We start from the raw sequence: 115,343 nt of genomic DNA, 5'->3' as shown, positions 1-115,343 counted from the left end.
TTCCGCCCCGGTCTCCCCTGCGCCCGGCTCACGGGTAATCATGATCAGGTGACCATCGACCTGCTGCCCGGCCACGGCCTCCGCCTGCCCGCCCCGCTGCCCGAACTCCGCTTCGGGCTCACCGAAGCGGCGGTGCGCGCGCTGCTGGCCCCGCACGGCGAGCTGCTGCCCGAGGGGGTGCGGAACACCTTCGTCTGCGGCTGCCGCTGGGCGCTGGGCTTCCAGCTGCCCGGGGTGAGCGTCACCCTGTGCTCGGACGACCGCGACCGCCTCCGCAGCGTGACGGTCAGCCGCCACCCGGGCGACGAGCGGCCCGCCTGCCCGGTCGGCTACCTCGGGATCGACTTGCTCGGCTGGCCCGCTCACCAACTGGTCGAGGCGCTGCGCGCCGAGGGCCTGCCGGTGCCCGACCCCACCCGCGGCACCCTCCACCACGACCCGCTCCACCTCTACCGCCACCCTGCCCAGCGCCGCCGCCCGTCGGCCCCGGGCCGAAAGCCCCGCCGGGAGGAGCCGTTCAGCTTCGACGTCGTCTCGTTCCACGAAGCCGAGGAACCCGCCGAACCCGCCGAACCCACTGACACCGGCGACGCCCTGCTGCTCGTCCAGCCGGGCGGCCGGGTCCCGCCCTTCGCCGTGATCGGCCCGCCCGGCACCCGAGGCCGTACGCTCTGGCGCCGCGACCCCGACGGCACCGAGACGCCGGTCGAGTTCCACCTCGACCTGCGGCCGCTCCCGGACGACCTCGACCGGTCGATGGACGAGCGGGCCGCCTTCCAGCGGTACTGGCGCGGCGAGGGCCCCGAGGTCCGGTTCCCGAACGGCGGCCATGCGCACGACCACGTCGGCGGTCTCCCGTCCTTCCCGAGCGGCCGGGCCGAAGTCCCCGCGCCGTGGCGGTACTTCTTCGCCCTCACGGACGCTCCGGACGAGGGTGATCCCTACTTCCTCGACTTCGGTCACGGCGACGGCTTCCGCTTCCTCGGTCCGGACGGCCTGGAGGGCCGCTTCTACTGGGACATCCCGTGACCGCCCTGCCAACCCCTCTCTCACCCACAGGAGTCAGCATGACCACCACCCCCCTGACCGTCGCGATCCTCGGACCGGGCGGCGTCGGCGGACTGATCGGCGGGCTGCTCGCCCGCGACGGCCACCGCGTCGTGTGCCTGGCGAGCGAGGAGACCGCCGCCGTCATCGGACGGGACGGACTGCACGTCCGCAGCGGGGAGTTCGGCGAGTTCACCGCCCGCGTCGAGGCCGCCACCGAGTTGCGCGAGCCAGTCGATGCCGTCTTCGTGACCGTCAAGGAGACGGCTCTGGCGGCAGCGCTGGACCGGTTGCCCGCGCAGCTGCTCGGCACGGGGATCGTGGTGCCGCTGCTCAACGGCTTGGACCACATGACGGTCCTGCGCGAACGCTACCCGGCCGCCCGGGTCGTGGCCGGCACGATCCGGGTCGAGACCACCCGGACGGCGCCCGGGCGGATCGAGCACACCAGCCCCTTCGCCACCGTCGAGCTCGCCGCTCCCACCGAACCCTCCTCTCCCGTCCAGGAGTTCGCCGAGCAGCTGCGGCACACCGGCCTGTCCGTGACGCTGCGCGAGGACGAGACGGCGATGCTGTGGAGCAAGCTCTCCTTCCTCGCCCCGTTCGCCCTGCTCACCACCCGCCACGCGAGCGGGATCGGCACGGTCCGCACCGAGCACCGGCCCGAACTCCTCGCCGTGCTGGACGAGATCACCGCCGTCACCCGGGCGGTCGGCGCCCCGGCCGACGCGCAGACGCTGCTCGCCGCCTTCGACCGCATCCCCGGGACGATGAAGTCCTCGATGCAGCGCGACGTGGAGGCCGGCCGCACCACCGAGCTCGACGCGATCGGCGGCGCCGTCCTGCGGGCCGCCGACGCGCACGGCGTGGCCGTGCCGACCCTCACCCGGCTGGTGTCCGAGCTGTCGGAGGCCGCCGAGCGGTGACGGGCACCGGGGCATCGACCCCGTCGCTCCCACCGCCTCCATCGCCCCCGCCGCCTCCATCACCCTCACCGACCCCGTCTGCGGAAGCGGAAGCGGAAGCGGGCGGAAACGGGTAGGACCCGTGGCATGACGCTACCCACCGCCGAAACGGTCCCGGGCGGGACCGCATCGAGGACTTCCTCCGCACCCACGGGGCCGACCGGATCCCCCACCCGGGCGGCACACTGCTGTCCCACCTCGTCCGGGTGGCGGGCCTGTTGGCGGACTGGGGCTGCGACCCCGCCGTCCGGAATGCCGGGCTCTGCCACGCCGCGTACGGGACCGACGGGTTCGACCACGCTCTGCTGGCGCTCGACCAGCGCGCGACCCTGGTCGAACTCGTCGGCACCCGCGCGGAAGCGCTCGTCCACCTCTACGCGAGCTGCAACCGGGCCGCCGTCTACCCGCGCCTGGGCGTGGCCGAACCACCGCTGTTCCGCGACCGGTTCTCCGGACGGGACCACACCCCGCCGGAGGAGGACCTGCGCGCTTTCCTCGCCATCACCGTCGCCAACGAGCTCGACGTCCTCACGCACAACGCGGACCTGGCCGCCCGCTACGGACCCGGCCTGTACGAACTCTTCGCCCGCGCCCGAGACCTCCTGCCGCCCGCCGCCTGGCAGGCCTGCACCGAGCTCATCGGACCCGGGTCCGCCGCTCCCGGCCGAGCGAGCTGACTGAACGTCACATCCACGCGTAGCCAAAGGCTTTGCCTACCGTTCACCCGTCCCGCCGGAACCTCCGTACGGCAAAGCGGCGTTCTGCATGTCGGGAGGGATACTGACATGACAAGGAAGCCGTACCGCCTGGCCGCCACCGCACTCGCGGTGCTCGTCGCGGCCCAGTTGCTCGCCGCGTGCAAGGAGGCCGACCAGGCCGTCGACTGCGGAAAGCGCGCGATCAGCCTCGCCGGCGATGTCCAGGACCTCGCGGACTCGGCGGTCAACGTCGGCCAGATCACCGACGAGGAACGGCGCAAACACACCGTCAACGCGTTGAAGAAGATCGTCGACGACGCCAAGAAGATCCGCGAGAACGGCGGGGACAAGCTCGACGCCGCCGCGGACAAGCTCTCCAAGGCCGTCGACGCCGCCATCGACAAGGTCTCCGCCAACAAGCAGCCCGACCTCGGAGCGATCACCAGCGCCGCCGCCGACGTGACCAAGGCCTGCGCCGGGGCCTGACCGACCGGTCCGCGCCAGGGGCTCGAAGGGGCCCGCCGTACCGCGGCCGGGGGCGGGCGGCGCGGTACGGGGGCGCCCGACACCCCGGCGCGCGGGTGGACGGCGACCCTCCTATCGTGGAATTCGAGCGTCCACAGAGGAATCACCCCTGCCATGGGGTCCGCGCTGGTCACCCAGCGCCTCGTTCGCAGCACCACGGAACGTCACCGCACCTACGGAACGTCACCGCACCTACGGGGAGTCATCATGACTACGCCCCGCGACTCGCACCGCCCCTCCCCGGTCCGGACCGGCAGCGGATACCGCACCTCCCTCCCCTGGAGGATCGTCACCAGCGCCTCCGAGTACGTCGACCACCGCCTCGGCTGGGACAGGCTGCCGGTCGTCCCGGGCCTGCTGACCCTCCTCGGGCTGCGGGTCAGACTGCGGCAGCAGAACCTCCACGACACCGGCGGGCTGCCCACCGTCGATCCGCCCACCCCCGCACCCCCGTCCGCGAAGCACAAGGTCAACCGGACCGCCGACGGCAGCCACAACGACCTCGGCGACCCGCGCATGGGCATGGCGGGCACCCGCTTCGGCCGCAACATCCCGCTGGACCGGATCGTTCCCGCCACAGCCGAGTCCGTCCTGTCCAGGCCGAACCCGCGCGAGGTCAGCCGCGCCCTGCTCACCCGGCACGAGCTGATCGCGGCCGAGTCGGTCAACTCCCTGGTCGCCGCCTGGCTGCAGTTCATGATCCGAGACTGGTTCAGCCACGGCACGAGCCCCACGGACCGCCCCTGGGAAGTGCCGCTCGTGGACGACGACCCGTGGCCCGAGCGCCCGATGCGGATCATGCGGACACCGGACGACCCGACCCGGGACCCGCGGGCACCCGCCGGGACTCCCGACACCCGCGTCAACGTCTCCTCCCACTGGTGGGACGCCTCCCAGATCTACGGGACCGACGCGACCGAGCAGCGCCTGCTGCGCACCGGGGAGCTGGGCCGGCTGCACGTGTGGGACAACGGGCAGACCCCGTTCGCCTCGGATCCTTCCCGTGACCCCTCCCGTCTCCCCGGCTTCTGGCTGGGCCTGGCCATGATGCAGGACCTGTTCGTCCGGGAGCACAACGCGATCTGCGACCACCTGCACGGCGCCTACCCGTCCTGGGACGACGAGGAGCTGTTCCAGCGGGCCAGGCTCGTCAACGCCGCACTCCTCGCCAAGATCCACACCGTGGAGTGGACGCCGGCCGTGATCAGCCACCCCACCACCGTCGCCGCCCTGCGGGCCAACTGGTGGGGCGTCGCGGGCGAACGCGTGCACAGGCTGTTCGGCCGGGTCAGCGGCAGCGAGGTCGTCAGCGGCATTCCCGGGGGCGACACGGACCACTACGGCGTCCCGTACTCCCTCACCGAGGAGTTCGTGGCCGTCTACCGCATGCACCCCCTGGTCCGCGACGACTGGCACCTGCGCTCCGCCGACGACGACGCCGACCTGCGGCAGTGCACGTTCCGTGACATCTCGGGGCCCGATGCGCTGAAGATCCTCGGGACGATGCGGACGGCCGACCTGCTGTACAGCTTCGGCACGCTTCCCCCGGGCCTGGTCACGCTGCACAACTTCCCGAGGTTCCTGCAGGAGTACCGGCGCCCCGACGGGAACCTTCAGGACCTCGCCGCCACCGACATCCTGCGCAGCAGGGAGCTCGGAGTCCCCCGCTACAACGAGTTCCGGCGGCTGCTGCGGCTGCGGCCCGCGCAGAACTTCCAGGAGCTGACGGACAACCCGGAGTGGGCCGAGGAGATCGAGCGGCTCTACGAGGGCGACATCGAGCGGGTCGACCTGACGGTCGGGATGTACGCGGAGAGGCTGCCCGCCGGATTCGCCTTCAGCGACACGGCGTTCCGCATCTTCGTCCTCATGGCGTCACGACGGCTGAACAGCGACCGTTTCTTCACCGAGTACTACACCCCCGGGGTCTACTCCAGGGCAGGCATGGCCTGGATCGACGACAACACCATGGTCACGGTGCTGCTGCGCCACCACCCGGAGCTGCGCACGGCGCTCGCGGGCCTGACGAACGCCTTCGTGCCGTGGCACACCGCCGGAAGGACGTCCGGTTGACCCGGACCACGGTTTACCTCCGGAGCCGGGTGTGCCAGGCTGAAAGCGTGCGTGGGTTCCCCGCACCCGACAGCGGGAACCCCGGCTCCGGTGCTCCGGAATTGTCACCGTCCGTCACACGGACCGGTGCGGAACAGCGGTGACGCCGGGTGTCCGGACTCCGGTCGGCCGAGGCCCGGAACCGTGCCGGACGCGGCGGGCAATCCCGGTCCCGCGCCCACGCACGGCAGCCGTCGAGCGGGACCGCCGACGAGGTGGTGAGTGCCGTGAGCCTGGTTCAGATCGAAGGCTCCGAGGAGGTCCTGCGCGCCGTGCAGGGCATTCCGGAGCTCCACCTGGTGCGTTCGAGCCTGGAGGGCCGCGCCGACCACCGGTACAAAGTGGCGGCGTACGCGTCCGACCAGGCGGTCGAGGCGGCCGTTGCGCAGGGTGCCGAAGTGACGGTGCTGCTCTCCTCCGAGGACGCCGCCGAGCACCACGCCCGGATGTCGGCCGTGATCGGCCGGGGATACGCCGAGCGCGGGGAGGTGTGAGCGATGCCCCCGCCCTACGCCACGCCGACCGTGCCGCAGACCCCGGCCCAGATCGAGGCGGCGCTCGCCGACCTCGCGGCCACGTTCCCCGCCCTGTGCACGCTCGGTGAGTTCCCGAACCTCAGCGTCGAGGCCCGGAGGATCCACTTCGTCCGCATCGCGGACGCACCGCGCGACGGCCGTCCGGCCGTGGTGCTGACCGGTGGCGTCCACGCACGCGAGTCCGCGCCGCCGGACGCGCTGGTCCACTTCGCGCAGAACCTCCTGGTGAGCCGCACCACCGGCACCGACATCGTCTTCCCCGCGGTGTCCTGCCGGCCGCTCCCGGCCGGGCCGGCGGTCACCTACCCACCGTTCACCATCCCGGCCGCCGAGGTGCAGCGGATCCTGGACGGCGTCGAGCTCTACGTCGCGCCGCTGATCAACCCCGACGGCCGGCTGTTCGACCAGCTGAACCCGCCCTCCGACCCGGTCGGTGCCGGCTGGCGCAAGAACCGGCGGCTCCATCCCGACCCGGCCAAGGTCGGGGTGGACATCAACCGCAACCACGACATCGCGTGAAAGTTCGAGGACTACTACGACATGGCGGTCTACCTGTCCTTCTACCAGGACGGACCGGCCTCCACGGACCGCAGGGAGGAGACCTACCGGGGACCGTCCGCGGCATCCGAACCGGAGACCGCCAACGTGCAGTGGCTCATCGACCACACCCGGGCCACGTACTTCGTGGACGTCCACCAGTTCGGCCGCAAGGTCCTGCTCTGCTGGGGCATCGAGGACAACGGCAGCGACCCGTCCATGACCTTCTCCTCGCCCGCCTGGAAGGGCAAGCGCGACGGCCTGCGTCCGGGCAGCCCCGCCCTGCCGCCGGGCCGCCCCGACTACCAGGAGTTCGTCACGGACTCCCCGCCGCACTTCGTGCGCAAGACCCTCGGCACCATCGCCGGTGAGATGCGCGACGCCATCCTGCGCAGCGCCGGGGTGGATCCGACCGTCACCACGGCGAGTGTCCAGCGCGCGCACTCCACCTACGACGTCGGGCAGAGCGCGTCGCTGTACCACCCGCTGGGCGGCCCGGTCACCGGTACCACCGACGACTACGCCTTCCGCCGGCAGTTCGACGACCCGACCAGGGCGCCGGTCTTCGCCTTCACCATCGAGACCGGGCACGAGGAGGAGTCCGGTTTCCACCCCGACTACGGCAGCCCGCCCGGGCACTACGCCAAGATCGAACGGGAGGTCCACGCGGCACTCACGGCCCTCTGCGGCTTCGCTGCCTGAGCACCGGGTTGCCGGATCGGGAGCAGTCGTCAGGACGCATGCAACCTTTCGGCCCGCTCGCGGCATCCATGTGGTGTCAGGACCATACGAGGGGAGTGGTGCCGCACGCGGGCCGGGGGAAGATCGGGTACGGACCGCGGAATTCCGTCGCACCCATTCAGTTCGCATGCGATTCGACTTTTCCCGAGCCGGCTTTCAGTACCTGTGGCACAGCTGTGACAGTCACCCGCGAAAAACTGTTCGACCGGCGGGGTCCAAGGGCTAGCATTCCGGAATGGAATCGAATCTCCCCCCGATATGGAGTTCCTCCGACGGCGCGGATCCCCGCCCGCCCCGCAATGCGTCCCTTCGGCTGGCCCGCTCCGGTGCGACCTTCCTGGGTGTGAGTGTCGTGTCCGGTGTGCTGCTGGCGGGTCTCGTCCTACCCGCCGTCGGCGCCATCGGGTTAACCGCCAAGGACACGGCGGAGGGCTTCGACGACATCCCCGACGACTTCAAGGCCCCGCCGCTCACCCAGGCCACCCAGATCTTCGACGCCAAGGGCGGCCTGATCGCCAAGGTCTACGAGCGCGACCGCACCGTCCTCACCGCCGACCAGATGTCGCCGTTCATGCGACACGCCCAGGTGGACATCGAGGACGCCCGCTTCTACGAGCACGGCGCCGTCGACCTCAAGGGCGTCCTCCGCGCGGTCAGCAAGAACGCCGAGAGCGGCACCGCCTCGCAGGGCGCCTCGACGCTGACCCAGCAGTACGTGAAGAACGTCAACGTGGAGAAGGCCGGCGAGAACAAGGACGCCGTCCTGGAGGCCCAGCGCAAGACCCTGGGCCGCAAGATCCAGGAGCTCAAGGTCGCGATCAAGCTGGAGGAGGACCTGAGCAAGGATCAGATCCTCACCAACTACCTCAACATCACGTACTACGGGAACGGCGCCTACGGCGTGGAGGCCGCCTCCCAGCGCTACTTCAGCAAGAGCAACAAGGACCTGACCGTCGCCGAGGCCGCTACCCTCGCCGGGCTGGTGCAGAACCCGTCGTCCTACGACCCGAAGCTGCATCCGCAGGCCACGCAGAACCGCCGTGACGTGGTGATCGGCAAGATGCTGGAGAACAAGCACATCACCGCGGAGCAGGCCGCGGAGGCGAAGGCCGCCCCGCTGGGCCTGAACTTCAAGGAGCCGCAGAACGGCTGCATCACCGCCCAGGCCGGGATGGGCTTCTTCTGCGACTACGTCCGCCACGTCGTCAAGCAGGACCCGGCGTTCGGCAAGAGCGCCGAGGAGCGCAAGAAGTTCTGGGACACCGGCGGTCTGAACATCCACACCACGCTGGACCCGGACAAGCAGGCCGCCGCCCAGAACGCGGTGAGCACCAACGTACGGGTCACCGACAGCGTCTCCGCGGCCGCCACCATGATCGAGCCCGGCACCGGCAAGATCCTCGCCATGGCCCAGACCCGCCCCTACGGTCTGGTGAAGGAGAAGAACCAGACCGTCGTCAACCTCAACGTCGACGTGGCGATGGGCGGCGGCAACGGCTTCCAGCCCGGCTCCACGTTCAAGCCGGTCGTCGCCGCCGCGGCACTGGAGGCGGGCCTGTCCCCGACCCAGGAGTACCCGTCCCCGAACAAGCTCGAGTACCCGACGATGAAGACCTGCGAGGGGACCTGGAAGAACGAGGCCCGGCCCAAGACGGTGGTGCCCAACGAGAATCCGAACGAGAAGGGCCCCTACCAGCTGAAGACGGCGATGGCTCTCTCGGTCAACACCTACTTCGTGCAGATGGAGCAGGAGATCGGCCTCTGCGCGGTCAAGCAGATGGCCAACAAGCTCGGCATCACCACCAAGGCCAGCGGCAAGCCCCTGGAAGAAGTCCCCGCGATGGCCCTGGGCGTCGAGGAGATGAGCCCGCTGACGATGGCCAACGTGTACGCGACCTTCGCCGCCCAAGGCACGCACTGCGCCCCGATCGCCATCAACCGGATCACCACCGTGGACGGCAAGGACGTCCCCGCCCCGGCCGGGCACTGCGAGAAGGCGTTCTCCGAGTCGACGGCACGAGCCCTGAACACCGTTCTGAACGGCGTGACCGAGAACAACGGCACCGGCGCGGCGCTCAGCTTGGAGGACAACCGGCAGATCGCCGGCAAGACCGGCACCTCGGACCACAAGAAGGCCGCCTGGTTCAACGGCTACACCCCGCAACTCGCCACCGCCGTCTGGCTCGGCGGCCCCGCGGGCGGCGTCGAGATGCGCGACATCACCATCAACGGGAAGCACCGCACGGAGGTGTTCGGCGCCGACGGCCCCGGACCGATCTGGCGGGACGCCATGAACCAGGCCCTGCGCGGCACGCCCAAGCAGTCCCTCCCGATGGCCGACATCCCCGACCCGGCACCCAAGCCCGACCCGAGCGGCACCGCGACCAACACGGGCTCGCCGGCCACCACCCCGCCCGGCCCGCAGCGCTGACCAGCACCAGACCAGGCCCGGCACCACCACCCGGCCTGTCGCCGCCGACCGGACGCCGCCAGGCGGTAGGAATGGGCACCGGACCGAACCGCACCCCGGAGGCACCGGTGAACCACCCGATCCTCGACCAGATCCAACAGCTGCGCGCCGAGTTGGCACCCGGCGACGCCGCCCCCGCACTGGTCACGATGCTGGCCGCCGGCACCGCCCCGCGCTCGGCCCTGGCCGAACTCGCCGCCCAGCAGCACCGGATCATCCGCTCCGACCGGCGCAGCCTGCTGCTGCTCGCGACCCGCTGCGCGGACCGCCCGGTCGGCGCCTGGTTCGCCACCCTCGCCGAAGGCGAGAGCGCCGCGCTGCGCACCCTGCCCGCACTCGCCGCCGCCGGTGGCCTCGACCCCGCCGCACCGGAGGCCCGCCCGCCGCTGCCCGGCTGCCAGGCCTACCCCGCCTACCTGGCCTGGCTCGCCCTGAACAGCGAACCCACCGCCGCAGCCGCCGCCCTGGTCGCCAACTTCGCGGCCTGGGGCGGCTACTGCGCGGTCGTCGCGCAGGCGCTGCGCCGCCACTACGGCTACTCCGACGAGGCCTGCGCCTTCTTCGACTTCTTCGCCCAGCCCGCGACAGAGCTGGAGCAGCAGGCCGCCGACGCGCTCGGACCGGGCCGACTGGACGAGCCGACCCTGGCCGCCGCGCGCGAGTACGGGCTGCTGCTCCAGTCCTACGAGCGCCTGTTCTGGGACACCCTGGGCGTGCTCGACCCCTGACGTCCGAGCCGCCCTCCCGGGCGACCCGTCCCGCCTCAGGCCTGCCAGTGCGGCTTGCCGCTGACCATCCGGCAGTAGATCACCCGGCCGCTCGCGTCGTGCGTGCTCTTCCCCAGGTCGGCGTTGCGGCAGAACTGCCCGGCCTCGTAGCAGTTTCCGGCAGCCGACCGGATCTCGCAGCCGCCGCCGGCCGCCGCCGCGGTGTGCTCCGGCTGCGGGTCGGCCGGCGGCTGCGCGGTGGTCACCTTCGGCTGCGGGGCGGCCGTGGGCGCCGGCGGCTGCGACGGGGCGACGGGCGGCGCCGAGGGCGCGGCGGCGGCCGGAGGCGTGACCGGCGGGGCGGACGCGGTCGGGGCCGTCGCCGTGGGGGTGGCCGGCGGTGCGGGCGCCGCGGTGGTGGCGGGGGCGGTCGGCGTGGCCGACGGGTCACAACCGGTCAGTGCCAGACCGACGGTGAGGACGAGTCCGGCGAATCCGGCCAGACCGGCCCGGCGACGCCCGGATATCCGTGAAGCCATGGAGGAGAACGCTCCGTTCCGTTTGGATGAGTCGTGCGATTCAAGCAGCCGCCCCACACGGCCTGCGCACCGTTTCCCCACTCGTCGCCGGATCGAGATCTGGCGACTACCCAGCGTCGCCGTCCTCCCGGCCACCGTCACACTGCGGCGCGCCCACCGCCCACCAGCGCAGACCCCGCGCTCCGGGGCAGCCCCACCGTCAGCGCAACCCCGCCGTCCGGCGCTCGAACACCTCGGGACGGGCGCTCTCCAACGCCGTGGCGACCGCGCCCAAGAGCACCGCCTCCTCCCCCAGGAGGCTCGGCGCGAGCGTCGGACGCATCGGGGCGAGCCGGTGCAGGGCCTGCTCGACCGGTTCCAGGAGCAGGTCCGCGCTGCTGCCGATCCCACCCCCGAGCACCACCAGGTCCGGGTCCAGCAGGGCGGACAACACGGCGACGGCGTACGCGAGTTGCTCGGCCTCCCGCTCCACCGCCCGGAGCGCCGCGGGCTCCCCGGCCCGGGCCCGCTCGAAGACCTGCTTCGCCGTCAGCTGCCGGGCCGCGCCCTTCCCGCCCAGCCCGAAGTCCCGGGCGGTGCGCACCACGGCGTCCGCGGCGGCCTCCTGCTCGATGGTCGCCACCGGCTCCTCGGGGCGGGCGGCCAGCGGCACCAGGCCGATCTCGCCCAGCGCGCCGTGCGCGCCGAGCAGCAGCTCGCCGTCCTTCACCACGCCCAGCCCGAGACCGGTGCCGACCAGCAGGTAGGCGAACATCCGGCTGCCCCGCCCGGCGCCCAGGGTGTACTCGCCGAGCGCGGCCAGGTTGGCGTCGTTGGCCACCGACACGGTCGTGCCGAGCCCCTCCCCGATCCGGTCGAACAGCCCCGGCCGGCCCCAGCCGGGCAGGCTGGAGGCGTAGCGCACCCCGCGCCGCTCCTCGTCCCACACGCCCGGGGTGCCGATGACCGCGTGCACGATGTCGCTGCCCGCCAGCCCCGCCTCGGCGATCGCCTCGTGCGCGGCGGCGACCACGGCGTCCGCGACGGCGTTCGCCGAACGGCCCCGGTTGGCCACGTCCCGGCGGGCGACGACCGTCCCGGCGAGGTCCGCGACGGCCACCCGCAGCCGGGCCCGGCCGATGTCCACGCCGAGCACGTGCCCGGCCGTCGGGTCCACCTCGTACAGCACGGCGGTGCGGCCGCGCTCGGGGGCGACCCGCCCGGCCTCGCGGACCAGCCCGGCCTGCTCGAGGTCGGCCAGTGCGGCCGAGACGGTCGGCTTGGACAGGCCGGTGTCCCGGGCCAGCTGGGCGCGCGAGGAGCCACCGCCGGTGCGCAGCAGCTCCAGCAGCAGCCACTCGTTGTTGCTGCGCAGCCGCTGCCGGTTCCAGGGCACCGCGGGGGCCGCGGCCGCCGGGCGACTGGTCGGCTGGTGGGTGCTCATCGGTTCCTCCGGGTCTGGTGCTCACGGCATCTCGGGCGTGGGTCCGGCACTGCTCTCGTACGGGTCCGGCGCCGGGCCCGTACGGTTCCGGCACGGTCTGCGGTGTCCGGTGTCCGGTGTCCGGTGTCGGGCGCCGCCGCCCAAGTATGACCGGTGATCATCTGCCGTTCGGCCGCACCCTGCTCGCGATGGGCGACGTCATGGGGCACGGCGTCGAGGCCGCCGTCGACATGAGCCACTACCGCTCCGACCTGCGCGACATCGCCGGGATGGACCTGCCCCCGCACCGGATCCCGCGCCAGCTCGACACCACCATCTCCGCCGACGACTCCGCCCGCCCCGCGACCTGCCTGCTCGCCCTCGCCGACCCGGGCCGCCACCGCTGAACCCTCTCGAGCGCGGGCCACCTGCCGCCGACGACCTCCTCGACGCCGTCCTCCACGCCCTCGTGCCCCCCGGCGCCCGCCGCCGAGGACGACATCGCCCTCCTCGCCGCCCGGGCCAGACCACGGTGACCGACCGGCCGCCCCCCGCACCGGCAGCGCCGCCGCGGGGCTCACGCCTTCGCCAGCGCCTGCTCCACGTCCGCCCAGATGTCCTCCGGGTGCTCGATGCCCACCGACATCCGCACCAGCCCGGCGCCGATCCCCGCCGCCGCCAACTCCTCGTCCGACAGCTGCCGGTGGGTGGTGCTCGCCGGGTGCAGGACCAGGCTGTGCACCACGCCCAGCGACGGCGCCAGCGAGGCGAGGCGCACGGACTCGGTGAAGGCACGGGCCGCTTCGCGGCCGCCGGCGAGATCGAAGGCTAGGACACCGCCGTGGCCCTCGGGGAGGAGGCGGCGGGCGAGCTCGTGGTCAGGGTGGGTGGGCAGGCCCGGGTAGTGGACGGCGGCGACCGCGGGGTGGTCGGCGAGGCGGCCGGCCAGGTCGAGGGCGCTGTCGCAGTGGCGGCGGACCCGCAGGGCGAGGGTCTGCAGCCCTCGAAGGGTCAGCCAGGCGGCGAACGGGTCGACCGTGGCGCCGAGTTCGAGCGAGTACTGCCAGACCTTGCGGTGCAGTTCGGCGTCGGCGAAGACGGCGATCCCGGCCATGACGTCCGAGTGCCCGCCCAGGTACTTGGTCGCGGAGTGGATCACGATGTCCGCGCCGTGCTCGACCGGCCGGCACAGGAGCGGGGCGAAGGTGTTGTCGACCACGCTCACCACCCCCGCCCGCTTGGCGACGGCGATCAGCCCGGGCAGGTCGGTGACCCGGGTGGTCGGGTTGGAGACGGTCTCCAGGTACAGCACCCGGGTCTGGGGCCGCAGGGCCGCCTCGACCTCCGCCGGGTCGTCGCCGCCGACGTGGGTGACCATGATGCCCCGGCGCTCGGCGAGGTCAGCCAGCAGGCTGAACGTGCCGCCGTACAGACTGCGTTGGGCGATCACGTGGTCGCCGGCGCGCAGCAGGCCCAGCAGCGCGGTGTTGATCGCGCCCATGCCGGAGCCGGCGGCGAGGGCGCCGACGCCACCTTCGAGGTCGGCGACGGCGTCCTCCAGCGAGCGGACGGTCGGGTTGCCGTAGCGGTTGTAGAAGAACGCGCCGTCCGGTCCGCCGCGGGCCTGGACGAGCGTGTCGCTGGTCTCGACGGCGAACACATGGCCCTGGTGCAGGGGGATGCCCATCGGACTGCTGCCGACGACCTCGGCGAGCCGCGGGTGGACGATCCGGCTTTCCGGGCGCAGCGCCTCGGAGTTCACGTGGTAGTCGCTCATGCCGGCCATCCTCGGGCGGTCCCCCGCACCCCGGACAGGGCCAATCTCACCCAAGTGGCCTGCCCCGGGGGTCGTTCCGATGCCGCCGCCCGGACCGGCAGGCCCGTCCGCCTACTTGCGGCGGCCGAAGATCCGCTTCGCGGCGTAGATGATCCCGACGATCAGCAGCACGAAGAACAGGATGACCAGGATGATGACGACCAGCAGGAACTTGCCCAGCTTGGCGAAGAAGCCCTTCTTCTTCTTCTCATCCTTGGCCGCGAGGTGCGCGGAGTCGCTGCTCGACGAGGCGACGGAGGAGGCGACGGACGCGGCGACGGGCACGGCGACCGACTGGGCCACCGGTGCGCCCGGGCCGGCACTCGCGGCCGCGGCGGTCCGGGGTGCGGCAACCGCCGCCGCGCTCGATGCCGCGGTGGTGAGGCCGACGGCGGCCAGCAGTGCCACCAGGGCGCCGGCTATCGAACGTGCGATCCGGTGAGTCATCGTGCTCCTCGTACGTGTTTCGGGCAGTGCGGACGAGCCTGGCCACAGCAATTTCTCATGGTCTGACCAGCTGTTCTTCTCATCCGCGCCTAGTATGCTCCACTGAATTTCTACAGCGATGTAAAAGTTTACCTACGGACCGCCCGGAGGCCGCGGCCCCGGACGCCCAGGGCCGAACCCCGGTGAACGTCCTGCTGATCGGCTCGGACAGCCGCGGCAACGGCAACAACGACCTGGGCGGCGGCGGGGACGGCGGCGCCCGGTCCGACACCGCGATCGGCAAGCAGAAGGTGGAGGGCCAGGCCGCGCTCGACTACGTCCGGGTCCGGCACGGCTCGGCGACGGCTCCGACATCGGCCGCACCAAGCGCCAGCAGGCCTTCCTCTCCTCCCTCATCAAGCAGGTCAAGTCCCGCCGACGACGACCCCTGCGCCAACGTCTCGTACGGCTGAGCGGCGGCCCACTCCTGCGGTCGACGGCGGGGCGCCCCCGGACCACCAGCCCCGGGGCGCCCCGCCGTCTCCTTCCCCAGGACCGCAGGGTGTCAGCGCCTCGTCCCGCAGGACGGGCAGAAGGCGGCACCGTCCGGGACGTCCTTGTGGCAGCTCGTGCACTGGACGGACTGCGCCAGCCGGTGGCCGCAGCCCGGGCAGAACGCCGTGCCGTGCGTCTCGGCGTGGCACTGCGGACAGACCAGCTGGCGCGGCGTGTTGACGTCGAAGGCGGCGCCCGACTGCTGCCCCGCCTTGTACGCGCGCTCGGCGACCGAGTCGTTGAGGCCGCGCTGCTGTGCCGCCAGCGCCTCGGCCGCGGTGTCCGGGGCGCAGGTGAAGCAGAGGCCCTGGGCCGGGTTGAAGCAGCGGCCGCAGACGTAGTGGGTGCACCGGGCGCAACGGTTGAAGTGCGTCTGGGCGTCGGCGATCGCGCGCTGGAAGGCGGCGTCCCGCGAGGTGCCCCAGGTCTGGCCGGCCAGGCCCTCGGCGGCGTTGCTGATGGTGTTGGCGTTGCCGCCGATGAGGTTCCAGGCCGCGCTGACGCCCTTGCCTATCCAACCCGCCACCTGACCGGTCCGGAACGCCTCGAACGGCGAGCGCCAGGTGTCCGAGCAGCGGTAGCAGTAGAACTCGAACTGGAAGCCCGCACCGGTGCCGTGCTGCTCGCACAGGTCGCGGTGGTTGCTGCTGAAGTAGATCTCCGAAGTCACGTCGTCCCCGGTCGCTGAAGTGGCATGTCGACAGTTGCTCGCAGGGACGACAGGACCCGTCCGACGGTTCCGCCGAGCGTGGGCGAAGGAGCTGCTCAGAGCCCGGAGACCGGCAGCAGCAGCACCCGTGCGGGATCGAACCGCTCCCAGTACGCGGGCTGCCCGCTGCGGCCGACCCGCAGTCGGCACCAGCGCCGGCCGGCCGCGTCCTGCCACCAGCCGCTGATCCGGCCGAGCGCCCACGCGCCGTCGCCGAGATCCACCTCGACCGGCTGGTAGACCCACTGGACGTCGCGGTCCGCCGGGTCCGCCGGCTCTGCGGCGCCCCGAGGACCGCACTGACTCTCCATCACGGCTCCGCCTCCCGACCCGGCCTCGGCCGCGGCGGCCACCCGGTGCGGCCGCCGCGGCCGGAGCTGCAGCTCACCTCCTGAACTCTACAGGCGTGTAGAGAACGATGGGAGGAAGTTCCGCCGAAGCCGATCAGCCCGACCGATCAGCCCCGACCGGGCCGACCGACCCGGCCCGGCCCCACCGGTCAGGTCGTGCCGGTCAGGTCGTGCCGGTCAGGCCCGGCCGCCCCTGCGCAGCGGGCTCCGAAGCCGCCGCCGACGCCGCCACAGCGCCACCGGCACGACCCCGGCCAGCGCGAGCGCCTCCGGCGCGGCCGGCGACTCGACCGGGGCCCCGGTCGACCCCGCCGCCCCCGACGGCACCTTGTCGAAGGTGTCCGGCACCGGCAGCGTGGACCAGTTCGACAGCGGCCACGCCACCACGAACGCCCGGCCGACGACGTTGTCCACCGGCACGAAGCCGTCCCCGGTCTCGTTGTGGTGCCAGCGGGAGTCCCGCGAGTTGTTGCGGTGGTCGCCCATCACCCAGAGCTTGTCCTCGGGCACGGTGACGGTGCCGATCGGGTCGTTGTCGCAGGGCGTCGCGCCGGGGAACAGGTACGGCTCGTCCAGCGCGACGCCGTTCACCTTCACCGGGCCGCCCGCCTCGCACTGGACGGTGTCCCCGCCGACCGCGATCACCCGCTTGATCAGGTCCTTCTCGTCCGCCGAGGGCATCAGGCCGACGGTGCTCAGCGCCTTCTGGACCGTGCCCATGACACCGTCACCGGAAGCCGTCGGCGCACCCTCCAGCCAGCCGCCCGGGTCACGGAAGACCACCACCTCACCGCGCTCGGGCTTCGCGCCGAACCACGGGGTGAGCTTGTCGACCAGCACCCGGTCGCCGATCGCCAGGGTCTGCTCCATCGAACCCGAGGGGATGGAGAACGCCTGCACGAAGAAGGTCTTGATGCCGAGCGACAGCAGCAGGGCGATCACCAGCAGGATCGGCAGCTCCTGCCAGAACGGGCGCTTCTTGCGCGGACGCCCCGCCTCCCGGCCCGGCGCCTCCTCCGTGCCGGTACCCCCGCCCGCGACCGCATCGGTACTGCCGTCCTCGGCCCCGTCGCGCTCCCCGGCTCCGCCGCTCTCGCCGGACTCCGCGCTCTGCTGCACACTCATTTCCTCGGCCCCTCCCGACGGCCTGACGGGAGCCACAACGAAGACCCCCTGTCAGGAACGAACCTACCGAACAGAGGTTCCCGGGCGCGCCCTGACGTGCATGCGCTCGCCCTGCGGGCCGAACAGGCTGAGGAACTCCACCGGCTGCGGGCCGGCGTTGCCGAAGGCGTGCGGGGTGCGGGTGTCGAACTCGGCGGCCTCACCTGCCGTCAGCACCAGGTCGCGCGACCCGAGCACCAGCCGCAGCCGACCGGACAGCACGTACAGCCACTCGTAGCCCTCGTGGACCTTCAACTCCGGCTCGGGCTCGGTGTTCCGGCCCGGCGGCACGATGTGCTTGAAGGCGTGCATCCCGCCCAGGTGGCGGGTGAGCGGGATGATCGTCTGGCCGTTCCTCGTCACCGGGCGCGGGTGGATCCGCGGGTCGCCGGTGGCCGGGGCCCCGACCAGCTCGTCCAATGGCACCCGGTACTCCCGGGCCAGCGGTAGCAGCAGCTCCAGGGTCGGCTTGCGCTGGCCGGACTCCAGCCGGGACAGGGTGCTGAGCGAGATGCCGGTCGCGGCGGCCAGCTTGGCGAGCGTGGTGCCGCGCTCCCGGCGCAGGGCCCGCAACCGGGGGCCCACCGTGGTGAGGACGTTCTCGAACTCTTCGTCGGCCATGCCTGCCATTTGCCGGTACGGCAAGGGCGATTGTCAATCCGGCAGCTGGGTGAGGCCTGGGCGGTCGCTCCGCCTGGAGTGCCTAGTGCTCACCGCGTCGCCAGATCAGCGACCAGTGCTCCTGCACCGACCGCACGAACGGGTCGAAGCCGTCGGCGAACGCCCACACCAGCACGCTCCCCGCCCCGCCCAGCAGCAGACCGATCGCCACCGCCGCCACCACGATCCTCACGATCGCCCGCACCCCGGCCCCCCTCCCGCCCCCGTCATCGGAAGGATCCCCCGGCGCGCCGCGCTTCCACCCAACGTCCCTGTACCGAAGCCGAGTTGTCACTCTTGGCACTTCCTCGGCCCCACCGCGCGCAGCCACCGCGCCCATCACCCCCCACCCGGCTGCACGGACGGCCCCCGACTTCCTCCCGGCCGGGCATCTCGTCAACGGCAGCCGGGTGCAACGGCGTTCGTCCAGGTGAAGCGGTTACGGAGGTCCGCCCGCACCACTACCCTACGTGTCATGACTTCTTCGGAGACGGCCCCGGGGCGGGGCACGGCGGTGGTGATCGGCGGCGGGCTGGCCGGGTTGGTGGCGGCCTGGGCGCTGCGGGGCCACGCCGAGCGGATCGTCGTGGTGGAGCGGGACCACTACCCGGCGGAGGCGGCGTTCCGGGCCGGGGTCCCGCAGGGCCGGCACGCGCACCTGGTGCTGGAGGCCGGGCACCGGGCGCTGGAGGAGATGATGCCCGGGATCAAGCAGGAGCTGGCGGCCGCCGGTGCACACCGGGTGACCACCTCGGAGGTCAAGTGGCTCAGCTCCGCCGGCTGGATGGCCGACTACCCGGCGCGGATGGCCTTCCTCTCCTGCACCCGGCCGGTGCTGGACAAGCTCGTCCTGGACCGGGTGCGCACCGACTCCTCGATCGAGTTCCTGGAGGGCACCGACGTGGTCGGCCTGCTCGGGTCGGCCGGGGCGGTGACCGGCGTGAAGGTCCGTGAGCGCGGCCCCGAACGCGGCGAAGTCCGCGACGTCCCCGCCGAGTTGGTGGTGGACGCGGCGGGCCGCTCGACCTCGGTGCCGAAGTGGCTGACGGAGCTGGGCTGCCGCCCGGTGCCCGAGGAGCGGGTGGACGCGGGCGTCGCGTACTCGTCCCGCCTGTTCCACCGCCCGGCCGGGGTCGACCTCGGCGCCCATGCGGTCTACCTGCAGACCAAGGCCCCGGACGCACCGCGGATGGGCGTCCTGCTGCCGGTCGAGGGCGACCGCTGGATCGTCAGCCTCGCCGGGATGCGCGGCGCCGAACCGGAGCCCGGAGCGGAGGGGTTCACCAAGCACCTGGCCGGACTGCGCGACCCGCTGCTCCGCGAGGCTCTGCGGGACGCCGAACCGGCGGGCGAGGTACGCGGCTTCCTCCCCGGCCCGGGCATCCGGCGGCACTACGAGCGGAGTTGCCCGGACGGCCTGGTGGCGGTCGGCGACGCCGCGAGCACCTTCAACCCGGTGTACGGCCAGGGGGTCACCGTCGCCCTGTTCTGCGCGCAGGCGCTGCGCCGCACGGCGCTGCGGCACGGCGGCATCGGGCACGCCGCGGCCCGCGACGCCCGGCGCGCCGTCGCGGCGGCGTCCAAGAACCCCTGGGTGATGTCCTGTGCCGAGGACGCCCGCTTCGCCTCCACCACCGGCGCACCGACCGGCGCCCTGCTCAGGCTCCAGCACCGTTTCCTGGACAAGGTGCTGGCCGGCGCCACCCGCGACCCGGTGGTCACCGCGGCCTTCCACGAGGTGCTGTCCCTGGTGGAACCGCCCTCGCTGCTGTTCCGCCCCTCGGTCCTCGGCGCGGTCCTGCGCGGCTGACCCGCCCGGCAGCCCGCAGCGGCTCCGCTGCTCCGCCGAGGAGGCCCGCGGTGGTCGAACTGCTGCTGTAGTCCCGGAGGCGCGGTCGCGACGGGCCGCGCCGGCCCCCGGCCCGCCCGCCTCAGGACGGGCGGGGCGGCGGGCCGGGTCTGTTCACCCGTCAGCCGCCGCCCGTCAGCCGGCCGCCGCCGTGGCAGCCGTGGCGACGGTCACGGCAGCGATGGCCGCGATGGCGACGCGCATGTTCCGGATCGCCTGACCGACGGACTCGCCCGCCCAGTCACCCGCGGCGATCTCCGCGAAGCGCAGCTCGACCCGCGCCCGGGGCAGGTCGGGGAAGGCGAGACCGTGCAGCCGGGCGGCGTGCAGAAGGGCTATCAGGGTCGCGGTGCGGACGTCGGGCGCCTTGTGGTGCCGGATCACGGCAGCCAGCCGCCCGCGCAGTTCACGCTCGACGGAGCCGTCCGCCTCCGGGTAGCGCCGGACCGGGAAGAGGCCGAGGACCCGGTGGCGCTCCTCGACCACCAGGCCTCGCTCGCACAGCCGCTGCACGGCGGCACGGACCGCGGTGGGGTGGTCCTTGGTCAGCCAGTCCGCCGCCTTCGCCTTGCCGGGAGCCTTGCGCCCGATCCACTCGGCGAGCCGCTCCAGGCGTTCGTCGAGCAACGGGTCGCCGGTCGGGGTGCGGTCGGTGACGCTGAGCCGGCCTTCGTCGACCGCGATCCGGCCGGCCAGCGCGAGGTCGGCGAGGAGACCTCCCGTCACCGCCCATCCGGCGCTAGAACTGTCCTTCGCCACACCGGACTCGTCGTCCAGCGAGAGCAGCATCAGCTCCTCGGCGAGGGTGACGTGCATGTGCCCTTCCTTTCCCTGTTCGGACCGGCCACCCCGCAGCGCGCCTACCGGCCGCCACGCCCGGGTGTCCTCAGCCAGCAACGCCCGCCCGCGCGGCCCGGTTCCCGACGCACCCCGAATCGGCTCGGCGTGGAACCCGTCCCACGCCGACCGCGGGAATTGAGCCGTTCCACGATTCCGGTCGCCATTCTCCCAAAACCCAGATCAGCGCCGTGAGACAGCCGTGGGACGGATCCGTCCCCGTCTCACACGGCATGTGACGGGCGTTCGCCCTCCTACCGTTGGCGATGGCGCCGGGATGCGACCCGGCGCCTGCCACACCGCACGACATGCACGAGAAGTTGGGAACGCACCATGAAGCTGAACACCAAGGCGGCCCTGCGCAGGGGAGCGGCCACCGTCTCCGCCGCCCTCCTGCTGGTCGGCATCGGCGCCTCGGCGGCGAGCGCCCAGCCCGGCGCACGCTACGTCCGCTACGGCGACCGCGGCGCCGCCGTGACGTGCGTCCAGCTCGCACTCAACCACTGGAACTCCCACCGCGGCCCCGGCCTGCCCCACCCCGAGCTGGGCCTGGACGTGGACGGGCAGTTCGGTGACGAGACCCTTCGGGTACTGAAGGCCTACCAGAGCGCCCAGCACCTCGACGCCGACGGGATCGTCGGCCCCCAGACCGGCGACCTGCTCTACTGGGCCCACCTCCACCCGAGCGACCCGTACTGCTACTCGGTCCTCCCGACCAAGCCCTGACGCCGGCCCCGATCCCGGGTTCGGGCCCGGACCCGATCCCGGGATCACACCCACCCACCCGCCGCCCGTCGGCCCTCTCCTTCCCGGGGAGGGCCGACGGGCGGCCGTCGTCGGCGCGGCTCGCACCGGCGCCCGCCACAGCGCGCCGCATGCCGCAGCGCGCCGCACGCCGTCACGCGCCACGACCCGCCGTCACACGAACGACACCCGATCCACGCAGAAATCCCGCACCGGCCGGGTGTCGCGAACACGTTCGATCTGCGTACGCTCGCATCCGATCCGGTCCGGCCTGCAGGGGGTGTGGCAAGTCACCGCCGGGATCCCGGTCATGCCGCACGCACCTACGGAAAAGATCCCATGAGTTACTGCACGCCCTGCCGGCGCCACCTCAACGGCGCGCTCTCCTGCCCCGGCTGCGGCCGGGCCGCCGAGCCCGCGACCGGGGAAGCAGCGCACGACCGATCCACCCGCCCGAGCGAGGCCTCAGCCACCGCGTCCGCATCGCCGCGCCGGTCGGCAGGGCGGTCGGCGCGGCGGCGGGGCGGCCGGACGCGGGGCACGGTCGTGGCCATGTCGGCGGCCGGGGTGGTGGTCTGCGGGCTGGCGACCGTCCTGCTGGCCGGCGGAAACTCGGACGGAGCGGTGACCCCGGCCTCCGCGGGCACCGAGTCACCCTCGCAGAAGACCGCGGCCACCCCCAGCGGCCCCGCCTCACCGGCGCCGACCACAGCGGCACCCACCACGGCCCGGCCGCAGCCGTCGGCCACCACCACCCGTCCCAAGCCGTCCGGCAGCACGACCTCGGCCGCGGCGTCCGCCTCGGGCCAACCCGCACCCTCCGCCTCCCCGCTTCCGGTGGACCCGCCCGCGAACCCCTCCCCCGGCACGACCAAGCCGAACACCGGTCCCGCCCCCTCCGCCACCCCGCACCCGACCACGCCGACACCCTCACCGAGCTGCACCCGTGTCCTGCTCTGGTGCACCTGAACCGCGCCACCCCCGGCCGCCGAGGCCCGCACGCTCCGGCCGACCGGCCGGCCGCTTCAGGCGCGTCAGCCCCGCGCCGCCAGGCCGGCGTGGACGGCGAGGAGGGTCAGGTAGCGGCGGTGGATGTCGGCCCGGTCGGCCGGCTCGGTCACCGACTCGCGGCTGAGGCGTTCGATCATCTCGCCCTGGTCGAGGAGCACCTGGCGCTGCCGCTCGGTCGTCGTCTCCGACATGATCTCCGCGAGGGCGTCGAGCTGGCGGATCAGTACGGCCGGCATGCCGGGGGCGGCCTGACGGATCTTCTCGAAGGCGCGCTGGACCAGCCGCTCGTAGCTCACGGGGGCGGTCATCACCCGGATGTGTCCGGTCTCGTCGCGGTGGACCGGATTCGGGTGCCAGCGGGCGGCGATCCGGCACAGGCCCTCGCCGAGCCAGTCGACGCAGGTCAGGGCGGTGAAGGTGTCGTTCACGGCCGTGGACAGCGCCCGGATGGCGATCTCCACCAGCTGGTCGACGGCGAAGGCGATGTCCTGGGCGAGCGTCCGGGTCGAGCCGGTGATGTGGGCACGGGCGAAGCTCCGGGCCACCTCGGGCGCCGCATGGGCGGGCCAGACCGTGGCGAGCTGGTGCCCCTGCACCAGGAAGTGCCCGGGCCGGTGGTCCAGCCGGATGACGGCGTCGAGCTCCGCCGCCATCCCGACCAGCGTGCGGTGCCGGACGAACTGCAGGTAGCCGCTGGCCGGTGCCGGGACGGCCGCGCCCTCGGAGTCGAGCCGGGCGTGCAGCTCGGCCGCGGACGGCCCGGTGGCCACCTCGCCCGGTCGCGCCGGTTCGCCCGCACCCGCCTCGATCGCCTCGGAGAGCTCCGCCGCGATGCTGGCGATGACCCTGGGCAGCTGGATGGACGTGGCGATGTGGTGGATGAAGTAGATCAGCACGGCCAGGTCGGCCATCACCAGCGCCATGCAGACGGTGATGGACAGGTGCGGCACGAGGTCGCCGTGCGATGCCGGTCCGATGACGACCAGCGAGAGGATCGCGTACACGAACGTGCCGACGAAGGTGCCCAGGGTCAGCTGGGTGGTGCGGTCCCGGATGAAGGTCCGCAGCATGCGCGGACCGAACTGGGTGGAGGCCAGGGTCAGCGTCACGATCATGATCGAGAAGACCACGCCCACGACGGTGATCAGGGCTGCCGCGATGGCGGCGAGCGTCTGCCGGGCGGCATCGGCGGTGCCGCTGATGACCCAGGACGGCAGGGTGAGGTCCCCCCGGTAGGCGGCCCGGTCCAGGGACCAGGTCACGACGAACAGCACCGCGGCGAGCACGACCTCCAGGATCGGCACCACCCACAGGTTCGTCCGCAGCGCCTCCCGGCGCCACTGCGCCTCCAGGTGGACCCCACGGATCACCACGCCACCTCCCGTCCCTCCGGCACGTCCGCCGGCCCCCATCCCGGCCGGACATTTCCACCCTAAGCGGACGCCACCCGCTCCGACCAGCGGAAACAACGGGCCATCAGCCGACCGGAGCGGTGACGCGCCGAACCGAGCAGGGCGGGCGGGCGCCGCCCGGCTACTCGACCTCCCCCGGCCGGAGAGACCGAGGCGATCACGATGAGCAGCGGCACCAGGGTCAGGAAGAACAGCGCTGCGAAGGCGAGTGACCGGTGGAACAGCTCGACCTCGATGCGGGGGTCGGGGACCTCCTGGACGCGGACATCGCGTCGGCCCTGCCAGGTGACTGCTCGCATCGCTGTTCCTCCGTTCGACGGGATGGCCGGGTGTCGAGTGGGCAACCGGTGGAGGTCGCCATGTCGGCGGCTACCCGTCCCGCCGGGTGAAACCATCGACGCGGCCTCGGTGAAGGCGGTCCGCGCCGTGGTCGAACGCGTGTGAGCCCGACCGGGCCCCTCCCCCGGCCGGGCTCACACGTTCACGGGTCAGGCCAGGGCGGTCAGGCTTTGCCGGTCAGGCGCCAGATCTGGTTCTTCTTGGTGCTCAGCACGCTCGCGGGGTCGCAGGTCCACTGGTGGACGAGGGCTCCCGGCGTGGCCGAGACCCCACTGACGTCGACGCACTTGCCGCTGTGCACCGCGACGAGCTGGTAGTCCTGGCCGCTGCCCAGCGCGGTGACCGGCTGCAGCGTGAACATCTGGTTCGTCCCGCCGCCGCAGGTCCACTGGATGACGGCGGCCCCGTCGGACGGGGAAGCGCCCGAGACGTCCAGGCACTTGCCGCTGTGCTCGTTGACCACGGTGTAGGTGTTCGCCCGGCCGGCGACCGGCTTGAGATCGAGCATCTGCTGGTAGCCGCCCTCGCAGGAGTACTGCTGGTACTGCGTGGCGTCGGCGGTGCTGAGGTTGGTGTCGTCCAGGCACTGACCGCTGTGCTGCGCCACGGCGACCGTGGAGACGGTGGTGTCGGACGGGGGCAGCAGCGTGACGGTGTAGCCGTCCGCGGCGTCCGTCCACGGCACGCTCACCGAAGCCGAGCTGCCGTTGACGGTCAGGTTCTGGTCGGAGACGGTCACCGGCCCCGTCACCGCGCCGCCGCCGTTGTTCGGTATGCGCTGGACGACCGCGCGCACCCGGCCGTTCTCCACCACGGAGGTGGTGTCGAGGCGGTTGAGGTTGACCGTGACGTTGCCGGTGTTGCCGTTGCTGCCCAGCAGGATCTTCGCGTTGCGCGCGGCGTTGTCCTTCGTCGCCACCCCGTCGGTGTTGGTTCCGGGCGTGAGGTTCACGATGTTTCCGGTCTGGGAGCCGTAGAACCGGTAGAGGAACCACTCGCCCTTCGGCAGGTACTGACCGGAGCTGTTCTTGGTGAGCAGGTTGGCCGCGTAGTCGTGCAGGCCGGGGCCCCCTCCCCAGTTGGAGCGCATGCCGTCGGCGCCGGCCCGCTCCAGGCGGCTGATGAACCAGCCGCCGCCACCGGGGTTCTGCTGCTCGAGCCCGGCGTACTCGTTGATCTGGTACGGACGGGTGTTGGTCAGGCCCGCGGCGGCGAGGGTCGCGTTGGCGTTGCTGACGGCCGGGACGGGGTCGTGCGGGATGGCATGCCAGCTGTAGATGTCGGGGGCGACGTTGTTGGCCTTGACGTGGTTCAGATAGGTGGTCCACCAGGTGTTGGAGGAGTTGGGCGGGTTGGCCACGCTGGGGCCGACGATGAGCTGTCCGGGAAGGTTGGCCCGCACGGCGGCGTAGAACCGCGACCACATCTGCAGGTACTGGCTCTGGGACCGGCCCCAGAAGCCGCTGAGGTCCGGCTCGTTCCACAGGTCCCACTCCACCGTCATGTTGTTGGCCTTGACGTCGGAGATGAGCTGGTTGACGAAGCTGTCGAACTTGGTCCAGTCGCCGTTGTCACCGGGGAAGGGCTGGGTGGTGGTGCCGTCGGCGCCCCACAGGTCGTGCGGCAGGATGACGAACGTGCCGCCGAGGGCGGCGGTGCGCTTGTACTGGGCGAGGGTGGCGTTCCAGCGGGTCTGGTAGTCGGCGAGGCTGGTGGCGTATCCGCCGCCGTTGAGCTGCGCGCCGCCGGCCCGCATGAGGTGCCACTTGATGTCCTTGAAGAAGTGGTCCGGCGGCTGCGACCCGTCGGGGGTCAGCCCGTAGATCATGCCCGAGGCGCGGTAGTTGGGGGTGCCCCCGGCGGTGGAGAAGTCGACGGCGACGGAGGTGCCGGCGGCCTGTGACGGGGTGGCGGGCCCCAGGGTCGTGGCCAGTGCGGCGAGCAGGACGGCGACGGTGGAGGCCGCTCGTCGTCGGGTGCGGGTCGTCGGCCTGGGAGGTGTGGTGGGTGACCTCATGGGGCGGCTCCTCTGGGTGGGAGTGCGGTGAAGGTGCCGGGGCCTGTCGGTCCCGGGGCTCGGGGAGCGGGCCGGTCAGCGGCCGGCGCGGTGGGTGTGTGCCTCGGCGAGGAGGAGGTAGCTGCTGGCGGTCCAGGTGTAGGCGCGGTCGCGGAGTCCCTCGCCGGTGAGGGCGTCGAAGTTCTCGGCGAATCCGGAGGTTTCGCACAGGGCGCGGAAGCGGGCACTGATCTCGTCGGCCAGGTCCACGTGCCCGGCGCGGCGCAGGCCGTCCTCGATGAGGACGGTGGCGGGTGCCCAGATCGGTCCGCGCCAGTAGCCGTCGGACCGGTAGTGGGGGGAGTCGGGCCGCTCGGTGGCCAGTCCGTGGGTGGTCAGGTGGGTCTCGATGAGGGCGGCCAGGCGGGTGCTGATGTCGGTGGGCAGGTGTTCCCCGAGGACGACGGGCATCAGGTCGAGCAGGCTCTGGCTGGTGGCGGCCGTGCCCGTGCGCGGGGAGCGGGCCTGGAAGCGTTCGCCCGTCCACAGCTCCTGCACCACGGCGGTCCGGAGCGTGTCCGCCGCGTGCCTCCAGGCGCCGGCTTCGTCGGGGCGGTCGAGTTCCGCTGCCACGTCGGCGAGTTCACGCAGCTGCAGGATCAGGAAGGCCGAGAGGTCGGCGGTGATCCGCAGGCGCCCGGGGTCGAAGGTGGTGGCGTTGTCCCAGCCGCTGTCGTTGCCGTGCTGGTAGTGCGGCAGCGTCCGGCCGGGTGCGCGCCGGGAATCGAGCCAGAACCTGGTCCACCGTTCGAGGCGGTGGTAGACGTCGGTGAGTTCCGCACGGTTCAGCGGGTGCGGCAGGCGTCGTCGCAAGTGACTCAGGGCCCAGCCGTGGATGGGGGGTTTGACGAAGTTGTAGAGGATCTCGGAGTGGGTCACGGAGTCGGGCAGTGCGCCGCTCTCGTCCTGGTGGTCGAACATGATCCGGAACTGGTCCCAGGCCAGCTCCGGGGCTCCGGGGGCCAGGGCGAGGGCGTTGAAGCAGTGGTCCCAGCTCCAGACCTTGTCCATCCAGTGTTTGGACATCAGGACGGCGGGGCGCTGCAGGAACCCGGCCGGTGCCACCGTCGCGGACCACACCACGTAGGCGGCCAGTTCGGCGGCCGGAGTGTCCGGGGTGCGCCAGGGGGTGACGGCATCGGCGAACGCGGTGAACACCCGGGCGGCCCGCTCGACCGTCCGCTCGTGCGTGTCCGACGGGACGTAGGACGGTCGCGCGGTGTCGAGTTCCTCGATGGCCGCCTCCCAAGAGCAGTCGCCGGTCACCGTCAGCCCGCGGTCGGCCTCGCCGAGGGATTCGACCCCGCGGACGTCCGCTTCCTTCCCGGCGAGCACGGTGATCCGGTAGCGACGGCCGGTCTCGTAGGACGTGAAGACGTAGGAGCCGTCGAGCGGGTCCTGGAAGAAGTACGTCCCGCTGAACGGTGTGAGCCGGTCGGCCGAGGCGCAGATCCGCAGGCGCAGGCCGGTGCCGCGCAGCCGCAGGGTGTCGGCCGACTGGTAGGTCATCTCGATGTGTCCGTCCTGCCCGGTCCAGGTCAGCTGCCCTGCTGTGGCGGTCCAGCGCGTCTCGACCCGCTCGCCCCGCGTGCCTGCGACGGGAACGAAGCGCAGGACGGGGTGCATGCCGCTCTGATGGGAGACCAGGTGCAGGTCCTGGGAACGGACGTGCTCGGAGGTCACGGGTGAGACGCCGAACCAGGAGCCGTGGCTGCTGAAGGGGATGTGGTGGATGTTGAAGGCCGGGCCGGTCGGGGCGTCGGTCATCGCAAGGTGCTCGTTTCTGGTGAAGGGCGCGTTCTGCCGGCCGTGCGGCGGCCGGGTTCGCGGGTCCGCCGACGGGCAGGGTTCCCCGGAGGCGGGAGGTACCGGCCGGCATCAGTCCTTGACGGCACCGGCGGTGACGCCGGCGGCGATGTGGCGCTGGGCCAGGATGAGGATCACCGCGGTGGGGATCGACGCGACCACGGCGGTGGCCATGATGGCGTTCCACTGCTGGTTGTTGTTGCCGATGTAGTGGTAGATCCCCAGCGTGATCGGCTCGTGGGCGCCGCCGCTGTCCAGGGTGCTGGCGAAGACGAAGTCGGACCAGGACCAGAGGAACGCGAACAACGAGACGGTGACGATCGCGTTGCGGCTCATCGGCAGGACGATCGACCAGAAGGTCCGCACGGCTCCCGCGCCGTCGGTCCGGGCGGCCTGCAGCAGTTCACCCGGGATGCCGTCCATGAACGCCCTGAAGATGAGCACGGCGAACGGGACGGCGATCGTGGAGTCGGCGACGATCAGGCCCGGCACGGATTGCAATAGTCCGATCTTGAGGTAGATGGTGTAGAAGCCCATCGCCATGATGATGCCGGGGACCATCTGCGCGACCAGCAGGACGAAGCCGAGGACGCCGCCGCCGCGCGGGCGCAGTTTGGCCAGCGCGTACCCTGCCGGTGCCGCGAGGGCCACGGTGAGCCCGACGGTACCGAGGGCGATGACCAGACTGGTGCCCAGATAGGGCAGTTGCTGGTCCAGGACCGCCCGGTAGCCCTCCAGCGTGCCGTGGAGCGGGAACCAGTCCGGCGGGGACTTGCGCATGTCCTGGTCGCGGGTGAAGGAGACGTTCAGCATCCAGTAGACCGGGAACAGCATCAGTGCGGTGAGCAGGACGCCGACAGCGGTCTTCCACCAGGAGGTGCGTCGTGTGGTCATGATGCCTGCTGCTTTCGCTGGACGCGGATGTGGACCATGCCGAAGAACAGGGCGATCAGGACCAGCAGGTTTCCGACGGCGGCGCCGTGGCCGAAGGCCGGCAGCGCGTTTCCGAAGCCGAGGCGGTAGGACCAGGTCGCCAGCGTGGTGGAGGAGTCGACCGGACCGCCCCTGGTCATGATCCAGATGATGTCGAAGACCTTGAGGGTGTAGATCAGGCCCAGGAGCAGGGTGATCGCCGATACCGGGCGCAGCAGCGGGAACGTGACGTGGCGGAAGCGCTGCCAGGCGTTCGCCCCGTCCAGCGCGGCCGCCTCGTGGAGGGCGGCCGGAATGCTCTGCAGACCGCTGTACAGGACCACCAGGTTGAACGGGATCCCGATCCAGATGTTCGCGATCACCACCGACGCCAGGGACCACGTCGGCGAGGTGAGCCAGTTGACCGGACCGATCCCCACCGCGTGCAGGACGGCGTTGACGACGCCGGAGCCGCTGTTGAGCATCCACGACCAGGTGGAGGCGGACACGATCAGCGGCAGCAGCCAGGGCACCAGGAACAGGGCGCGCAGCGTGGCCGCCAGGCGGAAGTGCTGGGTGAAGAAGACCGCGAGGGCCAGACCGATCCCGTACTGCAGCAGCAGGCTGGCGGCGGTGAACACCACCGTGTGCGTCAGCGCGGGCAGGAACGTGGGGTCGTCCAGGACCGCGCGGTAGTTCGCCAGTCCGGCGAAGGGGGCATCGCCGTTCACGAACGAGCGAACCGTGTAGTGGCGCAGGCTCAGGTCGATGTTGCGGTAGAGGGGGTAGGCGTAGAACACGCCGAGGTAGATCACCACCGGGGTCAGGAATCCCCACGCGGCCCACTGCGGGGAACGGGTGCGGGACCTGGTGCGTTCGGTGCCGGTGCGCCCGCGTGGCGGGACCGCGGTGGCCGGCCCGGCCCCGTCCCGCACGGAGCGGGCCTGCGGTGTCTGCGCTGTGTCGTTCATCGGCGGGTCCTGTCGTCCTCGCGGCTGGCGGTCCTACTTGGCAGCGGCCGACTGCGCCGCGGACAGTGCGGCCTGCGGCGACTTGGACCCGGTCAGGGCGGCCTGGACCGATGTCCACAACTGCTCGGAGATCTTCGGGTACTTGGTGCCCAGGTCGTCGCCGGTACGGCCCTTGGCGGCCTTGACCGCGTCGATCCACGGCTTCAGGTCGGGGTCCCCGGCGGCCTGCTTGTCCTGCACCGCGGGGGTGGGGGCGATGTAGGACAGCGTGGTGTCGGTGGCGTAGGAGTTGTCCGCGCTGGTCAGACAGGACACCACCTTGTTCGAGACGCCGTAGCGGTCCGTCTTCCGCTGGACCGGGACGGTGACGAACTCGCCACCGGTCGGGGCGGGGGCGGTGCCACCGGTCATACCGGGGACGGGGATGACCCCGTACTCGAAGCCGGCCTTCTTCGCGTTGGCCAGCTGCCAGGTGCCGTTCTCCGCGAAGGCGAACTCACCGGTGGCGAACTCCTGCCAGCTGGTGGTCTGTGTGTTGTTGATGACCGAGTTGGGGGCCAGGCCTTGCTTGACCCAGTCGGTCCACAGCGACAGCGCGGAAGCGGCCTGGGCGGAGTCCAGGTGCGTGAGCTGCGCACCGGACCCCCAGAACCACGGGAGGAACTGGAAGCTCCCCTCCTCGGTGCCGATCCCGGAGAAGGTGATGCCCTTCTTGCCCGCGGCCTTGACCTTCGTCAGGGCCGCGGTCAGCGACGCCCAGTCCCTGATCGAGGCGGGGTCCACGCCGGCGGCCGTCAGGACCGCCTTGTTGTAGTACAGCGCCAGGGTGTTCGCGCCGATCGGGGTGCCGAAGGTCTCGCCGCCGCTCCGACCGGCCGCGAGCAGGTTGGGTGACACCGCCGAGGTGTCGATCCCGTTCTCCTTGGTCGAGGTCAGCACGCCGGCCTCGGCGAGTGTGGAGACCGCCGGGTTGTCGACGATCAGCACGTCCGGGGAGTTGCCCTGCTGTGCCGCGAGGAGTTCCTTGTTGGTCAGGTCGCTGGTGTCGAAGGCGGTCCTCTTGATCTGCACGCCGGCCTGGGCGCCGCAGGTGTCCAGCAGCTTGGCCCAGGCGGAACCGGCGTCGAACTGGGGGTACGGGTCCCAGAGGGTGTAGGTCCCGCCGGCGGAGTCGCCTCCCCCGCCGGACGCACCCGTCCCGGACGAGGATGAGCACGCGGTGACGGCGGTGGCGAGGACGACGGCGGCGAGCGCGGCGACGGTGAGCCGCCGACCTGTGGATCTGTTCATGACACCGAACCCTTCGGTCTTGGAGAGGCACTGAGGGTGGACGCGGGGGCGACGAGGAGGCCGTCTCCGTGTTACGGCCTGGTGTCGAATCGATTGCGCGAATCGGTTCGACAGGAACATAGGACCGGCCCCTGGGACCGTCAATAGCCCGGGTGAACTTCGTCACCTCAGCCCTGACAACCGGAACTCGGGCCGGCTGCCCGTGGCCCTGCCATGTGGGTTGCGGACAGAGGGGGAAGCGCACTACCTTCTAACGAATCGGTTCGACTACGGCGACACGCGTGTACGCCGCCACCGACACCAGGCCACCCATCTCGATGAGGACAGCGATGAACATCGGGGAGATCGCCAGCCGGGCGGGCGTCTCGCGGAGCACCGTCTCCTACGCGCTCAGCGGCAAGCGCCCGGTCTCGGACGCCACCCGCAAGCGCATCCAGGACGTCATCGACGAGCTCGGCTACCGGCCCAACGCCGCCGCCCGCGCGCTGAAGGAGGGCCGGACCCGGACCATCGGCCTGGTGATCCCGCCGGCCAGCCGACGCCTGACCCACATGCAGCTGGGTTTCGTGGCCAGCGTGGTCGAGGCGGCGGCCCGCGCCGACCTGGACGTCCTGCTCTCCCCCTCCGGGGGCGACCACGACCGGTCGTTCGAGCGCCTCCTGTCCGGAGGGCGCGTCGACGGGGTGATCCTCATGGAGATCCGCCTGGAGGACTCCCGGGTCCGCAGACTTCAGCAGGCCGGGCTGCCGTTCGTCGGGATCGGACACACGGCCCGCGCCCACGAGATGTGCTGGATCGACGTCGACTACACCACCGTGATCAACCAGTGCGTCCACCACCTCGCGGATCTGGGCCACACCCGGATCGCGCTGATCAACCGTTCCGTCGAACTCATGGCAGCCGGCTACGGACCGGGCCACCGGGCTCGCGACGGCTTCACCGCGGCCGTCACGCTGCGCGGCATCCAGGGCATCGACCTGGAGTGCGGGGACGACGCGGCCGCCGGACTGGAATGCGCCACCCGGCTCCTGCGCGACCACCCCGACATCACCGCGGTCGCGACGATCAACGAAGCCGCGCTGCCCGGCTTCCAGCGGGGCCTGGAGGAGGCCGGCCGCACGGTACCGAGGGACTTCTCCATCACCGGCGTCGTCGGCCGGACCTGGGCCGAGGAGTTCCGCCCCCCGCTCACCGCCGCGGACGTACCGGCGCAGGACATCGGCACCAGGGCCATGGACCTACTGCTCGAACGCATGGCCGACCCCACCGCCCCCCTCCGCAACATCCTGCTGACCCCGCCGGTCTCCCTGCGCGGCAGTACCGGCCCCGCGCCGTCCGCGCAGCCCGCGGCGGCTGCTGACCCCGGTCATCGCCGCTCGGCGACAGGGCAGGGTCCGGCACCGGATGCCCAGGAACCGGACGCGTAACAGGACGAGGGACCCCGGCCGCCGCGCGGCCGGGGTCCCTCAAGGCGTGGGGTGTCGGCTCCCGGGTGGACCGGGAGGGTCAGCGCTGCAGGGTGAGCACGCCCGGCCGGTACGGCAGTTGGATGTAGGGAGTGCCGTCCGAGGAGGGGTTCCTGCCCTGGTAGAGGAGCTGCAGGTTGCAGGGGTCGACGGTCATGGTCTGGTCGGGGTTGTTGCGGACCAGGTCACCGTGGCTGATGTCGTTGGTCCAGGTGGCACCGCTGTTGGCCTTGCCGGCGAAGGGGTTGCTCGCGGTGGCGGCCTGCGCGGTCCAGGAGCCGCTCAGGCTGGTGGCGGTGAACGAGCGGAAGTAGCGGTGCTCGTTCGCGTCCCGGGCCTCGACGATCATGAGGTACTGGTTCTGGCCCTGGACCTTGTAGACCTGGGGCGCCTCGAACAGGTTCTGCACCGTGTCGCTCATGACCGTGGTATACGAGGAGCCGAAGTTGCCGGGGAAGTTCCCGATCGGCATGCTCGCGCGGTAGATGCTGCCGTTGTCACCGGCGAAGAACAGGTACATGTTCTGGTCGTCGGCGATCAGGGTCGGGTCGATCGGGCCGCCGGTGGGGAGGCTGCCGGTGAACAGCGCCTGCGGCGCCGACCAGCCGTTGGGGTTGGTGGGGTCGCTGGACGTGCGGTAGGTGAAGGGCCAGGCGGTACCCCACCCCAGTGAAGCCAGCACCCAGGTGTTCTTGGGCGCGAAGTAGAACAGCTGGGGCGCCACCGCGGACGAGGACATGACGGTCTGGGTGGCCGAGGCCATGTCCGACCAGTTCGCGAAGGGAGCGAATCCCATCGACTTCCACGACGTTCCGTCGGAGTAGGTCGCGTAGACCAGGTGCTTGCCGTTGTAGACCACGTCGGTGAAGTCCTTCAGCGCGGCCCCTCCATTCACCGGCTCCGCCAGCGAACCGGTCGAGGTCCACCGGTACGTCGACGGAAGAGCACACGTGGCGCCCGTCCCCGACAGGCCGGTCCACTTCTGGTTACTGGTACCGCTGCAGTTCCAGAGCTGCACCGCCGTCCCGTTGGCCGTACCGCCGCCACTGACGTCCAGGCACAGTCCGGACTCCACCCCGACCACAGTGCCGTCGGCGTTCACCCGCCACTGCTGGTTCGTCCCGCCGCTGCAGGTCCAGATCTCCACCCGGGTGCCGGCCGTGGTGGCGTGGCCCGGAACATCCAGGCACTTGTTGCCGTACACCGTCAGCTGGTTGCCGGACGTCAACGTCCACTGCTGATTGGTCCCGCCTGAGCAGTCCCAGATCTGCAGGAACGTTCCGTCGCTCTGGCTGGCATTCGGTACATCGAGACACCGGCCGGAACCCACACCACGCAAGGCGCCGCTCGTGGCCGCCTGAGCCGGGGCTGCGACGAGCATCGACGCCAACGCCACCACGGCCGCGACGACGGCGGTGAGCACGACGGACAGAGGCCTGCGGTCGGAACATGGTCTACGCATCGAGATGTCCTATCTGTAGGGCTGGAGCTGTCACACCGTCTGGTCGCCGTTGACACGTGCGCCACCTGACGGCGCGCCAGGAGAGGGGATTGGCCGGCGCCGAGGCCTCGCCTTCGCCCGTCGGACTTCGGAAGCCCCGTACGGGTGCTTCTCCGGGCAGGTGCGAGGGCGCCGGCGGAGGGGTACACCCTCGACCGGCCGTGCGCGAAGGTCGTCGCCGTCCATCGGGTCGGCGAGGGCGACATGCGGCTCCGCAAAAATGTTAGCGCTAACAATCCAGGGCCGAAGTAAGTCCTCCTTGTGGGGAGGCAGATGAGATCTTGAATGTGAGCGGAGTCAATACCCGCCCACCCGGGCACGTCAAGATGGCTGCAGCGACTTTCCTGACGGAGGCGGCGCACTCCCCCGTCACGCTCGCTGGGCGCCTGCCGAGGTCGACGCGCCGGACACGTCGAGCAGCTTGCCGCTGCTGCGGCCCCGGTTCCGGCGGTGGCGGGTGTCTACAGCGCCGTGAAGGTCCACAGCAGGTTGGAACTGCTGTTGTAGCTCCACTGCTTGGTGACGGAGCCGGATGCGACGCTGCCGCCGCCGTCGAGGACCAGGCCGCTGGTGCGGTTGGCGATCGAGTACCCGTTCCCGCCGCGAGGGATGATCTTCCACTGTTGGTTGGTGCCGCCGTTCCAGGGGGCCTGGCGGGCGGCGGAGCCGTCGGCGGTGGCGCCCCAGCCGTCGACGACCATGCCGTTGGTGCGGTTGACCAGCTTGTAGTAGCCGCCGCCCACGTCGACGGCCTGCCACTGGAGGTTGCTGCTGCCGTCCCAGGTCCACTGCTTGAGGTTGGACCCGGAGTCGACCTTGCCGCCGCCGTCCAGGGCGAGGCCGTCGGTGACGTTGGTGAGCCGGAAGTACGTCGACGGGTCGAACTGGACCTTCAGCGAGGTGATCCGGTCGTTGTTGCCGGTGGCCCTGAGGTCGGGGGTGTCGGCGGTGAAGGTCCAGGCGGTACCGGTGAAGTTGTCCGCCGAGTAGCCGATCACCTGGAAGCCGGGGGACGTACGGAGGGAGGAGATGGTCGCCGCCCCCACACCGGCCGCGGTCAGGTCGGCCGCGGTGTACTCGCCCACGTTCAACGCCGCGGAGGCGCCGGTGTAGTTGACGTCCTTGAAGGCGACGGCGCCGGCCGGCGGCAGCACGACCGGGATGGTGCCCGAGAAGGAGAGCTTCAGGACGTACGCGTTGGCGCCGTACGGCGCGGAGGAGGGCAGGGTGACCGTGAGGCCGGCGGAGCTCTGCACCGGTGCGGGCAGGTCGACGGTGGTTCCGGCGGTGGAGCCGAGCAGCTTCACCGAGGTCAGCGACGAGAGGTTGATCCGGTCCAAGCCGAGGGTCTTGATCGTGAGTGAACTGCCGGGCCAGCCCAGGACGGTGGCGTACAGGACGTTGCCGGCCTTGTTGCGGGTGAAGCGGATGTCCTGGGGAGTGCCGGCCGTCGGGTTGGTGAAGGAGCCACCGCCCATCTTCGTCGGGCCCTCGCCGTAGACCGTCCAGGCTCGGGTCGAGTAGATCGACTCGCCGAAGCGCTTCAGGTGGTCGCCGATGCCGAGCAGGACGTCCTTCTGCGCCTGGGGGATGGTGCCGTCGGCCATCGGCGCGATGTTCAGCAGGACGTTGCCGTTCTTGCTGACCCGGTCGATGAACGAGTGCAGCATCTGCTGGATGCTGTAGTAGCCGATGCCCTGCGTGTAGCACCAGCTGCTGCTGGAGATGCTGTCGTCGGTCAGCCAGTACGGGGTGGTGAGGTCCGCCGGGCCGCCGCGCTCGTAGTCGAAGATCTCGCCCTTGTTGTCGAAGCCGTCCTTGTACGTGGCGACGACCTCGCGGCCCCAGGAGTCGGCCTGGTTGTAGTAGTAGGACAGGAAGTCGAGGCGCCGCGTCTCGTCGACCCGGGTCAGGTCGAAGTCCTGCCAGAGGATGTCCGGCTGGGCGCGGTCGATCACCTCCTTCAGCTTGTCGTACCAGAGCTGGTTCTCCTGCGACCTGTCCAGCTGCCCGTAGAGCTTCTTGAGGCTCGGGTCCGACTGCGCGGGGGCGCTCTCGTAGTAGCCGTTGAAGTTGAACGCGTGGTGCATGGCCACCAGCAGCTTGAGGTTCTTGGCGCGGATCGCCGTGGCGAACAGCTGCAGCAGGTTCAGCTTGGGGCCCTTGGCGACCGAATTCCACTCGTTGACCTGGCTGTCCCACATGGAGAAGCCGTCGTGGTGCTCGGCGACCGGTCCGGCGTACTTGGCGCCGGCGTCGACGAACAGCTGCGCCCACTCGTCGGGGTCGAAGTTCCCGCCCGCCGACTTCAGCTTCGGCGCGAACTGCACGGTGTTGCCCGCGAGGTCCTTCGCCCCGTTGATGAAGTTGTGGTACGGCCAGTCCGCCGGCCGGCCGTAGGTCGCGATGTGGTGCTGGTTGGCCGGGCTGCCGGCCTTGTACATGTTCCGCGGGTACCACTCGCTCTGGTACGCGGGAACGCTGAAGACCCCCCAGTGGAAGTAGATCCCGAACTTCGCGTCCTGGAACCACTCCGGAGCCGCCGGGTGCTGGTCGACCGAGCTCCAGTCAGGGGTGTAGGGGCTCGGTGCCGCCTGTGCGACGCCGGCCGCGAGGCCGCCGCCCGCGATGGCGGCCGCAGCCACACCTGCGGCCGCGGACAGGAACTGACGTCGGTTCAGTGAGCTCGCCATGAGGACATCCCTGGACTGGGGGGACGGAGAGAACGGGCCGGACCGGGGGAACGGACGACGCGGGAACGTACGACGCGCACACCCCTGGGGCGCCGGGAGGTTACGCACGAAGTTCGTCCATGTAACGCCCTGATGTCAACGGGCGTGCAGCGATTGATGGGATTTTTCTTCCTGGCCGGTCACGCCGCATCCGTCGAACTGGGCCAAGATTCTTGCGATTTGGCTCGATACCTGGACACCACCCCGTCGCCGCCCCTATACATACATCCCATCTCTCTGATGCGGCGGACACGCAGCGGCCGCCGCCCGGCACAACTCTCTCCCGCTCACGGGACCGGCGCGAGGAAGTACCGATGAGACTCATGACCGCACTCCGCTCCACCGCCTCGGCGCTGTCCGCCCTGGCACTGCTCAGCGCCTGCAGCGGCGGCTCGGGCACCGAAGCCGCCTCGGGCGACGCGCCACTGGTCGGTGTCGACTACCCGCGCTCCGACACCGACTTCTGGAACTCGTACATCAAGTACACGCCCGGATACGCCGGACAGCTGGGCCTGTCACTGAAGACGACGAACTCGCAGAACGACGTCGCCAAGCTGACCGCCAACGCACAGACCTTCATCAGCCAGGGTGTGAAGGGAATCGCCATGGCGCCGCAGGACACCGCCGCCGTCGCGCCGACGCTGGCGCAGCTGGAGGCGAAGAAGATCCCCGTCGTCACCATCGACACCCGCCCCGACAGCGGCAAGGTGTTCATGGTGGTGCGGGCCGACAACCGTGCCTACGGCGAGAAGGCCTGCCAGTTCCTCGGCACGAAGCTGAAGGGGCAGGGCAAGGTCGTCATGCTGGAGGGCGGTCTGGACTCCGTCAACGGCCGGGACCGCACCGAGGCGTTCAACGGCTGCATGAAGAAGAACTACCCCGGCATCAAGGTGTTCGGCGAGGCCACCAACTGGGACGGCGCGGTCGCCGCACAGAAGCTCCAGACCGACCTGACCGCGGACCCCGACATCAAGGGGGTCTACATGGAGTCCAGCTTCGCCCTGGCCGGCACCCTCCAGGTCCTCAAGCAGAAGGGCCTGCTGGTCGACCCGTCGGACGAGAAGCACGTCTTCGTCGTGTCCAACGACGGCATCCCCGAGGAGCTCAAGTCGATCGCGGCGGGCAGGATCGACGCCACCGTCTCCCAGCCGGCCGACCTGTACGCCAAGTACGCGCTGTTCTACCTGAAGGCCGCCATCGACGGGAAGACCTTCCAGCCCGGCACGACCGACCACGACAGCACCATCATCCAGGTCCGGCCGGGTCTGCTCGAGGACCAGCTCTCCGCTCCCCTGGTCACCCTCGACGGCGCCAGCTACGGCGGTGTTCCCAGCGTCAAGAGCGACGACCCCTCCCTGTGGGGCAACAACCACGGCTGACGTTCCCGATCAGGTACCCAACGGCTAACGAGTACAAGGCGGTTGTGATGAGCGACGGGGAGCGAGCAGTCAGCCCCGCGCCCGCCCCGGCGGACGACGGACGGTCCCAGGCGGGCCCGCCCGTCGTCGAGGCGACGGGCATAGTCAAGCGATTCGGTCCGACGGTGGCCCTCGACGGCGCCCGGATCACCATCAGGGCCGGCGAGACCCACGCGCTAGTCGGCCGCAACGGGGCCGGCAAGTCGACGCTCGTGTCGGTCCTCACCGGCCTGCAGGCCCCCGACGAGGGAACGGTCTCCTTCGGCGGCAGCCCCGCGCCACGGCCGGCGGATCGCGACGCCTGGCGACAGCGCGTGGCCTGCGTCTACCAGAAGTCCACCATCATCCCCACCCTGACCGTCGCCGAGAACCTCTTCCTCAACCGCCACGACCACGGGCGTGGCCGGCTCATCAGCTGGCGGGGAGTGCGCCGGCGGGCGAAGGAACTGCTGTCGGCCTGGTCGGTGGACGTCGACCCGCAGACCTCGGCCGGCGATCTGAACGTGGAACAGCGGCAGTTCGTGGAGATCGCCCGGGCACTGTCGTTCGGCGCCCGGTTCATCATCCTGGACGAGCCGACCGCCCAGCTCGACGGCGCGGCCATCACCCGTCTCTTCGACCGGATCCGCGACTTGCAGCGCCAGGGCGTGACCTTCCTGTTCATCAGTCATCACCTCCAGGAGGTCTACGACATCTGCGACATGGTGACGGTGTTCCGCGACGCCCGGCACGTCGTGACCGCGCCGGTCGCGGAACTCCCCCGCACCGAGCTGGTCGCCGCGATGACCGGCGAGGCGGCCGGCGACCGGCCGCCGGTGCGGTCGAGCAGCCTCGACCGCACCGGTGTGCCGGCCCTGTCCGTCCGGGCGCTGGGCAGTGGCGGTGCCTACGGTGATGTCACCTTCGAGGTGGGCGCCGGGGAGATCGTCGGACTCGCGGGTGCCGCCGGCAGCGGTCGTACCGAGGTCGCCGAGACCGTGGTGGGGCTGCGGGCGGCCCAGGCGGGAGCGGTGGCGATCGCCGGGCGGCGGCCGCGGCCCGGCAGCGTTCCCGCCGCGCTCGCCGCGGGTGCCGGGTTCGTCCCGCAGGATCGGCACCACCAGGGATTCGTGCCCGACATGTCGATCGCCGACAACGCCACGCTGTCCGTGCCGCACAGGCTCGGCCGGAACGGATTCCTCAGCCGTCAACGGCGGGACCGGCTCGCCGGCGACATGATCGAGAAGCTCGCGATCAAGACGCCCGGCCCCGAGCTGCCCGTCTCCGCGCTCTCGGGCGGCAATCAGCAGAAGGTCGTCATGGCCCGGGCGCTGGCGGACGACCCCCGCCTGCTGGTGCTGATCAATCCGACCGCGGGGGTGGACGTGCGCTCCAAGGAGTTCCTCCTCGGCAAGGTCGAGGAGACGGCGCAGACCGGCACAGGAGTGCTCATCGCCTCCGACGAACTCGACGACCTTCGTATGTGCGACCGGGTCCTGGTGATGTTCCAGGGCCGGGTGACCTCAGAGATGGCCCGCGGCTGGCATGACCACGAGCTCGTGGCCGCGATGGAAGGAGTGGACCTCGATGCCTGAAACCGTCCACGCGGACGCGGCCGCCGAGGCCGTGGAACCCAGGCCCCCGCGCACCGCGCTGCTCGGCGGCCGGGTACCCCTGGCCCGGCTGCGCGACCTCGCCCTCGTCCCCGCGATCGTCGTCATCGCGATCGTCGGCCAGATCGTCAACCCCGTCTTCCTGCAGGCCGACAACCTCATCAACGTCCTGCAGACCATGTCCGAGATGGCCCTGCTGGTCCTCGCCCAGACGATGATCCTCATCGTCAAGAAGATGGACCTGTCCCTGGAGTCGACCATGGGCCTCGCACCCGGTGTCGCGGCCTGGCTGGTCGTCCCGGCCGGCGCGGGACACGGGCTCGGCCTGCTTCCCGGCGCCTGGGCGGTTCCCGTCACCGTGGCCGTCGGCGTACTCGTCGGCGTGATCAACTCGCTGCTGATCATCCGCTTCGGCCTCAACGGCTTCATCGTCACCCTCGGCATGCTCATCGTCCTGCGCGGCATCCTCACCGGCGTCTCCGGCGGGCAGACCTTCTTCCAGCTGCCGGAGTCGATGCTCTACCTCGGCACCGCCGAGTGGTTCGGGATGCCCGCCTCCATCTGGACCTGTCTGGCCCTGTTCGCGATCGCGATCGTGGTTCTCGGCTGGACCAGCTTCGGCCGCTCCCTCTACGCGATCGGCGGCAACGTCGACGCTTCGAAGGCAGCCGGCATCCGTACCGACCGGGTGCTGTGGACCGTGATCGTCAGCGGCAGCACACTCGCCGCCCTGGCCGGGCTGATGCTGTCCGGACGCCTGGCCTCGGTCGCCTCCGCCCAGGGCAACGGCTACATCTTCACCGTCTTCGCCGCCGCCGTCATCGGCGGGATCAGCCTCAACGGCGGCAAGGGCACCATGTTCGGCGCGTTCTGCGGCATCCTGCTGCTCTTCATGATCCAGAACGTGCTCACGCTGGCGGGCGTCCCCGCCCAGTGGATCGGCGCCCTCAACGGCCTGATCATCCTGGTCGCCCTCGCCATCTCCCGCATCACCGGCGGCAAGGTCCAGGAGTGACCCGGGCGGCCGTCGTCGGCCGCCCGCCCGCCCGCCCGCCCGCCGTCACGTACATGCCCCGTCGACCGGGGCAAACCCCCCGACCCTCCCAGGAGTCGCCGTCATGCCCCCGTCCTCCCGGATCACCTCCCTGGACGTCCTGGACGTCCGCTTCCCCACCTCCGAGCATCTGGACGGCTCGGACGCGATGAACCCCGAGCCCGACTACTCCGCCGCCTACGTGGTGCTGCGCACCGACGACGGCGACAGACTGGAAGGCCACGCCCTCGCCTTCACCACCGGACGCGGCAACGACGTCCAGGCCGCCGCCATCGCGGCCCTCGCCCCGTACGTGGTCGGCCTGTCCGTCGAGGAGGTCTGCGCCGACCTCGGAAGGTTCGCCCGCACTCTCGTCCATGACCCCCAACTGCGGTGGCTCGGACCGGAGAAGGGTGCCATCCACATGGCCACCGGAGCCGTCGTCAACGCCGCCTGGGACCTCGCCGCCAAGCGCGTCGGCCAGCCCGTCTGGCGCTTCCTCGCCGCGATGTCCCCCGAGGACCTGGTCGCCCAGGTCGACTTCCGGTGGATCAGCGACGCCCTCACCCCCGAGGAGGCGCTCGGGATCCTCCGCCGCGCCGAGCCCGGCCGTCAGGAGCGCATCGCCCGCCTGCTGGAGAGCGGCTACCCCGCCTACACCACCACCCCCGGCTGGCTCGGCTACTCCGACGAGAAACTGGGCCGCCTCGCCCAGGAGGCCGTCGCTGACGGCTTCACCCAGATCAAGCTGAAGGTCGGCGCGGACCTGGAGGACGACGTACGGCGCATGCGTGCCGCCCGGGCGGCGGTCGGCCCGGACGTCCGCATCGCCGTCGACGCCAACCAGAGATGGGACGTGGCACCCGCGATCGACTGGATGCGCGCCCTCGCCCCCTACGACCCGTACTGGATCGAGGAGCCCACCTCCCCCGACGACATCCTCGGCCACGCCGCCGTCCGCGAGGCTCTCGGCCCCATCAAGGTCGCCACCGGCGAGCACGTCGCCAACCGGGTCGTCTTCAAGCAGCTGCTGCAGGCCGGAGCGGTGGACATCGTGCAGATCGACTCCGCCCGGGTCGGCGGCGTCAACGAGAACCTCGCGGTCCTCCTGCTGGCCGCGAAGTTCGGGGTGCCGGTCTGCCCGCACGCCGGGGGTGTGGGGCTGTGCGAGATGGTCCAGCACCTGTCGATGTTCGACTACGTGGCCGTCTCCGGCACCACCGAGGACCGGGTCATCGAGTACGTCGACCACCTGCACGAGCACTTCGTCGACCCCGTCCGCATCTCCGACGGCCGCTATCTCGCGCCGACCCTGCCCGGGCTGAGCGCACAGATGCACCCGGGCTCGCTCAAGGAGTACGCCTACCCCGACGGCCCGGTCTGGACGACCCGTCTCTGACGCCCAGGTCCTACAGCCGTCCCAGTATCATCAACGTCACCCTCGGCATGCGGACTGCGGAACAGGTCGGACGGAACGTGGAACTCCATCGCCAGCACATCCCCGAGGCTCGCTGGGACGCTCTCCGCGCCCGGGAACTCATCAGGTCGGACGTGCCTGTCGTGAACAGGCCCGGAAGGAGCGCGCGGTGTCTCTGACGGACAAGGCCATCGCGCAGATCCGCGAGCTGATCCGCAGCGGAGCGCTGCCACCGGGTTCGAAGCTCCCGCCGGAGCCGGAGCTGGCCGCCCAGCTCGGTCTCTCCCGCAACCTGGCCCGGGAGGCCGTGAAGGCATTGGCCGTCGCCCGGGTCCTGGAAGTCCGGCGGGGCGACGGCACGTACGTGACCAGCCTGCAGCCGAGCCTGCTCCTGGAAGGGCTCGGCGGCGCGGTGGAGCTGCTGCAGGGCGATTCCGCCGCGGTGCAGGACCTCATCGAGGTACGGCGGCTCCTGGAACCGGTCGCCACGGCGCTGGCCGCCACCCGGATCTCCGACGAGCAGCTGGCCGAGGTGGAACGGCACCTGGCAGCCATGCGCGACGCCCGTGACGACGTGGAGCGGCTCAACGCCCATGACGCCGCGTTCCACCGCGCCGTCATCGCGGCCACGGGCAACGAGACCCTGGTCACGGTCCTGGAGGGCATCTCCGGGCGTACGCTGCGCGCCCGCACCTGGCGCGGCTTGGTCGACGAACAGGCCTCGGGCCGGACCATCGCCGAGCACGAGGCGATCTTCCGGGCGCTGTCGATCCGCGACGCCTCCCTCAGCCAGGCCGCTGCGTTGATGCACGTCAGCAACACCGCGCTGTGGCTGAGCGAGCACCTGCGTACGGGAGAAGCCCTCCCGTGGACATGAAGGCCGAGGAGTGACGGTCGGTTCCCGCCGTGCCCGCGACCGGCCGGCCGAGCGGGACGGTGCCGGCCCGACGGTGCCGCCGGTACGGCCGGGACCTGAACCGGTACCGGTGATCAGGCCGCGACGAGCTCCTGCTCGCGCTCCGGCGTTCCGGCCCTCGGTTTCCTGTTCGGCAGCGAGAGCCGGAAGACCTTGCGCCACGCGGAGAACACCTGCTTCGGCAGCGGCCCGGTGACGTACTCCAGCTCGTACTTCTCGAACAGCGCGCGCACCTTCACCGCGACCTCGGCGTAGCGGTTGCTCGGCAGGTCGGGGAACAGGTGGTGCTCGATCTGGTGCGACAGGTTGCCGGTCATGAAGTGCATGGCCCTGCTGCCACTGATGTTCGCCGACCCCATCATCTGGCGCAGGTACCACTGGCCGCGCGTCTCGCCCTCGATCGACTGGCGCTCGAAGACCTGCACGCCCTCGGGGAAGTGCCCGCACATGATCACCGAGTGGGTCCAGATGTTGCGGACCAGGTTCGCGGTGAAGGTGGCGGCGAGCGTGGTGAGGAAGGACGGGCCCGACAGCAGCGGGTGGATCACGTAGTCCTTGAGCACCTGCTTGCGGATCTTGCGGCCCACGGCTCTGGCCCGCGCCCGGAACTCCGGGTCCTTGCGGCGGCGCTTGCGCAGGTTCTTGCCGAGCTCCAGGTCGTACGCGGCGATGCCGTACTCGAAGAAGCAGGCGTTGACGAAGTTCCACAGCGGCTGGCCGAGGTGGAACGGGTGCCACTTCTGGTCCTCGTCGACGCGCATGATGCCGTAGCCGAGGTCGTTGTCCTTGCCGATCACGTTGGTGTACGTGTGGTGCAGCTCGTTGTGCGAGTGCTTCCACTGATCGGACGGCGCGACGTGGTCCCACTCCCAGGTGGTGGAGTGGATCTTCGGGTCCCGCATCCAGTCCCACTGGCCGTGCAGGACGTTGTGGCCGATCTCCATGTTGTCCATGATCTTCGCCACGGACAGACCGGCGGTGCCGAGCAGCCACGCGGGCGGGAAGATCGAGAACAGCAGCACGCCCCTGCTGACCAGCTCGATCTTGCGCTGCGCCGAGATGACCGTCCGGATGTAGGCGGCGTCCTTCTCGCCACGGCCGGCGATCACCTCGTCGCGGATCGCGTCCAGCTCGCGGCCGAGCTCCTCGATCTGCTCCGCGGTCAGGTGGGCGGTGGGGTCGATGGCGGTCAAAGTGCTTCTACCGTTCGATGTCGCAGGGGCCCGCCGCGGCGGACACGCAGGTCTGGATGAGGACGCCCGGCTCGGCCTCGGTGATCTCGCCGGTTCGCAGGTCGCGGACGGCGCCCGCCTTGAGCGGCGTGACGCAGCCGAAGCAGATGCCCATGCGGCACCCGGAGGGCATGAGCACGCCGGCCTCCTCGCCGACGGCCAGCAACGGCGTGGCGCCGTCCGCGTCGACGGTCCTGCCGGTGGCGCTGAACGTGACCTCGCCGCCGTCGCCGGCAACGACGGTGCTCGGGCGGAAGCGCTCGGTGTGCAGGCGCTCGTGGACGCCGTGCTCGTTCCAGTGCTTCTCTGCGGCGTCGAGCAGGCCCGCGGGACCGCAGGCCCAGGTCTCGCGCTCGGCCCAGTCGGGCACGAGTCCGTCGAGACGGGCGATGTCGAGCCTGCCGTCCGTGTCGGTGTGCACCTCGATGAGGCGCAGTTTCCCGTCCGCGACCAGGCCGTGCAGTTCGGTGCGGAAGAGCACGTCCTGCGGCTGTGGCGCGAGGTGGACCATGACCACGTCGTCGAACTCGGTGTCGCGCAGCATGCCCATCACGGGCGTGATGCCGCTGCCGGCCGTCAGGTAGAGCACCTTGGCGGGCTTGGCCCGCGGCAGTACGAAGTCACCGGACGCCTGGTCGAGCTGGACAAGCGTGCCCGGTGTCGCCCTGCGGACCAGGTGGTTGCTGACCTTGCCGTCCGGGATGGCCTTCACGGTGATCGTGACACGGCCGTCCCGGCGGTCTGTCGGCGAGGTGATCGAGTAGGCACGCCACAGGCGCCTCCCGTCGACATCGACCCCGATCCGCAGGTACTGACCGGCCGTGTGGCCGCGCCAGCCCCGTCCCGGCCTGATCACGATGGTCGCGGCGTCGCCCGTCTCGGGGTGCACGGCCTCGATGCGCCCCCGCAGGTCGGCGCCGGTACGCAGCGGGCTGACCAGGTCGAGGTAGTCCGAGGGCAGCAGCGGCGTTGTGACCATCTCCAGCAGTTTCCACGCCCTGCTGCGGAGTGTTGCACGCGTCATGACTCCAGCTTGCGGCGCCTCGGGGCGTAAAGTCCTGACCGTAGGACGTGAAACTGATCGGCCGATTTGTTCGCAGGAAACAAAAACGTGAGCCATGCAATCCGGAGGGCCGGCGAATTGGCCCTGGATGAGACGACGGTCACGGCACTTCGGGCCGCGCTGACGACCACCGCCGACGAGGTCGTCCAGGCGATCATCGACGAGGTCCCTCCCTACGCCAATGCCCTTTCGGGCCCCATGGGCGGCACCATCCGCCGGGCCGTCCGCACTGCTCTGGGGAACTACCTGGACCTGGCGAGCGGGAACGACACAAGCGGCGACGCCGGTGACGCGGCCTACGAGCTGGGTCGCGGCGAGGTGCGCGACGGCCGTTCGATGGACGCCCTGCTCAGCGCCTACCGTGTCGGCGCCCGCGTGGCCTGGCGATGCCTGGCGGCGGGTGCCGTACCCGCAGGTCTGCCCGCCGCCGAGGTCGCCAAGTTCGCCGAGCTGACCTTCGCCTACATCGACGAGCTCTCCGCCGCGAGCGCCGCGGGCCACGCCGACGAACTGGCCGCCCGGGGCAGGGCCCACGAGCGCCATCTGGAACACCTGGCCCGCGACCTCCTCGCCGGCGCGAACCCGGACGTGCTGATGGCCTCTGCTCAACGGGCCGGATGGCAGCCTCCGGTTTCGCTGACCGTGGTCCTGCTGCCCGCGGTCCAGGCCCGGCCTGCCTACCGCGCGCTCGACCCGAGCACCCTGGTCCTCGACGATCTGCCGGACGCCACCGGTGTGCTGCTCGTCCCCGATGCCGACCGGTCGCGTCTCCTGCGGCAGCTGACCGACCGCACCGCCGTCGTCGGCCCGGCCCGGCCGTGGACTCGTGCGTCCGCCTCGTACGCACGAGCCGTACGCGCGCGTTCCCTCTCCGCTGACATCCGCGACACCGAGGACCACCTGCCCGAGCTGGTGCTGAGCGCCGACGCGGACGCGTTCGCAGACCTGCGTGCCCGAGCCCTCGCACCGTTGCGGACCTTGCCCGACGCGACGGCACAGCGGCTGGAGGAGACGCTCCGGGCGTGGCTGCTGCACCAGGGCAGGCGGGAGGAGGTGGCGGCGGCGTTGTTCGTCCATCCCCAGACAGTCCGATACCGGATGTCGCAGCTGCGGGAGCTGTTTCCGGATCTGGCGTCGCCCCACCGGGTCCTTGAGCTGACACTGGCCGTGGGTCTTCGGGTCAGCTGACGCGCTCCTTCCGCTGTGCCGTGGGCCGACGCCTACCTCCCCCACCGCCTCCACTTGCCCCGGGACTGTCCCTTCCAGTACGTGAGTGCCTGGTGGGTGGTCGCGAGGTCGGGATGGCCTGGGCTGAGGACGCGCAGTTGCTCGTTCAGCAGGTCGGTCAGGACGGCCACGGCCTCTCGAACGTCACCCGACTCGCCCAGCCAGTGACCGAAGCGGAAGCGGGTGTCGAAGGTGCCGTAGTCCGTCGGCCCGAGCATGCGGAGCAGCTCGTCGACGAGCCGGCGGTACGAGATCGCTGCCCCGGCCGCGTCCCCGGCCCTCCCCTGCCACTCGGCGACGGTGCGGCGCAGGGTGAAGTCGGGCGGGCTCATCCGTCCGTTGACGGCCGCGATGTAGCCGTCATCGGCGAGGATGTCGCGATAGACGCCGGCGACGCCCGGCAGGTCGCCGGCCTGTTCGAGCCAGTGGGCCAGGCGGTACCGCAGCTCGGTGACCCCTAAGACCAGGCGGACGCGTTGCGAGGGGGACAGCTCGTACTCCGGGGCCAGCAGGGCGAGCTGGTCGTCGACCATCCGGCGGTACTCGGTGATCGCGGCGGTGAGGTCCCCGGATTCCGCCCGGAGCCGCGCGATCCGGCCGCGCAGCTTCGTCACGGACTCGTGCCGGGCTCCGAGCCGGTCGGCTGTCGCCGGCAGCAGCGTTTCGAAGTAGTCCAGGGCGGCCTGTGGCCGGCCGTCGTCCGCCAGCGTGTCGCCCACCCGCAACACGAGGTCGTGCAGCCGGTAGCCGGTACTCCAGCCGTGCCGGAGCCCGGGCTCGCCGGATCCCAGCAGCAGGGTCCGGTCGTTGCGGGTCAGCGCCTCGACGTTCGAGCGCAGCACGTCGGGAGGGAAGTCGAGGACGCGCGAACGCGGGAGTGGCGGCCGGTCCTTCGGAGGTACCAGGAAGGACGTCAGCGCGTTCGCCTCGTCCGCCGACTTCCGGGACGCGACGAAGAGCAGGTCGGCGGCTACGCCGACCACCGCCGCGGCCCGGCCGGCCGGCGCGCCCTCGCGGACGGCTCGTTGCACCACCGGGTGGACCCGCACCGACCGGCTCGTGTCCGTCGGGTCGTAGTCGAGCAGGCTCCACCGGTGCAGCAGCGCGAGCGTCTCGTCGGCGCTCCCGTCCGGCTCCGCGCCCTCGGCCGGCCGTGCGGTCCGCTCCCGGTCGAGGTACCGGACAGCGGAGGTCAGCACCGCGGCCGGGATGCCGTCGGAAGCCAGCGGCGCCGCCAGTTCCAGCAGCACCCGCGCCGTCCCGATCGGCGCCAGGGCGTCGGCGCGCTCCAGCGCGAGGTCCCAGGCGTTCGGCAGTGGCAGGCTCTGCTCGTCCGGCAGTCCGCCCGGATCCGGTACCAGGTCGGCCAGCCGCCGACCGTCGTCGCGGAGCAGGCGGAGGTAGTCGGCGCAGCTCAGGCCGGTGCTGACCAGGTAGGCGGCCGCCTGCGCGAGTGCGAGCGGCAGGTATCCCAACTCGCGGGCGAGTGCCTCCAGTTGCTCAGGCGGCTCGACTCGGCCGGACGCGGCGAGCACCGCCGTGAGGTAGCCGAAGGCCTCGGCGGAGCTGAACGACGGCACGGTGACCACCTGTCGGCCGAGCCCCTCGCGGGCCAGGTCCCGGCGCCAGGTGGTGACCAGGGTCCGTCCCAGGCGATGGTCCGGCGGCCAGAGTCCACGCAGGTCGTCGGGGTCGACCAGACCGTCCAGGACGAGCAGCCGGCGGACCTCCTCCCCGCCCCCGCCCGGCCGGAGCCAGGCCAGGAACTCCCGTGCGCCCTCCTCCGGATCGGCCGGGTCGCTGCCGGTGATCTCGGCGATGGCCCGGGCGTAAGCCGTCAGAATGGCCGCGCGGCTACCGGCGGTGACCCAGACCAGCAGGTCGAGCTGCCCGGCTTGCCAGGCGGTGCGGGCCTCGTTCGCGGCCAGCTGGGTCTTGCCGACCCCCGCGGTGCCGACCAGTATCCGGCAGCGCACCGGGGCGTCGGGGACGTCGGGAGCGGCCCGGCGCTGGAAGCAGTGCGCGGTGTTCGGGACCGCCCCGACCTGGTGCGGCCAGGCCGCCGGGGCACGTCGGCCGGCGTAGTAGGCCACCTGGTCAACGTGGCCGACGGCGAAGCTGTGATTGCTCGCCTGCACCCCCGAGAACAGTGGCCGTGGCGAGGTTTGTGGTGGGCTTGGCGCAGCCGGTCCGTTCAGCCCCTGGACGGATCCGGCCCCTGAGGGTGGCCGACCTGCACACCGCCGTGGATCACACCGGCGGCGACCGAGCCTTCCCGAGCGCTGATGTGCACGTTTCCGCCGACCGCCATCCCGCCGTCACCGGCCGACACCTGAGCCTGCGCCGCGCTCTCGTCCAGCAGTTCGCGCAGCGCCTCGCCGGCGCGCTCGCGCTCGTCGTCCGGCAGGTCCTCCAGGAACGCCTCGAACCGGGTCTGCCAGGAGGCCTCCTGCCGGATCCGGAGCCGCTCCAGCTGCTCGCCCTCGGCCTCCGCGAGCTCGGTGGCTGTGCGGCCCAGCCGCTCCAGCTCGGCGCTCTCGCGCTGGGCGTCCCCCCGTCCGAACCAGGCGGCCACCCGGCCTCGGAACCCCTCCCATGCCTCGGTCCCGGCGGCGGTCATCACCGCCGTCCCACCGGACATGGCCAGCGCGGTCAACGCTTCGGACAGCATGGCGGATCCCCCCTTGTCGGCAACCGTGACGCCGACCGTACCGCGAGCCGGGCGCCCCTGCCCAGATGGACCTACACGCGGCTCCGCAGACGGGCAAGGGTAAGTGACCAGCCGTCAGGGGCACCGGCCATGGGATGTTCAGCGCGCGGCCGAACGTGCTATCTCTTGGAGTGCACTCCGTCGGGCGGGGGCACGGAACCGACCCGCCGACGAAGGGAGCCCGGACCCGCGACGCGGCGGACCAGGGCCTTTGTGAGCGTTGACCGAACTCCTGACGGAAGCAGCCCGTGGCCCGGGCGGACGAGGACGCTTCCGCGCCGGGCACGGCCCGTCGGCCACTGCGGCGACCGCATCGCCCCCGTGCCCACGGCTACCGTGCTGCCGAGGGTACGGCGTGGCACCCGTCGGGCATTGGACCAGGACCATCCATCCCATCCCCTGAACGAGGACGAATTGACTGAGGCGAATCTCGTCGTGCTGTCGGCCGGTGATACGGCCCTCGTGCTCGACGCCACCGGACCCGAGATGCCCCGGGTGCTGCACTGGGGCGTCGATCCCGGCTTCCGCGCCGGCGACGCCGCGCAGGTACTCGACGCCATGGGCCGAAGCTCGCGCCACCAGGCCGGGAGCCTGATGCCCTCCCAGGGGCGGGGCTGGGGCTGGTTCGGACGCCCGACCCTCGCCGGGCACCGCGACGGCCGGGTCCGCCCGACGCGCTTCGAGCTCGCCGAACCGGCCGCCGTGCGCGCCCAGGACGGCCGGGGCGGCACCATCCGCGTGCGGGCCCTGGACCCCGGCGCGGGGCTCGCGCTGGACACCGAGCTGCAGATGACGGAACAGAGCGTGGTGCGGCTGCGCCACACCCTGACCAACACGGCGACGGACACCTACACCCTGGACGTGCTGGCGTGCGTGCTGCCGGTCCCCGCCCACGCCGCGGAACTGCTGGACTTCGCCGGCCGCTGGGCCCGTGAGCGCTCCCCGCAGCGCGCCCCGCTGCGGCAGGGCGTCTGGTCGAGGGAGAACCGGCGCGGCCGCACGGGCTTCGACGCCGGGCTGCTGCTCGCCGGCAGCGAGGGCTTCGGCTTCCGGCACGGCGAGGTCTGGGGCGTGCACCCCGCCTGGAGCGGCAACCACGTCCAGTACGCGGAGCGGCTGGCCGACGGGACGACGGTCCTCGGCGGCGGCGAACTGCTGGACGCGGGCGAGATCCGGCTGGCGGAGGGCGCGTCCTACCGAACACCGTGGGTGTACTTCGCGGCCTCCGGCACGGGCCTGGACGGCATCAGCCGGGGGTTCCACGACATGCTCCGGGCCCGGCCCCAGCACCCGACCACCGCCCGGCCGGTCACCATGAACATCTGGGAGGCGGTCTACTTCGACCACGACCCCGAACGGGTACGCGTCCTCGCGAACACGGCGGCGACGGTCGGCGTGGAACGGTTCGTCGTGGACGACGGCTGGTTCCGGCACCGCCGCCACGACCGGGCCGGCCTCGGCGACTGGTACGTCGACGAGAAGGTGTGGCCCGACGGACTCCGCCCGCTCGCCGACCACGTTCACGGGCTCGGCATGCAGTTCGGCCTCTGGTTCGAGCCCGAGATGGTCAACCCCGACTCCGACCTGGCCCGGGCCCACCCCGACTGGTTCCTCGCCGACCCCGACCGCCTCCCGTACGAGCAGCGCAGCCAGCACGTCCTGGACGTCGCGCACCCCGACGCCCACGCCTACCTGCTGGAGCGGATCAGCACCCTCGTCGGGGAGGTGGGCATCGACTACATCAAGTGGGACCACAACCGCGACCTCGCCGACGCCGTCCACGACGGCCGACCCGGCGTGCACGCGCAGACCACCGCCGTCTACCGCCTGCTGGACGAACTGCGCGGCCGCCACCCCGGGTTGGAGATCGAGTCCTGCTCCTCCGGCGGGGCCCGCGCCGACCTCGGCATCCTCGAACGCACCGACCGGATCTGGGGATCGGACAACATCGACCCGATCGAGCGCCAGGCCATCCAGCGCTGGACCGGTCTGCTCCTGCCCCACGAGCTGATCGGCTCCCACATCGGCTCCGCCCCCGCCCACATCAGCCGCCGCGACACCACGCTCGCCCTCCGCTGCGCCACCGCCCTGTTCGGGCACGCCGGCATCGAAGCGGACATCTCGACCTGGTCGCAGGACGACCTGACCGCGCTGACCGCGTGGGTCAGTGCCTACAAGCAGCTTCGCCCGCTGCTCCACGGCGGAGACGTCGTCCGCGCCGACCACCCCGACCCGGCCGCCTGGGTCCACGGCGTCGTCTCGCGGGACCGGACCCACGCCGTCTTCGCGTACGTCCAGCTGGAGACCTCCGTCGCCGAGAACGGCGCGCCCGTACGCCTCCCGGGCCTGGACCCCGAAACCGACTACGTCCTGCGGGTACGCCCCGAACTCTCCTCCCCCGAGCACACCTGGCCCGCCTGGGCACGACGGGCGAGCGCACTCACCCTCACCGGCCGGTACCTCGCCCGAGTCGGCCTCGCAGCCCCGGGCCTGGCCAACCAGCCCGGGCAGGCCTTGGTGGTCGAGGCGCAGGCGAAGGCGTCGGTCTCGCAGAAGTAGTCCTCCGCCCACCGCCGGGCTCCCCGCCCCGACCGCAGGAGCAGGACCCTACAGTCGGGGTGGACCGTCCCGCCCGTCTCAGAAGAGGTCCAGCAGTTCCGCCAGGGACGCGATGGAGGGCACCGCCGTGGTGAGCGATCCCCGGCAGACCGCGCGCCCCGCGTACCCGAGCCCGATCGCAGCGGCGACCAGGTCGGGATCGTCGTCGACGAACAGGCACTGCCCGGGCGCGAGCTCCAGCGCGTCGCTGGCGTGGTGGTACATGCGCGGGTCCGGCTTGTTGCAGCCGAGCACCGCGGAGATCGCGTACGCCTCGAAGAACCGTCCGATCCCCAGCCCGGCGTGAAGGTCCGGCAGGTTGGGCCAGGCATCCGACACCACCGCCATCCGCACGCCCCGGCGGCTGAGCTCTTCCAGGGTGCCCACCACGTCCGGGTACGTCTCCAGGAGCGTGGCCGCCGGGACTTCGCGGCGCAGGTCGGCGAGGAGCTCCGAGGACGGTTCGACCCCCACGTGACGGAGCATCAGCCGGTGGTAGTCGTCGGGCGCGGGCTCGGGCGACGAGGCGGCGAGGAGCCGGTCGCCGGCCGCGAGGGCTGCCGCGAACTGTTCCGACGTGATCGACGGCACGTGGGCGAGAACGGTCTGCTCGAAGTCCGCCCGCGGGTTCCACCGGCCGCCGATCGGCTGCATCAGCACACCGCCCGAGTCGAACAGAACGGCGCGGAGGTCCTGCGGAGGAAGGGGTCGTGTCGTCATCGGATACCTCCGTGGACATCCCCGGCTTCAGCCGGGGGAGGAAACGGATCCCCTGCGAAGCAGGGTAAGGGGACTGCGTGGAGGGAGAGCTCGCACGGCCGTGGCTTCCTCCGTCAGGCCTCGGAAGGTGTCAGCCGGGCCGTGACGTCGGCACCTTCCCGTACGAAGACCGGGATGCGCTCCAGTGGGGCCTCGGCGTCGAGCGTCGTTCCGCCTTCCAGCACGCGGCCGGTGGCCGGGTCGCGCCAGCCGGTGCCGGACGGCAGGTACACCTGACGGGCCCGGACACCGGCCTCGTACACGGGGGCCACCAGCAGGTCGGGGCCGAGCAGGAACTGGTCGTCCACCTCCCAGGCGTGTCCGTCCTCGGGGAAGTCGAAGAACAGCGGACGCATGGGCGGGGCGCCGGTGCGGTGGGCGGCCTCGGACAGGCCGTGCAGGTACGGGCGCAGGCGCTCGCGCAGCGACAGGTGGTCACGGAGGATGCCGTACGCCTGCTCCCCGTACGACCAGATCTCGTTCGGCCCGCCGGTCATGTCCGTGGCGAAGGCGGGGTGGTTGGGCTCGCGGTCCCCATGCAGCCGCATGACGGGGCTGAAGGTGCCGTACTGGAACCACCGGATCAGCAGCTCACGGTACGCCGGGTCGTCCGGGTCGCCGCCGAAGAAGCCTCCGATGTCCGTGTTCCACCAGGGGATGCCGCTCATCGCGACGTTCAGCCCGGCCCTGATCTGGCGCCCGAGGGAGTCGAAGGTCGTGGGGATGTCGCCGGACCACAGCAGGGCGCCGTACTTCTGGCTGCCCGCCCACGCCGAGCGGACCAGCGACAGCGGCCGGTCCTCGCCCTCCGCGCGCAGGCCGTCGGCCACCGCGCGGGCGTGCTCCAGCGGGTAGAGGTTCGCGGCCTCGGCGGCCGGCCCTGCCGCGTAGACGGCGCGCTCGGCGAGGCCCGGGGGCACGTCGGGTTCGCAGGCGTCCAGCCAGAAGCACGCCACGCCCAGCGAACGGTAGTTGTCGTTCAGCCGCTGCCACAGCGCGGTGCGTGCTCCGGGGTGGGTGGCGTCGTAGTACGCCATCGGGCGGATCAGGGCCTGGCCGCCGTACCGGGACGGCCACGGGAAGGTGAGCAGACCGCCGCCGGTGTCCCGGACGAGGTGCCCGGCCGAGCGCAGCGCGTCGTACGCGTCGCTGTCGGGCTCGACGGTGGGCCACACCGAGACGGCGAGCTTCACGCCGAGGTCCGACAGCTCCTTGACCATGGCGGCGGGGTCGGGCCATTCGCTCTCTTCGAAGCGCCAGTCGCCCATCCTCGGCCAGTGGAAGAAGTCGCAGACGATGACGGACAGCGGAAGTCCGCGGTCCTTGTACTCCCGGGCCACGGCGAGGAGTTCGTCCTGGGTGCGGTAGCGCAGCTTCGACTGCCAGAAGCCCGAGGCCCATGCGGGCAGCAGGGGCGGACGGCCGGTGGCCCGGGTGTAGGAGTCCAGGATCCGGGCCGGGGTGTCACCGGCGGTGATCCAGTAGTCGATGCGCCCGCCGCCGTCGGCGGTCCACCGGGTGGTGTCGGCGCCCAGTTCGACGCGGCCCGTGGCGGGGTTGTTCCAGAGCAGTCCGTAGCCGCGCGAGGAGTGCAGGAAGGGGACGGCCGCCACGGTGTTGCGCTGGACGAGGTCGATCACACAGCCCTTCTGGTCCAGGCGTCCGTGCAGGTGCTGCCCCAGGCCGTGCAGCCGTTCACCGTCGTAGGCCTCGAAGGACTGCTCCGTCCGGCCGCCGGCCGCGTGGACGCGCGGGCCGGCGTGGAGCGCGTGCGGGCTGCGCTCGGCGAGGAGTTCGCGGCCCGAGACGGCGTGGCGGAATCGCAGCCGGCCGTCCGCCGAGGCCTCGACGGCGATGCTGCCGTTGACCAGGCGGGCACTGCCGTCGTCCGACACGGACACGTCGGCGTGCGGGGCGGGCCGCGGGTTCTCCAGCGCACCGGGGGCGGTGGGGTCGATGGTCGCGGACGAGGCCCGCACCCGGACGGCGTCCGGTCCCCAGGGCTCGACGCGGAGGATCTCTGCGGCGGTGTGCCGTTCCAGGGCGCCCGCGCGGATGCTGTAGGACAAGGTCGGTTCCTCTGCTCCTGGGGTCGGTCGGGTGGTGTCACCGTCGCTTCCGGGCTCCTCCGTCGCGCGAGCCGGGCCCGCCACCGCCGGCGAGGCGGTGGCGGGCCGGTGCGCGGTGGTGCTGCCGCGGTGGCTCAGCCCCAGGGCTGGGCGACCAGCCAGCTGGTGTCGGCGGCCCAGCTGGCACTGCTGTCCCAGCTGTTGGAGCCGCCGTTGCTCGCTATGTAGGCCGTGTAGTTGTAGTGCCGGAGGTACTTCGTCGGGAAGTTGACGGACTGGAAGGAGGTGCCGGTCCCGCTGTTGCCCCCGGTGGGGCAGAAGGTGGCGTCCTGGGCGAAGGAGCCGGCCCCGCTGTCGAAGTCCAGGTAGAGCTCGTAGTTGTAGTGGTGCAGGAACTGCCCGGGGTTGTTGGCGGACTCGAAGGACAGGCAGGAGCTGTCGGCCAGGCCGGCGCGGACGATCCAGGTGGCGTCGGCCTTGTCGGTGGCCGAGCTGGAGGAGTTCGTGTCGGAGATGACGACCTTGGTGTCGGCGTCGTCGTGGCGGAGGTAGTGCGAGGTGCAGCAGGGCGCGGTGGTGGCCCGCAGGGAGATCCGGGAGCCGGGGGTCAGCGTGCCGGTGCCGGTCGAGCCACTGGTGTAGCCGGCGGCGGTGATGTTGGCCTGGACCGCGTTCTCGGTGGCGTCCGACGGGTAGCCCTGGGTCATGACGCCTTCGTAGAAGGTGCCTTGGGCCCACTTGCTGTTGTCACCGCCGATGCCGAGGATGATCGCGCCTTCCTTGTGCATCGGGTTGTAGCCGGTGGCGTTGGGGCGCACGCCGTTGTAGAAGGTGGACAGGCCGCCCGACTGGGCGTCGCCCCCGCGGAGGGCCCACTGGTTCGGTCCGCCCTTGAGCATGGCGGTCAGGAAGCGGTTGTGGACGCTGGGGTCGTTGGCGTTGGATCCGCGGTTGACCCCGGAGAACAGGCCGTTCTCCAGGTCGGCCATGACCCAGGGTCCGTTGCCGCTGCCCGAGCCCCAGCTCTTGTTGTCGCCGAAGTAGAGGGCCTCCATGTGGCCGTTGCCGGTGTCCAGGCTGTTGGTCTCGGCGTTGCCGTAGTCGAAGCAGCAACCGCCGTTGAAGTGCGTGCCGTCGAAGATCGCGTACATGCCCTCGGGCTGGTCGCCGGTGGCGATGCCGTTGGTGTGGTTGTTCCGGTAGCCGGTGCCGGGGGCGACGTAGACGCCGTACGCCTTGTGCCCGCCGACGGTGACCGGCGCCTCGAAGGCGTTGGCGAGGTTGTCCGGACCGCCGGCCGCCCCGCCGGCAGGAGCCTGGGTGAGGTGGTTGCCCTTGCCGGACTGGTCGTAGAGGACGGTGATGACGCAGCTGGTGCCGGCGCAGAAGGAGTCCTGCGCGGCGGCGTCGGCGTATCCGCCGGTGCTCAGCAGGCCGATATCCCTGGTCGCGTTGTCGGAGGCGCGCCTGACCTGGTACAGCGGGCCGTTGTACGCGCCGTACAGGGCCCGGGTGGTGCTGTGCGCCGCCACGCAGGGCGTGTTGCCGGCGGCGTAGATGTCGCACGGCCCCTGGGTGGCCGCCTGCGAGGTCCCGGCCGCGCCGGTGAGCAGGCTGACGGAGAGTGCGGCGGTCGCACCGAACGCGAGGAAGGCCCGCCTGAACCTGCGGATCGACGGTTTGATCATGAAAGACTCCATTCACAGGGTGGGGTGTGAGGTGTGGTCCGGTTCGGCTCCGTCCGTTGTCGCCGCCGGACCCGGCTCGGGCTGCTGCTGGTCAGCTCCAGGGAGCGGCCGCGAGCCAGCTGGTGTCCTGGGCCCATGACGACGGGTTGTCCCAGGCGTTGGCACCGCCGTCGCTCGCGAGGTAGCCGGCGAGGCGGTAGTGGCGGACGTACTTGGCCGGGTAGTTGAAGGACTGGAGAGAGTAGCCGGTGCCGCCGTTTCCGGGCTCCACGCAGAAGGTGGCGTCGGCGGCGAACTGGCTGGTGCCGGCATCGGGCTGGAGGTGGAGCTGGAACGCGTAGTGCCTGAGGTAGCTGCCGGGTGTGTCGGCCGACTCGAAGGAGACGCAGCCGCTGTTCGCCAGGCCGGCCCGGACGATCCAGGTCGCGTTGCCCTTGTCGGTGGCGGAACTGCCCGAGGTCACCGGCGCGATCACCACCCTGTCGTCGCTCGTGTCGTGCCGCAGGTAGTCGCCGGTGCAGCAGGAGGCGGTGGCCTGCAGCGACACCTTCGTGCCGGGGGTGAACGGGGTGGTGGTGCTGTAGCCGGCCGCGGCGATGTTGGCCTGGACCGCGGCGTCGGTGGCGTCCGAGGGGTAGCCCTTGACCATGGCGCCCTCGTAGAAGGTGCCCGCGCTTGCGTTGCGGTTGGTCTGGCAGCAGTCGCCGCCGCTGCCGAGGATGACGGCGCCCTGCTTGTGCATCGGGCTCCATCCGCCGGGCAGTGAGCCGCTGTAGAGCTGGGTCAGGCTCCCGGACTGGGCGTTGGCGCCCTTGAGCGCCATCCGGGTGGTGCCGTCGTTCTTGAGCATCGCGGTGACGAAGCGGCTGGTCTGCGGGACCTGGCCGGGGTTCCACGTCTTGCTGCCGCCGGAGAACAGGCCGTTCTCCAGGTCCGCCTGCACCCACGGTCCGGTTCCGGTGCAGCCGCCGAACCAGCACTCCGTGCCGAAGTTGATCGCGTCCATGGCGCCGTTGCCGTCGGCCCTGTGGTCGGTCTCCGTGTTGCCGTAGTCGAAGCAGCAGCCGTTGTTGACGTGGGTGCCGCTGGTGACCATGTACTCGCCCTCGGGTGAGCTGCCCGTCGGCACGCCCCCCGTGGAGTTGTAGGCGAAGTAGCTGTTGCCGGGGTTGATGTAGAGCGCGTACGCCTTGCGGCCCCCGACGCTCAGCGCCTCCGTGTTCGCGGTGGCCGCCGTGTCGGCGCCGCCGGTCCCGCCCGGCCCCTGGTAGACCAGGGTGTTGCCGTCGCCGGTCTGGTCGTAGACGCGGGTGACGGTGCAGGTGGTACCCGCGCAGAAGGCGTCCTGCGCCGCGGCGTCCGCAACGCCTCCGGCGGACAGCACACCGACGTCCTGCAACGCGCTGTCCGAGGCCCGCCGCACCTGGTACAGCGGGCCGTTGTAGGAGGCGAACAGCGCGCGGGTGGTGCTGTGCGCCGCGACGCACGGCGTTCCGCCCGCGGCGTAGACATCGCACGGGCCCTGGGCGGCGGCCCCGGAGGCGGTGGCCGCACCGGTGAGCAGGCCGGCGACGAGCAGGGCGGTCGTGCCCGCCGCCAACAGCGCCCGCCGGGCGCGGGGCAGCCATGATCGTGTGGTCATGGACGAACTCCTTCGCGGGTGGAAGAAGGAAGGCGCTCATTTTGTTAGCGCTAACAATTCCGGCCGGGAAGGGTCGCGCGTGATGACGGCACGGACACCTCCCGTGCCGCAACGGGGATCACTATGGCCAGCCTTCAGGACACCGTCAAGACATCGCGCATTGACGGACGGTCCGGCCGTGGGGTCAGCGTTGCGCCCGTCACCCCAGGGCCCGGAGGCGGGTGACGGCGTCGGCGAGCATCCGGCGGCAGAACGCGAGGTGGTCCTCGCCGAAGCCGCACGGGGCGCACTCCACGACGAGCAGCAAGCCCAAGTACAGCCGGTAGAGCGCCAATCGGTGTCGAAGGCCGGCTGTGAAGTCGAGGCTGCCACCGGCCTCGGTGTAGCCGACGGCGAGGTCGCTCTCCGGGCCGGCGTCGCCGCCGAAGGCCAGCGAGACAAGCTCTGCGGCCGGGTCGCCCCAGAACGCCCGCTCGTGGTCGATGAGGCCGGTGATCCTGCGGCCCACCGGGTCCACGAAGATGTTGCCCGGCCAGAGGTCGAAGTGGACGAGGCGGGGCTCGGTGACCGCCTCCAGGGCGAGGCCGCCCTCGGACACCAGGGTGCGGAGGTCGCGGGGTGACACGTCCAGCGGTGAGCACCAGCGGTCGGCGTCCTCGAGCAGCGCCTCCACCATCGCGGTGAACGCCGTCCGCCAGTCGTGGGCGGACAGTGCGGACTCCGCCACGGGGTAGCCGAATCGGCCGTCCGCCGGGGCCAGGGTGTGCAGGCGGGCGGTGATCGCGCCGAGCTCGCGGCGCAGTGTCGGCCCGGCAGCCGGCGCCAGGCGGTCGCCCGCCTTGTCCCAGGGTGTTCCCTCCAGCACCGACAGGACGATGAACTCCTCGTCCGCGTGAAGCAGTTCGGGCGCCGGGACGGCGCCGTCCGGCAGGGTCGCGAGCCGCCGATAGACCATCGCCTCCGTCCCGAGGATGCCCCGCTCGTAGCGGAGCACCGGTGCGTCGGGCGGCGGGGCGAGTTTGACGACGGCCGGCCGGCCGTCGTCCAGCCGGACGCGGTAGGCGCTGTTGAACCAGCCCTCGGTCAGCTCGTGTTCGAGGCGGCACCCCACGCCGGCGGAGCCGCGCAGCAGGGCATCGAGCGCGGCGGGCGCGAGGTGGCGCTTGGTGCGGCTCTGCATCGGCGCTTCCGGGCGTGGGTCGGGTGGCAAGGGGACGAGGTCCCGCCCCACGGTGCGGTGGCGCGGGACCTCGCGTCGGGACCGGCCTCAGGCCGGGTAGGGCAGTTCGGCCTCCGCGGTGCCCGCGGGGCTGACGTGCAGGGCGCCGTCCGGGCCGCCGGTCCGCAGCTGCCACGGGTGCGGGCTGTCGGTGGTCACCCGCAGGCGGTCGCCGGTGCGGCGCACGTGGAAGCGGGCGCTCTCGCCGGGGCCGTCGCTGCGCGGGATCACGACGGTGCGCTCGGCGCCGTCCGCGAAGGCGTGCACCCGCAGTTCGACGCCCTGTGCCCAGACGGACACCGGACGCTGGTCGTCCGCCCCGAACGGGATGACGGAGTCCGGGCGGGCGAGCACCGGCAGGGTGTGGAAGCCGTGCTGCTCGCGCACCCAGCGCGGGCCGGTGACCTGACCGCCCGTGAGGATGTTGGTCCACGTCCCCTCGGGCACGTAGTACTCGACCGCGCCGTCCTCGGTGAAGACGGGCGCGACGAGCAGGTCGTCGCCGAGCAGGTACTGCCGGTCGAGCGTGGCGGCGGCCGGGTCGTCCGGGAACTCCAGCACCATCGCCCGCATCACCGGGACGCCGGTGGCGTGGGCCTGCTGCGCCGCGCGCTGGAGGTACGGCGCGAGCCGGTGCTTGAGCAGGGTGAACTCGCGGGTGACCTCGACCGCCTCGTCACCGAACTCCCACGGCACCCGGTACGACTTGCTGCCGTGCAGCCGGCTGTGCGAGGAGAGCAGGCCGAACTGGGTCCAGCGCTTGAAGACGGCGGGGGTCGGGGTGCCCTCGAAGCCGCCGATGTCGTGGCTCCAGAAGCCGAAGCCGGACAGGCCGAGGGACAGGCCCCCGCGCAGCGACTCCGCCATGGCGTTGAAGTGCGACTCGCAGTCGCCGCCCCAGTGCACCGGGTACTGCTGCCCGCCCGCGGTGGCGGACCGGGCGAACAGCATCGCCTCCCCCTCCCCGCGCTCCTCACGGAGCAGCTCGAACACCGACCGGTTGTAGAGCTGGGTGTAGTAGTTGTGCATCCGCTCGGGGTCGGAGCCATCGTGCCACACCACGTCGGTGGGGATGCGCTCGCCGAAGTCGGTCTTGAAGCAGTCGACACCGACGTCCAGCAGGGCGCGTAGCTTGTCGGTGTACCAGGCGGTGGCGGCGGGGTTGGTGAAGTCCACCAGGGCCATGCCCGGCTGCCACAGGTCCCACTGCCAGACGCTGCCGTCCGGGCGCCGCACCAGGTAGCCCTCCCGCATGCCCTCGGCGAACAGCTCCGACTTCTGCGCGATGTACGGGTTGATCCACAGGCAGATGCGCAGCCCCTGCTCCTTGAGCCTGGCGAGCATGCCGGCCGGGTCCGGGAAGGTGTCCGGGTCCCAGCGGAAGTCGCTCCACTGGTACCCGCGCATCCAGAAGCAGTCGAAGTGGAACACGCTCAGCGGGATGCCTCGCTGGGCCATGCCGCCGACGAAGCGGTTGACGGTGGCCTCGTCGTACTCGGTGGTGAAGGAGGTGGTCAGCCACAGGCCGAGCGCCCAGGCCGGCGGCAGGGCCGGGCGGCCGGTGAGCGCGGTGTAGCGCTCCAGGATCGCCTTGGGGCTCGGGCCATGGACGACGAAGTACTCCAGCGACTGGTCCTCGACGCTGAACTGCACCTGGCCGACGGACTCGGAGCCGACCTCGTAGCTGACCTTGCCGGGGTGGTTGACGAAGACGCCGTAGCCCCGGTTGGTCAGGTGGAACGGGACGTTCTTGTAGGCCTGTTCGCTGCTGGTGCCGCCGTCCGCCTGCCAGATGTCCACCACCTGGCCGTTGCGGACGAACGGGGTGAACCGCTCCCCCAGGCCGTAGACCAGTTCGCCGACGCCCAGGGCGAGTTGTCCGAGCAGGTGGTGGCGGCCGTCGGCGTCGGTGACGAAGCCGGTGCCGCGCTCCCCCACCGAGGTCAGGACCCGCCCTCCGGCGGTGAACTCCAGCTGCCACGGCGTGGAGGTGTCCACCCGCAGCGTCAGTTCGCCGGCGCAGAGCTCCACGACGTCGCCGTCCCGGCGCACCTTCCCGGCGCCCGCCTCGGCCCCGGGCAGCGCGAACTCGGGCCCGCCGCGCACCGACCCCGCGTGGTGGGTGGTGCGCACGCCGATCACACCCTCGGCGGGGGACCAGCACTCCACGGTCAGCAGCGGGCTGTTGAGCGTGTCACCACGGCCGCGCACGTGCTTCACGGGCGCGTAGAGGGTCATCCGGTCCTCGCCGGTGCGGACGTCGGCGACCTCGGTGGCGTAGCGCGCGGTGACGCCCGGGCGCATCAGCCAGTAGCCGTCGGTGAACTTCATCGTGCGCGTTCCTCCGTCCGCGCGCGGTGCGCGGTGATCAGGCCCCGGTACCAGTGGTAGCTGTCCTTGGGCGTGCGGGTCAGGGTTGCGTAGTCGACGTGGACCAGGCCGAAGCGCTGCGCGTAGCCGCGGGCCCACTCGAAGTTGTCCAGCAGGGACCAGAGGTAGTAGCCGCGCACGTCGACCCCGGCCGCGACGGCGTCGGCGACGGCGGCGAGGTGGCCGGCCAGGTAGTCGATCCGTTCCGCGTCGTGCACCCGGCCGTCGGGGGCGACGCTGTCGGCCTCGGCGGAGCCGTTCTCGGTGATCCAGATCGGCGGGAGCTGCGGGTAGCGGGCGTGCAGCCCGGTGAGCAGCTCGGTGAACGCGGACGGGACGACCGGCCAGCCCATGGTGGTGAGCCGGGTGCCGTACGGGTTCGGTTCGCTGACGCCGATGTCCGTGGCGGTGCGCCGTTCCGGGTCGGCCTCGCGGTGCGGGGCGGCCGCGATGGTGACCGGCCGGTAGAAGTTGATGCCGACGAAGTCCAGCGGCTCGCCGATCAGTTCGAGGTCGCCGGGCCGTCGCCACGGGCCGTCCGCGAGCCCCGGCCAGGTCTCGTCCTCGTGCTCGGGGTAGCGGCCGGTGAACAGCGGCTCGGTCCAGACCTCGTTGTGCAGGACCTCGGCGCGGCGGAGTGCGGCGAGGTCCTCGGACCGGCCGGAGGCGGGGTGGAGGCGGTCGAGGTTGAGCGTGATGCCGATCTCGCGGGCTCCGCCGTGGCGCAGCTCCCGGACGGCCAGTCCGTGGCCGACCAGCAGGTGGTGGGCGGCCGCCAGCGCCCCGCGGCCCTCCTGCGCGCCGGGGGCGTGCCGGCCTTCGGCGTAGCCGACGAAGGCGGTGCAGAACGGCTCGTTGAGGGTGATCCAGCGCTCGATCCGGTCCCCGTAGCGGTCGGCGGCGACGTTCGCGTACTCCGCGAAAGCCTCGGCGGTCTCCCGCGCGCGCCAGCCGCCCCGGTCTTCCAGGGCCTGGGGCAGGTCCCAGTGGTACAGGGTGGCGGCGGGCGCGATCCCGGCGGCCAGCAGTTCGTCGATCAGCCGGTCGTAGAAGTCCAGGCCCTTGGGGTTGACCGGTCCGGTGCCGCCGGGCAGCAGGCGCGACCAGGAGATGGAGAAGCGGTAGTCGTCGACGCCGAGCCCGCGCAGCAGGGCGACGTCCTCGGGGTAGCGGTGGTAGTGGTCGCAGGCGGTGTCGCCGGTGGCGCCGTCGAGGGTGCGGCCCGGGGTGTGACTGAAGGTGTCCCAGATGGAGGGGCCGCGGCCGTCCTCGTCGTGGGCGCCCTCGATCTGGTAGGCGGCCGTGGCGGCGCCGAAGCGGAATCCGGCGGGCAGGTCCGGGAAGGCCGGGGAGGTCACGGGTGTCCCGGCGCCGGAGGGCACGGTGCTCACAGCTCCGGCGCCAGCCCGCGCTCGCGCAGCCAGGCCAGCTGGACGGGCGGGTTGGAGCCGCAGCCGCCGGCGTGGTCGGCGAACGGCCACACCGTCATGGTGCGGTCCTCGCCCGCGTAGTGGTTGAAGGCGGCATAGACCGTCCGGGGCGGGCAGACCGGGTCCATCAGGCCGACGCTGAACAGGGCCGGAGCGGTGGCCCGCTGGGCGAAGTGGACACCGTCGAAGTACGCGAGGGTGGCGAAGGTCGGCTGCACGCGCTCCCGGCTGTGCCAGCGCAGGTAGCTGACGAGCTCCTGGTACGGGCCGTCCAGAGAGGTCTGCGCGCCCTCGCGGTAGTGGCACAGGAAGGGGACGTCCGGCATCACGGCGGCCACCCGGTCCCCGCTGAGCCCGGCGACGGCGAGGGACAGGCCGCCGCCCTGGCTGCCGCCGGCCACGACGATCCGGTCGGTGTCGAGACCGGGCAGCTGCGCGACGGCGTCGACGGCGCGCACGCAGTCGGTCATCAGCCGCCGGTAGTAGTGGTTCTCGGGGGAGTCGATGCCCTTGGTCATGAAGCCCCCGACCCACTGGGTTCCGTCGCCCGTGCCCCGGTCCGGGGTGTCGTGGCCCTGGCCCCGGCTGTCGACGACGAGCTGGGCGTAGCCGGCGGCGGACCAGAACAGGTGCTCGGTGGGCAGCCCGCGACCACCGCTGTACCCCTGGTAACCGACGACCACGGGCAGCGGCCCGTCCACGCCGCGCGGGCGCAGCAACCAGGCGGCCACCGGCTCGCCGTTCCAGCCGGGGAAGCGCACGTCGTCGACCTCGACGGTGCGCAGTCCGGACTGCGCGGTGACGCGTTCGGCCTTGACCGCACCGCCGTGCGAGCGGGCCTCGGCGAGGGTGCGCTGCCAGAACTCGTCGAAGTCCTGCGGGGCGATCGACTCAGGCCGGTAGCCGGCGAGTTCGTCGGCGCCGAAGTCGGTGACGGGCATGGGGGATTCCTCCGGGTGCTGCGAGTTCGAGGTCACGTGGTGGGGTGTGAGCAGGGACATCCGGGCCGCCTCCGGGCGGCGGTGACTGCGGGTCGAGGCCCGTGTGGCGGGCGGGATCGCCCGGGCGGTGAGCCGGGCTGGAACAGGTGGCGGCCCGTCTCCCCTCCGGACGGACCGCCGGCCTGTGGGGCGCAGGCGTCAGCCGGCTGCGGCGAAGCGGAAGACGGAGAGCCGGAAGTCGCCGTGCAGGGTCAGGCTCACGTCCTGCACGCCGTCGAGTGGGGCGGCGAGTTCGGCGGTGGTGCTCGTCCAGGCGTAGCGGTCGCCGGTCACGGGCACGTCGATGTCGGCCAGCAGCCGCCCGTCGGCCCGGACCTCCAGCCGGGCAGCGCCGTTCGCGTCGTCCGCGCGGGCGGTCTCGACCTCGACCCGCACGGCCCCCGTCACATCGGAGGCGCGGAACAGGAGCGCGGCGGGCTGCCGGGGGTCGGTGGGAGTGACGGCGTCGCCGTCGGCGCGGGTGGCGTCGACGATGGTGATGTCCGTGTGGTCGTCGAAGTCGACGGCCCGGACGGTCCGTCCGACGACGGCGCGGGCAGCGGGCGCCGCCCCGGTCACGGTGAGCGGCGTGACGAGGACCTCGTTCTCGGCCGACCGCGCCACGACGACCTCGTAGTCGCCGGGGTCGACGGCGAAGGCGCCCGTGGCGACGTCCCAATGGGCGAACCGCTCGGCCGGCAGCCGGAACGTCAGTGCGCGGGTCTCCCCCGGCTCCAGGCGGACCTTGCGGAAGTCGGCCAGGCGCAGCCGGGGCGCCGCGTAGCGGGCGTCCAGGGCCCGGACGTAGACCTGGACGACGTCGCCACCGGATCGCCGGCCGCGGTTCTCCACGGTGACGGTGAGGTCGACCGCGCCGTCCGGGCCGATCGACGGCTGCGACAGGCGCGGGTCGCGGTAGGCGATGTCGGTGTAGGACAGCCCGTGGCCGAAGGGGTAGAGGGCGGCGCCCTGGTGGTACTGGTAGGTCCAGCCTGCCTTGATGATGTCGTAGTCGAGCGGGGCGGGCAGCGGGTCGTCGCCCCGGTACCAGGTCTGCGGCAGCCGGCCGGTGGGCTCGGCCTCGCCGAGCAGCACGGCGGCCAGCGCGTGTCCTGTTTCCTGCCCGCCGTGGGAGGTCCACACCACGGCGGGCAGGTGCTCGTCGGCCCAGTCGACGGCGTAGGGGTAGCTGCTCATCACGACCAGTGCCGTCTGCGGACGGGCTTCGGCGACGGCGCGCAGCAGGTCCTCCTGGCCCTCGGGCAGGCGGATGTCGGCGCGGTCCTCGGTCTCGCGGCCGTTGATCATCGGGTGGTTGCCGAGGACGACGACGGCGGCGTCCGCCGTCGCGGCGGCCTCGCGCGCCTCGGCGCGGCCGTCGCGCAGCAGCTCGCGCTGCCAGCGCTCGGCGGTGTCCGGCGTCTCGGCGGTGACCGTCACCCGGCCGTCGGTCGGATCCACGGCGGCGTAGCGGCCGGTGAACACGTTGCGCAGCAGCACGGTGTCCTCGCCGGCCGGTTCGAACCGGAAGGTCTCCTTGACGAACCAGGCCTTGATGACGTCCTGGTCGGCGGCCAGGCCCTCGTCGTCCTGGAGGGTCAGATAGCGGCCGGTGTCGACGGCGCGCAGCGTGGAGGCGCCGCCGCCCCAGTCGGTCACGTCGAAGGAGGTCTTGCCGAGCAGGTCACCGGTGGTGCGCGAGCGCAGGGCGATCCGGTCGCAGCCCTCCACCCGGACGATCTCGCCGCCGTGCGGGGCGAGGGCCGCGGCGAGGCCGGTGGCCAGGCCGACCCGGTACGGCATGGTGCCGCTGTACCAGTCCTCGAGGAGCACGTCGGCGAGCGGGCCGATCACGGCGATCCGCGGCGTGCGGGCGGGGTCGAGCGGCAGCAGGCCGTCGTTCTTGAGCAGGACGGCCGACTCGGTCGCGGCCTGCCGGGCCAGTGCGCGGTGCTCGGCGCAGTCGATCACCTCCGGGCCGATGGCGGCGTACGGGTCCAGCTCGGGGTCGAACTCGCCGAGACGGAAGCGCACTTCGAGCTGGCGGCGGACGGCGCGGTCCACGTCGGCTTCCTCGATCAGGCCGCGTTCCAGCGCCTCGCGCAGCCGGCCGACCACGGTCTCCGTGTCCTCGCCGTGGTCGGTGAAGCTGTCGATGCCGGCCTTGAGCGCGGCCGCGTGGGACTCGGCGTGGTCGTCGAAGTAGTGCTCCGGGTCGACCAGGTTGGAGGGGGCCTCGGCGTCGCTGACCACGAACAGCTCGTGCCCGGTCGGCCGGGCCCAGCGGCGCAGCTCCGCCTCGATCAGCGGACTCACGTGGCAGGGGCGGCCGTTGACCAGGTTGTAGGCGGCCATCGCGCCGGTCGCGGCGCCCGAGGCGATGACGGGCCGGAAGGCGGCGAGGTCGTACTCCTGGAGCACGCGCGGACGCAGGGCGGAGGAGGTGGTGCAGCGGTCGTCCTCGTTGTTGTAGGCGAGGAAGTGCTTGAGCACCGGGGCGGCCCGCAGGTAGTCCGGGTGATCGCCGGTCAGACCGCGGCAGAACGCCTCTCCGATGCGCGCGGTGTGCACCGGGTCCTCGGAGTAGCCCTCCTCGTTGCGCCCCCAGCGCGGGTCGCGCAGCAGGTTGAGCACCGGAGCCCAGGCCTGCAGGGAGTTGGGCCCGCGCTCGGGGCTGCCGACGGCCGGCGGGCGGTGGTAGTGGAAGGCCCGCAGCTCGGTGGAGACCGCCTCGGCGACCCGGCGCACCAGCTCCTCGTCCCAGCTGGCGCCCAGGCCGACGGCCTGCGGGAACACCGTCGCCACGCCGAGCCACGAGACGCCGTGCAGGCCCTCGCTGCCGGTACGGAAGGGTGCGACTCCCCATCGCGGCACCGCCGGCGCGTACTGGTGCAGCATCGCGAGCCGCTCGTCGGGCGTGAGCCGCCGGAGCAGGTCGTCGACACGCTCCCGCAGGGCGAGCGTGGGATTGCGGAAGCCGGGCAGGCCGGCAGCGGACACGGGCACGGAACTCACGTGGGACACCCTTCGGGCGGGCTCGGCTCGGCGACCGGATGATCGAAGCGTTTCGACGCTGGCACGCTCCGGTAGGACTGTCAACTCCCCAGAACACAAACGATTTTGGATTTGTTCAGCCTCTTGCTCAACTGGTAACGCGTCGTTAGTCTCGCCGAAACATCCAAGCGCTTCGACGCTTCGATGCTTCGGCGCTTTGATGCTTCAACGCTTCGACGGAGAGGGCCACGCCATCATGAGATCCGGGTTGAACCGCAGGAGCTTCCTCACCACCGCCGCCACGGTCGCGGGAGCCGCCGCGATGGCACCCCTGCTGTCCGCCTGCGGCGGCGGCTCGGACAGGAAGGCCGGGGCGAACACCAGGGAGGGCCTCAAGGCCGCCCTGCCGACCTACGTGCCCAACGCCAACGCGGTCAAGCCGGACATAGCCCCCGTGCAGGGCACGGGCGACGCCGCGACCGACCCGGCCTACCTCTCCTACCCGGCCTCCCCGCCCACCAGCGTCTCCGGCGTCCCGGGCAAGGGCGGCAGCTACACGGCGATCACCCCGCTGTGGGGCACGGCCCCACCGGTCGGCAACTCCTTCTACCAGGCGATGAACAAGGCACTCGGAGTCGACCTGACCGTCAAGCCGACGGACGGGATCAACTACAACACGATCATCCCGACGATGACCGCCGCCAAGAAGCTCCCGGACTGGATCAACCTGCCGGCCTGGATGAACAGCAACTTCAACACCGGTGGGCTGGCCGGCACCCAGCTCGCGGACCTGACCCCCTACCTGTCCGGCGACAACATCAAGAAGTACCCCAACCTGGCCGCCCTGCCCACCGGCGCCTGGCAGCACGGCGTCTGGGGCGACAAGCTCTACGGGATCCCCTGCTTCTCCACCAGCTTCGGCATCCCCGGCGCCACCTTCTACCGCCGGGACATCCTGGAGGCCCGGGGCATCACCGCCGACCAGGTGAAGTCCGCCGACGACCTGATGAACCTCGGCAAGGAACTCACCGACGCCAAACGGGGCGTGTGGGCCTTCGACGACGTGTGGACCTACCTCCAGTTCTCCTGGAACGTCCCCATGAACTGGAGGGTCGACAACGGCAAGCTGGTCCACCCGTTCGACACCCAGGAGTTCCTGGAGGCCATCGACTGGCACTACCGCCTGGCCACCTCGGGCTCCATGCACCCGGACGCGCTCGCCGGTGACGTCGCCAACAGCTCCACCCGCTTCTACAGCGGCAAGACGCTCATCGGGGGCGGCGGACTGGGCGCGTGGAACCTGGCCGACCACCAGTCCGGCACCGCCGCCGACCCGAACTACCGGCGCGGCGCCTTCAACGCCATCACCGCCGACGGCAAGGGCACGCCGGTGATCTACATGGGTGCCGCCGCCAGCATGATCAGCTACCTCAACGCCAGTCTGAAGCCGGAGCAGATCCAGGAACTGCTCGCCGTCGCGAACTACCTCGCCGCCCCCTACGGCACCGCGGAGTACACCATGGTCAACTTCGGTGTCGAGGGCGTCCACCACACCCGGGTGAACGGCATGCCGACCTTCACGGAGGAGGGGAAGAAGGACGTCCAGGTGACGACCTACCAGTTCCTGGCCGCTTCCGGCTCCGTGCTCAGCAACCCGGGCGGCGAGCAGATCACCAGGGACTTCGCGAGCTGGTCGGCCGCCAACGTCAAGTACCTCACCAAGCCGCCCTTCTGGGGCATGAACCTCAGCATGCCGCAGGCCATCGCCTCGGCATCGGCCGCGCAGAACGTCAACGACACCCTCAAGGACTGCTACCACGGCAAGAAGAAGGTCTCCGAGTTGCAGGACGCCATCGCCAGCTGGCGCTCCGGCCCCGGGGAGCGGCTCAAGCAGTGGATGACCGACAACGTCCTCGACAAGTACGGCACCGGCCAGTGAGCACCGCGGCCCCGAAGCGCCCGGCCGGCCCCGCCCGGCTGAACTGGCGGACCAGGCTGCGGCGCGACAAGTCCCTCCTGCTGATGACGGTGCCCGCGGTCGTCCTGCTCCTGGTGTTCAACTACGTCCCGCTGTTCGGCATCGTCACCGCCTTCCAGGAGTACGACCCGCTGGTCGGGGTCTGGCACAGCGAATGGGTGGGCTTCGACCAGTTCCAGCAGCTGTTCGGCGACCCGGCGTTCTGGGCCTCGCTGCAGAACACGCTGTACCTCAGCTTCGTCCAGCTGATCCTCTTCTTCCCGGTCCCCATCGCCCTCGCCCTGCTGCTCAACTCGGTGATCAGCGAGCGGATCCGCAACTTCTTCCAGTCCGTGGTCTACCTGCCGCACTTCTTCTCGTGGGTGCTGGCGGTCACGATCTTCCAGCAGATGCTCGGCGGCGCCGGCGTGCTCAACCAGTTCCTGCGCCAGCACGACATCGGCACCTGGGACATCATGACCAACCCGCACACCTTCGCCCTGCTGGTCACCTCGCAGGCGATCTGGAAGGAGGCGGGCTGGGGGATCATCGTCTTCCTCGCTGCGCTGAGCGCGATCAACAGCGAGCTGTACGAGGCCGCGGCCGCCGACGGCGCCGGGCGGCTGCGGCGGATGTGGCACATCACGCTGCCGGGCCTGCGCGGGGTGATCGTGCTGATGCTGGTCCTGCGGCTCGGCAACGCCCTGTCCGTCGGGTTCGAGCAGTTCCTGGTCCAGCGCGACGCCGTCGGCCACGAGGCCGCGGACGTCCTGGACACCTTCTCCTTCTACTACGGCATCGCCACCGGCGGCTACAGCTACGGCGCGGCGGCCGGGCTCTTCAAGAGCGTGGTCTCCCTCCTGCTCATCTGGGGTGCCAACAAGCTGGCGCACGCCTTCGGCGAGGACGGGCTGTACCGCAGATGACGAACGCACTCACCATGGGTTCGCGGGGCGAGAAGCGCCGCACCGCCACAGCAGCCGCCCGCCGCCGGGCCCGCTCCACCCGCCCGCCCTGGGACGAGCCGCCCACCGCCGTCGGCCAGGCCGCCAAGGGCCTCACGCTCGGCGGGACGCTCGCCGTCATCCTGGTCCCGCTCTGGATCATCGTCCTGACCAGCTTCTCCACCCCCGGCGCCATCAACCGGGCCGGCGGCCTGGTGATCTGGCCGGACGGCCTGACCACCGAGACGTACCGCCAGATGCTCGGCGATCCGACGATCGTCACCGCGCTGGGCGTGAGCCTGGGCATCACCGTGGTCGGCACCGCCGTGTCCATGGCCGTCTCCATCCTGTGCGCCTACGGCCTCTCCCGGCCCCGGTCGTTCGGGCAGCGCTTCGTCCTGCTGCTGCTGATCACCACGATGTTCGTCGGTGGCGGACTGATCCCGAGCTTCCTGGTCGTCACCGGCCTCGGTGGCTACGGCCAGTGGTGGGCGCTGATCCTGCCGAGCGCCGTCTCCGTCTTCAACATCCTGGTGCTGCGCGCCTTCTACCAGGAGACCTCCTCCGAACTGATCGACGCGGCCCGGATGGACGGAGCCGGGGACTGGCGGATCCTGTGGTCCGTCGTGCTGCCCACCTCACGCGCCGTCACCGCCGTCACCGCGCTGTTCTACGCCGTCGGGTACTGGAACTCCTTCTTCAACGTGATGCTCTACATGCCGACGGACAGTGAGAAGTGGCCCCTCCAGTACGTGTTGCTCACCTACGTCAACCGGGCGAACGGCCTGCCCGGCTCGGTCAATTCGGGCTTCGGGAACACCAGTGTGCAAACCGCCCCGCTGTCGCTGCAGATGGCGGTCGTGGTCCTCACCCTGGTACCACTGGTGATCGTGTACCCGTTCGTGCAGAAGCACCTGCGCACCGGTGTCCTCACCGGAGCGATCAAGGGCTGAGCCGCCCGCACCGGTCCGGCGCGCCCCGGCCGGACCGGGGACCGGACCGGGAACACGCCCTCAACGGAACCGACACGAAGGAAGCAGCGCGATGGTGACACTCGCCGATGTGGCCAGGCACGCCGGCGTCTCGTCGAGCACGGTCAGCTACGCCCTCAGCGGCAAGCGCCCGATCTCCGACGAGACCAGGACCCGCATCGAACGGGCCATCACGGACCTCGGCTACCACCCCAACGCGGGCGCCCGGGCCCTGGCCGGCAAGCGCTCGCACATCATCGCCCTCGTCGTGCCGCTCAACCCCGAGGTGCACGTGCCCACGATGATGGAGATCGCCATCGCCGTCACCGTCGCAGCCCGCGAACACGGCTACGACGTCCTGCTGCTCACCAACGACGAAGGCCCCGAAGGCGTCCGCCGCGTCGCCGCCACCGGACTCGCCGACGGCGTCATCCTCATGGACGTCCGCCTCGACGACGACCGCATACCGGTGCTGCGCGCCCAGGACATCCCGGCCGCCCTCATCGGCCTGCCCGACGACCCCAGCGGACTCTCCTGCGTCGACCACGACTTCGCCACCGCCGGCGCCCTGTGCGCCGACCACCTCGCCGACCTCGGACACCGCGACGTCGCCTTCATCGGCTACAGCAGCGGCGTCTACCGGCGGCACGCCGGCTACGCCGAGCGCACCCTGAACGGCTTCCGCGCCCGCGCCGAGCGGCGCGGCCTGCGATTCCTCCACCGGCCCTGCGAGGGCACGTACGAGAGCACCGCCGGCACCCTGGCCCGCATCCTCGCGGACCGGCCCGACACCACGGGGTTCGTCGTGCAGAACGAGGCGGCGATCGGCCCGCTGCTCAGCCTGCTGCGCGCCAGCGGACGGACCGTCCCGGAGGACGCCTCCGTCCTCGCCATCTGCCCCGACACGATGGCCGAGCAGCACGCCCCCCGGCTTACCTCGGTGACCGGACCGAGGAAGGACCTCGGGCAGGTCGCCGTCGACCAGGTCATGGCGAGGATCGCCGCCGCGGCCGCCGGCCAGGAGCCGGAGCACCGGCTCGTCCTGATGCCGCCGGACCTGGTGGTCCGCGAAAGCACCGCCCCGGCCCCGCGCCGCAGTTGACACCCGTACCCGAAGGACGGTTCCCCGATGGACATCCGCCGGCTCACCGACCGCCTCGGCGGCCTCGCCTACGGCGGGGACTACAACCCCGAACAGTGGGACGCCGAGGTGTGGAAGGAGGACGACGAGCTGATGCGCCGGGCGCGCGTCAACCTCGCCACCGTGGGCGTCTTCTCCTGGGCCCTGATGGAGCCCGAGGAGGGCCGTTACGACTTCGACTGGCTCGACGCCCACCTCGACCGGCTGCACGCGGCCGGCGTCGCCGTCGACCTGGCCACCCCCACCGCCTCCCCGCCGCCCTGGTTCTCCCTGGCCCACCCGGACGCCCTGCCCGTCGGCTCCGACGGCACCCGCCTGACCCACGGCAGCCGGGACACCTACTGCCTCACCTCCCCCGCCTACCGCCAGGCCGCCCGCCGCATCGCCACCGCCCTCGCCGAACGCTACGGCGACCACCCCGCACTCGCCCTGTGGCACGTCCACAACGAGTACGTCACCCTCTGCTTCTGCGACCACACCGCCGCCGCCTTCCGCGTCTGGCTGCGCACCCGCCACGGCTCCCTGGACGCCCTCAACGAGGCCTGGGGAACGGCCTTCTGGAGCCAGCACTACACCTCGTGGGAGCAGATCCTCCCGCCCCGCACCAGCCAGTGGCACCACAACCCCGGCCAAGTCCTGGACTACAAGCGCTTCTGGTCCGACGAGACCCTCGCCGCCTACCGCGAGCAGCGCGACGCGATCCGCGCCCACAGCGACCGGCCGGTGACGACCAACCTCATGGTGCCCGACTACCAGAACCTGGACCTGTGGGCGTTCGGCCGCGAGGTCGACCTGGTCTCCATCGACCACTACCCCGGCGCGCCCGGCGTCGACGCCGCCGCCCACGCCGCCTTCGACGCCGACCGGGCCCGCTCCTTCGCCGGCGGCGCCCCCTGGCTGCTGATGGAATCGGGCACCAACACCGTCTACGCGGGCGACCGCATCCTCCCCAAGGAGCCGGGCGACATCCTGCGCCATTCGCTCGCCCACATCGCCCGCGGCTCGGAGGGCGCGCTGTTCTTCCAGTGGCGCCAGTCCCGGGCCGGCGCCGAGACGTGGCACTCGGCGATGGTCCCGCACGCCGGGCCCGACAGCCGGACCTTCCGCGAGGTCACGGCGACCGGCGAGGCCGTCGCCCGGCTCGGCGAACTCGCCGGCTCCACCGTCCGGGCCGACGTCGCCGTGCTGCACGACTCCGACGCCTGGTGGGCGATGACCGTCGACGGCCTCCCGTCCAGCGAGCTCGCCTACTACTCCGCGCTGCGCCGCGCTCACCGGGCGCTGTGGGACACCGGACTGACGGTCGACTTCGCCCACCCCGAGCACGACCTGAACCGCTACCGGCTCGTCCTCGCCCCCGCCCTGTTCCTGCTCACCGACGCGGGCGCCGAGAACCTGCGCCGCCACGTCGCCGACGGCGGCACCCTGCTGATCCAGCACTTCGGCGGCATCGTCGACGAGCGCCTGCACGCCCGGCTCGGCGGCTACCCCGCCGCACCGCTGCGCGAGGCGCTGGGCATCCGGGTCGAGGAGCACCGCCCGCTGGCGCAGGGCGAGGAGATCGCGCTCTCCGACGGCTCGACGGGCTCCTCCTGGAGCGAGTCCCTGCGCACCGAAGGCGCCGAGGCGGTCGCCGCCTACACCCACGGCATGCTCGCCGGCAGCCCGGCGCTCACCCGGCACGCCTTCGGCTCCGGCCACGGCTGGTACCTCTCCACCCGCCTCGACGACGCGGCCTACACCGCCCTGGTCGGCCGGCTGCTCACGGAGGCCGGGGTCGGCCCCGACCTGCCCGGCCTGCCGGCCGGCGTCGAAGCCGTCACCCGGCACGCCCCGGACGGCCGCGCCTGGCACGTCCTGATCAACCACCGCACCGAGCCCGTCCCGCTGCCGCGGCCCGGCCACGACCTGCTCACCGGCGGCACCGTGAGCCGGCTGCCCGCCGGCGGCTGCGCCGTCCTGCGCGCATGGTGAACGCTCACTAAGTCTCTCCGCCTCATCGAGGAAGGCCACCATGAGCGACCCGCACGAGACGATTCGCTGGGGCCACGACGCCCTGGAGCTGGAGATCGCCCTGGGCGAGCACGACACCCCGCGCCTGACCCGTGTCGGTGCCCCCGGCGAGAAGACCACCGCCCCCCGCCCCGCCGCACCGCTGCCGCTGGTGGAGGTGACGACCGCCGATCTCGGCCGCTACTGGTCGGGCCGGCACCTCGTCAACACCGTTCTCGGCGGGCGCCTGCGCCACCGCGCGCACCGGGCGACCCGGGACGGCGACTGGCACGTGCTCACCGTCGAACTCCATGACCCGGAGACCGGCCTGACCGCCGAGGCGGTCTACCGCTCCCCGGCCGGCCTGCCCGTGCTGCGCAGCGAGGTGCTGCTGCGCAACGAAGGGACGGCGACGCTGCACCTGGAATCGGTCGCCTCGCTCGTGGCGGGCTGCCTCACCGGGGGCGACCCGGTGGATCTGGACGACGCCGACCTGCTGTGGGCGGAGAACGAGTGGTTCGCCGAATGCCGCTGGCAGCGCCAGCCGCTGCGCGTGTCCTCGCCCGAACGGAGCGGCCGCTTCCCCACCACCTCCGGCCGCAGCACCCGCGTCGTGGCCGGACAGGGCGTGTGGTCCGGCTGCGGCCACCTGCCGATGGGCGGGCTGACGGACCGGGAGTCCGGCCGCACCTGGCTGTGGCAGATCGAGCACAACGGCGGCGGCTGGCGCTGGGAGTGCGGGGTCCGCGACGACACCGCCTACGCGGCGCTGTACGGGCCGACCGACGCCGACCACGGCTGGCGCCACCCCCTGGAGCCGGGCGCCGAGTTCCGTACCGTGCCCGTGGCGCTCGCACTGGCCCCGAGCGGCGGCCCCGACGTCGCCTTCGCCGGCCTCACCCGCTACCGCCGCGCCACCCGCCGCCCGCACCCCGACCACCGGCGGCTGCCGGTGATCTTCAACGACTACATGAACTGCCTGATGGGCGACCCGACCACCGCGAAGCTGCTGCCCCTGGTCGACGCCGCTGCCGAGGCCGGCGCGGAGTACTTCGTCATCGACGCCGGCTGGTACGACGACGGCGGCAACTGGTGGAGCTCCGTCGGCGCCTGGGAGCCGTCGGCCTCCCGCTTCCCCGGGCCGAAGGGGATCCACGAGGTCCTGGACCGGATCCGGGAGCGGGGCATGGTCCCCGGCCTGTGGCTGGAGCCGGAGGCGGTCGGGGTGAACAGCCCGGTCTCCGGATCCCTGCCGGGAGAGGCGTTCTTCCGCCGCGACGGACGGCGCGTCGAGGAGGGCGGCGGCCGGTACCACCTGGACCTGCGGCACCCCGCCGCCCGCGCTCACCTGGACCGCGTGGTGGACCGCCTGGTCGGCGAGTGGGGCGTCGGCTACCTGAAGCTCGACCACAACACCGACCCGGGCTCCGGCACCAGCAGCCACCCGGGAGAGGCACCGGCGGCCGGCCTGCTCGGCCACAACCGGGCCCAACTCGACTGGCTCGACGGCATCCTGGACCGGCACCCGGACCTGGTGATCGAGAACTGCGCCTCCGGCGGCATGCGGATGGACCACGCCCTGCTCTCCCGGCTCCAGCTGCAGTCCACCAGCGACCAGCAGGACCTACTGCGCTACGCGCCGATCGCGGCGTCGGCCCCCACCGCCGTCACGCCCGAGCAGGGCGCCGTCTGGGCCTACCCGCTGCCCGAGGACTCCCCCGACGAGGTCGCCCTGACCATGGCCAACGCGCTCCTCGGCCGCATCCACCTCTCCGGTCAGCTCACCGAACTGTCGTCGCAGGCCCGGGACTTGGTGCACGAGGCGGTAGCCGTCCACAAGGCGATCCGCGCCGACCTGCCGCAGGCGCTGCCCGCCTGGCCGCTCGGGCTCCCGGGCTGGGAGGACCCGTGGATCGCCCTGGCCCTGCACACCCCGGTCACCACCTACCTCACCGCCTGGCGCCGCTCCGGCGAGGAGACCGTCAGGGAGCTCGGTCTGCCCCACCTGGCCGGCGCCGAGGTCCGCGTCGAGGTGCTCTACCCGGCATCCAGCCAGGCCTGCGCCGCCTGGCACCCGGACACCGCCGAACTCACCCTGACCCTGCCGGCGGCCCCGTCCGCCGTCCTGCTGCGCCTCACCAGGAATCCGACCGGGAGGGATTGACGATGCCCCAGGTGTCCGCGCGCGGCCCACCGCGCCGGCCCGCATCCGCACGGAACACGCTTCGCGTCCGGGCCCGACCCAAACAGCAGCACCGGGCCCCTGCCGTCCAGAACGCGGGAGTTCGTTTCCCCCACTCGAACGCCACGCACCCCCACCCCACTGGAGGGACGCAGTGAAATGGCCAGCCCATCCGTGTCATGATCGCGTCATAGCCGCCGCGGCGGCCCTGGCGCTCGCGGTCACCGGCGCGATCGCCGCCGCCGCACCGCACGCCGCCGCCGCGCCGCCCGCCGTCACCACGAGCACCGTGTCGGTGTCGGTCGACGCCGCCCGGCAGCTCGCCACCGTTCCCACCACCGGCGTCGGCGTGAACATCCCGGTCTACGACGCCGCCATGAACGCCGCCGCCACCCCCGGCCTGCTCAGCACGGCCGGCATCAACACCGTCCGCTACCCCGGCGGCAGCCACTCCGACGCCTACCACTGGCAGAGCGGCACCACCGACGACGGTTCGTACGTCGCTCCGAACACCGGCTTCGACGCCTTCATGGGCACCGTGCGCGCCGCCGGAGCGCAGCCGGTCATCACCGCCAACTACGGCTCGGGCACCCCCCAGGAGGCCGCCGCCTGGGTCCGGTACGCCAACGTCACCAAGGGCTACGGCATCACGTACTGGGAGATCGGCAACGAGGTCTACGGCAACGGCGAGTACGGCGCCACGTGGGAGCACGACACCCACAGCAGCAAGAGCGCCACGACGTACGCCAATAACGTGCTCCAGTACGTCTCGGCGATGAAGGCGGCCGACCCGAGCATCAAGATCGGCGCCGTGCTGACCACCCCCGGCTACTGGCCGGACGGCATGGTCGGCCCGGGCGACACCATGGACTGGAACCACACCGTCCTGTCGATCGCCGGCTCGAAGATCGACTTCGCCATCGTGCACGCCTACCCCACCAGCACCAGCCCGGCCGACCTGCTCACCAAGCCCCAGGCCCAGAACGCCGGCATCGCCGGCGCCGTGCGCTCGCTGATCAACCAGTACGCCGGATCCAACGCCCCCAACGTCGGCATCGCGGTGACCGAGGCGAACGCCCAGGCCTACCTCGACACCTCCCCCAACGGACTGTTCGCCCCGGACAACTACCTCACCTGGCTGGAGAACGGCGCGTTCAACGTGGACTGGTGGGACCTGCGCAACGGCACCGACTGCACGAAGGTGACCACCGTCGAGGGCGCCACCGACTACAACGACGGCGGCATGGTCTCCAGCGGCTCCCCCTGCGAGCCCGCCGCCAACACGCCCTTCCCCGCCTACTACGGCATCCAGATGATCGGCAGGCTCGGCGCGCCCGGGGACACCCTGGTCAAGGCCGCCAGCTCGTCCTCGCTGCTCACCGCGCACGCCGTCCGCCGCGCCGACGGCGACGTGGCCGTCATGCTGATCAACAAGGACCCGAACAACGACGCCACGGTGAACCTCTCCTACACCGGCTTCACCCCGTCCTCCGCCACCCCGACCGTCCACTCCTACCTCAAGAACGCCCACGGGATCGGCACGGCCCAGTCCGGCAGTCCGACCGCCCAGACCGTGCCCGCCTACGGCATCACCGTCGTCCGGATGCACCCGACCAGCGCACCCTGCCGGGTCGTCTACAACAAGAACGAGTGGCAGGGCGTCATGGTCGGCTCCGTCACCGTCGTCAACAACGGCCTCGGACAGGTCAACGGCTGGTCCCTCGGCTTCGACTTCCCCGGCGACAACGGCATCACCAACACCTGGAACGCCTCGGTGTCGCAGAGCGGCCGGAGCGTCAACGCCGGGAACGTGTCCTACAACGCCTCCGTCCCGCAGGGCGGCAGTGTCCAGTGGGGCTTCAAGGCCACCTGGTCCAGCAGTGACGCCAACCCCTCCGCCTTCCGGTTCAACGGCGCCTCCTGCGCGATCGGCTGAACCCGATGAGCCGGTGGTGCCCCGGGCACCCCAGGGCCCGGGGCACCACCACCCCTTCCTGCACCTCCGAAAGGAACCGACCACGTGTCAGACCAGCCCCAGCCGACCGGCACCGTCCCCAACCCGGTGATCCCCGGATTCCACCCGGACCCGAGCGTCTGCCGCGTGGGCGACGACTACTACCTCGTCTGCTCCAGCTTCGAGTACTTCCCCGGCATCCCCGTCTTCCACAGCCGCGACCTGTTCCACTGGACCCAGATCGGCAACGCCCTCGACCGGCCGAGCCAGCTGCGCCTGCCGCGCGAGTCCCCGTCCTCCGGCGGGATCTACGCCCCGACGCTGCGCCACCACGACGGCCGCTTCTGGCTGATCGTCACCAACGTCAGCGGCGACGGCAACCTGCTCTTCACCGCCACCGACCCGGCCGGCCCCTGGTCCGACCCGGTCCGGCTGTCCGGCGTCCACGGCATCGACCCGGATCTCGCCTGGGACGAGGACGGCACCTGCTGGTGCACCGTCGCCGGCGTCTCCCAGGTCCGCCTCGACCCGGCCACCGGCGAGACCATCGGCGAGCCGCAGCGGATCTGGTCCGGCGCGCCCGGCGCCACCGCCCCCGAGGCCCCGCACCTGTACCGGATCGGCGAGTACTGGTACCTGATGATCGCCGAGGGCGGCACCGAGCGCGGCCACGCCGTCTCCATCGCCCGCGCCACCTCGCCCTCGGGCCCGTTCGAGCCGTGCCCGGCCAACCCGGTGCTGACCCACCGCGGCATCGACAGTCCCATCCAGAACACCGGGCACGCCGACCTCGTCCAGGCGCCCGACGGCTCCTGGTGGATGGTGCTGCTCGCCGTCCGGCCGCGCGGCGGCACCCCCGCCTGGTACGTGCTCGGCCGGGAGACCTTCCTCGCCCCGGTCGCGTGGGTGGACGGCTGGCCGGTGGTCGGCCGGGTCACCCCCGAGCTGCCCACCCCGGCCTGGCCGCTGCACCCCGGGCCCGCGGTCCCCGCCCGGGACGACTTCGACCAGGCCGAGCTCCACCCCCAGTGGATCTCGGTGCGCGAGCGCCCGGAGCACCTGTGCACCACGAAGGAGCGTTCCGGCTGGCTCACCCTGCGCGCCGCGGGCGCCTCGCTGGACGAGAACGACGTGGTGTTCGTCGGCCGGCGCCAGCAGCACCTCGGCTGCCGGGCCCGCACCCTGATCGACCCCACCGGGGGCCGCGGCGGCCTCGCCGTCCGCATGGACGAGGACCACCACTACGAGATCGAGGCCGCCGACGGCGAGGTGAAGGTCTTCGCCCGGATCGGCTCGCTGCGCACCGAGGTCGCCTCCCGTCCGGTGGCCGCCGGAGCCGTGGTGCTCGGTGTCGACGTCGTCCCGCGGCCGACGCGCGGCCCGCGCACCGGCCCCGACGACGTCGTCCTCGGCGTCGAAGAGCCCGACGGCACCTTCACCGTGCTCGCCACCCTCGACGGCCGCTACCTCTCCACCGAGGTGGCCGGCGGCTTCACCGGCCGGGTCATCGGCATGTACGCCGCCGAAGGCACCGTCCATTTCGACCGGTTCGACTACGAGCCCCTCCCGCTCCCCTGACCACCCGCCAGGGAATCCTCCGCCCGTTCACCCGAAGGGATGACCCGTGAACGACGCACAGCAGACCGCACGCCCCCGCAGCCACCGCCTCCACCGGACGGCCGGCCTCGTGGTGGCCCTGGTCACCACCGGCGCCCTCTGTGCCGGCACCGCCGTCGCCGCCCCCGCCGACCGGGCCCCGTCCGCGGCCGAGGCGGCCGGGGCCCGCGTCCCGCACGACCCGATGGCCGCGGTGGCCGCGATGCAGCCCAGCTGGAACCTCGGCAACACCCTCGACGCCATCCCCGACGAGACCTCCTGGGGCAATCCGCTCACCACCAAGGCGCTGTTCGACCGCCTCAAGTCCGAGGGATTCCGCAGCGTCCGGATCCCGGTCACCTGGTCCCCGCACCAGTCCGCCACCGCCCCGTACACCATCGACCCGGTGTGGATGAAGCGGGTGAAGCAGGTGGTCGACCTCGCCCTGGAGGACGGCCTCTACGTCGAGATCAACGTCCACCACGACTCGTGGCAGTGGATCAAGAACATGTCCACCGACCACGACGCCATCGTGGCCCGGTTCAACTCCACCTGGCAGCAGATCGCCACCGCCTTCAAGGACGAGCCGCGCACGCTGCTCATGGAGAGCATCAACGAACCGCAGTTCTCCGACGCCACCGACGCCCAGAAGACCCAGTACCTGCGCGAGCTCAACACCTCGTTCCACAGCATCGTGCGCAACTCCGGTGGCAGGAACAAGGACCGCCTGCTCGTCCTGCCCTCGGAGGAGACCAACAACGCCCAGCACTGGCTGGACGACCTGTCCACCACGATGAGCTCACTGCACGACCGCAACCTGGTCGCCACCGTGCACTACTACAGCTGGTACCCGTTCAGCGTGAACATCGCCAACGGGACCACCTACGACGCCACCAGCCAGAAGGACCTGACCGAAGGCTTCGCCCGGGTGCACGACACCTTCGTCAAGAAGGGCATCCCCGTCTACCTCGGCGAGTACGGCCTGCTCAGCGAACCCAACTCCGGCGTCGTCGAGCGCGGCGAGATGCTCAGGTACTACGAGCACGTCAACTACGTGGCCCGGGCCAACGGCATCACCACCGCGCTCTGGGACGACGCCAACTACCTGGACCGCACGACCCTCCAGTGGCGGGACCCGGCCCTGATGGACCTGATCAAGTCGTCCTGGACCACCCGCTCGGGCACCGCCTCCACGGACAACGTCTTCCTGCCGAAGTCCGGCCCGATCGCGGCGCAGACCATCACCCTGAACCGCAACGGCCAATGGTTCACCGGGCTCTGGCAGGGCGACCGCCCACTGATCCCCTTCCTCGACTACACCCTCGACGGCGACCGGCTCGCCCTGACCACCCGCGCCCTCACCCGCCTCGCCGGCGACCGCGCCGCCGGGGTCAACGCCACCCTCGAAGTCCGGTACTCCGACGGCGTCCCGTGGAAGCTCTACGTCCGTTCCTACGACAAGCCCGCCATGTCCGACGCCACCGGAACCACCGACGCACTGGTCATCCCCACCCGGTTCAACGGCTCCCTCATGGCCAACGTCCAGTCCACCTACGCCGACGGCACCGCCGCCGGCCCCGCCTCCTGGACCACCTACCAGACGTTCGGCGACTTCGGCCCCGACTACACCGCCAACACCACGACCGTGAAGGCCGACTTCCTCAAGTCCCTCAAGGACGGCGCCCCCGCGACGCTCACCTTCCGCTTCTGGACCGGCGACACCGTCACCTACACCGTCACCAGGACCGGCGACACCGTCACCGGCACCGCGTCCTGACCCCGGTTCCTCCCCCGCCCATCCACCCCGAAAGGGACACATCGTGAACGACGCACGACGGACCGCCCTCCCCCGCAGCCGCCGCCTCCACCGCACGGCCGGACTCCTGGTCGCGCTCGTCACCACCGGCAGCCTCGTCTGCGGCACCGCCGTCGCCGCCCCCGCCGACCGGGCCCCGTCCGCGGCCGAGGCGGCCGGGGCGAGGGCACCGCAGGACCCGATGGCCGCGGTGGCCGCGATGCAGCCCAGCTGGAACCTCGGCAACACCCTCGACGCCATCCCCGACGAGACCTCCTGGGGCAACCCGCTCACCACCAAGGCCACCTTCGACGGCCTCAAGGCCCAGGGGTTCCGCAGCGTCCGGATCCCCGTCACCTGGTACCCGCACCAGTCCGACACCGCGCCCTACACCATCGACCCGGTGTGGATGAACCGGGTGAAGCAGGTGGTCGACTGGGCCTTGGCGGACGGCCTCTACGTCGAGATCAACGTCCACCACGACTCGTGGAAGTGGATCGAGTACATGTCGACCGACCACGACACCGTCATGGCGCGGTTCAACTCGACCTGGCAGCAGATCGCCACCGCCTTCAAGGACGAGCCGCGCACCCTGCTCATGGAGAGCATCAACGAGCCGACGTTCGTCAACGCGACCGACGCCCAGAAGACCCAGTACCTGAACGAGCTCAACACCTCGTTCCACTCCGTCGTCCGCAACAGCGGCGGGAAGAACAAGGACCGCCTGCTCGTCCTGCCGTCGTACGAGACCAACAACGCCCAGCACTGGCTGGACGACCTGTCCACGACGATCAACTCGCTGCACGACCGCAACCTGGTCGCCACGGTGCACTACTACAGCTGGTACCCGTTCAGCGTGAACATCGCCAACGGAACCACCTACGACGCCACGGCCCAGAAAGACCTCACCGAGGGCTTCGCCCGGGTGCACGACACCTTGGTCGCCAAGGGCGTCCCCGTCTACCTGGGCGAGTACGGCCTGCTCACCTCGCCCTACTCCGGCGTGGTCGAGCGCGGCGAGATGCTGAAGTACTTCGAGCACGTCAACTACGAGGCGCGGCGCAACGGCATGACCTCCGCCGTGTGGGACGCCTTCAACGACTTCCTGAACCGCTCCACCATGCAGTGGCAGGTCCCCGAGATGAAGGCCCTGATCCAGAGCTCCTGGCGGACCCGCTCGGGCACCGCCTCCACCGACAACCTCTTCCTGCCGAAGTCCGGCCCCATCGCCGCGCAGACCATCACCCTGAACCGCAACGGCCAATGGTTCACCGGGCTCTGGCAGGGCGACCGCCCGCTGATCCCCTTCATGGACTACACCCTCGACGGCGACCAGCTCACCCTGACCGCCGGCGCCCTCACCCGCCTCGCGGGCGACCGCGCCGCCGGCGTCAACGCTACCCTCGAAGTCCGGTACTCCGACGGCGTCCCGTGGAAGCTCTACGTGCGCTCGTACGACAAGCCCACGATGGCCAACGCCACCGGGACGATCGACGGGCTCACCATCCCCACCCGGTTCAACGGCTCCCTCATGGCCAACGTGCAGTCCACCTACGCCGACGGCACCGCCGCCGGCCCCGCCTCCTGGACCACCTACCAGACCTTCGACAACTACCGCGCCGACTACGGCGCCAACACCACGACCGTCAAGCCCGACTTCCTGAAGTCGCTCAAGGACGGCGCCCCCGCGACGCTCGTCTTCCGCTTCTGGACCGGTGACACCGTCACCTACACCGTCGCCAAGTCCGGCAACACCGTGACCGGCACCGTCTCCTGATCCCTGTTCCTCCCCGCCCCGGCTGCCTCCCACGGCAGCCGGGGTTCCCACACGTCCCGAGGTGCACCCGTGTTCCCGCTGCCCCTGCGCGTCCTGTTCGGCGCCGCCTACTACCACGAGTACCAGCCGTACGAACGCCTCAAGGAAGACCTCGACCTGATGGCCGGGGCGAAGTTCACCGTCATCCGGGTCGGCGAGTCCGTCTGGTCCACCTGGGAGCCCGAGAACGGCCGCTTCGACCTCGACTGGCTCACCCCCGTCCTCGACGGCGCCCAGGAGCGCGGCATCGCCGTCGTCCTCGGCACCCCCACCTACGCCGTGCCGCCGTGGCTGGCCCGGCAGTACCCGGAGATCGCCGGCGACCGGGCGACGGGTCGGCGCACGGGCTGGGGCGCCCGGCAGGAGGCCGACTTCTCCCACCCCGCCTTCCGCCACCACGCCGAACGCGTCAGCCGGGCCATCCTCGGCCACCACGCCGCGCACCCGGCCGTCATCGGCTTCCAGGTCGACAACGAGCCCGGACTGCGCCTGCCCCACAACGAGGGCGTCTTCCAGCGCTTCGTCGACCACCTGCGGCACACCTACGGCGACGTGGAGACCCTCAACCGCGAGTGGGGCCTGGTCTACTGGTCGCACCGGCTCTCCACCTGGGCCGACCTGTGGCGCCCCGACGACAACCAGCAGCCGCAGTACGACGTCGCCTGGCGGGCGTTCCAGGCCCGCCAGACCACCGAGTTCGTCGCCTGGCAGGCCGCCATCGCCCGCGAGTACGCCCGGCCCGACCAGTTCGTCACCACCTGCCTCGCCTACCAGCACCCCGCAATGGAGGACGACGACATCACCGACGCCCTCGACGTCACCGCGGGCAATCCCTACTACGACATGCAGGACGCCCTCACGCTGCCCGACCCCACGCCGGAGGACCACGAGCAGCAGTGGAAGACCACCGGCGTCTGGGCCCTGTACCAGAGCGCCGACCGGATCTTCTCCTCCCGCCAGGAACCGTTCCTCGTCACCGAGACCAACGCCCAGGCGATCAGCGGCACGTCCGAGAACCGGCCGGCCTTCGACGGCCAGTGGCGCCAGGCCGCCTGGGCGCTCGTCTCGCGCGGCGCGCGGATGATCGAGTACTGGCACTGGCACACCCTGCACTTCGGCACCGAGACCTCCTGGGGCGGTGTCCTCCCGCACAGCGGCAGGCCCGGCCGGGTCTACGCCGAACTCGCCCGGCTCGGAGCCGAGTTCGAGACCGCCGGACCGCTGGTCGCCGGGATCGCCCCGGACGCCGACATCACGATGGTCTACTCGGTGCCCAGCAAGTGGCTGATGCAGAAGTACCCGCCGCTGGCGAAGCCGAACGGCGATCCGGACCCGACCTCCTACCACCGCGTCTTCGACGCCTTCTACCGCGGCGCCTTCGGGGCCGGGCGCCAGGTGCGCATCCTGCACGCCCGCCAGCTGCACGACGCCCAGGGCGAGCGCGCGGGCCTGGTACCCGAGGAGGCCGCCCGGCGCCACCCCGTGCTGGTCGTCCCCGGCCTCTACCTCGCCGAGGACTCCCTGCTCGATTGGCTCGCCTCCTACGCCGAGGCCGGCGGCCACCTCGTCCTCGGCCCCCGCACGGGCTACGCCGACCACGAGGCCCGGGCCCGCCACGAGACCGCCCCGCCGCGCCTGACGACCGCCGCAGGCCTCTGGTACGACGAGTTCAGCAACCTGCCCGCGGACCTCCCGGTGCGCTCCGCCCCCGGCAGCCCGCTGGACCTGCCGCCGGGCGCCACCGCGACCCGCTGGATCGAGGGCCTCACGGTCACCGATGCCACCGTGCTCGCCGGATACGACCACCCCCACTTCGGCCGCTGGCCCGCCGTCACCACCCGCCGCCACGGCGCGGGCCGGGTGACCTGCGTCGGCACCGTTCCCGGCCGCGACCTCGCCCAGGAGCTGGCCGCCTGGCTGGCCCCGGCCCCCGCGAGCGGCTGGCGCGACCTGCCCGCCTCCGTCACCGCGGCCACCGGGACGTCCCCGGACGGACGCCGCGTCCACGTGGTCCACAACTGGAACTGGCAGCCCGTCGAGGTGCCGGCACCCGTGGCGCTGACCGACGTCCTGAACGGCACCGCCGTCACGGCCGGCGAGCCGCTCTCCCTCCACGCCTGGGACGTCCGGGTCCTCGTCGCGCACTGAACGGTGCGGTGTGGTGGAACCCTGCCGGGGCCCACCGCCTGAGGAGCCGTCCGGGCCGGGTACCGCGCGCTCAGCGCCGCCTTCGACCGTCCCGGTGCGAGGTGCGCCCGGTGGGCCGGTGTCGGTGGCCGCGCGGGCGGTGGCGGTCGACGGGCCAGCGCCTGCGCCGGACCCTGAGGGCGAGGAGGACGAGCCCGGCCGCCGCCGCCAGGGCGGCGACGACCACAGGGAGCGTCTCCCGGGCCGTACCGCCGGAGGCCCGGGCGGCGGGCGTGCTGTCGGTGGCCCCCGCCGGGGGTGAAGGGTCGGTCTGGACGGGGGCCGCGTTCGTGGGGCTTGCCGACGGGGAGGCGGATTCGTTCGCCGCCGTCGTGGCCGTCAGCTCGATGCGACCGGCCGTGCGGGCGACCGAGAAGGTCGCCCCTCCCACGCTGAGGGTGTCGCCGGAGAGCGCGGCGTCCTGCGAGCCCACCGTGAAGCTCTGGGCCCCGCCGGGAAGGACGATCTTCGCGCCCGTGACGACCTCCAGCGTGCGCAGCGTCGTCGATGTCGCCGCGCCGAGGTCGAGGACCGCGGACGCACCGGTGAGGGCGACTCCGCTGGAGGAGGCGAGCGAGGCACCGGCCACCGCGAGCGTCCCCTTGGCCACGGTGGTGGCGCCCGTGTAGGAGGCGGCGGTCAGCGTCGTCGTCGCGGTGCCGTTCTGCGTGACCGATCCGGAGCCGGACACCGCCGGGAGGGTGACGGGCGTCCGGACGTTCTGGATGATCAGCGAGCCCTCGTCGCTGACCGCGTCGAGAGCGCCCGTCGTGTGGAGACTCCCGTCCGCTCCTGCCGTCCCGGATCCGAGGCGCAGCGTGGCACCCCGCTGGATGGTGGTGGAGCCGTCGTAGAACTGCGCGGCGGCGAAGGTGACGTCGTTCCCGGACGTCCCGGCGATGACGATGTCGCCCGCCCCGGGAGCGGCGAGGGTGTCGTGGTACTTCCCGCCGCCGATGGGCAGGCCGAGGGTGACCGGGCCGTTGTAGTCGAAGGTCAGCCGCGAACGCTGGGAGTTGGCGTGCAGGTTGATGTACGCGGTTTCGGCCGTGCCCGGCAGGAAGATCTGGTGGGTGGTGCCGTCTCCCCAGTGGACGTCCGCGCCCTCGATGTTGGTGCCGCGCTTGTTCAAGTGGTGCGCGACCGGTACCAGGTTGAGGTTGCCGTTGCTCAGCGCCGGCGAGGCCGTGCCGGTGTTGTCGCTGTAGCTGTAGGTGCCCGTCAGGACCACTGTGCTGCCGGGCCGGGAGTGGACGTTGACGTCGTTGCCGTATTCGCGGCTGTAGAAGTTCTGGCGCTGGACGACCGTCTGGTTCAGCGGGGTGTCGATGATCCACGAGCCGCGGTTGAGGACGGCCTTGGCGTTCGGCAGGTCGGCCGCGCAGGTGGTGGCGGCGTAGTTGGCGCCGGTGCCGATGTCGAATACCCCGGAGAAGGGACTGCTTCCGCACAGCTGGAGCGTGCCCCACGTGTTGCGGGGCTGGAAGATCGTCCCGGAGCCGCTGATGGTGCCCAGGTTGAACAGCCGCGTGAGCGACAGGTTGAGCGTGCCGTCGACCCGGATGTTGTCCTGGTTCTGTTGGTAGCCGGGCGAGTTGTAGGGGAAGGCGCCGATCAGGCCGGTGGTTCCGCCGTTGCCGTACTGCAGGGTGGCGCCGGCGTCGACGGTGATCGCGGGCCGGTCGGGGTTGGTGACGACCACGTAGGGGTGGTTCCCGCCGGGGATGCTGACGGACTGGCCCTGCTGGGAGCCGGGCAGGGTGAAGGTGCTGTCCTTGGTGAGGATCAAGGTGCCCGTGCCGGAGACCCGCAGGGACCCCTGCCCGCTGATCACCCCCGAGTAGGTGTGCGACCCGGGCGGCACGTTCACGACGGCGTTTCCGCCGAGGACCACGTCGCTGTTGGCGAGGATCGACGAGGTGATGTCACCGTCGACCGCGACGGCGTCGGCCGGCGCCAGGGCCACGGGCACGGTCGTCGCGGCCACGATCGCGGACACCAGCAGTGCGTGCCGTGAACGTTTCATCGGGGGTGCTTCCTGGGTGCGGGCAGAGGTGGAAGGCGGTGCCGGTGCGCTCCTCGGAGGCGCGGGCACCCGGTCGGGCCGGCTGGTCGGGTCAGTGCCGGCTGGACCGGAGGCGGCGTCGCCGTTTCGCCCCGGGGAGAGTGTTAACGCTCACAATTCAGCGGGACAAGGAGCCGGGGCGGCCGTTACCCAATCTTGACCGATCGCGTACAAGTCTTCCGAATCCGCCGGCCCGGGCCCCGAACGGCCCCACCGGGGCCGCCGGGCCGCACGCCCGGCGGGCCCGGCACCTGAGAACTTCGCCCGCTCCTCGGAGGGCGTCCCGGACTTCACCGTCATGAACCAGGACGACGACGAGGACGTCAGACCGGACGTGTTCTCCTGACGGGCACCGGCTGCGGTGTGCACCGGCCGGTGCTCGTCCGGTCAGCCCAGCGATGCGCTCACGGCACGCAGTTCGTCCAGGGCCGCCAGGGCGTACCCGGCGAGCCCGCCCTCGGCGCCGCGGTCGTCCTCGGCCCATGCGGCGTACCCCCGCTTGAAAGCGAGCACGCCCAGCTCGCCCGCGAGAGCCGCCGTCGGATCCGGTACGCCGCGGGCGACCAGAGCGGTCGTCATGGCGGCCGCGAGACTGACGGTCTTGAGCGCGTCGCGCTCTTGAAGCTCGGCGCTGGCGGCGACGGCCGCCTTCAGACGGGGGGCGAGCTCGCGACTCCCGGGGCCCATCGCGGCCGAGGCGCGTTCGAGACCGGCGGCGACCGCCTCGAGCGGGCTGGCGTCGCCGGGCGCGTCGGCGATCCCCTCGGCCAGCAGCCGGCTCAGCGTCTCCTGCCCGGCGACCAGCAGCTCGCGCTTGTCGGGGAAGTGCCGGAAGAAGGTGCTCTTGGTGACCCCGGCACGCTCGGCGATCTGCGCGACCGTCGTGGCGTCGTACCCCTGCTCCGTGAACAGGTCGACCGCCGCCACGACGAGGCGTTCACGCGCACCCGGTTCCCATCGACTCATGGGTTCAGCATATGTGATGGGACTCTTGTCCCATCACTCTGCTACGGTGATGGGACAAGAGTCCCATCACTTCGTGGAGGGTTTCCATGCGCGTCTTCGTCACCGGCGGCACCGGTCTGATCGGTTCCGCCGTCGTCGCCGAACTCCTCGGCAAGGGCCACACCGTCCTCGCGCTCGCCCGCTCCGACGCCTCCGCACAGGCCGCCGAGGCGGCCGGCGCCGAGCCGCTGCGGGGAGGCCTCGCCGATCTGGCCGTGCTGCGCTCCGGCGCCGCCCGGGCCGACGGGGTGATCCACCTGGCCTTCGGCAACGACTTCAGCAGCCCCGAGGCCCTCGCCCGGAACATCGCCGAGGAGACCGCCGCCCTCACCGCCCTCGGCGAGGAACTCGTCGGCAGCGGCCGCCCCTTGGTCACCGTCTCGGGTACGCCCTGGGTGCCGGGCCGTGCCTCCACCGAGGCCGACCCGGTGCCGACCGACGGGCCGGTCGGCGGCCGCGGTCGCACGGTCACGGCGATCCTGGGCCTGGCCTCGCGCGGGGTCCGGAGCACGTCCGTACGCCTGCCGCGCACGGTTCACAACGAGGGCAGCGGCGGGTTCGCCGGTCTGCTGACCGACCTCGCACGCCGGAGCGGGATCTCCGGCTACCCCGGCGACGGCACGCAGCGCTGGCCCGCCGTCCACGCGCTCGACGCGGCCCTCCTCTTCCGGCTCGCCCTGGAGCAGGCGGAGGCCGGTACCGCTTGGCACGCCGTGGCCGACGAGGGGGACGAGGTACGGGACATCGCGGCCGTGATCGGCCGACGGCTGGGCCTGCCGGTCGCGTCGGTGCCGGAGGAGACCTACGGCCCGCTCGGCCCGATCTTCAGGGCCGATCAGCCCTCGTCCAGCACCCGCACCCGGCAGGCCCTCGGCTGGGAGCCGAAGCTCCCCGGCCTCCTGGAGGACCTGGAGAACATCCGGCCCTGACCGACGGCCGACGACCGGGGCGGACCCGCCGCCGGCGCTCCCGTCGACAGCGGAGCCCCCGTCTCACACCACCCGCGTCGCCGCGGCACTTCGCGTCCACGACCAGCAGGAGTTTCCCTCACGACCGGACGTTCCTCAGGCGGGGACGTTCGCGACCAACACCCGCACCTGGTGGGCGGATTCAATCCGCCCCGACGACGTCGTCCGCCCCCCCATCCGCTCCCGGCCGTCACACCCGGGTCGAACACGCCTCCGCCGCGCCGGCTCGCGCGGACATCGCCAGAACGATGCATCCGGTCGTGGCCGAGGCGATCGTAGGCCCGCGGGCCGCCGCCGACGGCGTCGTGGCCGTGACCTCCGTCATCGCCGAAAGGATCCCCGGCGCTGCGGCACACACCTACGCCCAGTGGGCCGCCGACCACGCCGACGACTTCCGCCGAGCTGCCGTACCGGCCGGCCGGGCCGTGTGAGTGGCCCGGCGGGCTGGGGCGTGGAGGCGCCGGTGCGCAGCGGGTCGGCGGCTCGCGTCAGACGAGGGCGTAGGCCTCGGCCTGGCGGTCGATGAGGTGAGGGGTGATGCCGGCGAGAACGAGGCGCTGGTAGGGCGCGCTCTCGCGGTGGGCGGCCAGCGCGTTCTCGTCCTCGTACTCGGCGAAGACGACGAAGGCGCCCTGGTCGCGCAGGGAGCGGACCACCCGGAAGGAGAGCACGCCGGGCTCGGTGAGCGCGGCCTCGGTGACGGCGGGGAGCAGGTCGGCGACGTGCTGCTCGGCGCCGGTGTCGGCGAGCCAGTCGGTGATCACGACGAGGGACACGGCGGGTCCTTCCGGGTGGTGCGGGACGGTCCTGGCGAGGGGGGTCCGGGCGGTGGGTCAGGGGACGGTGACGACGATCTTGCCGCGGGTGTGGCCGGCGGCGTTGAGGCGCTGGGCGTCGGCCGCCTGCTCCAGGGGGAACGTCGCCGCGACCTCGACGGTGAGCCGGCCGCTCTCGGCGAGGTCGGTCAGAGCGGTGAGGTCGGCCGCGTCGGGGCGCACGAAGACGTAGCGCCCGCCGAGGGCGAGGACGGCACCGTCGGCGACGGAGGCGAGGCGGCCGCCTTCGGCGAGCAGCGCCGGCGAGACCTGGAGGGCTTCGCCGCCGACCAGGTCGAGTACGGCGTCGACGCCCTCCGGCGCCAGCGCGCGGACGCGGTCGGCCAGGCCGTCGCCGTAGGCCACCGGCTCGGCGCCGAGACCGCGCAGGTAGTCGTGGTTGCGGTCGCTGGCGGTGCCGATCACCCGGGCGCCGAGGGCGACGGCGATCTGGACGGCGAGTGAGCCGACCCCGCCGGCGGCCGCGTGGACCAGCACGGTCTCGCCCGGCTTGACCTCCAGGGCGCGGGTCAGCGCCTGGTAGGCGGTGAGACCCGCCAGCGGCAGGCCGGCGGCCTGGGCGAAGTCCAGGTTGGCGGGCTTGCGGGCGAGGGTGCGCACGGGCGCGGCGACGTACTCCGCGAAGGTGCCGCGGCGCACCATGTCCTCGCGGACGTAGCCGATCACCTCGTCGCCCGGGGTGAACTCGGTGACTCCGACGCCGACCTGCTCCACGACACCCGCGACGTCCCAGCCCGGGATCACGGGGAAGACCACGTCCATGGCGCCGTCGAGGTAACCGGCCTGGATCTTCCAGTCGACCGGGTTGACCGACGCCGCCGCCACGCGGACCAGGACGGAGTCCGGGCCGAGCTTGGGCTCGGGCACGTCCCCGTACTCCAGGACGTCGGGTCCGCCGTAGCTGCGGTAGGTGATGGCCTTCATGGGTGGCGCTCCTCGCAAGAAGTATTGAGTCACTCGATGGTTCATGTCCTTAAGTAACGAGTAAACGGTAGGACTGGATAGTTGAGGCTGTCAAGTAACTCTCTGCCCCTGGCCGCCCTCGGCCTCGGCGGCGGTCCCGGCACGGCGCGGCGCCCGTCGGAGGGCGGCACCGGTCGGAGGGCGGAACGCGAGGCGATTCGTCCGGCCTCGCAGGAGCACACATGGGATGAGTGGCGCACCGCCGTGATCAGCGCGACGATGACGATCACGCCGTCGGGGAACTCGTTTCCCGACGGCGGGACGCCGGCCAGGGTCACGACGTCGACCGCCCTGGTGCTGTTGTGGCGGTTCGACGGGCAGGGCTAGGCTGGTGGTTCCGGATCTCTGTGAGTGATCATGCCGTGACGAGACACGATGGGCGCCCTCCAGAGGGCCGGCCGACCCGGTGGGGCGGCAGCGACGCAGGCACGGCGGTGGCGATCGTCGATGGTCACGGATGCGTGACAGGCTGGAACCCCGGTGCCGAGCGGTTGCTGGGTTATCCCGTTCACGAGGTCGTGGGTCGGCCCGCGGCGGGCCTGCTGGCCGAGCCCGTCCCGGACGACGAGGTGCGACGGGTTCTGGCCGGGAACCCGGAACGGTGCAGTGGCCCGCTCGCCCTGCGGCACCGCGACGGGCGGCGGGTGGACGTGACCGTGGTCGCCCACCACGGCGTGTCGCGCGGCGAAGCGCCGGACGACGCGCCGGACAGCTGGCGGGTCGTGTGCGCGCTGACCGGGTCGGACCCCCGGCCCGAGGACGAGGACCTCGCCCGATGGGCCTTCGAGCAGTTGCCGCGCTGCTCGGTCTCCCTGTACGACGCGCAGCTCAGGTACCGCGGCTCCAACCGGGCCATGGTCCCCGTCCTCGGTCTGCCGGACAGCGCGGTGCGTGGCCTGGGCATTCTCGACATCACCACCCAGCCGCAGTCCGTCGACCTCGCCGACGGACTGCGCCGCGCGCTGGAGGGCGGCGAGCCGGTGCACCTGGAGACCTTCCAGCGCACCGGCGGCGAGCGACGGATCCATGCGTGGTCCGTCGACCTCGCTCCCCTGAAGGACCCCGACGGCACGGTGCACGGTGTCGCCCTCGTCGCCCACGACACGACCGAGCAGTACTGGGCCCGCAAGCGGCTGGTCCTGCTCAACGAGGCCGCCGGCAGGATCGGCAGCACGCTGGACCTCGCCCGAACCGCGCGTGAGCTGCTGGAGGTGACCGTCCCCGAGCTCGCCGACTTCGCCAGCGTCGACCTGCTCACCGCCCTCGAAGCCGATGTCGAACCGGGTGAGGGCGAGCTGTCCGGCGGGGTGATGCTCCGGCGGATCGCGCACCGCTTCGCCCCGGGCACCCGACTGCCCACCGTGCTGGAGATCGGTACCACCGACAGCTATCCGGAGTTCTCTCCCCCGGCGCGCGCGCTCGCCACGGGCCGAGGCGTGCTCTGCCACGCCGAGGACCCCGAATTCGTCCACTGGATGGAGACGGACAGCCGCCGCGCCGCGATCATCCGGGACCAGGGCTACCACTCGATCCTGGCGGTGCCGTTGCGTGCCCGCGGGGTGACGCTCGGCGTCTCCGTGTTCTACCGTCGCAGCCGCCCCGACCGCATGGAACGGTTCGGACGGGACGACCTCCTGCTGGCCGAGGAGCTGGCCGCCAGAGCCGCCGTCGCGATCGACAACGCCCGCAGGTACACCCGTGAGCGCGAGGCCGCGCTCGCCCTGCAACACAGCCTCCTGCCGCAGCGCATGCCGGAGCAGGCCGCGATGGAGGCGGCCACCCGGTACGTCCCGGCGTCGACACGCTCCGGGATCAGCGGTGACTGGTTCGACCTGATCCCGCTCTCCGGTGCCCGCATCGCCCTGGTCGTCGGCGACGTCGTGGGCCACGGCATCCGCGCCACCGCCACCATGGGCAGGCTGCGTACCGCCGTGCGCACGCTGTCGGACGTGGACCTGCCACCGGACGAGCTGCTGACCAGCCTGGACGACCTCGTGGCGCGGCTGTCCTCGGAGGCCGGAGCCACGGGGGAGGTCGGCGAGATCGGAGCGACCTGCTGCTACGCCGTCTACGACCCGGTGTCCCGGACCTGCACGATGGCCAGTGCGGGGCATCCGCCACCGGTGATCGTGCCGCCGGAGGGCGCACCGGGCGCGGCCCGGATGTCGATCGGCCCGCCGCTCGGCGTCGGCGGACTGCCCTTCGAGGCGACCACGGTGGAACTGGCCGAAGGCAGCCTGGTGGCGCTGTTCTCCGACGGGCTGATCGAGACCCGCGAGCGCGACGTCGACGAGGGATACCGACGCCTGTGCCGGCTGCTCGCACACGCCGGACCATCCCTGGAGGACGCCTGCGACGCGGTCCTCGACGACCTGGTGGTGGGTCGGCCCCGTGACGACGTGGCCCTGGTCCTCGCACGCACCAGCGCCTTGGACGACGACCACGTCGGCACCTGGGAGGTCCCGTCCGACCCGTCCGCGGTCGCGACCGCCCGCAAGGCGGTCTCGCAACGGCTCTCCGAGTGGGGCGCGAGCGAGCAGATCTACTCGGCGGAACTGATCGTCAGCGAGCTGGTCACCAACGCGATCCGCTACGCGGCCCCGCCGATCACCGTGCGCCTGATCCGCGACCGGATCCTGATCTGCGAGGTCTCGGACGCCAGCAGCACCGCCCCGCACCTGCGCCGCGCCCGGGACTGGGAGGAGGGTGGCCGTGGCCTGCTGCTCGTCGCCCAGATGGCGCACCGCTGGGGCACCCGCCACAGTCTCACCGGCAAGACCATCTGGGCCGAGCTGCCTCTCCGCTGAGGTTCCCGTCGAGGCCGCGGAGCGCTTCACCTCACGGCTCGGATCGGAGCTCCTCGATCCGCTCGAAGAAGAACTCGTGCTTGAGGAAGGAGACGTCGTACTCGTGGCCCGGGTAGGGCGGGACGAGCGGGGAGGCCTGGATCAGCCGCCAGCCGTCCTTGAGCGCGTCGACTCCGGTGCCGTAGGGCGGCTCCGCGCCGTCTCCCGTGGTCGGCGAGGTGCGGCCGGTGCCGTCGTACCGCGACCAGCCGACCACCTCCGAATCCAGCGCGGAGGTGAGCAGGTACAGCACGAGCACCTGCTGACGGAGCACCGGAGCGGTGGCCGCCGGCGTGGGCGTGGACGTGGGTGAGTCGGCCGTCATGCCGTCGCCTCCTGGGGGCGGTTGGAGACCCTGGTCACCCAGTGGTCGAGGTCGAAGTGGGGATCGCCGGTCAGTTCGCGCCACAGCAGGGTGCGGTTGTAGCGCTCCAGACGCCCGGTGGCGGCTTCGTACCAGGGGAACCCGACGTCCAGTTCGGAGGCCACGCGCGGGTCGTGCAGGTCCGAGGTGTCCCACAGGAGTCGCTGGCGGACCGTCGGGTTGAAGCGGATCTTGAACATGTAGCGGGTCGTGTCGCTGTCGTTGCGGCGGCCGCCGTGCCAGATGCCGTGGTGCACGAAGACCACCGTCCCGGCCGGGCAGACCAGTCGGTCCTGGCCGCGGAGGTTCTGGTAGCGGCCGGTGTCCGACTCGTTGATCCGGCGCAGGTGGCTGCCGGGGATGCTGAGGGTTCCGCCCATCTCCAGCGTCACCGGCTGCGGGTAGTACATCAGTTGCACGTCGAAGGCGTCCGGCCGGACGTCGATGATGGCGTCCGCGTGCAAGGGCTGCGCGTCCCCGCCGTGGGGTTCGCGCACATGGACGGCGTGGTGGTCCACGAGCGGCCCGGGGCCGACCAGGCTGCGCACCGCGCCTTCGACCTGCGGCACGGCCAGCAGCCTGGCGGTGAAGGAGTCCGGGGCGTAGGCCTGCGACAGCGGCGTGCCGTAGGGCACCGGCGGCACCCCCTGCGGCAACACCGCCAGCGCCTCGGCGTTCAGGTCCGCGGGCACGACCGCGTCCAGTCGAAGAGATCCGCGAGCCACGAAGCGGGCCATCTGGACCGAGTTGAGCAGGAACGGTTCGTTGTCCATGGCGCAAGACGCTAGACCCGCGGGCCCGCTGTCCGCGTGGGCCCGGTTCGCCATCCACTGGTCGGTTTTCACCCTGGGCGGACTCGTCGGAGCTCGCGGCCCGGACACCGGACGCGGGCGCGGGAGCGGGCGCGGCCGTGGTAGAACTCGGCCATGGACACGGCCCTCGCCCATCTCGACGAGCCTCCCGGCCTGGCCGCCGTCGGCATCGGTGTGCACGGCTGCGCCGGCCCGGTGGACGTGTTCTCGCTGCCGAACCTGTGGCAGCTGCATCTCTACGGCTACGCGGCCGACCTGACGGTGGACGACACCGCCCACACGATCCGTCCGGGCCGGGTCAGCCTCATTCCGCCCGGCACCACGGTGACGTACCGCTACCGGGGCCGCTCCGAGCACCTGTACGTCCACCTGCGCCTCGGAACGGCCGGCGCACCGCTCAGCATCCCGGTGATCCAGGACGCCGGAACCGAACTCACCCCGCTCGCCGCGCAGTTGCACCGCGCGCTTTCGGCCTGGCCGCACTCCGCGGCACGGGCGACGGCCGAGGTCTGGGCCGCACTGTGGCGGGTGGCCCAACTGGCCCCGCCACGCACGGGCGGCGCCTCCCCGACCCATCCGGCGGTCGCGACCGCCGTGGCGATGATCGAGTCGCGCCTGGCCGAGCCGCTGAGCGTGGCGGAGATCGCGAAGGCGGCGGGCGTCTCGCACAACCACCTGACCAGGCTCTTCCGCGCCGCCACCGGGACCACCGTGGTCGGCTACCTCCGCGCCCGACGGATGGAGCGGGCCCGCCACTTCCTGCGGGACACCACCCTGTCCATCCCCGCCATCGCGGCGTCGGTCGGAATACCCGACCTCCAGGCCTTCAACAAGGCGTGCCGCCGTGCCCTCGGGGCCTCCCCGCGCGGCATCCGCGACGGCCTGAACGGCGTCCCCCGCGGATCGCGCGGGAGCGTGCCGATCGGGGCCGGCGGCAACCGGTCGGCGCCGGGCGAGGAGGGATCGGCGTAGTTCCTCGGCGCCGACTGACCGCCGCCACCCCGAAGGCCCTGCCCGTACGCGACGACCGACCAGAGGAGAGGCACGCCCTGCGTCGACGGCCGGCCCCGTCGGCCATCCGCGCGGGACCGGTCCGAACGGTACGAGGCGGGGGTGCTCGCGCGGCCCGCCGCACCGAACGAGCCGCCCGGCCACGCGTGGTGGCCGGGCGGCGGCAACGCCGGTCAGGGGCGTCTCACGGTCGGGGGCGGCGGGTGGTGATCAGGCGTTGCAGGACGATGAAGACGAACAGCAGGGCGCCGATGACGATGCGGGTCCACCAGGAGCTGAGGGTGCCCTGGAAGCTGATCACGGTCTGGATCAGCCCGAGCACCAGAACGCCCAGCAGAGTGCCCAGCAGGTAGCCGGAGCCGCCGGTCAGCAGGGTGCCGCCGATGACCACCGCGGCGATCGCGTCGAGTTCCAGGCCCACCGCGTGAAGGCCGTAGCCGGACAGCATGTAGAAGGTGAGCAGGACACCGCCGAGCGCGGAGCAGAAGCCGCTGATCGCGTAGACGGTGGTTCTGGTGCGCTGGACCGGCAGGCCCATCAGCAGTGCCGACTGCTCGCTGCCGCCGAGCGCGTACACGTTGCGGCCGAGCCGGGTGTGGTGGAGCACCACGAATCCGACGGCGACCACCAGCAGCGCGATGACCGCGCTCGGCGAGACGAACAGGCTGCCGAGCGGGATCCGGGTCTGCGCCATCGCGGTGTACTGCGGGTCGGTGATGGAGATCGAGTCGATGCTGATCGTGTAGCACAGGCCGCGGGCCAGGAACATGCCGGCCAGGGTGACGATGAACGGCTGGATCTCGAAGACGTGGATGACCCAGCCCATCAGCCAGCCGCCCGCGGTGCCCATCAGCAGGACCAGCGGGATCACCAGCAGCGGCGGCCAGCCGTGCTGCTCGACCAGCCAGGCGGAGACCATGGTGGACAGCGCCACCACCGCGCCGACCGACAAGTCGATGCCGCCGGTCAGCACGACGAAGGTCATGCCGACCGCGACGACCAGCAGGAAGGCGTTGTCGATCAGCAGGTTGAGCACGACCTGGCCGGAGAAGAAGCCGTCGTAGCGCACCGAGCCGACGCCGAACATCGACACCAGCAGGACCGCGGTGACCAGCAGCGGGATCTGCCCGCGCAGGCGGGTCAGCAGGGCGTTGGCCGTCATTCGCCGACCTCCCGGTCGATGGGGGCCGCGGCGAGCGGCCGGTCTGTGGGGGCCGCGGCGAGCGGCCGGTCTGTGGGCGCCGCGGCGAGCGGCCGGTCGGTGCGCCGGGCCCGGGCGGCGCGGGCGGCGAGCTTGGTGCGGAAGGCGGGCGACTGGATCAGGCAGACCGCGATCACCACGAAGGCCTTGAACACCAGGGTGGTCTCCGGCGGGATGCCGATGGTGTAGACGGTGGTGGAGAGCGTCTGGATGATGAGCGCGCCCAGCACGGTGCCGCCGATCGAGAACCGGCCGCCGTTCAGCGAGGTCCCGCCGAGCACCACCGCGAGGATGGCGTCCAGTTCGATCCACAGCCCGGCGTTGTTGCCGTCGGCGGCCGAGACGTTGGAGGACACCATCAGTCCGGCCAGCGCGGCGCACAGCGCGCTGAACACGTAGACGAGGGCCACCAGCCGCACCGCCCGGATGCCGACCAGGCGGCTGGCCACCGGGTTGCCACCGACGGACTCCAGCAGCAGGCCGAGCGCGGTCGCGCGGGTGAGCAGGACGGTGGCCAGCACCACCAGGGCGCTGAGCAGGATCGCGAACGGCATGGTCAGCCAGTAGCCGCCGCCGATCAGCTTGTACGGATCGCTGGTGACGGTGATGATCTGACCGTCGGTGATCAGCTGGGCCACGCCGCGCCCGGCGACCATCAGGATCAGGGTGGCAACGATCGGCTGGACGCCGGCCTTCGCCACCAGCACGCCGTTGGTGACGCCGAGCACCAGCGCGCTGCCGAGGGCGATGGCGGCGGCGGTCAGCACGGTGCCGACGCTGCCCGGGTCGGCAGACCGGCTGATGTGCAGGCAGGCCAGGGCCCCGGAGATCGCGACGGTCGAGCCGACCGACAGGTCGATGCCGCCCGTGGCGATCACCAGGGTCATGCCCAGGGAGACCAGGATCAGCGGGGCGCCGAAGTGCAGGATGTCGATCAGGGAACCGTAGAGGTGGCCGCCCTGGACGTGGACGGCGAAGAAGTCGGGGGTGAAGGCGAGGTTGGCGACCAGCAGGACGGCCAGCACCGCGGCCGGCCAGAACAGCCGGAACCGGGTCATCGCCTTCACCGGGCGGCGCACCGCCGTTGCCGTGCTCATGCGCCCACCTCGCTCCGCTCGGCGGAGGCATTCGCCCACGCGCACCTCTCCATGATTCGCTCGCTCCGCTCGCTCATGCGCCCACCTCGCTCCGCTCGGCCGAGGCATTCGCCCACGCGCACCTCTCCATGATTCGCTCGCTCCGCTCGCTCATCGGTCCGCTCCGCTCGCGATGGTGGCCATGAGGCGCTCCTGGGTGAGTCCGCCGTCGTTGTCGAGTTGCGCGACCATCCGGTGGTCGCGCAGCACGGCGACCCGGTGGCTGAGCCGCAGCACCTCCTCCAGTTCGGCGGAGATGAACAGCACCGCCATGCCGTCCTCGGCGAGGTTGGCCACCAGCTTCTGGATCTCGGCCTTCGCCCCGATGTCGATGCCTCGGGTGGGTTCGTCCAGGATCAGCAGCTCGGGGTCGGTGATCAGCCAGCGGGCGAGCAGCACCTTCTGCTGGTTGCCGCCGCTGAGGTTGCGCACGAGCGCCTCGGGGTTGCCGGGGCGGATGTCCAGGGCGCGGATCCAGCGCAGCGCGTACTCGTCCTGCGCGGTGCGTGAGAGGGGACGGACCCAGCCCCGGGCGGCCTGCAGGGCCAGGACGATGTTCTCCCGGACGGTCAGTTCGCCGACCAGGCCCTCGGTCTTGCGGTCCTCGGAGCAGAACGCGATGCCGCGGGCGATCGCGTCGCGCGGGCTGCGCAGGACGGTCTCGGCGCCCTTGATCCGCAGGGTGCCGCCGTCGCTCTGGTCGGCGCCGAACAGCAGCCGGGCGGCCTCGGTCCGCCCGGAGCCCAGAAGCCCGGCCAGTCCGATCACCTCGCCCGACCGGATCTCCAGGTCGTACGGCTCGACGGCGCCCCGGCGGGTCAGTCCGTCGGCCTGCAGGAACGCCGCCGCGTCGGCCGGTGCGGCGTGCTCGCGCCGCGTGTCCTCGTCGAGGCGCTCGGGGCCGGAGTGTCCGGCGAGTTCCGCGAGTTCGGCGAGTTCGGAGCCGATCATCCGGGAGACCAGTTGGACCTGGCTCAGCTCGCCGGTCAGGTACTCGCCCTCCAGCCGGCCGTTGCGCAGCACGGTCAGCCGGTCGCAGATCTCGTAGACCTGGTCGAGGAAGTGCGAGACGAACAGGATCGCCACGCCCTGGTCGCGCAAGCGCCGCATGACGGCGAAGAGTTGGCGCACCTCGTCGCGGTCCAGGCTGGAGGTCGGCTCGTCCAGGATCAGCACCTTGGCGGAGACTCCGACCGCGCGGACGATGGCCACCAGCTGCTGGACGGCGATGGAGTGGCTGTTCAGCGGCGTGCTGACGTCGATGTCCAGGTCGAGCTCGCGGACCAGCTCGGCGGCCTGACGGCGCATCGTGGCCCAGTCGATCAGGCCGAAGCGGCGGGGCTCCCGGCCGATGAAGATGTTCTCCGCGACCGACAGGTTCGGGCAGAGGTTCACCTCCTGGTAGACCGTGCTGATGCCGGCCTGCTGGGCCTGCAGCGGCCCGGCGATCCGCACCGGGCGGCCGGCCAGCACCACTTCGCCGGCGTCGGCCGGGTGGACGCCGGTGAGCACTTTGATCAGCGTGGACTTGCCGGCGCCGTTCTCCCCCATCAGGGCGTGCACCTCGCCGGGGAAGAGCCGGAAGTCGACTCCGTCCAGCGCCACCACCCCGGGGAACTCCTTGCGGATCCCCCGGACTTCCAGGACCGGTTGCTGCCGCACCCCGGATCTCCTCTCGTGTGTCCCGGACGCGTCCCGCCCTCGGGCGGTCCGGTCCGGACCGTGCGGGGCCTGAGCACAGGAGCGGCCCCGCACGGCCGGTGCGGGTCAGTACTGGCGGTTCGGCAGGGCCGCGGTGGCCTGCTCGGGGGTGAAGGTGCTCTCCTCGGTCTTGATCCGCCGCGGCACCTGCTCACCCGCCTTGACCTTCTTCGCCAGGTCCATCAGCTGGTCGCCGAGCAGCGGGTTGCACTCGACATCGAAGTTGATCTTTCCCTGACTCATCGCGGTGAAGGCGTCCTTGACGCCGTCCACCGAGACGATCTTGATGTCGGTGCCCGGCTTCTTGCCGGCCTCCTCGATCGCCTGGATCGCGCCGAGCGCCATGTCGTCGTTGTGCGCGTACAGCACGTCGATCTTCGACTGGGACTTCAGGAAGGCCTGCATGACCTCCTTGCCCTTGGCGCGGGTGAAGTCGCCGGTCTGCGAGGCGACCACCTTGAACTTGGGCTCGCCCTTGACGGCGTCCGCGAAACCGGCCTTGCGGTCGTTCGCCGGCGCCGAACCGGTGGTGCCCTCCAGCTGGACGACGTTCACGTCACCACTGGCGGCCGCGTACTCCTTGACCAGCCAGTCGCCGGCCTTCTTGCCCTCCTCGACGAAGTCCGAGCCGAGGAAGGAGACGTAGAGCGACTCGTCCTTGGAGTCCACCGCACGGTCGGTCAGGATGACCGGGATGTGCGCGTCCTTGGCCTCCTTCAGGACGGTGTCCCAACCCGACTCCACCACCGGCGAGAAGGCGATCACATCGACCTTCTGCTGGATGAACGAGCGGATCGCCTTGATCTGGTTCTCCTGCTTCTGCTGCGCGTCGGAGAACTTCAGCTCGATGCCGGCCTTCTTCGCCGCCTCCTGGACCGACTTGGTGTTGGCGGTGCGCCAACCGCTCTCCGCGCCGACCTGGGAGAAGCCCACGACGAGCTTGTGGCCGGAACCCTGGCCGGCCGAGCCTCCGCCGCCGGAACCACAGGCGGCGAGGACGGCGACCATCGCACCGGCGACCAGGACCGACGCAACTCTCTTGGACATGTGGGGACTTCCTCTCGGGATCGTCGATCGCACGGACGGCGGCAACGGCCCGCGTTCACGGGGTGGGGCGAGACGACTGGGGGCCGCGGTGCGGCCCAGGGGCGGCGCGCCACCACTCCGTCCATCCGGGCGCGGTGGTGACGCTTGTTGCGTTTGAGTCGAGATTGTTAACGCTAACAATCGGGGCGACAAGACCCGCCCCCGCCCGTTACTCAATCTTGACCTGCGGCGCGGCGAGGTCCTGGCCAATTTCCGGTCTGTTACCGCCTCTTGACGCTCCGATGGCCGGGCTGGCTTCATGTGGACGATGGGAGCGCTCCCATGCACCGGCTCCCGTGCACCGGGCTCCCGTGCTCCGCCTCCCCCGTGTGTTCAGGGCCCCACCCCCGTGTCCCCTCCGAAGGAAGGCTCCCACCCATGCCTCCCGTTCTCCCCGGCTACGGACTGCCCCGGCGCGCTGCCGCCGCGCTGACCGGCCTGACCCTGGCCGCAACCGGGCTGAGCGCCGCCGCGTTCGCCCCGGCCCCCGTCGCCGCCGCCACCCCCACCGCTCACCCGGTCGCCGCAGCCGCCGAGTTCCCCGTCCGCGTGAACCAGCTCGGCTACCTGCCGGACGGCCCCAAGCGGGCCACCGTGGTCAGCTCGGCAACCGCCCCGCTCGCCTGGCAGCTGCGCGGCGCCTCCGGTGCGCAGGTCGCCGCCGGCACCACCACCGTGGTCGGCGCCGACCGGGCGTCCGGCCAGTCCACGCACCTGGTGGACTTCGGCGCGTACACCGGCACCGGCACGGGTTTCACCCTGGTCGTGGACGGTTCGGCGAGCCACCCGTTCGACATCTCGGCCACGCTGTACGACGGGCTGCGCGCCGACAGCATGTCGTTCTTCTACCAACAGCGCAGCGGCATCGCCATCGACGCGGCCCTGGCCGGCGGCGCGTACGCCCGCCCCGCCGGCCACCTGGGGGTGGCGCCGAACAAGGGCGACACCAGCGTGCCGTGCCAGGCCGGCGTGTGCGACTACCGGTCGGACGTCCGCGGCGGCTGGTACGACGCCGGCGACCAGGGCAAGTACGTGGTCAACGGCGGCATCGCGACCTGGGAGCTGGTCAACTCCTTCGAACGGGCCCGGCGTTCGGGCGACGCGGCGGTCCTCGGTGACTCCACGCTGCGCGTTCCCGAGCGCGGCAACGGGGTGCCGGACCGGCTGGACGAGGCCCGCTGGGAACTGGACTTCCTGCTGCGGATGCAGGTCCCGGAGGGCAGGCCGATGGCCGGAATGGCCTTCCACAAGGTGCACGACGCGCAGTGGACCGGCCTGCCGACCCGGCCCGAACTCGACGACCAGCAGCGTGAGTTGCACAAGCCCTCGACGGCCGCCACACTCAACCTGGCCGCCACCGCCGCCCAGTGCGCCCGGGTGTACGCGCCGTACGACGCCGCCTTCGCCGCCCGTTGCCTGGACGCGGCCCGCCGCGCCTGGACGGCGGCCAGGGCCAATCCGAACGTCCTCGCCCCGGCGACCGACAGCACCGGCGGCGCGTACGAGGACGCCGACGTCTCCGACGAGTTCTACTGGGCGGCGGCCGAACTCCTCGCCACCACCGGCGAGTCGCAGTACCGTGACGCGGTCACCTCCTCGCCGCACCACACCGCGCCGGCCAACGCGTTCTGGTGGGGCGGCACCGCGACGCTCGGCCGGATCACCCTGGCCACCGTGCCCGGCGTGGCCCTGCCCGCCGCCGACGTGGCCCGGCTGCGCGGCCTGCTGACGTCGGCCGCCGACGGCTACCTGTCCACCATGGCCGGACAGGGCTACGCGGTGCCGATCCCCGCCGACGGCTACGTGTGGGGCTCCAACAGCGCGGTCGCCGACAACGCGATGGTGATGGCGGTCGCCTACGACCTGACCGGCGCCGCGCGCTACCGGACCGGCGCGCTGGAGACGATGGACTACCTGCTGGGCCGCAACGCCCTGGACCGCTCCTACGTGTCGGGCTACGGGGAGCGGGCCTCCGAGAACCAGCACCACCGGTTCTGGGCGCACCAGAACGACGCCTCGCTGCCGCACCCGCCGGCCGGCTCCTTCGCGGGCGGCCCCGACGCCGCCCTGGAGGACCCGGTGGCGAAGGAGCGACTGGCGGGCTGCGCACCGGCGGCCTGCTACGTCGACGACATCGGCTCGTACTCGACCAACGAGGTCGCGATCAACTGGAACGCCTCGCTGGCCTGGCTGGCCGCGTTCGCCGCCGAGCGACGCACGTCGGCGCCCACGGCGTCCTGCTCGGTGGCGTACGCGATCGACAACGCGTGGGGCAACGGGTTCACCGCCACCGTGACCGTACGGAACACCGGCACCTCGACCGTCTCCGGCTGGACGCTCGGCTGGAGCTTCCCCGGTGACCAGCGGATCTCCACCGCCTGGAACGCGACGGCGAGCCAGTCCGGCGCCTCCGTGACCGCGCGGGACACCGGCTGGAACGGCACCCTGGCACCGGGCGCGGCCACGAGCTTCGGCTTCCAGGCGACGTACTCCGGCGCCAACCCGGCGCCGGCCCGGTTCACCCTGAACGGCGCCGACTGCGTCTGAGCCCGCCCTACCCGGCTGCCCGCCGCACCGTGAGGGTGCGGCGGGCAGGCCGGTTCGGGGAGCCCACCCGGGGACGGGAACGAGCGGCGGCGGGACTCCGTCACGATCGGGCGGTCGCAGCCGGGCGCGCAGGGAGTCGCGCGCCCGGTGTCATCCCAGCTTCCACTGCTGGTTGCTGCCGCCACTGCAGGTCCACAGCTGGACCGGCGTGCCGTCGCCGGTGGCCAGCCCGGCCACGTCCAGGCAGAGCCCCGACTGCACCCCGGTGACCGTGCCGTTCGGGTTCAGCTGCCACTGCTGGTTGGCCTGGCCGTTGCAGGACCAGACGATCGCCTTGGTGCCGGGGCTGGTGCCGTGCGCCTCGGCGTCCAGGCACAGCGTGCTGCCGCCCACGGTCACGGTCAGCTGGTTCGACGCCGTACGGGTCCAGGTCTGGTTCGCACCGCCGTTGCAGGCGCGGATCTGCTGCTGCGTGCCGAGCGTCGTGCCGTTCGCGTCGGTGAGGCACTTGCCCGCGGCCACCGCCTTCAGCGCGCCGGTCGTGCCGCCGCCGGACGTCCCCCCGTCCAGGCCCATGAAGTGGACGGCGGTGGCCGCCATGGCCGTCCCCTGCACCGGCAGTTGATGCCCGGCCCCGGCGATGCTGTACGCCTCGACCTGGGTGACGCCGGCGCTGTTGTCGTACCGGGTGCGGTTCCAGTTCGCGGCAGGGGTGTCGGTGGCCGACGGGGTCTGGCTCACGCCGAGGACGTCGGTCCACTCCTTGATCTCTTCACCGAGGTTGTTGTGGCTGAGGATGGTGTCGGCGGTCCCGTGCCACAGCTGCACCCGGGGACGCGGACCGGTGTAGCCGCGATCGGCACCGCGCACCAGATTGCCCCACTGCTGCGGGGTCATGGAGACCTGGCCCTGGGCACAGGGGCCGTTCCAGCCGCGGACGGTGCCGGTGTAGAAGCAGTGGTACGGCACGCCCATGAACGCCGCGCCCGCCTTGAACACGTCGGGGTAGTCGGCGAGCATCACATTCGTCATCATCCCGCCCGACGACTCCCCGGTCACGTACACGGCGTCGGCGTTGCCGCCGTAGTGCTGCTCCGTGTAGGTGATCATCGACATCAGCCCGACCGGGTCACTGCCGCCGTTGCGGGTCAGCGCCTGGTCGGAGGAGACGTCCCAGCAGCTCCCGCTGGGGTTCGTCGAGGGGTAGATGACGAGGAACCCGTACCGGTCGGCCAGCGACCCGAAGTCGGTGCTGGAGTACATGTAGGGCCCGGTCCCCTGGCATCCGTGCAGGGCCAGCAGGATCGGCGGGTTGGGCCTGACGTTGTTCGGCACGTACAGGTGCATCAGCAGCCCGGTCGGGTTGGTGCCGAAGTTCGTGATCTGGGTCAGCGACGCGGCGGCGGCCTGCGGGGCCGCCTGCAGGCTCAGGCCGACCGCGAGGCCGAGCGCGGCGAGCAGGCCCAGTAAGCGGGACGTGAACGAGCGGAAGCGGAACACGGGCTCTCCGTTCGGGTGTGTCGTGGGTGGGAAGGTGGGTGCGGTGCCATCGCCTGCGGTGCGCACCCCCTTCGGTGCGCACCCCCGGGGGTGTCCGGGTCAGGCGGAGTGGAACGTGGGGTGCAGGCGCCGGGTGTGGTCCAGGACGCGGACCGGCCCGTCCAGCCGGACGGTCGCGGTGAGCCGGATGTCGGTGCTGGAGGCGGCGACGCGCAGCTCCAACTCCCCCGGCTCCACGATGCGCCGCCCGTCGCGCCCGGTGAACGACGCGAGGTCCGCCGGGACGCCGACCCGGAGCCGCGTCTGCGTGCCCGCGGCGAGGGTGATCCGCCGGTAGCCGATCAGCCGCTGCACCGGCTGGACCACGCTGGCGACCGGGTCGTGCAGGTAGAGCTGGACGGTCTCGCTGCCGGTCCGGTCGCCGGTGTTGCGCAGGGTGAAGGCGAGGCCGACCACCCCGTCGGTCGCGGTGGTGGCCTGCTCCACCTCGAGGTCGGTCCAGGCGAACGTCGTGTAGCCGATGCCGTGCCCGAACCCGAACGCGGGGGTGGGGTCGGTGCTGGAGACCTCGCTCGGACCGGCCAGCCGGGCGGCGAGGTAGGTGGAGGGCTGGACGCCCGGGCGGGCCGGGATGCTGACGGGCAGTCGGCCCGAGGGGTCGGTCCGGCCGCTGAGCACGGCGGCGATCGCCTCGGTGCCGGCCTCGCCGGGGAAGAAGGTCTGCACCAGGGCCGCCGCCTCGGTCACCGCACGCCCCAGCGCGTAGGGTCGGCCGGCCAGCAGCACCGGCACGACCGGCGTGCCGGTGTCCAGCAGCGCGTCGAGCAACTGCTGCTGCACGCCCGGAAGCCCCAGGGACTCGGCGTCGCAGCCCTCGCCGCTGGTGCCGCGCCCGAACAGGCCGGCCCGGTCGCCCAGGGCGACGATCACGACATCGGCGCGCCGGGCCGCCTCGACGGCCTCGGCGAAGCCGGAGGTGTCGGACCCGTCGATGCTCGCCCCGGCCGCCGTCCGGATCTCGCTGCCGGGGAACTCCGCCGCCAAGGCCTGCCGCAGCGTGGGCAGTTCGATGCCGATCGGCACGTCGGGGTGCTGGCCGCCGACGTGCACGGGGAAGGCGTAGCAGCCGAGCACCGAGGTCGGGGTGTCGGCGTTGGGGCCGATCAGCGCGATCCGGTGGGGGTGGCGCAGCGGCAGGGTGCCGTCGTTGCGCAGCAGCACCACGGCCCGCTCGGCGATCTCCCGGGCCAGGGCGCGGTTCTCCGGGCCGTCCAGGTCGACCGAGCCCCGCAGCCTTCCCGGATCGTCGAGCGGGCGGCCGGAGAGCGCCGCCGGGACGGCGTCCCAGTCCTCGTCCAGCAGGCCGAGTTGGGCCTTCTGCACCAGCACCCGGCGCAGTGCCCGGTCGACCAGCGCCTCGGGCACCGTCCCGTCCTCGACGGCGCGCAGCAGCGGCTCGCCGAAGGTCTTGACGGTCGGCAGCTCCACGTCCACGCCACTGGCGAGGGCGAGGGCCGCCGCCTCGGCCCAGTCCCCGGCGACGCCGTGCAGCAGCTTGAGGAAGGCGATGCCGAAGTAGTCGGCGACCACCGTCCCCTCGAAGCCCCAGGTGTCGCGCAGCAGTCCGGTGAGCAGCGCCTCGTCGGCGGCCGAGGGGACGCCGTCGGTGTCGGTGTAGGCGTGCATGACCGACCGGGGGCGGCCCTCGCGCACCGCCATCTCGAAGGGCGGGAGGATGACGTCGGCACGTTCGCGGGCGCCCATGCCCACGGGGGCGAGGTTGCGTCCGGCGCGCGAGGCGGAGTAGCCGGCGAAGTGCTTGAGCGTGGCCACGATGCCCGCGGACTCCAGGCCCTGGACGTAGGCGGTGGCCACCGTGCCGACCAGGTAGGGGTCTTCGCCGATGGTCTCCTCGACCCGGCCCCAGCGGGCGTCGCGGACGACGTCGAGGACCGGGGCGAGGCCCTGGTGGACGCCGACCGCGCGCAGGTCGCGGCCGATGGCGGCGGCCATCCGCCGGATCAGGTCCGGATCGAAGGTGGCGCCCCAGGAGAGCGGCACCGGGTAGGCGGTGGCGCCCCAGGCGGCGAACCCGGCCAGGCACTCCTCGTGCGCGAGGGCGGGGATGCCGAACCGGTTGGCGGCGGCGATGCGCTGCTGGCTGCGGGCGAGCGAGAGCGCGCCCAGCGCCGGGTCGACCGGTGCCGTGCCGAATGGCCGGGTCAACTGGCCCAGTCCGGACGGGAGCAGGTCGTCGAGGTCGGGTGCCTCCTCCATGTCGTGCTGGTGCGGGGCGACGTCGCCGCCCTCGTCGGAGGCGCCGACCCAGACGCCGACGAGCTGGGCCAGTTTCTCCGGCAGCGTCATCTCGGCGATCAGGGCGTGCGCGCGTTCCTCGGGGCTGAGCGCGCGGTCGCGCCAGCGGTCGGTCGGGTCAGCGGACGGGGCGGCGAGGTTCATGTTGCCGGTCACTTTCCTCCGACGCCCATGAGGCCCTGGACCAAGGCACGTCGGGCGAACAGGTAGACGACGAAGACGGGGAGCATCGACAGCACGACGGCGCTGAGCAGGCCGGGCACGTCGACACCGTGCTCGGTCTGGAAGTCGTACAGGCCGAGGGTGATGACCTTGGTGCCCTCCGACTGGGTGAGGATCAGCGGGAACAGGAAGCCGTTCCACGCCTGCAGGGCGGCGAAGACCACGACGGACGACAGTCCGCCCCTGGACAGCGGCAGCACCAGCTGCCAGAACACCCGCCACGGCGAGGCGCCGTCCATGGCCATGGCCTCGTAGAGCTCGCCGGAGATGTCCCGCATGGCCCCGGTGAGGACCAGCGTGCACACCGGCAGGCAGAACGCCGCCGTGGGCAGGATGACGCCGATCAGGTGGTCGTAGAGGCCGGCCTTGCTGATCACGTAGAACATCGGCACGATCACGGCCTGCGCCGGGATCGCCAACCCCAGCAGGAAGATCCGGAAGACCGTGCCGATGGTCCTGCCCCGGGCCCGCACGATGGCGTAGGCGAGCGGGGGCACCACGAGCAGCACGATGGCGACCACGCTCACGGTGACCACGAGCGTGTTGAGGAAGTCCCGGCCGAAGCCGTTGGAGAAGTCGTCGACGTAGTTCTGCAGGGTCAGCTCGGAGGGGAAGGTGAGCGGCCCCTGCGAGGAGTAGTCGGAGCGGGTCCGGAAGGTGGAGATCAGCAGGACGTACAGCGGGAAGCCCACCAGGGCCAGCCAGACCAGCGAGCCGAGCCCGGCGAGGTGGTTGGGGCGCCGGCGCATCACAGTCCCTCCGTGGTGCTGCGCATCCTGTCGTAGCCGGACAGGCGCACGACGGCGAGCGAGATCAGCGTGGCTGCCACCACGAGGACCAGGGCGATCGCCGAGCCCGCGCCGAAGTCGAAGCTCTTGAAGGCCTGTCGGTACATGTAGTAGGCGCTGTTGGTGGTGTCGGTGCCGGGACCGCCCTGGGTGAGGATGAGGACGGTGTCGAAGGTGGTGAGTCCGCCGACCACCATCAGGATCATCGAGGTGATGGCGGTGTTGCGCAGCTGCGGCAGGGTGATGTGGAGGAACTGCCGCACCTTGCCCGCGCCGTCGATCGACGCGGCCTGGTAGAGCACCTGCGGGATCGCCCGGGCGCCGCCCTGGTAGAGCAGCGCGTGCATGGGCGTCCACTGCCACATGCCGACGAAGGTGAGCACCGCGATGGCGCTTCCCTGACTGCCCATCAGGTTGCCGTCGCCGAAGAGCCATTCCAGCTCCGAGGGCACGCCGAAGTTGGGATCCAGGATGGCGCGCCAGACCACCGAGACCGCGGTCGCGGACAGCAGCAGCGGGACGAAGAAGATCGCGGACAGCACGGCGCGGTTGCGCTGGTGGCCGGCCGCCCACACGCCCAGCAGGATGCTCACCGGGGTCTGCACGACCACGCCGGCCGCGGTCAGCAGCAGGGTCAGCCAGATGCTCTGCGTCATCACCGGGTCGTGCAGCAGTTTGGTCCAGTTGGCGAGGCCGTTGAACGTCGGGGCGTCGACGCCGTTCCAGCTGGTGAAGGAGAGCACCGCCACCAGCACCAGCGGCACGATCGCGAACAGCAGGAAGAACACCGTCGCGGGCACCGCCCAGACGAGGCCCGGACGGGTCACCCCGACGCCGGTCCGACCCGCCGCCCGTGGGCGGGGAACCGGACCGGCGCCCCGCCGGCGGCGGCCGGAGGCGGACACGAGGGAGGAAGCACTCATGGCGGTTCCCCTCAGGAGGCGGGCAGGGCCTGCATGGCCTTGACGAAGCCGTCCACGTCGAGCTTGCCGTCGAAGAACTGCTGGACGGCGGTGTGGATCGGCGTGTTGGCGGCCGGCGGGTACGCCTGGTCCCAGGACAGCTGGAACGAGGGGGCGGCCTTGACCAGGTCGTACTGGTACTTCGAGTAGTCGGGGTTGGCCGCGGTGCCGAGGAACTGCTCGGTGTTGGTGGTGGTCGGCAGGTTGCCGATCGCCAGCTGTGCCTTGACGAACTCGTCGGAGTACATGAGCTTCAGGAAGGCTGCCGCCGCCTCGGGGTGCTTGCTCTTCTTCAGCACCGAGTAGAAGTTGTTCGTGTTGCCGACCACGTTGGCCGGGTCGCCCTTGCCGCCGGGGATGCCGGGGAACGCGCCGTACCCGAGGTTGCCCTTGGCGAAGTCGGGGTCGGCGTCCTGCTGGGTGGCGTACTCCCAGGAACCCATCAGCTCGAAGGCCGCCTTGCCCTTGGCGAGCAGCGCCGGGGAGCCGCCGTCGGTGAACTTGACCGAGTCGAAGTTCGAGCCGAACGCGCCGGCGTCGACCAGCTGCTTGAGCATGCCCAGGGCCTTCTTCGCGTCCTCGCTCTCCCAGGCGCTCTTGTCGCCGGACAGCGCCTTCTGGAACAGCTCGGGGCCCGCGACGCGGTCGAAGACGTACTCGTACCACATCAGGGTCGGCCACTGGTCACCACCGCCGAGGGCGAACGGGGTGACGCCCTTGCCCTTGAGCACCCGGACGGCGTCGAGCAGGTCGTCCCAGGTCTTGGGGACCTTCAGGCCCGCGTCCGCCAGCACCTTCTTGTTGTGGAACAGCAGCACGGGCTGGGTGCCGCGCATCGGGATGCCGTAGGACTTGCCGTCGATCACCGCGGTGTTGAACACCGAGGGCAGGAAGTTGCTCTTCAGCCCCGGGTCCGCGGCGATCATGTCGTCCAACGGAAGCAACAGGCCGGACTTCACATAGGGCTGGATGCTGCCGCCGCCCCAGTTGAAGAAGACGTCCGGCGCCTGCGGGGTGTTGATGACGGTGTTGAGCTTGGCCTGGTAGTCCGCGCCGGGGATGGTGTCCAGGACGGCCTTGACCTTCGAGCTCTTGTTGAAGGTCTCGACCAGTTGCTTCTCGACCTTGTTGCTGGCGTCCCCGTAGACCAGCACGTGGATCGTGCCGGAGTCCCCGCCGGCGGAGGACCCTCCACTGCCGCAGGCGGTCATCCCCACCACGGCCACGGCCAGACCGAGCGCACCGACTAACGCGCGTCGCTTCATCAGCAGTCTCCTAAAGTTTCGATCCGCTTCTCGAAATCCACGCTGCGCCGGACGCTAGGTTGCGGAGACGTTTCGGGTCAATCCCTCGTACCGACGGTTACTGAAGCGTGATGCGTCAACTGCCCCTGCGCCGCCCGTGGCCTATGCTGCGTCCATGGAAAAGGGCGATGAACTGGGGCGGGTGACACTGGCCGACATCGCGCGCGAGGCCGAGGTCTCCGTTTCGACGGTTTCGAAGGTGCTCAACGGCCGCACCGATGTCTCGGCGCCCACCCGCGTCCGCGTCGAGAGGATCCTGCGCGCCCACGACTACCGGCGCGCCGCGCGCAGCAGCGCCGAGGCGCCCCTCGTCGAGATCGTCTTCCACGAGCTCGACAGCCTCTGGGCGATGGAACTCCTGCGCGGCGTCGAGGCCGTGGCGAGCGAGCACGGCGCGGCGATGGTGGTCACCCGCAGCGGTTCACGCCACGCACCGGGACCGGAGTGGATCGACGCGGTGCTGCGACGTCGTCCCCTCGGGGTGGTCCTGGTCTTCTCCAGCCTGCCGCCCGAGCTGAAGCGCCAACTGCGGGCGCGGTCCATCCCGTTCGTGATCATCGACCCGGCCGGCAACCCCGATCCGGACGTGCCCTCGGTGGGCTCGGCGAACTGGGCCGGCGGTCTCGCCGCCACCCGGCACCTGATCGAACTCGGCCACCGGCGCATCGCCATCGTCACCGGCCCCGCGGACACCCTCTGCTCGCTGGCCCGACTGGACGGCTACCGCTCCGCGATGTCCATGGCCGGACTGGGGGTCGACCCCGCCCTGACCGCCTTCGGCGACTTCCACGCCGAGGGCGGATTCGCCCGCGCCAAGCGGTTGTTGGAGCTCCCGAAGCCGCCCACCGCGATCTTCGCCGGCAGCGACCTGCAGGCGCTCGGCGTCATGGAGGCCGCCCGGGTCCGTGGACTGCGCGTGCCCGAGGACCTGTCCGTCGTCGGCTACGACGACCTGGACATCGCCCAGTGGAGCAGCCCCGCGCTCACCACCGTCCGCCAACCCCTGCGCGAGATGGGCGAACAGGCCACCCGTCTGATCCTCGCCCTGCGCACCGGGGAGGCCCCGGCCACCCCCACCCGGCTCGAACTCTCGACCACCCTGGTGGTGCGTTCCAGCACCGTGCCGCCCGGCCGGCGCTGACCCGGGCACGGTCCGACCGGCCGAGCCGGTACGGCCCGGGCCTTCCCGCGGTCACGGCTTCCGAAACTTTCGAAAGGGGTCCTTGCCGCAGCACGTGCCGCTGGACCGCCCGCGCTCGCCGCCACCAGGGCCGACACCGCCCGATGGCCCGATTCGCCGGTGCGAGAGCACGCCGAACATGTCGAAGTTTTGACCGAAAGCGTTGACAGCCTCTCGGAGCCGGGCCAACACTGTCGCCGTCGACAAGTCCGAACTGCGACCTCGGTTCCGGGTCGTGTTCGTCAACCACCGTCGGGGTCAGCGGCGTTGGTGACAGGTCGATTCCGTGCACCGCCTCCGCGACGCCGTCAGGCACCTGCTGACGACGCGCATCGCCTTGCCTGAGGGCCGCCTGGGCATGTCGGTCAGAGCGCGCCTTCGCGTGAATTGTTAGCGCTCACAGGCGTGTCGACACGTCAGGACGAGCCCTCCCGTCGGGACGAAGCGCCGGCCACACCGGCGCGGAGGCCATCCCCCACCCAAAGGAGCACGATCCGTCATGTCATGGCTCACTCAAAAGAAACGTCCCCGCAAGGTCCTGACGGCCGCCGCGTGCCTCGCCGTCAGCTCGGTAACGGTCATCACCGCGGGCTCCGCCGCCCACGGCGCCGGGGCGAGCACGCTGGGTGCGGCGGCGGCCGGCAGCGGCCGCTACTTCGGCACCGCGGTGGCCGCGGGCCGGCTCGGCGACTCGACGTACTCCACCATCCTCGACCGGGAGTTCAGCACGATCACCCCGGAGAACGAGATGAAGTGGGACACGACCGAGCCCTCCCGGGGGTCGTTCAACTTCGGCCCCGCCGACACGATCGTCAACCACGCCGGCGCACACGGCCAGAAGATGCGCGGCCACACCCTGGTCTGGCACTCCCAACTGCCCGGCTGGGTCCGCTCCATCAACGACGCCACCACCCTGCGCAACGTGATGAACAACCACATCACCCAGGAAGCCACCCACTACAAGGGCAGGATCTACGCCTGGGACGTGGTCAACGAGGCCTTCGCCGACGACGGCAGCGGCCGCCACCGCAGCTCGGTCTTCCAGGACGTCCTCGGCGACGGCTTCATCGAGGAGGCCTTCCGCACCGCGCGCACCGCCGACCCCGCGGCCAAGCTCTGCTACAACGACTACAGCATCGAGAACTGGTCGGACGCCAAGACCCAGGGCGTCTACCGCATGGTCAAGGACTTCAAGTCCCGCGGCGTCCCGATCGACTGCGTCGGCTTCCAGAGCCACTTCGGTGCCGGCGGCCCCCCGGCCAGCCTGCGCACCACCCTGGCCAACTTCGCCGCCCTCGGCGTGGACGTCCAGCTCACCGAACTCGACATCGCCCAGGCCCCCGCCAACGCCTACGCCGACACCGTCCGGGCCTGCCTCGACACCCCCCGCTGCACCGGCATCACCGTCTGGGGCATCCGCGACAGCGACTCCTGGCGCACCGGTGAGAACCCGCTGCTGTTCGACGGCAACGGCAACAAGAAGGCCGCCTACGGCGCGGTGCTCACCACCCTCAACGGCGCCGGCGGCGGCACCCCGAGCGGGGACATCGTCTCCGGCGCCGTCTACACGCTCTCCGCCGCCGCTGCCGGGCGCGTCCTCGACGAGCCCGCCGGCCAGAACGGCAACGGCACCCCGCTCCAGGTCTGGGACGCCAGCGGCGCCGCCAACCAGCAGTGGCGGGCCGACCGCAACGGCGACGGCACCTACACCCTGACCAACCTCGCCAGCGGCCGGGTCCTGGACCAGCCGGGCAGCCAGACGGGCAACGGGACGAGGATGCAGGTCTGGGACGCCAACGGCGGTGCCAACCAGCACTGGAAGGCCGCCCGCAACGGCGACGGCACCTACACCCTGACCAACGTCGCCAGCGGCCGCGCCTTGGAGACCCCCGGCGGCCAGACCGGCAACGGCACCCCCGTCCAGATCTGGGACGCCACCGGCGGCGCCAACCAGCACTGGAGCTTCAAGTGAGCCGCCCGCGGGTGTCCCGCCCGCGTTCGTCCGTGGTGCTCACCGCCGTGGTGGCGGCCGTGGCGGCCTTGGCGGCGATGCTCGTCGCCGGTCCGGCGGCCCAGGCGGCCACCAGCGGTGCCCTGCGCGGTGTCGGGTCCGGCCGGTGTCTCGACGTGCAGAACGCCGGCCAGAGCGACGGCGCGTCCGTGCAGATCTGGGACTGCTCGAACGGGACCAACCAGCTGTGGACGGCCACGTCCGGCAACCAGCTCACCGTCTACGGCGACAAGTGCCTCGACGTCCCCGGCCACGCCACCACGGCCGGCACCCGGGTGCAGATCTGGACCTGCAGCGGCGGCGCCAACCAGCAGTGGCGGGTGAACGCCGACGGCACGGTGGTCGGCGTGGAGTCCGGGCTGTGCCTGGACGTCAGCGGCGCCGGCACCGCCAACGGCACGGTGGTGCAGATCTGGACGTGCAACGGCGGCAGCAACCAGAAGTGGACCGGCCTGTCCTCCACTCCGCCGGGCGGGTCCTGTGCCCTGCCGTCGACGTACCGCTGGTCCTCGACCGGTGCGCTGGCGCAGCCGGCGAACGGCTGGGCCTCCGTGAAGGACTTCACCAACGTGGTGTACCAGGGCAAGCACCTGGTCTACGCCTCGAACGTGAACGGCTCCTCGTACGGTTCGATGGCGTTCGCTCCGTTCACCAACTGGTCGGACATGGCCTCGGCCCCCCAGACCGGGATGAACCAGAACGCGGTGGCACCCACCCTGTTCTACTTCGCGCCCAAGAACAT

87 protein-coding genes and 1 pseudogene are annotated in these 115,343 nt (G+C 71.7%); 40 read left to right on the top strand and 48 right to left on the bottom strand.

Annotation, left to right across the window (positions count from 1 at the left end):
- Positions 1-48 precede the first annotated feature (48 nt).
- The 9 genes and pseudogenes from ACZ3TI_RS07450 to ACZ3TI_RS07410 all read left to right on the top strand — a co-directional run bounded on the left by ACZ3TI_RS07450 (position 49) and on the right by ACZ3TI_RS07410 (position 10,359).
- Positions 49-1,029, top strand: coding sequence for a hypothetical protein (locus tag ACZ3TI_RS07450; protein ID WP_465724408.1), 981 nt, complete (start codon positions 49-51; stop codon positions 1,027-1,029).
- Between the two features lie 38 nt (positions 1,030-1,067).
- Positions 1,068-1,973, top strand: a complete 906-nt coding sequence (locus ACZ3TI_RS07445) for a ketopantoate reductase family protein (RefSeq protein WP_465724406.1) — start codon at positions 1,068-1,070, stop codon at positions 1,971-1,973.
- Positions 1,974-2,140: 167 nt separating this feature from the next.
- Positions 2,141-2,689 carry a DUF6817 domain-containing protein gene (locus tag ACZ3TI_RS07440; protein ID WP_465724899.1) on the top strand — a complete coding sequence of 183 codons (549 nt, stop codon included), beginning with the start codon at positions 2,141-2,143 and terminating at the stop codon, positions 2,687-2,689.
- A gap of 108 nt (positions 2,690-2,797) precedes the next feature.
- Positions 2,798-3,196 (top strand): hypothetical protein, encoded by a 399-nt coding sequence (locus tag ACZ3TI_RS07435; protein WP_465724404.1) that lies wholly within the window; start codon positions 2,798-2,800, stop codon positions 3,194-3,196.
- A 246-nt stretch (positions 3,197-3,442) separates the two neighbouring features.
- On the top strand, positions 3,443-5,308 hold the full coding sequence (locus ACZ3TI_RS07430; RefSeq protein ID WP_465724402.1) for a peroxidase family protein: 1,866 nt from the start codon (positions 3,443-3,445) through the stop codon (positions 5,306-5,308).
- A 266-nt stretch (positions 5,309-5,574) separates the two neighbouring features.
- On the top strand, positions 5,575-5,841 hold the full coding sequence (locus tag ACZ3TI_RS07425) for a hypothetical protein (protein WP_465724400.1): 267 nt from the start codon (positions 5,575-5,577) through the stop codon (positions 5,839-5,841).
- 3 nt (positions 5,842-5,844) lie between these two features.
- A pseudogene (locus ACZ3TI_RS07420) lies at positions 5,845-7,122 on the top strand (M14 family zinc carboxypeptidase).
- 382 nt (positions 7,123-7,504) lie between these two features.
- Positions 7,505-9,592 (top strand): transglycosylase domain-containing protein, encoded by a 2,088-nt coding sequence (locus tag ACZ3TI_RS07415; protein WP_465724398.1) that lies wholly within the window; start codon positions 7,505-7,507, stop codon positions 9,590-9,592.
- Between the two features lie 71 nt (positions 9,593-9,663).
- Positions 9,664-10,359 carry a thiaminase II/PqqC family protein gene (locus ACZ3TI_RS07410; protein WP_465724396.1) on the top strand — a complete coding sequence of 232 codons (696 nt, stop codon included), beginning with the start codon at positions 9,664-9,666 and terminating at the stop codon, positions 10,357-10,359.
- A gap of 35 nt (positions 10,360-10,394) precedes the next feature.
- Here ACZ3TI_RS07410 and ACZ3TI_RS07405 read toward each other — a convergent pair whose 3' ends face one another.
- Positions 10,395-10,877 carry a hypothetical protein gene (locus tag ACZ3TI_RS07405; protein WP_465724394.1) on the bottom strand — a complete coding sequence of 161 codons (483 nt, stop codon included), beginning with the start codon at positions 10,875-10,877 and terminating at the stop codon, positions 10,395-10,397.
- A 199-nt stretch (positions 10,878-11,076) separates the two neighbouring features.
- Positions 11,077-12,300, bottom strand: a complete 1,224-nt coding sequence (locus ACZ3TI_RS07400; RefSeq protein ID WP_465724392.1) for an ROK family transcriptional regulator — start codon at positions 12,298-12,300, stop codon at positions 11,077-11,079.
- Between the two features lie 146 nt (positions 12,301-12,446).
- On the opposite strand from ACZ3TI_RS07400, the gene ACZ3TI_RS07395 reads away from it, so the two are divergent.
- A complete protein-coding gene (locus ACZ3TI_RS07395) occupies positions 12,447-12,686 on the top strand; it encodes a SpoIIE family protein phosphatase (RefSeq protein ID WP_465724390.1) in 240 nt (79 codons plus the stop codon).
- Positions 12,687-12,856: 170 nt separating this feature from the next.
- Here the strand turns inward: ACZ3TI_RS07395 and ACZ3TI_RS07390 are convergent, their stop codons facing one another.
- Positions 12,857-14,056, bottom strand: coding sequence for a trans-sulfuration enzyme family protein (locus ACZ3TI_RS07390; protein ID WP_465724388.1), 1,200 nt, complete (start codon positions 14,054-14,056; stop codon positions 12,857-12,859).
- Positions 14,057-14,167: 111 nt separating this feature from the next.
- A complete protein-coding gene (locus ACZ3TI_RS07385; protein WP_465724386.1) occupies positions 14,168-14,542 on the bottom strand; it encodes a hypothetical protein in 375 nt (124 codons plus the stop codon).
- Between the two features lie 182 nt (positions 14,543-14,724).
- Between ACZ3TI_RS07385 and ACZ3TI_RS07380 the strand changes: the two genes are divergently transcribed.
- A complete protein-coding gene (locus ACZ3TI_RS07380) occupies positions 14,725-14,994 on the top strand; it encodes a hypothetical protein (RefSeq protein ID WP_465724384.1) in 270 nt (89 codons plus the stop codon).
- Between the two features lie 92 nt (positions 14,995-15,086).
- Here the strand turns inward: ACZ3TI_RS07380 and ACZ3TI_RS07375 are convergent, their stop codons facing one another.
- The 5 genes from ACZ3TI_RS07375 to ACZ3TI_RS07355 form a co-directional block, all read right to left on the bottom strand.
- Positions 15,087-15,746, bottom strand: a complete 660-nt coding sequence (locus ACZ3TI_RS07375; RefSeq protein ID WP_465724382.1) for a double zinc ribbon domain-containing protein — start codon at positions 15,744-15,746, stop codon at positions 15,087-15,089.
- Between the two features lie 95 nt (positions 15,747-15,841).
- Complete coding sequence (locus ACZ3TI_RS07370; protein ID WP_465724380.1) at positions 15,842-16,099, bottom strand: hypothetical protein; 258 nt, start codon at positions 16,097-16,099, stop codon at positions 15,842-15,844.
- A 213-nt stretch (positions 16,100-16,312) separates the two neighbouring features.
- Positions 16,313-17,260: a signal peptidase I gene (gene lepB / locus ACZ3TI_RS07365; protein WP_465724378.1), complete on the bottom strand. Its 948-nt coding sequence runs from the start codon at positions 17,258-17,260 to the stop codon at positions 16,313-16,315.
- Positions 17,261-17,323: 63 nt separating this feature from the next.
- On the bottom strand, positions 17,324-17,920 hold the full coding sequence (locus ACZ3TI_RS07360) for a helix-turn-helix domain-containing protein (RefSeq protein WP_350522648.1): 597 nt from the start codon (positions 17,918-17,920) through the stop codon (positions 17,324-17,326).
- 82 nt (positions 17,921-18,002) lie between these two features.
- Positions 18,003-18,164 carry a hypothetical protein gene (locus ACZ3TI_RS07355; RefSeq protein ID WP_465724377.1) on the bottom strand — a complete coding sequence of 54 codons (162 nt, stop codon included), beginning with the start codon at positions 18,162-18,164 and terminating at the stop codon, positions 18,003-18,005.
- A gap of 270 nt (positions 18,165-18,434) precedes the next feature.
- On the opposite strand from ACZ3TI_RS07355, the gene ACZ3TI_RS07350 reads away from it, so the two are divergent.
- Positions 18,435-19,769, top strand: coding sequence for an NAD(P)/FAD-dependent oxidoreductase (locus ACZ3TI_RS07350; RefSeq protein WP_465724375.1), 1,335 nt, complete (start codon positions 18,435-18,437; stop codon positions 19,767-19,769).
- A gap of 174 nt (positions 19,770-19,943) precedes the next feature.
- Here ACZ3TI_RS07350 and ACZ3TI_RS07345 read toward each other — a convergent pair whose 3' ends face one another.
- The gene (locus ACZ3TI_RS07345) at positions 19,944-20,624 is read right to left on the bottom strand and encodes a GOLPH3/VPS74 family protein (protein ID WP_465724373.1); all 681 of its coding nucleotides are present in this window, start codon (positions 20,622-20,624) and stop codon (positions 19,944-19,946) included.
- 354 nt (positions 20,625-20,978) lie between these two features.
- On the opposite strand from ACZ3TI_RS07345, the gene ACZ3TI_RS07340 reads away from it, so the two are divergent.
- Entirely contained in the window at positions 20,979-21,371 is a 393-nt protein-coding gene (locus tag ACZ3TI_RS07340) for a peptidoglycan-binding domain-containing protein (RefSeq protein ID WP_465724371.1), read from the top strand.
- A 362-nt stretch (positions 21,372-21,733) separates the two neighbouring features.
- On the opposite strand, the gene ACZ3TI_RS07335 is transcribed toward ACZ3TI_RS07340, so the two are convergent.
- The 8 genes from ACZ3TI_RS07335 to ACZ3TI_RS07300 form a co-directional block, all read right to left on the bottom strand.
- Positions 21,734-22,333 carry a hypothetical protein gene (locus ACZ3TI_RS07335; protein WP_465724369.1) on the bottom strand — a complete coding sequence of 200 codons (600 nt, stop codon included), beginning with the start codon at positions 22,331-22,333 and terminating at the stop codon, positions 21,734-21,736.
- A 90-nt stretch (positions 22,334-22,423) separates the two neighbouring features.
- Positions 22,424-23,773 (bottom strand): DUF2254 domain-containing protein, encoded by a 1,350-nt coding sequence (locus tag ACZ3TI_RS07330; RefSeq protein ID WP_465724367.1) that lies wholly within the window; start codon positions 23,771-23,773, stop codon positions 22,424-22,426.
- Between the two features lie 59 nt (positions 23,774-23,832).
- A complete protein-coding gene (locus ACZ3TI_RS07325; protein WP_465724931.1) occupies positions 23,833-24,111 on the bottom strand; it encodes a hypothetical protein in 279 nt (92 codons plus the stop codon).
- A 203-nt stretch (positions 24,112-24,314) separates the two neighbouring features.
- Positions 24,315-26,168, bottom strand: coding sequence for an RICIN domain-containing protein (locus ACZ3TI_RS07320; RefSeq protein WP_465724365.1), 1,854 nt, complete (start codon positions 26,166-26,168; stop codon positions 24,315-24,317).
- 75 nt (positions 26,169-26,243) lie between these two features.
- Positions 26,244-27,974 (bottom strand): amylo-alpha-1,6-glucosidase, encoded by a 1,731-nt coding sequence (locus tag ACZ3TI_RS07315; protein ID WP_465724363.1) that lies wholly within the window; start codon positions 27,972-27,974, stop codon positions 26,244-26,246.
- Between the two features lie 111 nt (positions 27,975-28,085).
- Positions 28,086-28,907, bottom strand: a complete 822-nt coding sequence (locus ACZ3TI_RS07310) for a carbohydrate ABC transporter permease (RefSeq protein WP_465724361.1) — start codon at positions 28,905-28,907, stop codon at positions 28,086-28,088.
- Entirely contained in the window at positions 28,904-29,896 is a 993-nt protein-coding gene (locus tag ACZ3TI_RS07305) for a carbohydrate ABC transporter permease (protein WP_465724359.1), read from the bottom strand. Before ACZ3TI_RS07305 ends, ACZ3TI_RS07310 begins: the two co-directional genes overlap by 4 nt.
- A gap of 33 nt (positions 29,897-29,929) precedes the next feature.
- Complete coding sequence (locus tag ACZ3TI_RS07300; protein WP_465724357.1) at positions 29,930-31,186, bottom strand: sugar ABC transporter substrate-binding protein; 1,257 nt, start codon at positions 31,184-31,186, stop codon at positions 29,930-29,932.
- A 329-nt stretch (positions 31,187-31,515) separates the two neighbouring features.
- Between ACZ3TI_RS07300 and ACZ3TI_RS07295 the strand changes: the two genes are divergently transcribed.
- Complete coding sequence (locus ACZ3TI_RS07295; RefSeq protein WP_465724355.1) at positions 31,516-32,613, top strand: LacI family DNA-binding transcriptional regulator; 1,098 nt, start codon at positions 31,516-31,518, stop codon at positions 32,611-32,613.
- 79 nt (positions 32,614-32,692) lie between these two features.
- On the opposite strand, the gene ACZ3TI_RS07290 is transcribed toward ACZ3TI_RS07295, so the two are convergent.
- A complete protein-coding gene (locus tag ACZ3TI_RS07290; protein WP_465724353.1) occupies positions 32,693-34,114 on the bottom strand; it encodes a non-reducing end alpha-L-arabinofuranosidase family hydrolase in 1,422 nt (473 codons plus the stop codon).
- 500 nt (positions 34,115-34,614) lie between these two features.
- The gene (locus tag ACZ3TI_RS07285; protein WP_465724351.1) at positions 34,615-36,846 is read right to left on the bottom strand and encodes an alpha-L-fucosidase; all 2,232 of its coding nucleotides are present in this window, start codon (positions 36,844-36,846) and stop codon (positions 34,615-34,617) included.
- A gap of 353 nt (positions 36,847-37,199) precedes the next feature.
- Between ACZ3TI_RS07285 and ACZ3TI_RS07280 the strand changes: the two genes are divergently transcribed.
- From ACZ3TI_RS07280 to ACZ3TI_RS07260, 5 genes are all read left to right on the top strand, one after another.
- Positions 37,200-38,264 (top strand): sugar ABC transporter substrate-binding protein, encoded by a 1,065-nt coding sequence (locus ACZ3TI_RS07280; protein WP_465724349.1) that lies wholly within the window; start codon positions 37,200-37,202, stop codon positions 38,262-38,264.
- Positions 38,265-38,311: 47 nt separating this feature from the next.
- Positions 38,312-39,877 carry a sugar ABC transporter ATP-binding protein gene (locus tag ACZ3TI_RS07275; protein ID WP_465724347.1) on the top strand — a complete coding sequence of 522 codons (1,566 nt, stop codon included), beginning with the start codon at positions 38,312-38,314 and terminating at the stop codon, positions 39,875-39,877.
- Entirely contained in the window at positions 39,870-40,910 is a 1,041-nt protein-coding gene (locus ACZ3TI_RS07270; RefSeq protein WP_465724345.1) for an ABC transporter permease, read from the top strand. The genes ACZ3TI_RS07275 and ACZ3TI_RS07270 overlap by 8 nt, the downstream gene beginning before the upstream one ends.
- A 103-nt stretch (positions 40,911-41,013) precedes the next feature.
- Positions 41,014-42,327: an enolase C-terminal domain-like protein gene (locus ACZ3TI_RS07265; protein ID WP_465724343.1), complete on the top strand. Its 1,314-nt coding sequence runs from the start codon at positions 41,014-41,016 to the stop codon at positions 42,325-42,327.
- A gap of 187 nt (positions 42,328-42,514) precedes the next feature.
- The gene (locus ACZ3TI_RS07260) at positions 42,515-43,222 is read left to right on the top strand and encodes a FadR/GntR family transcriptional regulator (RefSeq protein ID WP_465724341.1); all 708 of its coding nucleotides are present in this window, start codon (positions 42,515-42,517) and stop codon (positions 43,220-43,222) included.
- A gap of 113 nt (positions 43,223-43,335) precedes the next feature.
- Here the strand turns inward: ACZ3TI_RS07260 and ACZ3TI_RS07255 are convergent, their stop codons facing one another.
- Together ACZ3TI_RS07255 and ACZ3TI_RS07250 are read right to left on the bottom strand one after the other, a co-directional pair.
- Complete coding sequence (locus ACZ3TI_RS07255) at positions 43,336-44,454, bottom strand: fatty acid desaturase family protein (protein ID WP_465724339.1); 1,119 nt, start codon at positions 44,452-44,454, stop codon at positions 43,336-43,338.
- Between the two features lie 7 nt (positions 44,455-44,461).
- Entirely contained in the window at positions 44,462-45,517 is a 1,056-nt protein-coding gene (locus ACZ3TI_RS07250; RefSeq protein WP_465724337.1) for a ferredoxin reductase, read from the bottom strand.
- An 87-nt stretch (positions 45,518-45,604) separates the two neighbouring features.
- Between ACZ3TI_RS07250 and ACZ3TI_RS07245 the strand changes: the two genes are divergently transcribed.
- A complete protein-coding gene (locus tag ACZ3TI_RS07245) occupies positions 45,605-46,744 on the top strand; it encodes a PucR family transcriptional regulator (protein ID WP_465724897.1) in 1,140 nt (379 codons plus the stop codon).
- A 32-nt stretch (positions 46,745-46,776) separates the two neighbouring features.
- On the opposite strand, the gene ACZ3TI_RS07240 is transcribed toward ACZ3TI_RS07245, so the two are convergent.
- Together ACZ3TI_RS07240 and ACZ3TI_RS07235 are read right to left on the bottom strand one after the other, a co-directional pair.
- Positions 46,777-48,921 (bottom strand): tetratricopeptide repeat protein, encoded by a 2,145-nt coding sequence (locus ACZ3TI_RS07240; protein ID WP_465724335.1) that lies wholly within the window; start codon positions 48,919-48,921, stop codon positions 46,777-46,779.
- Positions 48,922-48,977: 56 nt separating this feature from the next.
- Complete coding sequence (locus tag ACZ3TI_RS07235) at positions 48,978-49,454, bottom strand: hypothetical protein (protein WP_465724333.1); 477 nt, start codon at positions 49,452-49,454, stop codon at positions 48,978-48,980.
- 453 nt (positions 49,455-49,907) lie between these two features.
- On the opposite strand from ACZ3TI_RS07235, the gene ACZ3TI_RS07230 reads away from it, so the two are divergent.
- Positions 49,908-52,052: an alpha-galactosidase gene (locus ACZ3TI_RS07230; protein WP_465724331.1), complete on the top strand. Its 2,145-nt coding sequence runs from the start codon at positions 49,908-49,910 to the stop codon at positions 52,050-52,052.
- A gap of 78 nt (positions 52,053-52,130) precedes the next feature.
- Here ACZ3TI_RS07230 and ACZ3TI_RS07225 read toward each other — a convergent pair whose 3' ends face one another.
- The 9 genes from ACZ3TI_RS07225 to ACZ3TI_RS07185 form a co-directional block, all read right to left on the bottom strand.
- Positions 52,131-52,811, bottom strand: a complete 681-nt coding sequence (locus tag ACZ3TI_RS07225) for an HAD family hydrolase (RefSeq protein ID WP_465724329.1) — start codon at positions 52,809-52,811, stop codon at positions 52,131-52,133.
- Positions 52,812-52,924: 113 nt separating this feature from the next.
- Positions 52,925-54,919 carry a glycoside hydrolase family 31 protein gene (locus tag ACZ3TI_RS07220; RefSeq protein WP_465724327.1) on the bottom strand — a complete coding sequence of 665 codons (1,995 nt, stop codon included), beginning with the start codon at positions 54,917-54,919 and terminating at the stop codon, positions 52,925-52,927.
- 134 nt (positions 54,920-55,053) lie between these two features.
- The gene (locus ACZ3TI_RS07215) at positions 55,054-56,607 is read right to left on the bottom strand and encodes an alpha-L-arabinofuranosidase B (protein ID WP_465724325.1); all 1,554 of its coding nucleotides are present in this window, start codon (positions 56,605-56,607) and stop codon (positions 55,054-55,056) included.
- Between the two features lie 91 nt (positions 56,608-56,698).
- A complete protein-coding gene (locus ACZ3TI_RS07210; RefSeq protein ID WP_465724323.1) occupies positions 56,699-58,249 on the bottom strand; it encodes an alpha-L-arabinofuranosidase B in 1,551 nt (516 codons plus the stop codon).
- 199 nt (positions 58,250-58,448) lie between these two features.
- Positions 58,449-59,429: a phosphotransferase family protein gene (locus ACZ3TI_RS07205; RefSeq protein WP_465724321.1), complete on the bottom strand. Its 981-nt coding sequence runs from the start codon at positions 59,427-59,429 to the stop codon at positions 58,449-58,451.
- Between the two features lie 87 nt (positions 59,430-59,516).
- Entirely contained in the window at positions 59,517-61,799 is a 2,283-nt protein-coding gene (yicI, locus tag ACZ3TI_RS07200) for an alpha-xylosidase (protein ID WP_465724320.1), read from the bottom strand.
- The gene (locus tag ACZ3TI_RS07195) at positions 61,796-63,229 is read right to left on the bottom strand and encodes a GH1 family beta-glucosidase (RefSeq protein ID WP_465724318.1); all 1,434 of its coding nucleotides are present in this window, start codon (positions 63,227-63,229) and stop codon (positions 61,796-61,798) included. The genes yicI and ACZ3TI_RS07195 overlap by 4 nt, the downstream gene beginning before the upstream one ends.
- A complete protein-coding gene (locus ACZ3TI_RS07190) occupies positions 63,226-64,209 on the bottom strand; it encodes an acetylxylan esterase (RefSeq protein ID WP_465724316.1) in 984 nt (327 codons plus the stop codon). Before ACZ3TI_RS07190 ends, ACZ3TI_RS07195 begins: the two co-directional genes overlap by 4 nt.
- Positions 64,210-64,407: 198 nt before the next feature.
- Positions 64,408-67,263 carry a glycoside hydrolase family 3 C-terminal domain-containing protein gene (locus tag ACZ3TI_RS07185; RefSeq protein ID WP_465724314.1) on the bottom strand — a complete coding sequence of 952 codons (2,856 nt, stop codon included), beginning with the start codon at positions 67,261-67,263 and terminating at the stop codon, positions 64,408-64,410.
- Between the two features lie 247 nt (positions 67,264-67,510).
- Between ACZ3TI_RS07185 and ACZ3TI_RS07180 the strand changes: the two genes are divergently transcribed.
- The 11 genes from ACZ3TI_RS07180 (at position 67,511) to ACZ3TI_RS07130 (ending at position 85,738) form a co-directional block, all read left to right on the top strand.
- On the top strand, positions 67,511-69,181 hold the full coding sequence (locus ACZ3TI_RS07180) for an ABC transporter substrate-binding protein (protein WP_465724312.1): 1,671 nt from the start codon (positions 67,511-67,513) through the stop codon (positions 69,179-69,181).
- The gene (locus tag ACZ3TI_RS07175; protein WP_465724310.1) at positions 69,136-70,125 is read left to right on the top strand and encodes an ABC transporter permease; all 990 of its coding nucleotides are present in this window, start codon (positions 69,136-69,138) and stop codon (positions 70,123-70,125) included. The genes ACZ3TI_RS07180 and ACZ3TI_RS07175 overlap by 46 nt, the downstream gene beginning before the upstream one ends.
- Positions 70,122-71,096: a carbohydrate ABC transporter permease gene (locus tag ACZ3TI_RS07170; protein WP_465724308.1), complete on the top strand. Its 975-nt coding sequence runs from the start codon at positions 70,122-70,124 to the stop codon at positions 71,094-71,096. The genes ACZ3TI_RS07175 and ACZ3TI_RS07170 overlap by 4 nt, the downstream gene beginning before the upstream one ends.
- 91 nt (positions 71,097-71,187) lie before the next feature.
- Positions 71,188-72,216, top strand: a complete 1,029-nt coding sequence (locus ACZ3TI_RS07165; protein WP_465724306.1) for a LacI family DNA-binding transcriptional regulator — start codon at positions 71,188-71,190, stop codon at positions 72,214-72,216.
- Between the two features lie 27 nt (positions 72,217-72,243).
- Positions 72,244-74,229: a beta-galactosidase gene (locus ACZ3TI_RS07160; RefSeq protein ID WP_465724304.1), complete on the top strand. Its 1,986-nt coding sequence runs from the start codon at positions 72,244-72,246 to the stop codon at positions 74,227-74,229.
- A gap of 40 nt (positions 74,230-74,269) precedes the next feature.
- Positions 74,270-76,411 carry a glycoside hydrolase family 36 protein gene (locus tag ACZ3TI_RS07155; RefSeq protein WP_465724302.1) on the top strand — a complete coding sequence of 714 codons (2,142 nt, stop codon included), beginning with the start codon at positions 74,270-74,272 and terminating at the stop codon, positions 76,409-76,411.
- Between the two features lie 172 nt (positions 76,412-76,583).
- Positions 76,584-78,365 (top strand): cellulose binding domain-containing protein, encoded by a 1,782-nt coding sequence (locus tag ACZ3TI_RS07150; RefSeq protein ID WP_465724300.1) that lies wholly within the window; start codon positions 76,584-76,586, stop codon positions 78,363-78,365.
- An 84-nt stretch (positions 78,366-78,449) separates the two neighbouring features.
- Positions 78,450-79,961, top strand: a complete 1,512-nt coding sequence (locus ACZ3TI_RS07145; protein WP_465724298.1) for a glycoside hydrolase family 43 protein — start codon at positions 78,450-78,452, stop codon at positions 79,959-79,961.
- A gap of 46 nt (positions 79,962-80,007) precedes the next feature.
- Positions 80,008-81,756 (top strand): cellulase family glycosylhydrolase, encoded by a 1,749-nt coding sequence (locus tag ACZ3TI_RS07140; RefSeq protein ID WP_465724296.1) that lies wholly within the window; start codon positions 80,008-80,010, stop codon positions 81,754-81,756.
- 43 nt (positions 81,757-81,799) lie between these two features.
- Positions 81,800-83,551 carry a cellulase family glycosylhydrolase gene (locus tag ACZ3TI_RS07135; RefSeq protein WP_465724294.1) on the top strand — a complete coding sequence of 584 codons (1,752 nt, stop codon included), beginning with the start codon at positions 81,800-81,802 and terminating at the stop codon, positions 83,549-83,551.
- Positions 83,552-83,620: 69 nt separating this feature from the next.
- Positions 83,621-85,738 carry a beta-galactosidase gene (locus tag ACZ3TI_RS07130; RefSeq protein WP_465724292.1) on the top strand — a complete coding sequence of 706 codons (2,118 nt, stop codon included), beginning with the start codon at positions 83,621-83,623 and terminating at the stop codon, positions 85,736-85,738.
- 70 nt (positions 85,739-85,808) lie between these two features.
- Here the strand turns inward: ACZ3TI_RS07130 and ACZ3TI_RS07125 are convergent, their stop codons facing one another.
- On the bottom strand, positions 85,809-87,803 hold the full coding sequence (locus ACZ3TI_RS07125; protein ID WP_465724290.1) for an autotransporter: 1,995 nt from the start codon (positions 87,801-87,803) through the stop codon (positions 85,809-85,811).
- Positions 87,804-88,229: 426 nt separating this feature from the next.
- Positions 88,230-88,808: a TetR/AcrR family transcriptional regulator gene (locus ACZ3TI_RS07120; RefSeq protein WP_465724289.1), complete on the bottom strand. Its 579-nt coding sequence runs from the start codon at positions 88,806-88,808 to the stop codon at positions 88,230-88,232.
- An 86-nt stretch (positions 88,809-88,894) separates the two neighbouring features.
- Here ACZ3TI_RS07120 and ACZ3TI_RS07115 point away from each other — a divergent pair, with 86 nt between their 5' ends.
- Positions 88,895-89,776, top strand: a complete 882-nt coding sequence (locus ACZ3TI_RS07115) for an SDR family oxidoreductase (RefSeq protein ID WP_465724287.1) — start codon at positions 88,895-88,897, stop codon at positions 89,774-89,776.
- Positions 89,777-90,075: 299 nt separating this feature from the next.
- Positions 90,076-90,246, top strand: a complete 171-nt coding sequence (locus tag ACZ3TI_RS07110; RefSeq protein ID WP_465724285.1) for a hypothetical protein — start codon at positions 90,076-90,078, stop codon at positions 90,244-90,246.
- A 57-nt stretch (positions 90,247-90,303) separates the two neighbouring features.
- On the opposite strand, the gene ACZ3TI_RS07105 is transcribed toward ACZ3TI_RS07110, so the two are convergent.
- Together ACZ3TI_RS07105 and ACZ3TI_RS07100 are read right to left on the bottom strand one after the other, a co-directional pair.
- Positions 90,304-90,591 carry an antibiotic biosynthesis monooxygenase family protein gene (locus ACZ3TI_RS07105; protein WP_179852990.1) on the bottom strand — a complete coding sequence of 96 codons (288 nt, stop codon included), beginning with the start codon at positions 90,589-90,591 and terminating at the stop codon, positions 90,304-90,306.
- A 57-nt stretch (positions 90,592-90,648) separates the two neighbouring features.
- A complete protein-coding gene (locus ACZ3TI_RS07100) occupies positions 90,649-91,575 on the bottom strand; it encodes an NADP-dependent oxidoreductase (protein ID WP_465724283.1) in 927 nt (308 codons plus the stop codon).
- 341 nt (positions 91,576-91,916) lie between these two features.
- Here ACZ3TI_RS07100 and ACZ3TI_RS07095 point away from each other — a divergent pair, with 341 nt between their 5' ends.
- Positions 91,917-94,421: a SpoIIE family protein phosphatase gene (locus ACZ3TI_RS07095; RefSeq protein ID WP_465724281.1), complete on the top strand. Its 2,505-nt coding sequence runs from the start codon at positions 91,917-91,919 to the stop codon at positions 94,419-94,421.
- Positions 94,422-94,452: 31 nt separating this feature from the next.
- Here the strand turns inward: ACZ3TI_RS07095 and ACZ3TI_RS07090 are convergent, their stop codons facing one another.
- Together ACZ3TI_RS07090 and ACZ3TI_RS07085 are read right to left on the bottom strand one after the other, a co-directional pair.
- Entirely contained in the window at positions 94,453-94,785 is a 333-nt protein-coding gene (locus tag ACZ3TI_RS07090) for a hypothetical protein (protein ID WP_465724279.1), read from the bottom strand.
- A complete protein-coding gene (locus ACZ3TI_RS07085; protein WP_465724277.1) occupies positions 94,782-95,597 on the bottom strand; it encodes a phytanoyl-CoA dioxygenase family protein in 816 nt (271 codons plus the stop codon). The genes ACZ3TI_RS07090 and ACZ3TI_RS07085 overlap by 4 nt, the downstream gene beginning before the upstream one ends.
- 153 nt (positions 95,598-95,750) lie before the next feature.
- Between ACZ3TI_RS07085 and ACZ3TI_RS07080 the strand changes: the two genes are divergently transcribed.
- A complete protein-coding gene (locus tag ACZ3TI_RS07080; RefSeq protein WP_465724275.1) occupies positions 95,751-96,608 on the top strand; it encodes a helix-turn-helix domain-containing protein in 858 nt (285 codons plus the stop codon).
- A gap of 223 nt (positions 96,609-96,831) precedes the next feature.
- Here ACZ3TI_RS07080 and yjfF read toward each other — a convergent pair whose 3' ends face one another.
- The 4 genes from yjfF to ACZ3TI_RS07060 all read right to left on the bottom strand — a co-directional run bounded on the left by yjfF (position 96,832) and on the right by ACZ3TI_RS07060 (position 101,732).
- Positions 96,832-97,809, bottom strand: a complete 978-nt coding sequence (yjfF, locus tag ACZ3TI_RS07075; protein ID WP_465724274.1) for a galactofuranose ABC transporter, permease protein YjfF — start codon at positions 97,807-97,809, stop codon at positions 96,832-96,834.
- Positions 97,806-98,945, bottom strand: a complete 1,140-nt coding sequence (locus ACZ3TI_RS07070) for an ABC transporter permease (protein WP_465724272.1) — start codon at positions 98,943-98,945, stop codon at positions 97,806-97,808. The genes yjfF and ACZ3TI_RS07070 overlap by 4 nt, the downstream gene beginning before the upstream one ends.
- A gap of 150 nt (positions 98,946-99,095) precedes the next feature.
- Positions 99,096-100,646: a sugar ABC transporter ATP-binding protein gene (locus ACZ3TI_RS07065; RefSeq protein WP_465724270.1), complete on the bottom strand. Its 1,551-nt coding sequence runs from the start codon at positions 100,644-100,646 to the stop codon at positions 99,096-99,098.
- 105 nt (positions 100,647-100,751) lie between these two features.
- Entirely contained in the window at positions 100,752-101,732 is a 981-nt protein-coding gene (locus tag ACZ3TI_RS07060) for an ABC transporter substrate-binding protein (protein ID WP_465724268.1), read from the bottom strand.
- A 417-nt stretch (positions 101,733-102,149) separates the two neighbouring features.
- Between ACZ3TI_RS07060 and ACZ3TI_RS07055 the strand changes: the two genes are divergently transcribed.
- Entirely contained in the window at positions 102,150-104,318 is a 2,169-nt protein-coding gene (locus ACZ3TI_RS07055; RefSeq protein WP_465724266.1) for a glycoside hydrolase family 9 protein, read from the top strand.
- Positions 104,319-104,468: 150 nt separating this feature from the next.
- Here the strand turns inward: ACZ3TI_RS07055 and ACZ3TI_RS07050 are convergent, their stop codons facing one another.
- The 5 genes from ACZ3TI_RS07050 to ACZ3TI_RS07030 all read right to left on the bottom strand — a co-directional run bounded on the left by ACZ3TI_RS07050 (position 104,469) and on the right by ACZ3TI_RS07030 (position 111,371).
- On the bottom strand, positions 104,469-105,818 hold the full coding sequence (locus ACZ3TI_RS07050; RefSeq protein WP_465724264.1) for an extracellular catalytic domain type 1 short-chain-length polyhydroxyalkanoate depolymerase: 1,350 nt from the start codon (positions 105,816-105,818) through the stop codon (positions 104,469-104,471).
- A gap of 99 nt (positions 105,819-105,917) precedes the next feature.
- Positions 105,918-108,278: a beta-xylosidase/alpha-l-arabinosidase gene (locus ACZ3TI_RS07045; RefSeq protein ID WP_465724895.1), complete on the bottom strand. Its 2,361-nt coding sequence runs from the start codon at positions 108,276-108,278 to the stop codon at positions 105,918-105,920.
- Positions 108,279-108,286: 8 nt separating this feature from the next.
- Positions 108,287-109,105, bottom strand: coding sequence for a carbohydrate ABC transporter permease (locus tag ACZ3TI_RS07040; protein WP_465724262.1), 819 nt, complete (start codon positions 109,103-109,105; stop codon positions 108,287-108,289).
- Positions 109,105-110,067: a carbohydrate ABC transporter permease gene (locus ACZ3TI_RS07035; protein WP_465724260.1), complete on the bottom strand. Its 963-nt coding sequence runs from the start codon at positions 110,065-110,067 to the stop codon at positions 109,105-109,107. Before ACZ3TI_RS07035 ends, ACZ3TI_RS07040 begins: the two co-directional genes overlap by 1 nt.
- Before the next feature lie 11 nt (positions 110,068-110,078).
- Entirely contained in the window at positions 110,079-111,371 is a 1,293-nt protein-coding gene (locus ACZ3TI_RS07030; RefSeq protein WP_465724258.1) for an ABC transporter substrate-binding protein, read from the bottom strand.
- Positions 111,372-111,525: 154 nt separating this feature from the next.
- Between ACZ3TI_RS07030 and ACZ3TI_RS07025 the strand changes: the two genes are divergently transcribed.
- From ACZ3TI_RS07025 to ACZ3TI_RS07015, 3 genes are all read left to right on the top strand, one after another.
- Positions 111,526-112,551, top strand: a complete 1,026-nt coding sequence (locus ACZ3TI_RS07025; RefSeq protein WP_465724256.1) for a LacI family DNA-binding transcriptional regulator — start codon at positions 111,526-111,528, stop codon at positions 112,549-112,551.
- 538 nt (positions 112,552-113,089) lie between these two features.
- Complete coding sequence (locus ACZ3TI_RS07020) at positions 113,090-114,562, top strand: glycoside hydrolase family 10 protein (RefSeq protein WP_465724254.1); 1,473 nt, start codon at positions 113,090-113,092, stop codon at positions 114,560-114,562.
- A 77-nt stretch (positions 114,563-114,639) separates the two neighbouring features.
- Positions 114,640-115,343: RICIN domain-containing protein (locus ACZ3TI_RS07015; RefSeq protein WP_465724890.1), on the top strand; the 704-nt coding region annotated here is incomplete at its 3' end.

The sequence above is a fragment of the Kitasatospora sp. NPDC023120 genome (assembly GCF_055560835.1).
This window is presented reverse-complemented; position numbering and strand designations above follow the sequence as displayed.

Excerpts from the sequence above, each read along its gene's own strand:
- ACZ3TI_RS07060 (WP_465724268.1), bottom strand. The coding sequence starts at position 101,732 with ATGTCCAAGAGAGTTGCGTCGGTCCTGGTCGCCGGTGCGATGGTCGCC.
- ACZ3TI_RS07275 (WP_465724347.1), top strand. The coding sequence starts at position 38,312 with ATGAGCGACGGGGAGCGAGCAGTCAGCCCCGCGCCCGCCCCGGCGGAC.
- ACZ3TI_RS07345 (WP_465724373.1), bottom strand. The coding sequence starts at position 20,624 with ATGCACGTCACCCTCGCCGAGGAGCTGATGCTGCTCTCGCTGGACGAC.
- ACZ3TI_RS07265 (WP_465724343.1), top strand. The coding sequence starts at position 41,014 with ATGCCCCCGTCCTCCCGGATCACCTCCCTGGACGTCCTGGACGTCCGC.
- ACZ3TI_RS07155 (WP_465724302.1), top strand. The coding sequence starts at position 74,270 with ATGAGCGACCCGCACGAGACGATTCGCTGGGGCCACGACGCCCTGGAG.
- ACZ3TI_RS07350 (WP_465724375.1), top strand. The coding sequence starts at position 18,435 with ATGACTTCTTCGGAGACGGCCCCGGGGCGGGGCACGGCGGTGGTGATC.
- ACZ3TI_RS07315 (WP_465724363.1), bottom strand. The coding sequence starts at position 27,974 with ATGACCGACGCCCCGACCGGCCCGGCCTTCAACATCCACCACATCCCC.
- ACZ3TI_RS07405 (WP_465724394.1), bottom strand. The coding sequence starts at position 10,877 with ATGGCTTCACGGATATCCGGGCGTCGCCGGGCCGGTCTGGCCGGATTC.
- ACZ3TI_RS07160 (WP_465724304.1), top strand. The coding sequence starts at position 72,244 with ATGGACATCCGCCGGCTCACCGACCGCCTCGGCGGCCTCGCCTACGGC.
- ACZ3TI_RS07085 (WP_465724277.1), bottom strand. The coding sequence starts at position 95,597 with ATGGACAACGAACCGTTCCTGCTCAACTCGGTCCAGATGGCCCGCTTC.
- yicI (WP_465724320.1), bottom strand. The coding sequence starts at position 61,799 with ATGAAGTTCACCGACGGCTACTGGCTGATGCGCCCGGGCGTCACCGCG.
- ACZ3TI_RS07080 (WP_465724275.1), top strand. The coding sequence starts at position 95,751 with ATGGACACGGCCCTCGCCCATCTCGACGAGCCTCCCGGCCTGGCCGCC.
- ACZ3TI_RS07325 (WP_465724931.1), bottom strand. The coding sequence starts at position 24,111 with ATGCGAGCAGTCACCTGGCAGGGCCGACGCGATGTCCGCGTCCAGGAG.
- ACZ3TI_RS07100 (WP_465724283.1), bottom strand. The coding sequence starts at position 91,575 with ATGAAGGCCATCACCTACCGCAGCTACGGCGGACCCGACGTCCTGGAG.
- ACZ3TI_RS07280 (WP_465724349.1), top strand. The coding sequence starts at position 37,200 with ATGAGACTCATGACCGCACTCCGCTCCACCGCCTCGGCGCTGTCCGCC.
- ACZ3TI_RS07040 (WP_465724262.1), bottom strand. The coding sequence starts at position 109,105 with ATGCGCCGGCGCCCCAACCACCTCGCCGGGCTCGGCTCGCTGGTCTGG.
- ACZ3TI_RS07210 (WP_465724323.1), bottom strand. The coding sequence starts at position 58,249 with ATGACCACACGATCATGGCTGCCCCGCGCCCGGCGGGCGCTGTTGGCG.
- ACZ3TI_RS07190 (WP_465724316.1), bottom strand. The coding sequence starts at position 64,209 with ATGCCCGTCACCGACTTCGGCGCCGACGAACTCGCCGGCTACCGGCCT.
- ACZ3TI_RS07120 (WP_465724289.1), bottom strand. The coding sequence starts at position 88,808 with ATGAGTCGATGGGAACCGGGTGCGCGTGAACGCCTCGTCGTGGCGGCG.
- ACZ3TI_RS07035 (WP_465724260.1), bottom strand. The coding sequence starts at position 110,067 with ATGAGTGCTTCCTCCCTCGTGTCCGCCTCCGGCCGCCGCCGGCGGGGC.
- ACZ3TI_RS07235 (WP_465724333.1), bottom strand. The coding sequence starts at position 49,454 with ATGCTGTCCGAAGCGTTGACCGCGCTGGCCATGTCCGGTGGGACGGCG.
- ACZ3TI_RS07070 (WP_465724272.1), bottom strand. The coding sequence starts at position 98,945 with ATGAGCACGGCAACGGCGGTGCGCCGCCCGGTGAAGGCGATGACCCGG.
- ACZ3TI_RS07030 (WP_465724258.1), bottom strand. The coding sequence starts at position 111,371 with ATGAAGCGACGCGCGTTAGTCGGTGCGCTCGGTCTGGCCGTGGCCGTG.
- ACZ3TI_RS07445 (WP_465724406.1), top strand. The coding sequence starts at position 1,068 with ATGACCACCACCCCCCTGACCGTCGCGATCCTCGGACCGGGCGGCGTC.
- ACZ3TI_RS07435 (WP_465724404.1), top strand. The coding sequence starts at position 2,798 with ATGACAAGGAAGCCGTACCGCCTGGCCGCCACCGCACTCGCGGTGCTC.
- ACZ3TI_RS07045 (WP_465724895.1), bottom strand. The coding sequence starts at position 108,278 with ATGAACCTCGCCGCCCCGTCCGCTGACCCGACCGACCGCTGGCGCGAC.
- ACZ3TI_RS07250 (WP_465724337.1), bottom strand. The coding sequence starts at position 45,517 with ATGACGCGTGCAACACTCCGCAGCAGGGCGTGGAAACTGCTGGAGATG.
- ACZ3TI_RS07395 (WP_465724390.1), top strand. The coding sequence starts at position 12,447 with ATGACCGGTGATCATCTGCCGTTCGGCCGCACCCTGCTCGCGATGGGC.
- ACZ3TI_RS07285 (WP_465724351.1), bottom strand. The coding sequence starts at position 36,846 with ATGGCGAGCTCACTGAACCGACGTCAGTTCCTGTCCGCGGCCGCAGGT.
- ACZ3TI_RS07055 (WP_465724266.1), top strand. The coding sequence starts at position 102,150 with ATGCCTCCCGTTCTCCCCGGCTACGGACTGCCCCGGCGCGCTGCCGCC.
- ACZ3TI_RS07295 (WP_465724355.1), top strand. The coding sequence starts at position 31,516 with ATGAACATCGGGGAGATCGCCAGCCGGGCGGGCGTCTCGCGGAGCACC.
- ACZ3TI_RS07025 (WP_465724256.1), top strand. The coding sequence starts at position 111,526 with ATGGAAAAGGGCGATGAACTGGGGCGGGTGACACTGGCCGACATCGCG.
- ACZ3TI_RS07340 (WP_465724371.1), top strand. The coding sequence starts at position 20,979 with ATGAAGCTGAACACCAAGGCGGCCCTGCGCAGGGGAGCGGCCACCGTC.
- ACZ3TI_RS07320 (WP_465724365.1), bottom strand. The coding sequence starts at position 26,168 with ATGAGGTCACCCACCACACCTCCCAGGCCGACGACCCGCACCCGACGA.
- ACZ3TI_RS07125 (WP_465724290.1), bottom strand. The coding sequence starts at position 87,803 with ATGAAACGTTCACGGCACGCACTGCTGGTGTCCGCGATCGTGGCCGCG.
- ACZ3TI_RS07225 (WP_465724329.1), bottom strand. The coding sequence starts at position 52,811 with ATGACGACACGACCCCTTCCTCCGCAGGACCTCCGCGCCGTTCTGTTC.
- ACZ3TI_RS07165 (WP_465724306.1), top strand. The coding sequence starts at position 71,188 with ATGGTGACACTCGCCGATGTGGCCAGGCACGCCGGCGTCTCGTCGAGC.
- ACZ3TI_RS07290 (WP_465724353.1), bottom strand. The coding sequence starts at position 34,114 with ATGCGTAGACCATGTTCCGACCGCAGGCCTCTGTCCGTCGTGCTCACC.
- ACZ3TI_RS07305 (WP_465724359.1), bottom strand. The coding sequence starts at position 29,896 with ATGAACGACACAGCGCAGACACCGCAGGCCCGCTCCGTGCGGGACGGG.
- ACZ3TI_RS07430 (WP_465724402.1), top strand. The coding sequence starts at position 3,443 with ATGACTACGCCCCGCGACTCGCACCGCCCCTCCCCGGTCCGGACCGGC.
- ACZ3TI_RS07215 (WP_465724325.1), bottom strand. The coding sequence starts at position 56,607 with ATGATCAAACCGTCGATCCGCAGGTTCAGGCGGGCCTTCCTCGCGTTC.
- ACZ3TI_RS07205 (WP_465724321.1), bottom strand. The coding sequence starts at position 59,429 with ATGCAGAGCCGCACCAAGCGCCACCTCGCGCCCGCCGCGCTCGATGCC.
- ACZ3TI_RS07410 (WP_465724396.1), top strand. The coding sequence starts at position 9,664 with ATGGGCACCGGACCGAACCGCACCCCGGAGGCACCGGTGAACCACCCG.
- ACZ3TI_RS07390 (WP_465724388.1), bottom strand. The coding sequence starts at position 14,056 with ATGAGCGACTACCACGTGAACTCCGAGGCGCTGCGCCCGGAAAGCCGG.
- yjfF (WP_465724274.1), bottom strand. The coding sequence starts at position 97,809 with ATGACGGCCAACGCCCTGCTGACCCGCCTGCGCGGGCAGATCCCGCTG.
- ACZ3TI_RS07270 (WP_465724345.1), top strand. The coding sequence starts at position 39,870 with ATGCCTGAAACCGTCCACGCGGACGCGGCCGCCGAGGCCGTGGAACCC.
- ACZ3TI_RS07020 (WP_465724254.1), top strand. The coding sequence starts at position 113,090 with ATGTCATGGCTCACTCAAAAGAAACGTCCCCGCAAGGTCCTGACGGCC.
- ACZ3TI_RS07385 (WP_465724386.1), bottom strand. The coding sequence starts at position 14,542 with ATGACTCACCGGATCGCACGTTCGATAGCCGGCGCCCTGGTGGCACTG.
- ACZ3TI_RS07310 (WP_465724361.1), bottom strand. The coding sequence starts at position 28,907 with ATGACCACACGACGCACCTCCTGGTGGAAGACCGCTGTCGGCGTCCTG.
- ACZ3TI_RS07170 (WP_465724308.1), top strand. The coding sequence starts at position 70,122 with ATGACGAACGCACTCACCATGGGTTCGCGGGGCGAGAAGCGCCGCACC.
- ACZ3TI_RS07115 (WP_465724287.1), top strand. The coding sequence starts at position 88,895 with ATGCGCGTCTTCGTCACCGGCGGCACCGGTCTGATCGGTTCCGCCGTC.
- lepB (WP_465724378.1), bottom strand. The coding sequence starts at position 17,260 with ATGAGTGTGCAGCAGAGCGCGGAGTCCGGCGAGAGCGGCGGAGCCGGG.
- ACZ3TI_RS07300 (WP_465724357.1), bottom strand. The coding sequence starts at position 31,186 with ATGAACAGATCCACAGGTCGGCGGCTCACCGTCGCCGCGCTCGCCGCC.
- ACZ3TI_RS07090 (WP_465724279.1), bottom strand. The coding sequence starts at position 94,785 with ATGACGGCCGACTCACCCACGTCCACGCCCACGCCGGCGGCCACCGCT.
- ACZ3TI_RS07400 (WP_465724392.1), bottom strand. The coding sequence starts at position 12,300 with ATGAGCACCCACCAGCCGACCAGTCGCCCGGCGGCCGCGGCCCCCGCG.
- ACZ3TI_RS07360 (WP_350522648.1), bottom strand. The coding sequence starts at position 17,920 with ATGGCCGACGAAGAGTTCGAGAACGTCCTCACCACGGTGGGCCCCCGG.